Here is an 84,899-nt window from a genome sequence, read left to right as displayed (position 1 = left end):
ATTTATTCTTATTGAAATTTAAACAGCTTCTGCGACTTCAAAACTGAAAATTGGCAACTGCTAAAGCAACGGTTTTGCATTGCTGTTACGATAGTATTCTATCTTGTACATAAACATTTCGGCCATTTTGTAGCCTCGCCATTTGGCTTCACTGGCTCTTTCGCCTTCAAACAGCTCAGCTAAAGTGTTGTTCCAAATTTGTAGCCAAGTATCAAAATGTAGGGCTTCTACAGGGAGCTTGGCATGTGGCGGAAAAGGACTTCCGGTGTAGGTATGCTCTTCTAAGAGTACAGTTTGCCAAAAACGATACATCTTTTCTAAATGTTCTGGCCATCTGTCGCCAATTCTTTCGTCGAAAATTGGGCCCAATAATTCGTTCTCTCGTATTCGCGAATAGAAAGTGTTTACCAATAACTTGATGTCTTCTAAATTGCTAATATCTGCCAATGCCATTTGCTACTGTTTTAATGTACAAAGATACACCTAATTGCGCTTTTGTTTTTATGACTGCGGTCATGTAATTTATTACTGATGCTCATTTAATGTTGCCCAATTTTGGAGAATTAGCGTTATGCATTACATTTACTGTAGGCTAACTACTTTTTCATAAACTCCAAATTCCAAATTTTTTCGGCCTTGCGACCAATTAATACAAATGAGGCACCTAAAATGGCAAAGAAAACTGCTTTGTGCCAACTGTCCCAAAAATACTCGAAGTAACGCACATAAAGGTTAATGAAAAGGAATGCTATGCCAAACTCTCGGAGCATGGCATCATTTGTTTTTAAGCCAATAACAATGCTTAATACACAAGAGGTAACCGAAATAATTGCCCAATAAAATAAGGATAGCTGTTTTATGGCATACCAATCTTCTAAATTATCATAATTTCCAAAAATAGAGAGTAATAATAAAGAGGTGAACAGGTATAATAATCCGAAAAAGTAAGTAAGATCGAAGAAATAAGACAGTTGTTGGTGCTTTTTTAAAAGTAATGACGACACCGTAAGCAGCAGACCAAAAAAAACAAAGCGCAAAGGATAGTTTAATCCTAAAAATAACCAGTTCCAATTAGACAGATAACCTGTTTCGGTACCATACCAAGTGCCTAAAGCTAAAAGTGCAAATGCCCATATTAGCTTAGATTTAAAATGGTAGGCTAAAGCCAAATAAATCATCACCGAAAAAAGAATGAGTATTGAAAAGTGATTATTATCGCTTGCAAAGGCTTTTCCGAAGTATGCGATTGCATTTGCTGTTAGTATAACTCCCGAGAAAATAATGGCTTCGTTGCTAAATGTTTTGTGTGGGTAGCTTTTCTTTCTTTTAAAGCCAAAAATGTAGCATCCGCTGGCAAGCAAGGCCGATAAGATACTGATTACGATGTTTGGCGTGTTGTATAAATTTTTGAGGTAATTTAACAATGATTTGTCTGCCAATAATGAACTTAGTGCAATCACGCCACAAACCATAGCCGTCCAGAACGAGTATTGGGCCAAACGCCGCCAGTCGAAAGTTTTTGGCTCGTAGCTTTGTTTTAATTTTTGGCAATCGGTATCGCTTAATAAGCCTTCGGTTTGCCAATAATCTAGCATTTCGTCTAAAAAATTACCTTTGTCTTGTTCTATTTTTCTCATTACTTGCTTAAGGAGCTTTGCTTTATTTTAAAAGTGCCGGAATGCGCTTGTTATTACCCACAATCCAAACAATATCCTCATTTTCGAATACTAAATTAGAATCTGGATTAAGGATACGCTGCCCGTTTCTTTCGATACCAACCACCAAGCCTTGTGTTTTCTCTCTTATGCCACTTTCTCTAATGGTTTGTCCAAAAACAGGTGATTTACTGTTGATGACAATCTTTTGTAAGGACATATCTTGTTTAGGAAATGTTTGTTCTTCATTAATTTCTGCATTGTCGCCTTCAAATAAGTTTTTCACGCTAGCTAATTGATCGTCTGTTCCAATTACCAATACCTTATCATTAGGGTATAGCCTTTCGTCTCTTTTAGGTGTTGGGATCATGATTTTGCCCCGCTCAATCATGGCGATGTTAATGCCATATTTTTCCCGTACTGCTAAATCTACCAGTGTTTTACCTACCAGTTTCGATTCTGGAGCTACGGTTAATTCTAGTAGGTGCGTGTCCCAAGGTAAAATCTCGGGTTGTTTTTTAGCGGTTTCTCTAGCATTTAAGTTGTAGAAAAAACGGTTTTCCATTCGTTCGTAGAAAGCTTGTAGTTTGCGTGAAAAAATAATCATTACCAGTACAATTAAGGCCAGCGCAATACCGGCAGCTACCCAGGTGTCGAAAAATTTGTACATTAAGAAGCCTACAAAGAATATCCCAAGCGAAATTCTAAAAATTTCCATAGCTATTAATGGGCCACGGGTGTATTTCTTGTTTAGCCAAAGGTGCGAGTAGGCTACTTTTTGTAGCCTCTTGATGGATAGCGCCCACAAGAATGGCGACATAATTAAGAACGAAATAATAACACTGATAATAACGCCATCTTTATCATTGGTAATGTTTTTAACGATAAATGGGTGTAGCGAATTAGAGGCCAAAACAACAATGGCAATAATTATAACCGAGTGTGTGATGGTGTTGGTAATATAAGAACGTAATAATATTTTCCAATCGCTTAATGTGGTAATACCTTCGGTACTGCTACTGTATCTGTTAATGGCAGTTAGCCATTTTTTAGGGAGTATTTTTTCTAAAAAGTTGTAGAAATTTTCAGAGTACTTGATGAGGTAAGGAGTGGTAAACGTAGTAATTGCCGATACGGCTACCGTGATAGGGTAAAGGAACTCGCTGGTTACTTTTAAACTTAAACCTAAGGTGGCGATAATGAAAGAAAATTCTCCAATTTGAGTTAGGCTTAAACCTGTTTGTACCGAGGTTTTTAAGGGCTGACCAGATAATAGCGCCCCACCACCAGTAGTAATTAGTTTACCCACAATGGTTAAGCCCGTGATGATTAAAATGGGTTGCCAATAAGCAAGTAATACTTTTGGGTCTATTAACATACCCACAGAAACAAAAAAGATAGCACCAAAAAGGTCTTTAACCGATTTGGTAAGATGTTCTATTTTTTCGGCTTGGGTGGTTTCTGCCAGTATCGAGCCCATGATAAAAGCACCTAGCGCAGGTGAGAAACCTACCTTAACGGCCAATATTACCATTACTAAGCATAACGCTAAAGAAACCACCAAGAGGGTTTCATCGTTCATTAGCTTTTTGGTTAGCTTTAAGAAAGTAGGGATGATAAAAATACCGCCCAAAAACCACAGGATAAGAAAGAAGCTTAGTTTTAAGATGGAAATTAGCATGTCTGCTCCTGCAAATTGCTGACTAACGGCTAATGTAGTTAACAGTACCATAATTAAAATGGCGGCTAAGTCTTCTACAATTAGGGCTCCAAAAACGAGGTTGGCAAATTTCTTGTGTTTTACGCCGAGCTCGTCAAAGGCTCTGATGATAATGGTGGTAGAGGAAACGGAAAGTACAGCACCCAAGAAAATACTGTCCATAGTGCTCCAGCCCATTAATTTACCGGCAAAATAACCAATAATACTCATGCCAATAATTTCTACCAAGGCGGTAATGGATGAGGAGCCACCCACTTTAACCAGTTTTTTGAAACTAAACTCTAAGCCAAGGCTAAAAAGTAGAAAGATTACTCCAATTTCGGCCCAAATGGTAATGTTGGCATTGTCTGAAACGGTTGGGATAAAGCTGAAATGTGGACCAACTAAAAGTCCGGCAATGATGTAGCCTAAAACTAAAGGCTGTTTAATTTTTTTAAAAATAATAGTGGTTATGCCTCCTGCGGCAAGTATCAATCCTAAATCTGCAATAAGTACAGGTAAGTGTGTCATCTAGCTAAAAAATGTTAGTTGTTTTTGTTTAAACTTTGGTAATATTGGGCAGGAATGTTTTACCAAAAAACATGCTTAGGGTACAGATAACTAAAAATATATTGGTAACTAAAATTTTCGAGCGTTTTGCCGTAGGCTATTTTTTGCTTAACCAGCAAAGTAACTTTGTTTCTAGCTTTATAAAAGCTGTTAGGTGTTAGACTTTCTTGATTATGAAATCTAGCTTTTGTAGAAAGAAATATGATTTTTGTGTAAGAGAAGCACTTTTTTTCTTGCCCAATTCCAATACGGATAGTACTGTGTGTTTGTGATTGTTTTTGCGCAAGTGCTTTCGTTTCGTTGGCAGATAACGAACCATAAGAGAAGGCTAAGCAAACAAAAAACAACAATATATACTTCATTGCCCACAAATTACAAAAAAAAGTGGGCTTTTTGAAGTGATAATGTAAAGAGGGAGTACCTTGCCTTAAAAAAACGACAGTAAAATGTTAAAGCTGGCTAAAAAAAGCTAAGGTGTCTTCTTTGTCTTTTTGTAGTTGCAGTTTTAATGCTTCTAGGCCAGTAAATTTTACATCGTACCTTAAAAAAGCCAAGAAATTCATTTTAATGTGCTGTCCGTAAATTTCTCTATCGAAATCAAAAATGTTTACTTCTATGTTTCGGGTCATGCCGTTAATGGTGGGCCGCTGCCCAATGTAGGCCATGCCTTTGAAAGTTTGATGTCCGATGTCTGATGTCGGAAGTTTTATGTCCAAATCTTGTATTTGTGCACTATTATCTTCGGTCTTCGGTCTTGGGTCTTCTAACGCTAGCTCTACCGTCACTGCATAAATACCATCGCCAGGAATAAGTTTGTAGGTTTCGGCTATAAAAATATTAGCTGTAGGAAAACCAATGGTTCTACCAATTTTATCGCCTTTAATTACGGGGCCACAAATAGAAAAAGTATAGCCTAAATATTTATTGGCCAGGGCAACATCGCCTTCTAAAAGTGCTTTTCTAATTTTGGTAGAGCTTACAGAAACATCATTAATGTCTTGTTCGGGGATTTCTTCTACTTCGTAGCCAAATGTATTGGCGTTTGCTGTTAAAGTTTGGATATTGCCTAACCTGTCTTTCCCAAACCGGTGGTCGTAACCGATGATGATTTTTTTAGTGCCAATGGTATCTACTAGAATTTTTTTGATGTATTCTTCTGCGCTGAGGTTCGAAAAATCTCTCGTAAAAGGAGTGATGATTAAGTGGTCTATGCCTAAACTTGCCAAAATTTGAGCTTTCTCATCAATGGTGTTGATCATTTTCAGTTCCTGGTTTTCAGGATCTATTATCATTCTAGGGTGCGGAAAAAAGGTTAGCAAGACACTTTCGCCACCCGATGATTTTGCCAATTCGCACAGCCTTTTAACAATTTTTTGATGTCCGAAATGTACACCATCGAAAGTACCAATGGTAACTACGGCGTTAGCTAATTTTTTAAACTCAGAAAGTTGATGATATATTTTCAAAATGATAAAATCTTTAATGGAATGCCTGACGTTTAACTACGCCACCTTTCAAGTCGGCAATTTGTTGTTGTACTACAAAAGCGTTAGGGTCTATTTCGTTAATCTTATCTTGTAGCTTGCCCAGTTCGAGTTTGGTTACCACTGTATAAATAATGTCGATGTCCTTTTTCTGCAAATAGCCGCCTTCGCCTTTGTAAATGGTTACGCCACGCTTCATATCGTTAATAATAAAAGCTTTAATGGTTTCATTTTCTTCAGAAATGATGGTTACACCAGTATAGGCTTCTAATCGGTTTACGATAAAATCGATGGTGTTGGTGGCCGATAAATAAGTTAGGATGGCATACAGTGCGGTATCAATGTTAATGAAATAGGCAGCAAAAAGAAATATAATGATGTTAAGGATAAAAATGATATTCCCTACGGTTAATTGACTTTTTCTGCTAATGTAAAGCGCTAAGACTTCGGTGCCATCAATTACACAGCCGCCACGCATAGCAAGACCAATACCGCCGCCTAAAAAGAAACCGCCAAAAAAGGCAACCAGTACTTTTTCGTGTGTTATAGGTTGGAAAGGGATAAAAATTAACCCCAAAGAAAGCGCAGCAATAGCAATAGCTGTTTTAAAGGCAAAAACGCTACCGATTTGCTTATATCCTAAAATAATGAACGGAATATTAATGGCGATGATTAAGTACGATAGGTTCCAGCTGGTTAATGTGCTTAGCAATAGAGAGATACCTGTTACGCCGCCATCAATAAAATGTTCGGGCATTAAAAAGCTTTTTAAGCCAAAACAGGCCGAAATAACACCCAAACACATAAAAAGAACTTCTCTAACTTGTCGTACCTTGTCTGTCTTTTTTTTTGCTGTCATAACGATGAACTTTCGGTGTTCAATTTTGCTTTTTCTCTTCTATTGCGAAGATAAGCAATGAAATCTGGTAGCTCAAAAGCATTGCTTAATAAAAAGCTGCCGCTCCGGGTGCGGGTTAATTTAGAAAGATAAGCACCGTTGTTTAGGGCTTTTCCAAAATCGGAAACTAAGGAGCGAATGTAAGTGCCTTTGCTGCAAACTACACGGAAATCAACTTCTGGCAAAGCAATTCGAGTAATTTCGAACTCGTTAACGGTTACAAAGCGTTTCTTCAGTTCTACTTCTTCGCCCAATCTGGCTTTTACATATAAGCGTTCGCCATTTACTTTTACGGCAGAGTGTGCTGGCGGATATTGAGAAATGTCGCCTTTAAACTGTGTTGTTGCAGCATGGATTTGCTCTTCGGTAAGCTGCGAAATATCAAAAGTAGTATCTACCGCGGTCTCCATATCGTACGATGGGGTGGTTGCACCTAAGATAAGCGTGCCTGTATATTCCTTTTCTTCGGCCTGAAAAGTATCAATTTGCTTGGTTAGTTTGCCGGTACAAATAATTAATAGGCCTGTAGCTAAAGGGTCTAATGTGCCTGCATGGCCAACTTTTAATTTCTGCGGCTTTAACGAATTACGGATTTTTCCCACTACGTCAAACGATGTCCATTGGTAGGGTTTGTTAATGAGCAGCAGTTCGCCTTCTGCAAAATTGAATTCTGGAAATGTGGTGTTTTCTTGCAATGCAATAATTTTTTGCAAAGGTAATATTAAAATCCCGAAGGGATGATATGCTTAAACAATGGTTAGTTCTACTCCGGCAAAATAAAGCCCTAATATAAGTAGGCCTATGGCAATTCTGTACCAACCAAAAATACGAAAGCCGTGCTTGGTTAAAAAGCTAATGAACGATTTGATGGCGATAATAGCCACCACAAAAGCTATAACATTGCCAACAAGTAGGATTTTAATGTTTTCGGCATTTAACAGCTCGTAGCCTTTTAGTAATTTGTAGCCCGTTGCAGCCACCATGGTAGGTACCGCTAAAAAGAACGAGAATTCTGCTGCCGCACTTTTGGTTAATTTTTGTTGCATACCACCTATAATGGTAGCGGCGCTTCTGCTTAAACCTGGGAAACAAACTGCCAATACTTGGTACAAACCTATTTTAAAAGCTGTGCCGTTGGTAATTTCACTTTCGTTGGCCACGGTTGGGTTTTTAAATACCTTATCTATAAATAATAGTATGATGCCGCCAACTAATAAAATTACAGCTATAAATACGGGATTGCCCAGTTTACTGTCTATAAAATCGTTTAGTAGATAGCCAAAAAAAAGTGCTGGTATAACCGCAATGGCCAATTTTAGATAAAAGGCAAAGCTGTTAAGGTTGATGAATTTTTTCCAATAAACTACTACTACCGCTAAAATGGCACCTAATTGAATGGCAATGGTAAAAAGTTTCACAAAGTCGTCTTCGGCAATGCCCATTATAGAGCTGGCTATCACCATGTGGCCAGTAGAAGAAACGGGTAAAAACTCGGTTAATCCTTCAATAATTGCAAGGATAAGTGCTTGTAGGTAGTTCATGTTTAGTAAGTTGTTAATCCCACTCTAGGATTATTTTGTATTTATCCATATGATTATCTTTCGATAATAATGTTAGCTTTTCTGAAATGGTTTGTGATATGATTAGCCTATCAAAAGGGTCTTTGTGATACGGCTCTAAATTTAATAATCCTGTGAGGTGTAGCTCACTAATTTCAATTATTTCAATCTGATTTCTTTTAGCGAATTCGAATAATTCATTAAATGGAATGTCCAGCTCAAGTTTTCCTAGCTGTATTTTTATTGCAATTTCCCAAAAAGAAACAATGCTAATGTAGCAAGATTGGTTAATGTTGTTGATTTTAGAAATAATATTTTGCGGTAATTGCTTATTTCCCTCTACAAACCATAAAAAGGTATGAGTATCCAATAAGTATCTCATCTATTGATATTCCGAAAATACGTCTAAAGGTTCATCGAAATCATCTGAGAGCCTAATTTTTCCTTTGGCGTAACCAAACTCACGAGCTTTTAATTTGGTCTTTTTAGCTGTTTTTGTTTTTAAAAAAGCAACAAAATCAGCAACTTCCTGTCTCAAGTGGGCAGGTAAGGACTCTATTTCCATTTGTAATTTTGCGGCTGTCATACACAAATATAACGATTTCTATTTTTTCAGCACTGCGTAAACACCGAAAGCAAATCCAAAAAGCACTACCATTGGAGCAATTAGTGTTCTTCTAACATCGTAAATGTCACCATCAGCACCCATCATCAACAAAAAGCCCACTACCACAATTACCATGCTGATGATTAATAATTGATAGTTTTTTTTGGTGAACACCAATTCTTCTTTCTGCGTTGCAGAAGTTGTTTTTTTATCTGTCATTATCTGTACAGGTCGTAAATTTTTAAACGTAAATATTTGCTTACCGCAAACCAAGTGCTAATTGCTGTAATAAAAATGCCAATAGCTACCATGCTAATGAATACCAAGCCAAACTCTGTAAAGTTTCTCAAGATAATAATTTCTGGTAGTTCTTGTTGGGCGTAATATAATAAGCCTAAAAGGATAATTATTGCAATAAAAGAAGCTATGATGCCATGCAATGCGGCAACCAAAATAAAGGGTTGGCGAATGAAGTTCTTGGTAGCCCCCACTAACTGCATACTTTTTATTAAGAAACGTTGTGAGAAAATTGCTAAGCGAATAGTGTTGTTAATTAAAGCAATGGCAATAACCAACAAAATACCTGCAAACCCCAAAACAATTAAGCTAATGGTATTGATATTTTTGTTCACCATATCAATTAGCGAACTTTGGTAAACTACTTCTTTTACAATTGGATTTTTTTCGATGTTTCTCTTTAGCGCATCGATGTTTTGGTTGTTGGCATAATCTGCCTTCATGTAAACGTCAATGGTAGAAAGTAGCGGATTGTAGCCCAAAAAATTCACGAAATCTTCGCCTAAATCTTTGGTAAGGTTGTGTTGCGCAACTTCTTTATTTACGTATTGGGTCTGTTTAACTGCAACATTGTTGTCTAAACTCTTTTTAAACGCAAGTACTTCGGTTTCTTTGGCACCTTCATCAACAATAATGTTAAGCACAATGTTTTCTTTCACATAATTGGATAAGTTTTTGGCGTGTACCAAAATTAATCCCAACATACCCAACATTAACAATACCAATGCAATACTGAAAATAGTAGAAATATATACTGTTTTGGTTTTTTTTGCCGCCTGACTTACTTCAAATTCTTCCATACGTAATAATTGTTTCTGCGAAAATAAGTAAATGTAACCTAAAACTTAAATTAAATAACTCCTAAATTGCCCGATTGCTAGAATGTTTGAAAGTTGTAAAGTTGTAAAAATACTTTGCAAGGTAGATAGGCTTTAACATTCTTTAACTTGTTTTGCCGTCCGAAAGTTGATAGACCGCAAGTCCGAAAGATATGGATAGTGATAATATTTTGTGTTTGATAATTGGTGCTTGGATATTGGTCATTTCTCAGACCACTGATAGCCGACTACTGACCACTTTTGACCAATCGTAAATTTCCTTACCTTTGCACTCGATTTAGAAACAGCATATCAATGGATTATCAATTTGCAGCCATAGAACAAAAGTGGCAAAAATATTGGGCAGAAAATCAATCGTTTAAAGCCGAAGCCAATTCGAACAAGCCGAAATACTATGTTTTAGACATGTTTCCTTATCCTTCGGGAGCAGGTTTGCACGTTGGCCATCCGCTGGGTTATATCGCATCTGATATTTTTGCAAGATACAAACGTTTAAAAGGTTTCAACGTATTGCACCCAATGGGTTACGACTCGTTTGGTTTACCTGCCGAGCAATATGCCATCCAAACAGGGCAACATCCGGCAGTTACCACAGCAACCAATATCAATACCTACCGCAGGCAGTTAGATCAAATTGGTTTTTCTTTTGATTGGAGCCGAGAGGTGCGCACCAGCGACCCTTCTTATTACAAGTGGACACAGTGGATTTTTATGCAGCTGTTCAACTCTTGGTACAACTTAGAAACTGATAAAGCTGAGCCGATATCAGCCTTAATCCATAAATTTAATGAAGCTGGCAGTGCCGATGTAAAAGCGGCTTGCGATGAAGATGTTAGAACTTTTTTACCGACCGATTGGGCTACTTTTACGGAAGAGGAAAAACAAGTAGAGCTATTAAAATATCGTTTAACGTATTTAAAAGAAAGTACGGTAAACTGGTGCGCAGCCTTGGGTACGGTATTGGCTAATGATGAGGTAATTGGTGGTTTTTCTGAGCGTGGCGGGCATCCGGTAGAGCAAAAGAAAATGATGCAGTGGAGTATGAGAATTACTGCCTATGCCGACAGACTTTTGCAAGGATTAAATACGATTGATTGGCCAGAGCCAATTAAAGAAATGCAACGCAACTGGATTGGCAAGAGCGTTGGTGCGTCTGTAAAGTTTAAAGTAGAAAATAGCGATAAACAAATTGAAGTTTTCACCACACGTGTGGACACGATTTTTGGAGTTTCTTATTTGGTATTAGCACCAGAGCACGAATGGGTAGCAGAATTAACTACTCCTGAGCAAAAAGCTGATATCGAAAATTACATCTTACAAACCAAAAAGAAATCGGAATTAGACCGCATGGCGGACGCTAAAACTGTTTCTGGTGCTTTTACAGGTACTTATGTGATTAATCCGGTAAGTGGCGAGCGTGTACAGTTATGGATTGCAGATTATGTATTGGCTGGTTACGGTACTGGTGCGGTAATGGGCGTGCCAAGTGGCGACCAACGCGATTGGTTATTTGCAACACACTTTAATTTGCCAATTGTACAAATTTTAGATGCACAAAAAGACATTGACCAACAGGCAGATGCGACCAAAGAAGGCAAATATATCAATTCTGGTTTCATCAACGGCATGGAGTATAAAGAAGCAGTTGCTTTCTTAAATAATTGGTTAGAAGATCAAGGAGTTGGAAAAGCAAAAGTGAATTTCCGCCAACGTGATGCTATTTTTGGCCGTCAACGATATTGGGGCGAGCCAATTCCGGTGTATTTTAAAGATGGTTTGCCTTACTTGTTAAAAGAAGAAGAATTACCATTGGTATTGCCAGAAATTGATAAATATTTACCAACTGAAACAGGCGAACCACCACTAGGAAGGGCCGAAGGTTGGAAATACGAAGACCGTTATGAGTACGAACTTTCTACCATGCCAGGTTGGGCAGGCAGTAGCTGGTATTGGTACCGTTATATGGATGCGTTGAACAACAACGAATTTGCATCGAAAGAAGCAGTGAACTACTGGAAAGATGTGGATTTGTACATCGGTGGTTCTGAGCACGCCACTGGTCACTTGTTGTATAGCCGTTTTTGGAACAAATTTTTGAAGGATTTAGGATTTGTGCAAGAAGAAGAACCTTTCAAAAAGTTGATTAACCAAGGGATGATACAAGGTAGAAGTAACTTTGTTTATCGGATAGTTGACGAGGAAGGAAAAGGCACGAACAAATTGGTTTCTTACAATCTTAAAAAGGATTACAAAACCATTGCTTTACATGTTGATGTAAATATTGTAGAGAATGAAATTTTAGCCTTAGAGGCATTCAAGAAATTTAGACCCGAGTTTGCTGATGCTGAATTTATCTTAGAAAACGGCAAATACGTTTGCGGCGTAGAAGTGGAGAAGATGTCGAAATCTAAGTTCAACGTGGTAAATCCTGATGTGCTAATTGCACAATACGGCGCAGATACTTTACGTATGTACGAGATGTTTTTAGGGCCGTTAGAGCAAAGTAAACCTTGGAACACCAACGGAATTGAAGGTGTGTTTAAGTTCTTGCGTAAATTCTGGCGTTTATTCCATAACGAAGCTTGGGAATTTACCGTAAGCGATGCTGAGCCAACCAAAGCCGAGTTGAAAGCGTTGCATAAAATCATTAAGAAAGTACAGGATGACATCGAAAGATTTTCTTTCAATACATCAGTATCAAGCTTTATGATTGCCGTAAACGAACTGACCGATTTGAAATGCAACAAACGAGCAATTCTTCAAGATTTAGTAGTGGTTTTGGCTGCTTATGCACCGCACATTTGCGAAGAATTATGGTCGTTGTTAGGCCACAAAGATTTAACTACGGCTCAATTCCCAGTTTTCAACCCTAATTATTTAATAGAAGACGAATTTGCATATCCAATTTCTATCAACGGAAAAATGAAGATGAACTTGAATTTGAGTCTTGCCTTAGAAGCTAAAGAAGCAGAAGAAGCGGTTTTGGCCAATGAGCAGGTTCAAGGATTTTTAAATGGTGCTACACCTAAAAAAATCATCTTTGTTAAAGGAAAAATTGTAAATATTGTAGTTTAAGCGATACGTTATTTTGATCCCTGTTTTTTCGAGAGAGAAATCTAGCAGGTGTAAGACAGCATACTAGGCTTCTCCTCGTGCCTCGTCGAAATGGCGGAAATCATAATAGCCTAATCCCAGATGAGTTTTGTATTCATTTGGGATTTTTCTTTTTGCCCCAAACCATTCGCCGCTAAAAAAATGCAATTCACCGAGGGTTTACTGCAAATGATAAAAAAATGCTTCAATGCCCTTGTAACAAAATATACCTTTGAAAGACTAATACGTACAAACAACACAAAGAAATTATTAACTCTGATGAAAAAACTACTACTAATCTGTTTCACTCTACTAACGGTAATCACTGCAAAAGCACAATTCCCAATGATGGGCGGAGGCAATGCAGCTCCAAAAGTGACTGGGCGTATATCAGCAACAATTATCGATTCGTTAACTAAACAACCCGTAGAATATGCTACGGTTTCGGTTATCAATACAAAAACTAATAAAGCCGTAAATGGCGGTTTAACCGATGCAAAAGGTAAAGTAACCATAGCTAATATTGCACCTGGAACATATAAACTGGTAGTTGGTTTTATTGGCTACACTTCTAAAACTGTGTTAGCTACCACTACGCCAGAAAAGCCAGATAATAACTTAGGCGATGTGTATTTGGCAGGTAGTGCAAGTACTTTATCAGAAGTAACCATTGAAGGTAAAAAGAACGTAATAGAGAATAAGATTGACCGTATGGTTTACAACGCAGAGGCTGATGCAACCAATGCTGGTGGCGATGCTACTGACGTGATGCGTAAGGTGCCCATGCTTTCGGTAGATATTAACGGTAATGTACAGTTACGTGGTAGTGCCGTTAGGGTTTTAATTAACGGCAAACCATCGGGCACTATGGCCAACAGTGTGGGCGATGCTTTGAAAATGATTCCGGCCGATCAAATTAAAAATGTAGAGGTGATTACCAATCCGTCGGCAAAATACGAAGCTGAAGGTTCTGGAGGTATCATCAATATTATTACCAAGAAAAGTAATGCCGAAGGTGTAAGCGGTTCGGTAAATGCTGCTGCGGGCACTCGCTCTAATACTGGAGCATTTAATTTAACAGCAAAAACGGGTCGTTTTAGCGCCAATACTGCCTTTGGTGGTATGTATGCCTTTCCACAAGAATCGAAAGTGGTTTTCTATAATAAATTGCCAGGAAGCGAAGTTTTACAGGATGGAACGTCTGAATGGAGTAGAGAAATGTACAATGGTAGCCTAGGTTTAGATTACGATTTTAACGCCTACAACAATATCAGCACCAATGCAAAGTACAACAGGTTTTATAATGGCGGCCCGGGTACTTCTTTAATTACAACTACTGCAGGTGGTGCCACGGTTAATGGTACTAATATCAGCACTACTGATATGACCAATAACAACTTAGATTGGAACTTAGATTACAGACGTACCAGCAAAAAACAGGGCGAAGAATTTTCGGTATCGGGCCAGTTAACACAAGGTAGAAATGCCAATGATTTTACCAACGATTTTACTTCCAGTTTAATTGCCAATAACAAATACACGGCTAGTACCAATTTAGGAAAGAACAAAGAATATACCGTGCAAACAGATTATGTGTATCCGTTTTCTAAATCGGTAATTTTTGAAGTAGGAGGAAAAGGTATTTTTAGAAATATCGAAAGTGAATATGGTAAGGGGTCGGGTAAAATCTTTGATTACAATCAAAACGTGGCGGCAGCTTATTCTACTATAGCATTTGATTTGACAAAGAAAATTAAGTTTAAAGGAGGTTTACGTAGTGAATATACCGCTATAAAATATAACGATGCTTTGGGCAACCCTGTAGATAACGATTACCTTAACTTGTTTCCAAGTGCAGTTTTATCGCAAACCATTAACGGAAAAACTACCATTAAATTGGCTTACAATAAAAGAGTACAGCGTCCAAGTTTGGCTTACTTAAATCCATTTTACAACGAATCTAATCCGGTAAACTCTTTTCAAGGTAACCCACACTTAGATCCAGAGTTAAGTCACAATGTGGAGCTTGGTTATTCTACTTTTATTAAAGGTTCCATGATTAATGCGTCTTTATTCTACAGAAATACCAGAAATATTATTGAAAACATTATTAAGGAAGATGCGGCAAACGGAATTACTTTAACCACTTTTGACAACGTAGGTAATACCCAAAGTTTTGGTGCTAACTTTTTTGCATCGTATAATCCAACCCCAAAATGGACTTTAATGACTAATATTAGCGTAAATACTTACGATATTAGAAAAGCCGCTGGAGCAACCGAAGGTATGCACGAAGGTACTTACTTAAATTATAATTACTTCTTGCGCTCGGCAACTTCTTTTAAAGGTGGTTGGAATTTAGAGTTATTTGGCGTAGCTACTTCGCCGCGTTATACCTACCAAAGTAAAAGCGAACCCATGTATTTTTATGGTGGTGCTGTGAAAAAAGACATCATGAAAAAACAAGGTACTATTGGTATCAATGTTTTAAACCCAATAAGTAGAGATTTGCATATAGAAACGGTAAGTAAGGCAGGTGCTACTTATCAAACTCAAAATATTTACTATCCAATTCGTTCTATCGGTTTAAACTTTAGCTACAAATTTGGTAAGCTTAAATTTACCGAGAAAAAGAAAATCAAAAATGACGACATTAAGCAAGAGCAGCAACAAGGCGGCGGGCAAATGGGTGGCATTGGACAAGGGAAATAGGTAAAAAGTATAAAGTTTTAAATAAAAAAGGATCGATGCGTAAAGTATCGATCCTTTTTTGTTTCATTTCATTGCGAAGGAAATTTATCTCAAGGTCTGTTAGCTTACATTTAAACGCTAAAACTTACGTTAACTTTAACCAGCTTTTAACTTTCTTACTTTTAATTTTTGACTTTTTTTACGCTGATGGAAACGAAATCCCTTTAATTTTCCCGTAAAGTTCTACAGCATATAAATCTGTCATGCCCGATACAAAGTCTAACACACTTTGTACACGCGAATACAGATCTTCTTTTTCGGTATGAAACTGTTTTGGGATTAGCTTTACCAGCTTTTTATAATAATGACTATCGTTATTTACCAAAGCAGGTACAAATTCTTCTAACAAGCCTGCCATTACTTTATAGCCCGATACTTCCTTTTGTATTACCGATTGATAGTTGTAGATTTTCTCTACCGATATTTTTTCAATCTTCTTCCAAGCATTCAGTAAATCGGTAGGTAAGGTGTCTGTTAAACTCTGATTGAAGGTGCCACTTAAAATAGCGGTTTGCTCTTCGTAAAAGATGCGAGAGCATTGGTGTATTAAAGTGCTAATGGCTTTTGCTCTTAGTAAACTCACTTTTGCGTCATCATCTTCAAGGTCGTTTTGTAACCTTTCTTCCAAAGTTTCGCTATTGCAAAGTGGTAAAAGCAGATTTTTAACTTCGTCGAAACTTAAGATTTGCAAACGATGGGCGTCTTCCAAATCGATAATGCCATAGCAAATATCGTCGGCCGCTTCCACCAAATAGCTCAAGGGGTGGCGGAAATAACCCAATGGACTTTCGCTGTCTGAAATCATGCCAAGTTCGTTCGCAATTTTTCTAAAAATCTCCTTTTCTGATTGAAAAAAGCCATATTTTTTGCGGTGCAATTGTGATTTGTCTCCTCCAATAATCGATTCGCAAGGGTACTTGCCTATAGCCGCTAAAGTAGAGTAGGTGAGTGCATAAGCGCCATTTCCCTTGCCTTCAAACGGATAGGTAAGAATACGAATAGCATTGGCATTTCCCTCAAATTTGCTGAAGTCTTTTTTCTGTTCTTCGATGAGTTTATCCAAATATTCTTTTCCATCGCCATTGGTAAAATACCTAGAAATAGCTGCTTCGCCAGAGTGGCCAAAAGCCGGATTACCTAAGTCGTGCGCCAAAGCTGCTGCGGCTACAATATTGCCAACCTCGCTCATTAAAGGCACTTCGGTATCAATATTAGGATTGTCTTTTTTTATGCTGTTGTAAAAGATACGACCCAACGAACGGCCAACACTGGCTACTTCCAAGCTATGTGTTAAACGGTTGTGTACAAAAACACTACCTGGTAAAGGGAAAACTTGTGTTTTGTTCTGCAGCCTTCTAAAAGGCGAAGAAAAAATTAACCTGTCATAGTCTATTTGAAATTGCGATCTGGCTTCGTCGTTGTCTTTAGCTATTTTTTCTTCGTTTCCCCAACGCTTTGCCGAAAGCAATTTTTTCCATTCCATCATATAAAAAAGCGGTATTCTTAAGTTATGGGCAAATGTACGGTTTCATAGCTATTTATGCACTAGCTTTATTGCTTGCAGGTAGTTTGTTTTTCGTGTTTTCGTATGCCTTTTTGCCCATCGTAATTAAGTGTGCAGATTTATGGAAATCGAAAGTTCCACAAGCATTTCGAGGAATTTCTACTACCAAATCTGGTTGATAATGCGCTATGGTTAATTCTGTAAGTCTATCTTGGGTAAAATCGTAGGAAGTGTTCATCAAATCAAAAAAAGAAATTTTTGGCACATCGTTCTTGTTGCCATTGTTCCAGTATTTTTGAAGCCAGTTCTTACTTTTCTCCCTAGCTTCCTCTTTTGCGGCCAAGGGTTCGTTTTTTCCGTTTATATTAACCGCAACGGTAATGCAATCTTCCCGTTTTTTGATAAGTCCAATAGGTAGCGGGTTTAGCACACCGCCATCAACCAATACGGTATGGTTGTTTATGATGGGGGTAAATACTCCGGGGATAGAAATACTGGCTCGTAGGGCTGTAAACAAATCGCCAGATTGGTAGTGTACTTCTTCCATGTGTAGCATATCTGTAGCCACAGCGGTAAAAGGGATCTTCAAGTTTTCAATTTGCTGATCGCCAGTAATTTTCGCAATTATCGTCCATATTTTTTCGCCTTTTACAAATCCCCTGCTGTTAAAAGTAAAATCTACCAAACTAAAAACATTACTCCTAGTTAGCGTAGCTAGCCAATCTTTATACTCGCCCAAAAAACCTGCGCAGTATAAGCCACCAACAACAGCACCCATAGAACAGCCAACTACTTCGCAAATTTCATATCCATCTTTTTCTAAACTTTCAATTACACCAATGTGTGCAAGCCCTCTGGCACCGCCGCTACCTAAAACTAATTGTACTTTTTTCTTCATTTACTGAATATATGTTTTCTTGCAAATTCGTTCATTGTCTTTTCTACACTGGGTATATCTTTAGAGGTGATGTAAGAACCTATAACATGGTTGCCTGTATTTGGTAGGGCCAATTTCTCTTTCTTAGCGGCTGGTGTGCCCAGCTCATCAAACATTTTAAGCATAGCTGATACCTTTACCACTGGATCTTGTTCTTTTTCGTTTTTGTAGTAGTAAAGCAGCAAGGTAGGTTGTTTTACTTTTTTAAACAGCGATGGGGTCATGGTGCTTTCCAATAGCTCTTGTAATTGTACTACAGATTCTAAACGGTAATGGCTATACCAATATTTCTTGTAAATGGGTGTTTTGCCATCTAAAACACGTTCGTCGCCACCGCTAACCATACGTGCAATTTGCAAGCCCCAAGGATTATTTAGAAGCCATGCCTTATCATCATTAATGGCAATGTTAGGAGACAACAGTACCAAACTATGTATTTCGGGATAGGCAGCGGCGAGCTGTAAAGCCAAAGTTCCGCCAGTAGAAGTACCTACTAAAATCACTTTTTTGCCGATTTTTTTACCGATAACTAAAGCTTCTTTTGCGGTTTCCCAAAGTTTGTCGGCTGTAAAATATTGCATAGGTGCAATGGTGTCTATACCATGATCTGCCAACCGAGCTAAATAAAGATTGGCTTTTATAGATTTTGCAAAGTTTCGGTGTACTGGATTTCCTTCTTCTTTACTGGCAGAGAAACCGTGAAGATAGACTACGGCATACTCCGTTTGTTGGTGCAGGCTGTCAGCCCAAATAATCTCTGCTTCGTTCCCTGGTTTTAATTGATGCTGTTGCTCTTGCTTAATCACGTAATTTTCTAACGCTTCAATAGTAGGAATGCTAGGTAATTGAGTGCTGTAGGTGGGTTTTTTGGGGCTTGGCCCTAGTAAATAAATGATGATGAGCAGAACAAAAACAATACCTGCAATTTTGATAAAGGTCTTCATGCGAATAGTTTCATTAAAAATACGCTTTTAATAGAAATTCAACTAAGTTTGCAAACACATTTTTGCCAGATGCCCGGAATAGATCATATTAAGCAGCCTATTGCAGCAGAAATTGATGCCTTTGAAATAAAATTCAAAGAATCGATGCACAGCAGTGCACCCCTGCTCAATAGAATTACCCATTATATCGTAAAGCGAAAGGGGAAGCAGATGCGCCCAATGTTTGTGTTTTTTGCGGCCAAGCTTTGTGGTGGCATTGTAGAGTCTACGCATAGGGGGGCAGCTTTGGTAGAATTGTTGCATACGGCCACTTTAGTGCACGACGATGTGGTAGATAATGCCTACGAGCGTCGTGGCTTTTTTTCGATCAATGCACTTTGGAAAAATAAAATAGCCGTTTTGGTAGGCGATTATCTGCTCTCGAAAGGTTTGCTACTTTCTGTAAACAACAATGAATTTCAATTGTTGAAGATTGTATCTGAGGCGGTACAGCAAATGAGCGAGGGCGAGCTATTGCAGGTAGAAAAGGTACGCAGAATGGATATTAGTGAGGAGTTGTATTTTAACGTTATCCGCCAAAAAACGGCATCGTTAATTGCTTCTTGCTGTGCTTGTGGTGCAGCTTCTTCGGGAGCATCAGAAGAGGATATTGAGAAAATGCGCATGTTTGGAGAATTGGTAGGTATTGCCTTTCAAATTAAAGATGATACGTTTGATTTTGGAACTGATGATGTGGGTAAGCCGTTAGGTATTGATATTAAAGAAAAGAAAGTAACCTTGCCTTTAATATACGCACTAAATAAGGTTGATAAAAGGGAGCGTAAAAGCATCATTAATTTGGTGAAAAACCATAACGACGACCCTAAAAAGATACAACAGATCATCGATTTTGTAAATGCTAACGAAGGCGTACATTATGCCAATCAGAGAATGCTAGAATATCAAAATAAAGCCTTTGCTATTTTAGATACATTTCCAGATGGCGATGCGAAAACAGGCTTGCAACAATTGGTAAAATATACAACAGAACGTAAAAAATAATGTCGCACGAGTTATTATTCATTGGTGGATTTCTTCTATTCATCGTTTTTATTTTAGCACTTGATTTAGGGCTTTTTAGTAAAAGAGAACATGTGGTAAGCCTTAAACAGGCTGGTATCATGAGTTTTGTGATGGTGGTTTTGGCCCTGTCTTTCTATTTGTTATTAATAGTAAAAGGAGATTATTTGCATGGTATTGATAACATGGAGCGTCTTAAGGAAGTCATTAAGGCACATCAGCATCCTATTAGTATCATCCCTGATAATTTTGCAGCCAGTTTACAGTTGTACCGACAAAATCTAGGTATCGAGTTTTTAACAGGTTATGTCATAGAGTATGCGCTTTCGGTAGATAATATTTTTGTAATTGTATTGGTGTTTTCTGCCTTTGCAGTTCCAGAAAAATATTATCACCGCGTATTGTTTTGGGGTATATTGGGCGCAATTATTATGCGCTTTATCTTCATTTTTGCAGGGGCGGCACTTATTAGGGAGTTCGATTGGATTTTGTACGTTTTTGGGGCATTTTTGGTATTTACCGGTATCAAAATGTTTTTTTCTAAAGAGGAAGATGATAAAATAGATACAGAGAAACACCCGGTGGTTAGGTTTGCCAGTAGATTTTTTTCCATACATCCACGTTACGAAGGCAAAAAGTTCTTTCATAAGGTAAACGGAAAAAAACTGATTACTCCGTTGTTTTTGGTTTTATTAATAGTAGAATTTACCGACCTAATTTTTGCGGTAGATTCCATTCCAGCCATATTTGCGGTTACCAAAGATCCATATATTGTGTTCTTTTCTAATATATTCGCTATTATGGGCTTAAGATCGATGTTCTTTTTGTTGGTGAACATCATCCATAAATTCCATTATTTAAAAACTGGGTTGGCATTTTTATTAACCTTTATTGGTGTTAAAATGTTGGGTCATGGACATCTAAAAGCTTGGGGTTTCACTACGGAGCATTCGTTAATTATTATTGTAGGTATATTAGCACTAAGTATTATCGCCTCCTTGGCATTTCCGAAGAAGAAAAAGGTTTAGACTTTTGTCATATTTGTAGATGGAGACTTTGGCAATACAAACGGAAGATGAAGAGCAATCGAGAACAATAAAAGCTATTTTAAAAGCTAAAGCTGAATTGTTTTCTGAGACTTCCGTTGCGCATATCGTTCATTAGACAGGGGTTCCGTACGAGTTGTTTCTACTTCACCCGTTTCTTATTGTCACTTACAAAAGCTTCCCAACCTGTATAAGTTTTGCTTTTACCACCACTGGTAGAAATTTTTTGAAAAGAATGACATACCGCCACAGCTAAACCATCGGTAGCATCTAAAAACTCGGGAGTTTCTTTAAAGTTGAGCAAGCGTTGTAGCATGGCAGCCACCTGTTCTTTGCTTGCAGTTCCGTTGCCAGTAATAGATTGCTTAATTTTTCTAGGAGCATATTCGGTTACAGGGATGTTTTTAGAAAGCGCCGCCGCCATACAAACGCCTTGCGCCCTGCCTAGCTTTAATGTTACTTGAATGTTTTTGCCATAAAAAGGAGCTTCAATAGCTAAGGCATCGGGTTTGTAAGTTTCTATTAAGCCCATTGTCTTTTCAAAAATGCGCTGTAGTTTAATAAAGTGATCGTCTAAGTGATTGAGCTTTACAACGCCTAAGCTTAGTAATTCCATTTTATTTCCTTTTTCTAGAACTAAACCATAGCCCATAATTGCCGTGCCGGGATCAATTCCTAAAATAACACGTTCCTTTTTTTCAACCAACATAGCACAAAAATAGCACTTATTTGTTCAATCTTTTGTTAATCTAAAAATGCCCAATTATTAAGTGCAACTCAAGTTTATTAAGCATATTTGCATAAACAAAAGCAAAATTTTGACCTTCAGCTATAAAAAAATACTAGCCACCTTTATAAAAGTTGCCATTGTGGCTTTTGCTTTTTGGTTCATTTATAATAAGCTTACCAAGCATAACGATCTTAAAGAATTTATCAAACTGTTGGGGAACATTCCTAGTCAACAGATTTGGGCGGTGCTAGGCAGTATCTTTGTACTGATGCTGTGTAACTGGGGCCTAGAGGCCGCGAAATGGAAGCAACTCATTGCTAGGGTAGAGCAAATTAGTTTATGGCGAGCAATAGAATCTGTTTTTTGTGGTTTAACTTGGGCTGTTTTTACACCTAATAGATTGGGCGAATATGGCGGGAGAGTGTTCTTTTTATCGCCGAAAAGAAGAATTATTGGTGTAGTAGCCATGACCGTAGGAAACATTGGCCAATTAGTGCTTACCAATGTATTTGGCGCCATTGCGGTTTGCGTTTTTGTACATCGGTTTATTCCTATCGAACCTGTTTTTCAAGCCGCCATTTGTGGGGTGGCATTGGTGTTTGCTTTGTTTTTCATCATCTTTTATTTTAATATTAAATGGCTTAACAGCTTATTGCTGTCGATGAAATATACGCGTAAATACGAGAGGTTTTACGCTGTTTTAGCCCGCTACGAAAAGAAAGAACTCCTTAAAATTCTATTATTCTGTTTAGCCAGATATGCTGTTTTCACCACCCAATATATCATCGTGTTTTTATGGCTGATACCTGAATTGCATATGACAGATATTTTAATGTTGGTGCCAATTCTGTTTTTTGTACAATCTACATTGCCATCCTTAGATTTGTTAGATATTGGCATTCGGAGTGTTACAGCACTGTTTTTCTTTAAGTATGTAACCAATCAAAATACGGCAGTGGTAGCGTGTATTGCAAGCATTTGGCTCATTAATATTATAATTCCTGCTATCTTAGGTTCATATTTTGTATTTAAACTCAATTTCTTTGGAAATACTCAACGCAATTAATTACTTCTCGGCTTTTTTAACACTAATGTATGTGTTGGTAGTAATTACATTTATTGTAGGTTGGTTTAAAATTAAGACCTATAAAAAAAATGCTAAACAACCCGAAGTAGTTGTTTCTGTAATTATCGCAGCTCGCAACGAAGAAGATAAAATTGCAAAAACAATAGACGATATTTTAGCGCAAAGCTATCCCAAAACTCTATTTGAGCTTATTGTTATCGATGATCATTCTACAGATTGCACTGCAGAAATTGTAAAATCTTACGATGGGGTTAAGCTAATTCAGCTCAATGAAAACAAGGCCCTAAACTCCTACAAGAAAATGGCCATCCAAACAGCTATTGGGCAAGCCACAGGAGATTTAATTGTAGCTACCGATGCCGATTGCCGCATGGGCACAGAATGGTTAATTACTATTGTGAATTACTACGAAACTACGGGCTGTAAAATGATTTCATCGCCTGTGGCCTATTTTGAAGAAAAGAGTTTTTTTGAAAGTGCACAAACCTTAGAGTTTGCTTATCTAATTGGTTTGGGTGCATCTACCATTGGCAATAAAAACCCAAGTACCTGCAATGGTGCAAATTTGGCCTATGAGAAAAAAGCTTTTTTTGAGGTAGGTGGCTTTAAAGGAATTGATGATTTAGCTTCTGGAGACGATGAACTGCTGTTGCATAAAATGGCAGCCATTTATGGAGATAAAATAGGCTTCCTTAAAAATAGAGAAGCCGTGGTTTATACCCATGCTAAGGCAACCTTGGGCGAATTTATTCAACAACGCAAACGTTGGGCATCAAAAAGTACCCGTTACAAAGAAAAATCGGTAATTATTTTAGGTGTAAGCATTTGGTTGTTTAACCTTAGCATTATTGTAAATGCCCTGCTGTCTGTTTTCTTTCCAATAGCATTGCCTTTTTTAATTTTTCAATTGGTGGCCAAACTGTTGGTAGAATTTGTTTTCCTTAATAATGTGATGGCTTTTTTTAAAAGAAAAGCATTGTTGTTATGGCTGCCTATATTGAATGTGTTGCATGTCATCTACATTGTTTATATTGGCATTGCCGGAAATTCGGGTAAATACAATTGGAAAGGTAGAATGGTAAAATAAGATGGCAAAAACAACGCAATCTGCTAAAGTTTGGAAAAAGTTTAAACGCAATACGTTGGCATTAATTGGCCTTGTATTTATAGTTTTAATGGTAATGGTTGGGGTGCTGGGCTATTTAATTACACCAGATCAAACACCTTATGCCAATACCATGCACCTTCAACTAACCAATAAAAAGCCTGGCAGAACATTTCAGTTCCTGGTTATAAGTAGAACCAAAGGTGTTGAAAAAGTAGGTGTGTTAGAAAAAATGCGCTATGGCCAGGAGACCGATTTTAAAAGTATTCCCATTACCTCTTATCGTGTGCAAGGAAATAAGGTTTTTGCCAAAGAGTACATTGGCGACGACGAACAGGCCGAAGAAGAAGCTTATCCCTTGGTGTCTGGAAAAAATACTTACGAGCAAACCTTTTATCTTGGTACAGATATGTACGGCAGAGATTTGCTAAGCCGATTAATTCTTGGGGTACGGGTTTCGCTTTCGGTAGGTTTAATGGCCGTACTTATTTCCATGTTTATTGGAGTAGGCTTAGGAGCTATTGCAGGTTATTTTGGAGGGAAAATAGATGCTGCCATCAGTTGGTTTATGAATGTAATTTGGTCTTTGCCTTCGCTGCTTTTGGTTATTGCCATCTCATTTGCGTTGGGTAAAGGCTTTTGGCAAATTTTTATTGCCGTAGGTTTAAGTACATGGGTAGATGTTGCTCGCTTGGTGCGTGGACAGGTAATGGCCCTAAAACAAGTAGAATTTGTTGAAGCTGCTAAAGCACTAGGTTTTTCTAATGTAAGAATTATTGTGAAACATATTTTGCCAAACATTGCCGGTCCTATTTTGGTGGTGGCCTCGGCTAATTTTGCTTCGGCCATTTTATTAGAAACAGGTTTAAGTTTCTTGGGTTTTGGAGCACAGCCGCCTATGCCAAGTTGGGGCACCATGATAAAAGAACATTACGGGTACATTATTATGGATGCGGCTTATTTAGCGGTATTGCCTGGTTTGGCCATTATGCTTACCGTTTATGCTTTTAATTTAATTGCCATTGGCCTTCGCGATGCCTTTGATGTAAAAGGACAGAATACAAACGTGTAGCTTGCCGTTAAGTAATAAAATCGAGATAATTATCCTGGTCAATAACTTCGAAACTGGCATTAGGATAAGCTTTTGCAAACTCAGTAGGTATTTTGGTTTTTAAAGATTTCCACTTGTACTCAAAAGCCGATAAGTTTTCATTAATATCTTCTATGCGGTCAATCTCCTGTTTGTTGTGTGTTCTCCAAAAATAATCGAGTACATGCTTTTCTTTGTAATGTAATGCCTTTATGCGTTCGCTATTAAGATAATTTTCCCAAAGTTTGCCTATATCATCACGCATATTTATTGGGTTAAATGAATTGATTATCGCATTGCGAATGCCATTATCAACAAAAAACCACTTTTTCATTTTGGTAATTTCGTTATCTCTATTTCTGCTAAACCCACTAACGCTGTAAATAATAAATACTTTGCTAAATAAATCAAGGTATTTTTCTACCGTATTTTTACTGATTTGCAAATCTCTACCTAGGCCTTCTAATGATATTTCGCTACCCGTTCTAAAAGCAATCATTTGTAGCAAGGCCACAATCTTATCTCTTTTTTTTATGCCTTCAAACGCTAAAATATCTCTTAGTAGTTGGTTATGTGCTAGTTCTTTCAAGTAAGCTATTTTATCATCTTTGTTTGTAATGTTGCTTAGCTCGGGGTACGAGCCAAAAATCAATCTTTCTTCTAAATTACTTTTAGTAGCCAAATAGTTTTCTTGCTTTGAAAATTCCATTTGTGCAATAGGGTAAAGATGCAAGGTACTCATACGTCCTAATAAAGGTTCTCCAACTTGGTTGTTTATTTCAAAAGCCGAAGAACCTGTAATTAGTACTTTTATTTCTGGTATGGTATCCACCATCAGTTTTAGTTTTTTGCCAATATTGGGTATTTCTTGTGCTTCGTCAATAATAAGTACCTGGGTGTCGCCAAGCAGTCGTTTAAAATTGGCGGTACTTTGTATCGCTAAAAGATTGTGGGTTTCTATGTCATCGCCATTAAGCCACAGTTGTTTTTCGCTAATATTTTTAGAAATGGCGCTAATTAACTCTGTTTTGCCTACTCGCCTTGCCCCCAAAATAGCCACTACCTTATTGGGTTTTAGTTTTTTGAGGATTGTTTTTTCAAGTTCTCTAGGAATGTCCATAAAACAAATATAGGTTTATTTATTGTTTCCGTCAATTAGTTGACGCTATTTATATTGTTTCCGTCAATTAGTTGACGCTATTTGCATTATTTCCGTCAATAAAATTGAATAATTGTTGAGGCATTAAGGCTTTCAATAAAAACATCGGCTTGCCAATTTATTTTGAGGAGATGTAATAAGAAACAATTGTTATTTTTGTGTATGCTGTTAAATTGTTATCAAATAGAACTTGTAGAAGCAGGCTGCGATGAAGCGGGGCGTGGTTGTTTGGCCGGCCCTGTAGTGGCTGCTGCGGTAATTTTACCTAAAGATTTCTACTTGGAAGGTTTAAATGATTCTAAACAATTGTCTCATAAGCAACGCGATGAGCTTAGACCCATTATTGAAGAAAATGCACTAGCTTGGGCGGTGGCTATGGTAGATCACGAAGAAATTGATGAAATTAACATTCTCAATGCTTCTTTTTTGGCAATGCACAGAGCTTTAGATCAGTTAAAAATACGTCCTGAATATTTAGTGATTGATGGGAATAGGTTTAAAGCTTATCAAGATATCAAACATTCGTGCATTGTAAAGGGCGATGGAAAATATTTGAACATCGCGGCAGCTTCTATTTTAGCAAAAACACACAGAGACGAGTATATGGCAGCCCTAGATATAGATTTTCCGGCTTACGATTGGAAGAAAAATAAAGGGTATCCAACTATTGCGCACCGAAACGCTGTTATTAATATAGGTCCATCTCCCTATCACCGAAAAACGTTTAATGTAAGTAATCCGCAACTCACTATAGAATTTTAAGTTGAAAGTACTTTTGCTAAGCCATAGAGTTCCTTTTCCGCCAAATAGCGGCTACCCCATAGTAGTTTACAACACTATAAAGGGTTTACTGAGGCTTGGTGCAGAAATAACGCTGTTTTGTCTTAATAATTCTAAACAATATATTGATGTAGATGATATTTACGATCCTGTATTCGAAAAAATAAATTTTCACTCGTTTACAATAAATGTTGAAGTGAATGTTTGGGATGCCTTTACCAATATCTTTTCTAATCAATCTTATAATGTTTCGCGTTATTTTGACCACAATGCAGAAAAAGTACTTGAAGATTTGCTGAAAGAGCAAGAATTTGATGTTGTTCAGTTTGAGGGATTGTTTGTAATTCCTTATTTAGATGCCGTTAAAGCGCATAGTAAGGCAAAATTGGTATATAGGGTACACCAAATAGAGTACGATGTTTGGGAACGGTTGGCAATTAGAGAGCGTTTTACACCTCGCCGAACTTATTTAGAATTTCTTTCGCGAAGGCTTAAAGCTTACGAAATGGAGCAGATTAATCGTTTTCATCAGGTTTTTGCCATTAGTAATCCCGATAGACAAAAATTATTGTTAATGGGTTGCGAAACAAGGTTAGATGTTTTTCCTGTTGCCTTAGATCTTGAAAAATATAAGATAGATACTTCCAAAACCAGTTTCCCTACTTTGTTTCATTTAGGCGCAATGGACTGGCGGCCAAATAAGGAAGGTTTAGAGTGGTTTTTGGACGAGATTTGGCCAGATATTGAAGAACTAAGCGGCGAACTTCGCTTTTACATTGCGGGCAAGCATATGCAAAAGCAATTTTTTGATTATGATTCTGATAACCTTATTGTAGAAGGAGAGGTGTTTGATGCGGTAGAGTTTATCAATAGCAAGGCAATTATGATTGTGCCCTTGCTGTCGGGCAGTGGTATGCGGGTGAAAATTATTGAAGGCATGGCCATGCAGAAGTGTATTATAGCTACTACCATGGCAGCCGAAGGAATAAATTGTAAGCACGGCAGAGATATTCTGATTGCAGATACCCCAGATGAATTTTACCGTTACATTTTAAAATGTATAACGCAGCCTAAAAAATGGCAAGAAATAGGTGAGAATGCTCGTAAAACCGCAGAAAAACACCATGAAATTAATGCTAATGCAAAGCGGATGATGGACATTTATAGGGAGTTGGTGAGTGTTTAACAATTTTAAATTAGTGATTGGTTAGAATTAGCCAAGAACTAACAGTTTGTTGTTATTCCGAGGGGGGCATAGCAACGAGAACGCTATGTCGATAGTGCTTTATCAATTCCGAATTACTTCATGATTTCTGTATTTGTGCTAATGGCAATTCGGTTCCAGCCGTTAATAGCCACACAGGCCATAATAATTTGTGCAACATAGTTTTCGCCAAATGTTGCAATTGCTTTTAAGTACAAATCATCGCCAACGCCACCGTTACTAATCAATGTAATTTGTTCAGTTAATCCTAAAATAATTTTTTCCTCTTCTGTAAATAAATCGGTTTCACGCCAAGCATTTAATAAAAAAATACGTTGGGGTGTTTCGCCTAGTTTAATGGCGTCTTTAGTGTGCATATCTAAACAAAATGCACAGCCATTAATTTGCGAAGCCCTTATCTTGATTAACTCCTTGTGTAATTTATCTAATGCCGAAGTTTGTAAGTAGTTTTCTAATGCAAGCATGGCCTTGTAGGCATTTGGTTCTAGGCTAGGTATATTTATCCTTTTCATTTTTAATGTTTTGTTGATATAACAAATGTAATAAATGGTTTTGCCAATATTCTTGGTCTTTTGTAAAGTTTCGATGTGTTATAACTATGTAAAAATGAAAGTGCTGTTGGCACATTGGCCTAAATTTTTCGCAACTTGCAACTCTTAAGATAGAATGGCTACGGATATGGGCAAAAAAATTTTAGTTTGGTTTAGAAATGATCTTCGCTTGCATGATAATGAGATGTTGGTTGAAGCTGTTTCAAAGGCTGATGAAATTTTACCAGTTTATGTTTTCGATCCACGCCACTTCAAAAAAACCAATTACCACTCTTTTAAAACTGGCGTTACCAGAACAAAATTCTTAATTGAAAGTGTGATTTCTTTGCGGCAGTCGTTGCAAGAAATGGGAGGTGATTTGTTGTTGCTGCAAGGATATCCTGAAGAAATTTTGCCCGAATTGGTTGTTAAGCACGACATATCAGAAGTTTACCACCATAGAGAAGTGGCCAGCGAAGAAACGGCCGTAAGTATAAAGGTAGAAGATGCGCTTTGGAAGCAGAAAATAAATTTAAAACATTTTATTGGCCATACGCTATATAATAAGGAAGATTTACCTTTTCCAATTAAGGATATTCCCGATGTTTTTACGCAGTTTAAGAAAAAAACAGAACGCGATGCGCTGGTAAAACCTTGTTTTACGATGCCAGCAACCATTAGCTTTGCAAGTGTAGAAGATTGGGGTGCAGTGCCAGAAATAGGAACCTTATTGCAAGATGCAACTGCGGCAATGCTAAAGGTTAATACCGAATTTAGGGGTGGCGAAAAAGAAGCTTTGGCACATTTGCACGATTATTTACATGCGGGTGAAGACATGGCTTTAGAAAAAATATCCTTAAAAAAGCACGAAATTGTTTCTAAACTTTCTGCTTGGTTAGCATTGGGCTGCTTATCTCCCCGCGAAGTATATTGGAAGATGAAAGATGCTGAAGCTAGTTATGGCATTAGGCCTTATTTTCATCAAATTGTGTTGGGACTGCTCTGGAGAGATTATTATCGTTTTATGTTTAAAAAGTATGGCAATATTTTTTTTAAGCCCCAAGGCTTTAATAAAGTTGGTTTGCCTTTACGGTTAGAAAACACCTCTGCCCTGCAAAATTGGAAAGACGGGCAAACAGGACAGCCTTTGGTTGATGCGTGTATGCAAGAACTCAATACTACTGGTTATATAAGCCAAATAGCTAGGCAATTGGTTGCTACTTATTTGGTTAAGGAATTGTCTGTGAATTGGGTGCTTGGCGCAGCTTATTTTGAAGAGCAATTGTTAGATTATTGTCCGGCAAGTAACTGGGGCAATTGGGCAGCGGTTGCCGGTGTAGGTAACGATCAAAAGTTGTCGAATAGTTTTGATTTTGAGAAAATTTTGAAATTTATAGATCCAAAAGGGGTATTTGCACAGGTCGTTCGAGCCTAAAAAATAGTCTATATTCTAAGTGCATTTTTTTAATTTATTTTAATATGATTTTATTGCCTTTTCTAAAGGTAAAATCCTAATTTTGCAATACTTATCGTAATAGTTATATATACCAATGGATAACCTAACTTATCTTAACGGTCCCAACGCCGAATATGTTGAATCCCTGTACCAGAATTATAAAGAAGATCCTAATTCTGTAGAATTTGGATGGCAGAAGTTTTTTGAAGGTTTTGATTTCGGAAGAGGTGCAGATGCGCCTAATGTTAGCGGAGCAGAAGCTCCTGAGCATTTTTTGAAAGAAATCAATGTTTTAAATTTGATTAATGGTTACCGCCAGCGTGGCCACTTATTTACCAAAACAAACCCAGTTAGAGAAAGACGTAAGCATTTGCCTACTTTAAATATCGAAAACTTTGGGCTGTCAAGTGCTGATTTAGAAACGGTTTTTACATCAAGCGTTGAGCTAGGTATCGGTTCAGCAAAATTAAAAGATATCGTAGCATTTTTAGAGCAGACTTATTGTGGCTCAATTGGTGTAGAATACAAATATTTGCGTACGCCAGAAGTACTTTCGTGGTTAGAGAACAAGATGGAAGGCGAACGCAATACGCCAAAACTGTCTAACGAAGAGAAAATTAGGGTAGTTAAAAAGTTAAACGAAGCGGTTGTTTTCGAGAACTTTTTAGGTACTAAGTTTTTAGGTCAAAAGCGTTTCTCTCTAGAAGGTGCAGAGGCTTTAATTCCTGCATTAGACTCGGTTATTGAAAAAGGTGCCGATTTAGGTATTGAAGAATTTGTAGTTGGTATGGCGCACCGCGGTCGTTTGAACGTATTGGCCAATATCATGCAAAAAAGCTATAAAGATATTTTTGCAGAGTTCGAAGGAAGAAGCTACAATCCAGAAACGCCTTACGGTGGCGACGTAAAATATCACCTCGGCTACTCAACCGATGTAACTACCACTAAAGGTAAAAACGTACACTTGAGCTTGTGCCCAAATCCATCGCACTTAGAAACTGTTGATGGTATTGTGGAAGGTATGAGCCGTTCGAAAATCGATTTCAAATACGAAGGAGATAACGGTCGTTTAGCACCAATATTAATTCACGGTGATGCTTCTGTGGCTGGTCAAGGTATTGTTTATGAAGTTATCCAAATGGCTGGTTTAGATGGTTACAAAACAGGCGGAACTATCCACTTGGTCATCAACAATCAAATCGGTTTTACCACCAATTATAAGGATGCTCGTTCTAGTACTTATTGTACTGATATTGCTAAAGTAACTTTGTCGCCAGTTTTCCACGTAAATGGTGATGATGCAGAAGCTTTAGTTTATGCCATTAATTTAGCAATGGAATATCGTCAGAAATATAGAAACGACGTATTTATCGATATTTTGTGCTACCGCAGGTTTGGGCACAACGAATCTGATGAGCCAAAATTCACTCAACCTTTATTATACAAGGCGATTGAGAAACATTCAAACCCGTTAAAGATATATGTGGCTCAATTAATTAAAGAGGGTAAGCTTGATGAGGCTGGTGCTAAGGAAATGGAGAAAGAGTTCAAAGCTCATTTACAAACTTCATTAAACGAGGCTAAAGAATATAATGCAGCATTGGCTGATGTTAAATTTGGTGGTGCTTGGGCAGATTTGCGTTTGGCAACGGCAAAAGATTTCGAAACCTCGCCAGAAACAGGTGTTAAAAAAACTACTTTATTAGAAGTTGCGAAAAGAATTACCACTTTGCCAAAAGAGAAAAAGTTCTTCAAAAAAATTGAGAAATTATTTGATGAGCGTTTGAAAATGGCAACTGAAACTCATGTTTTCGATTGGGCTTTGGGCGAGCAATTGGCTTACGGTACTTTATTGGCCGAAGGTAAACGTGTTCGTTTAAGTGGCCAGGATGTGAAACGTGGTACTTTCTCTCACCGTCATGCGGTATTAACCTTAGAAGATTCGGAAGAAGAGTACACTCCATTATTAAATATTTCTGAGCAACAAGCACAGTTCGATATTTATAACTCGCACTTGTCTGAGTACGGTGTTTTAGGTTTCGAATACGGTTATGCCATGGCAAATCCTAATGCGTTAACCATTTGGGAAGCACAGTTTGGTGATTTTAACAACGGTGCTCAAATTGTAATTGACCAATACATTGCAAGTGCCGAAACTAAATGGCAAAGAGCTAACGGTTTGGTAATGTTATTGCCTCACGGTTACGAAGGTCAAGGTCCAGAGCACTCATCGGCACGTATAGAACGTTTTATGGAGCTTTGTGCAGAGTACAACATGCAGGTAACTAACTGTACTACTCCGGCCAACTTCTTCCATGCTTTACGGCGTCAGTTTAAACGCGATTTCCGTAAGCCTTTGGTAAACTTTAGCCCTAAGAGTTTGTTGCGCCATCCACTTTGTGTAAGCCCATTAGCAGATTTTACTGCCGGCGGTTTTAAAGAAGTAATTGATGATAGCAACGTAAAAGTGGCCGATGTAAAACGTGTAGCTTTCTGTTCTGGTAAAGTTTACTACGATTTATTAGAAGCACAAAAGAACAATAAGAACGTTGCTGTGGTGCGTGTAGAGCAATTATATCCAACGCCAGTAGATCAAATGGAAGCTATTGTAGCGAAATATAAAAATGCTGAAGATGTAGTTTGGGTACAAGAAGAACCAGAAAACCAAGGTGCTTGGCCTTACATGTTGCGCAGATTGCGAAAAACATCGCTAAATAACATCGATGTAATTTCGAGAAAAGAAAGCAGCAGCCCTGCAACTGGTTATATGAAACAGCATACCAACCAACAGGCTTACATTGTGGCTAAAACTTTCGAAACTTCGGTAGCAGAAATAGCAAAGAAACCGCTTAAAGAAACTGCAAAAAACGCAGTGAAAGATAAAGTAGATTAAATAGATTTGAGAACTGAGATGTGAGATTTGAGACTTTGTTCATCTACAATGTTTTAACTTTACAACATTTCAACTTTACAACATAAATAAGATATGAGTTTAGAAATCAAAGTTCCGCCAGTAGGCGAATCGATTACCGAGGTAGTGTTATCTCGTTGGGTAAAAAACGATGGTGATTTTGTAGAGATGGACGAAATTATTGCCGAGTTAGAATCAGATAAGGCAACTTTCGAACTAACTGCAGAAAAAGCGGGAACTTTAAAAATTATTGCTAGCGAAGGCGATACGCTAGAAATTGGTGCGGTTGTTTGTGCTATCGAAGAAGGTGGTGCTGCTCCTGCAAAAGAAGCTAAAGAAGAAGCTCCAAAAGCTGATGCTCCTGCGGCAGATAAAGCTGCGGCTCCAGTTGCAGAAAAAGAGTCGAAAGAGAGCTATGCTGCTGGCACTCCATCGCCAGCTGCTGGTAAAATTTTGGCAGAAAAAGGTATCGATGCGGCTAACGTAAAAGGTACTGGTGTTGATGGTAGAATTACCAAAGAAGATGCTCAAAAAGCAGAAAGCGGAAAGTCTAAAGCTGAAAGCCCGAAAGCTGCACCTGCTGTTGCTGCTGCGGTTGCTGGTTCAAGAAATGAGCGTGCCGAAAAAATGTCGCCATTGCGTAAAACTGTAGCTAAGCGTTTAGTTGCGGTTAAAAACGAAACCGCCATGTTAACTACTTTTAATGAGGTTAACATGAAGCCAATTATGGATTTACGTGCAAAATATAAAGACCAATTTAAAGAGAAACATGGTGTGGGCTTAGGCTTCATGAGTTTCTTTACTAAAGCGGTTTGCGAAGCTGCTAAAGATTTTCCGGCGGTAAATGCTCGTATCGAAGGCGATCATATTATCTATAACGATTTTGTTGATGTTTCTATCGCTGTATCTGCACCTAAAGGTTTGGTAGTGCCAATCATTAGAAATGCAGAAAGCATGAGCTTGGCACAAATCGAAAAATCGGTAATTGAATTGGCTACTAAAGCAAGAGATAGCAAATTAACGATTGAAGAAATGACCGGTGGAACTTTCACGATTACCAATGGTGGTGTATTTGGTTCAATGATGTCAACACCAATTATCAATGCGCCTCAATCTGCAATTTTAGGTATGCACAACATTATTGAGCGTCCAATTGCCGAAAATAAAGAAGTGGTAATTCGCCCAATGATGTACATTGCTTTGTCTTACGATCACAGAATTATCGACGGGCGTGAGTCTGTAGGTTTCTTGGTACGTGTGAAACAATTATTGGAAGATCCAGCTAGATTATTGTTAGGCGTATAATTTACGTTAAACTTTATACAGAAAGCCTTGTTCGTGAAAATGAACAAGGCTTTTTTAATATTTTTTTGGTGTAACACATTTTTAACCTTGCTTTTGTATTTTAGTAATAATGAGAAAGCTATTTTTCCTTACATCAGTTTTACTACTACTTGTGGCTTGTGTGCCGTTGCGATCTGTTAAATACCTAATTCCAGATTTGGGCGATAGCGCTAAGTTCGAGAATGTAGCTATTCAGAAAGCCAATGTGCCATTTTATTTTAAAAATGGTTTTCCGAATACTGTTTATAGCTCCTTAAAGATACATTTAGATACTTCATTAATTGGCACAAAAACTAATGTGTTTCTGGTGATTAAAAACGATAGTATCATTTATCAATATTTATCAGAAAAAACGTCACTAGCCACAAGGCAGCCTAGTTTTTCTATGGCAAAATCTTTTGTAGGAACTTTAGTTGGCATATCGGTAGATAGGGGAGAAATAAAATCTACGGGTGAGCTGGTAATTAAATACCTGCCAGAACTAGCTAAAAACGACGAACGTTTTAGCCGTTTAACTATACAACATGTATTGGATATGCGAAGTGGTTTCGACTTTAAAGAACGTTCTTTTAGTCCATTTTCGAAAATAACCCGTAGTTATTACGGTGCCGATTTGAAAAAGATAGTAGCTAAATTAAAGATGAAGAACGAGCCGGGAAAAGTTTTCGAATACCAGAGTATCAATACACAAGTGTTGGCTTTTATTGTAGAGAAAGCAACGGGTGAAAAAATACAACACTTAATGCAAGAACGCTTATGGAAGCCTTTGGGTGCCGAAAACGATGCGCTATGGAGCTTAGATGAAGAGGAAAATATCAAAGCTTTTTGCTGTATTAATGCCAGAGCTTTAGATTTTGCTAAAATTGGTAGGTTGTACTTAAATAATGGTAATTGGGAAGGGGTACAATTGATTTCTAAAAAATGGGTGGCTACTACTACTAATCCCGATACATTAACTAAAAGGAGATATAAGAATCAATTTTGGGCTACGAGAGATTTCAAGTTCTTTAAAGATTCTGTTAGTGCGGTTAAATCGTTGGTTAAAGAGAAGTTAAATTATGCTATAGAAAAAAATCCCGACGGTAGATTTTTTTATGCCAAGAAAGTTTACGATTATAAGGCACAAGGTATGTTTGGGCAATCGGTTTATGTAAACCCCCAAAATAAAGTGATTATTGTACGCTTGGGCGATAGGCAAAAGAAGTTAAATTTTCATCGCTTTGTACAGGAAGTGGGTAGGGGTGTGAAGTAATCATTTTACCTGTCGTCGCTTTTTTCTCATTGTTTAAAAAGTAATCTTTGTGTTAAAATGATGAACAGCGCCGTTAAAGAATGGTATTATATATAGGTTTTTGCAGACCTTTGCATAAATTATAATCCATTCGTTCTTTCATGTCAACAATTGCAGACAGTTCTGCTTTATCCGTTAGGGAAAGTAGTAAATACAGTAAGAAGACCATTCGTTTGGCGGTATCGCTTTTTTACTTTGGCCAAGGTTTGGTTTTTGCCAGTTGGGCAAGCCGTATTCCAGACTTAAAAGAAGCCTTAAATCTTTCTGATGCCGCTTTGGGAAGTATTTTATTGGCTTTGCCTATTGGCCAATTAATTACAATGCCACTTTCTGGACGGTTAGTAGCCATCTATGGGAGCAAGAAAATACTCACTTTAGCAACGCCACTTTATGCACTTTGTTTAACCAATTTGGCCTTGGCTAGTCATGGTTGGCATTTGGCACTCTTTTTACTGCTGTTTGGTATTTCAGGAAACTTGTGCAACATCGCTTTAAATACGCAGGCCGTTAGTGCCGAGAGCCATTATGGTAAGCCAATAATGTCCTCATTTCATGGCTCGTGGAGCTTGGGACTTTTTACAGGTGCTTTGTTAGGCTTGTTAATGATGAACTTGCATTTATCCACTACTGCACACTTTTGGATTATTGCTCCATTGGCGTGGGTGCATATTTTTATTAACCATCGATTTTTATTGATTGGCAAATCGGGCCAAAAAGAAAAACCAAAGTTTTTAATGAAACCCCAAGGCGTTTTAATACAGTTAGGAATTATTGCTTTTTGTAGTATGGCCGCCGAGGGGGCAATGATGGATTGGAGTGGCGTTTATTTCAAGGAAATTGTAAATGCGCCAGCTAAATGGGTAATCTTAGGCTACGCAACTTATTCGGCTATGATGACCATTGGCCGCTTTGTGGGCGATAAGTTTATAGCTGCCTATGGCAGAAAAACAATGTTACAATTTTGTGGGGCTTTAGTTTCGCTGGGGATGTTTTTGTCGGTAGTTTTTCCTAATTTGGTCATAGCCACTATTGGTTTTATGTTGGTTGGTATTGGCGTGTCTGTAATTATCCCGATGATTTATAGCATTGCCGGTAATAATGATAAAATGCCCGCCAGTTTAGCTATTGCAATGGTTTCTAGTATCGGTTATTTCGGGTTTTTAATGGGACCGCCATTAATAGGTTATATTTCCGAGTTGTTTAATCTACGTTATTCTTTTGCTGTGGTAGGTTGTTTTGGTGTGCTAATTAGCTTATTGGTACGCAAGATTAGCGCAATAAGATAGCTTTTTTAGAAAAACAATGTCAGTAATGCTTCGCTTTTTAAGTCCTGCTATCCGCCTTTACTCCCTCATTCGCTTAGGCTCTCTCGGGCGGTGTTGGCTGCTATCAGGTTTAATTAATTAAGGCAGCAGCTTTTGGTAACTGTTTGCGGACTGAAGTTGATTTTCTAATTTCTGTTTAAAGTTAAGTGATCTACTTTTAAGCCGTACTACTTTTAGAGAGCTTACAACAGATCTATGATCCGTTCTTTAAATTAATATTGGATTACAAATCCACCGATAAGAAGTTCGACATTACAAATGTCGAACAGCGTGGCCTTGTTTATAGGGGCTTAAAACAGGTCGTTTTCTTCTGTTATACGTAAAATTTGAAGTTGTGCAACAGTTACCCTTGTTGGTCGTAGTTTTTTCTTTTGTTAGTTTATCAAGTTGATGTAAAAAATCATTTATGAAAACCATTTTTTTAATTTCGAGAAAAAGCCATTACTTTCAATCTTATTGATTTTTTCAATATTTTCACTTGTTTCTTCAACTAATTTTTGGGTAGAAACGCTTTCGTTTGTGTGAAATCTCTTAGGTTCTTCAATTTTAGTATTGGTTATATTTTCAAGCAATTCTTTGGCTTTCTCATAAATTTTAATTTCATCCTCATTTCTGTCGTTAACTTGTGATATTTCTGAAAATAATCCGCTACTTAATTTAACAGATTCAGACTCAAAATCATTCATCACTCCTTCATAAATATTTTTTGACATTTGGGTTTCGCTAATCCGTTCATAGCTAATTCCCATTTGTAACATATCACTTCCAAATTCTGATTTTGAAATTTGATTAAAAATAGCTTGAGAAATTCTTGTTTTTGCGGCAGCAATGTTTGCTTTTGGAACCAAATAGTTGTCGTCCATATTATCATAAAACTGTTGCATTGAATTTCTAAGACGAGAATCAATTTTAACAGTTGATATTTCTGATAAATGTACACCTTTACTCATTGCAGTATTTGAAAGCAAATGGATAAACTCACCTGTTTTGAAACCTAAAAAGACTAAAACGGTTGAAAACATCATTGCTTCCATTTGTAAGTCAACTTTTACTAATGCTTTGAAAATTTCAACACCTTCAATAAATTCTTCTTGGTATTTATCGGCTTCAAATTCAATGTTTTCGTAGTCATCAGTTAGATTGTCTTTTAAAAGATCAACAAATAATTCGTGGATTTTAAATTCTGATTTAGAATAATTTTGAATTATTTCTTCAGTTTTGTTTTCTCGGATAAGTTCGATTATTTCAGTCATTTGGTGTAAAATTACGGCTAACGTCAGTTTGTCTAAAAACCTAAATTTAGCTACTGAGAATTGGATATTCAAGGATTTTGTACGATATGTATCCGAATATTAAATTTTAGCGATAGGATTTTTAGACAGTTTGACTTATTTATATATGTAATAAAACTACATAAAATAAGTTAAATTCTGCTGGCTGTATGTAGTTTTTACTATTATAAATCATCAAATGGGCTTTTAATATTTTTTAAACTTTTAGTGCTTACGTGGGTGTATATTTCAGTGGTTCTACTACTGTTGTGCCCCAACAGTTCCTGTATATACCGTAATTCGTTGCCATTTTCGAGTAAATGGGTGGCAAAACTAGGTTAAATCAACACAACGTAAATGCGAACAGGCACAAGTCACCCTCACGCAATCCTAACACACAAGACTTGCACCAAAATGGCCGAAATGGGGCCGTCTAACATAATTGTCGGTTTTGGCGTATTTGTCGTTTTGGGTATGCTGGTCCACCGTCGGTCTACCGTCGGTCCTCCGTCGCTGCTACGTCGCTGCCAAAGGGTTGAATTATACTTTTAACTGATCTGAATTTTGGGAACTGCACATTTCCTCGTATTTCTTTGTAAAGCAAAAAAGTCCCGATAACTTTCGCTATCGGGACTTGGTTTTATTGTGTGTTGGGAAAAATTCTTAGTGGTGTTGTTCCCACTCATTTACATCTTTATGCTCGTAAGGTTCTACCATTAGTTCTTCAATGGTTTTTCCTTTTTTGTTAAAGCCAAATCTCTCTAAAATGTTATCGAAAATTTGGTACATTACTGGTACTACAATTAAGGTTAAGAAGAGCGAACTTGTTAAGCCTCCAATAATTACCCATGCCAAACCATTTTTCCAGTCGGCACCGGCGCCACTTGCCAATGCAATAGGCAACATACCAATTACCATGGCAATGGTAGTCATTAAAATTGGACGTAAACGAGCGTGGTTAGCTAAAATTAAGGCTTCGTGCGTAGTTTTGCCATTTGCTTTCATCTGGTTGGTAAAGTCAACTAAGATAATGGCATTTTTTGCTACCAAACCCATTAGCATAATAAAGCCAAGAATGGTAAAGATACCCAGGGCATTATTGGTTAAGGCCAGCGCAAGCAAGGCACCAATTAAAGCCAACGGTAAAGAGAACATTACCACAAATGGGTAAACAAAACTATCGTAAAGCGCTACCATAATTAGGTAAACCAAAATAATAGCAGCTAGTAATGCAATACCTAAAGTACCAAAACCTTCGCTTTGGTTTTCTTGATCGCCAGCCCAGAAAAAGCTAATGCCAGCAGGCTTTTGCATTTTTTCTAGCTCGGCTTGGAAATCTGTAACCACCGAACCTGTTGGCCTGCCTATAGTTTGTGCTTGTACCGTAACCGAAGTAGATTTGTTTAAACGTTCTAATAAACTCGGTCCAGAACCTTCTTTAATTTCTGCAAATTGCGATAATTTAATTTGTTGGCCAGCTTGGTTCACGAAAATTAAATTACGCACGTCATCAATATCTTTACGATCGAAATCTTGATATTGGATATTGATATCGTACTCGTACTCGCCTTGGCGGAATTTGCTATCGGTATTGCCCGCAAAAGCAGTTTGCATGGTGGCGCCTACAGTAGCTAGGTTTAAGCCTAAAGCCGACATTTTATCACGCTCAACTTTTACGTTAATTTCTGGCGTACCTTTTTCTACCGAAAGCTTAGTTTGTGTAGCACCAGGAATTTTTGCCAAAACTTTTTCGGCTTTCTCGGCAAATGCTAAAACGGTATCCAGTTCTGAGCCAAGTACAACTAATTGGATAGGGGCATTGTCTGCCGTCCCTAGAATACCAATAGGAACTGTTTTAATTTTAGCGCCAACTAATATTTTCTCTAGCTCACGGGTGTAGGTGGTAGAGATAATATCAGACGATACATTGTTACGCTCTGGTTTATCTACCAACTTGATGTTGATTTCGGATTTATATGCCGTAGCAGTAGAACTCCCCATGTTCCCGCTTGACTGGCCCACGGTGGTAATCATTTGAACAATATCTTTTTTGTCGCTCAAATAGTTTTCGGCTTTTTGTGTATATAAGTTAGTTTGCTCTAACGAGGCATCCTTAGGCATTTCTATTTGTAATAAGAACTCGCCTTTGTCAGATTTAGGGAAGAACTCGAAGCCGATGTATCCGGCAGGCAACAAGCCACATGAAGCGATAAATAATATCACCATGGCAACCAATGTTTTGGCTTTGTTTTTAAGTGTCCATTCTAATAATCTGGTAATCCATAGGGTAAATTTATGTAGTTGTTTTTCGAACCAAAGAATAAATTTACCGAAGATGTTTTTGCCTTCGATACGCTCTAATTTACCGTAGCGAGAGAAGATTAAAGGTACAATGGTAAACGAGGCCACCAAAGAGAGTAGGGTAGAAATAATTACCACCACACAAAACTGGCGTAAAATGTTGGCCACCATACCGGTACTTACCGCAATAGGGAAAAACACTACCACAATTACAAAAGTGATGGATACTACGGTAAAGCCAATTTCGCGTGTACCATCAATAGCTGCACGTACTTTGTTCTTGCCCATCTCCATGTGGCGTTGTATATTCTCCAAAACTACAATTGCATCATCAACCAAAATACCTACTACTAATGATAAACCTAACAACGACATTAAGTTTAAGGTATAGCCAAATAGAGAAATACCAATAAATGTAGCTATTAACGATGCAGGTATAGAAACCATTACAATTACCGCGTTACGCAAGCTATGTAAAAAGAAAAGCATTACTACGGCCACTAAAATAACCGCCATCATTAAATCGTGTATTACGGCATCGGCAGATTGTAGGGTGTAAACCGAACTATCGTTTACAATTTTAATATCTAAACCGATGTTTTTGTAATCATTTTTTAGTGTTTCGATAATGGCTTTAGTGCCCTCGCTTACCGATACGGCATTGGCATCACTTTGTTTAATAATTTGCACCGCAATGGCATTTGCCCTATTGATACGTGCAATTTTATCAGTTTCTTTTTGTGTGTCTTGTACATCGGCAATATCTCCCAAGCGAATTTGCGCACCACTTCTACTGGTAGCAACCACCAAGTTGCGCATTTCTTCAACGCTGGCATATTTACCCGATAAACGTACTAAAATATCTTGTGCTTTGGTTTTAACACTACCTGTAGGGAAATCTAAATTGGATGCCAAAATAGCCTGTTGTACAGCAGGTACGCCTAAGCCGTATCCTTGCATTTTTTTAGCATCGAGGGCTACTTTAATTTCACGCTCGGCACCACCAATTAGGTTAACTTGGGCTACGCCCGATACACGAGAAATGATAGGTGCGATACGTTTGTCCATTAAATCGTAGAACGAAATATCGTCCATATTTGCCGATGCCGACATGGTAATTACCGGAAAGTCATCTAAGGAGAATTTACTCAACGAAGGTTGTTTTACATCGTCTGGCAAATCGGCCAAAATAGCGTTTACTTTTCTTTGGGCATCATTTAATGCTACATCTATTGTTGCTTTCTCGTTAAGGGTAATAATTACCACCGATAAACTTTCGTAAGAGTTGGCGTTAATTTTCTTGATGTTTTCCATCGAGGAAACGGCATCTTCAATTTTTTTGGTTACGGTACTTTCTACCTCGTTTGGCGAAGCGCCAGGGTAAATGGTAGAGATAGATACTACGTTTGGCGAGAACTTAGGTAAAAGCTCATATCCTAACGAGAAATAGCTCAGTAAGCCTAATAAGGTGAGTGCGGTAAAAACCACAATTACCAACGAAGGTCTTTTTATGGATATATCAGTAATTTTCATTTTTTTATATTGAGATATGAGAATTTAGATATGAGATATGAGAATAGGTCTCAAATCTCATATCTCAAATCTGTTTTTTACTTTATAATAGTAACCGGAGTGCCTTCTGTTAGGTTAATCTGTCCGCTAATAATTACGGTTTCGCCTTCTTTTAGACCTTCTAAAATTTCTACATTCTCGCCTAAAATACGGCCCGAAACTACTTTACGAGTTTCGGCTTTGTTGTCTTTGTTTAGCACATATACCTCGTTGCTGCTTACACTGCCTACAAAAGAAGTACGCGGAACCAAAATTGCTGGCGCTTGTTTAGGGAATTTGAACAATGCTGTACCATACATTCCTGCTCTTAAGCTGTTTTTAATGTTGTTAGCTACTTCAACTTCGATAGGGAAGTTTAGGTTTTCATCGGCTTTTGCAGCAATAAAAGTAACTTTTCCAGTAAATTTTTCATCAGGAAAAACCGAAGACTGGATTTGTACAGCATCGCCAATTTTTAAGTTGGCTACCTGGCCTTCGTTTACGTTTACTTTCAGTTTCAGTTTCGAAACGTCAACCAATTCGAACAGTTTTGTCCCCGGAGCTACTACAGCGCCCACTTCAACCATTTTCTTGTTAACTACACCGTTTATAGAAGAACGGATGTTGGCATCACTTAATCTACGTTGTAGTTGTTTTAAACGAAGTTTCGCATTTTCTGCGGCAAGTTTTGCCTGGTCTAACTGTTGTTGGGTTACGCCGCCTGTTTTAAAAGAGCTTTCGTAGCGGGTTAAATCTTTAACTGCATTTTGATAAGTAGCTTCAGCAGTTTCTCTGTCGGTACTTAAAATTTCAGCGTCAATACGTGCTAAAACAGTGCCTACACTCACTTTGCTTCCTTCCTGTACAAAAACCTTAGAAACACGGCCGCTGTTTTCTGCCGAAAATTCTAATTCTTTATTTGGTGCAAAAGTGCCATTTGCGGTAAAGTCGAGGTTAATTTCTTTACGTTCAACAAGCGCAATTTTTACAGCAACAGCACCACTGCCTTTAGCAATAAAATCTGTTTTTTCTTTTGTTTTCTTTTTGTTGTTGTTTAATACATATGCAATTGCGCCTAGTGCCGCAACTACTACAACTATGATGGTGATTACTCTTTTCATTATTTCTTAGTATTATTTCTTCTATATTTTAGTTTATTGGGCTAAGGTGCTAATTTCTCCTTTAGCTTTAATGAGTTGTATTTCGGCTATTTTATAATTTAATAAGGCTTGGGTATAGCTGTTTTGAGCTTGTGTAAGAGAGTTTTCGGTGTCTAACAAGTCTGTTAAAGAAGCTAGCCCATTATTATAGTTATTTTGTGTGCTTTTGTAAATTTCTTCAGCTAATGCAGCGTTTTTCTTTTGTGCATTAATTGTATTTAAGCTGTTTCTTAGTTGAATTTTTGCATTTTCGTAGGCAAAGTTTAATGAGTTTTTAGTGTTTAATCTATCCTCATCAGCCTGCTTAATTTCAATATCTGCTTGTCTAATTTTAGAGCGAGTTAAAAAACCGTTAAAAATAGGAATTCTTAAAGTGAGTCCAATTGCAGAGGCATCGTAAGCTAAGGCCGTTGTACTACTTTTTAAGTAATCAAACTTGCTTGCCTGGCTATTGTAAGAATAGTTGGCAGAGAGCGATAAGCTTGGGTAATATTCAGAAACATAGGCCTTTCGTTGTAAGTTTAATAGGTTTTTTTGTACATCTAATAGCTTTATTTCAGTTCTGTTTGCCAAGCCAATAGTATCTGCTAAGGTAGGTAATTCCAAAACATCAGTTAATTCTGAAGTAGGTAGCGTAATAGGCGTTGAAACCGGCATTCCCATTGATAGTTTCAATTGGTTTTCTAATTGGATAATGCCGTTTTCAATTTGATCTTTTTGTGTAATTAGGTTCGTCAAGTTAACGTCTATTCGGTCAACATCAATTTTTTTGGCCAATCCGTTCTGGTATTGATTTTTAATGATCTTTTCTACTACTTTAACGTTTTTAATATTAGTATTAACCACATTTAATTGTTGTCTGTTAACCAAAACCTGATAGTAATTGTTGGCCACTTGCTCAATTACTTGCTCTTGGGTAAGTTTTGCGTTTAGTCTGTAATATGCTTCACTTGCCTTTGCAGCTTGTAAACCGGTAAAAACGGTTTGGTTAAATAACTGTTGCGACAATTGTACTCCAGCATTTGAACTCCAGGTATTTCCAATTTTGAACGATCCTTGCGGGGTAATTAGTTGTGCAACAATAGGGTTGTAGTTTAAACCACTGGTTGCATTAACCTGCGGTAAAGCTTGCGCCCTTACTTCTTGTGTTTTGTATTTGCCCTTGTCAATTTCTAATACCGCTTTTTTAGCTGCACTATTATTTTCTAGCGCATATTTTAGCGCCTCTTTTAATGTTACGGGCTGTTGTGCGTAGGTTAACGTTGGCAAACCGATACTGGCTATGAGCAGTAATAGCAGCTTTGCCTTCTTTATTCTAAACATAGTTGATATAATTATTAATTTTTGGGTGAATGGTATTAATTAATTGTTTTTTATAAGCTCTTTCTTTTCTAATAGCTCTTGGTCGTATCTATGGATTAACTTAAGCCCTTCATTGTTACATATTCCGAACAAAAAGTGACGGGTTATTTCTACCATGATGTTTGATAAGCTATTTTTATTGGTATCGTAAAAGGCATTTTGGGTAAAAACCATATCTACTTGGCCTAGCCTCATCTTGGTAATAATTTCTACGTTGAGGTCTTCTCTGTAAAGGCCTTCTTTAATGCCTCTCTCCAAATTCTCCATTATTTTTTTGCCAATTTCCTTTTCTTTAAAGGCCATGAAATTTAGCCAAGCCTCTTGATGATACTTTTGTAAATCGTAAAAAAGCACTGGGTTCATGGTGTTTAAAAAGTAATCCATGTCTTGCATTGCAAAATAAAGTTCTTGTATAGCATTTTCAGAAGCTACAGTACATTTATTCATTTGCAAATCTTGATTTACAATCCTGTCTCTAATTAAAATGTTAATCAGTTCGTTCTTATCTTTGAAGTTTAGATAGATCGTTTTTTTTGATATGCCCAAATGCTTCGCAATATCATCCATCGTTACACTCTTAAAGCCGTACTGGCAAAAAAGTTTGTCGGCTTCGTTAATGATATAATCTTTTACTTCCAATTTAATTGTCCTTTCAAAATCTGGCGCAAAACTATGGAAACTTTTTTTAATTCTAAAGTTTCCATAGTTTTTTGTTTCTAAAAAAGAGCAGCTAATTTTAGTGGTAATTGCTATTTTTTTTTATATTACTTTTTTGTTTAAGTTACTGATAATCATTTTATTGTGAGGTTATTTTTCTGTGGCGGTGGTTAAAAGGTAAAATCTGCCAGTATTTTTGTGTTATATTCGAATATCAAAAATTGACACTTTATTAACAGTATTTTTTATGAATAAAGGAAGGTTAGAAGCTTTTAGTGATGGCGTTATTGCCATCATCATCACCATTATGGTGTTAGCACTTAAAGTGCCTTATGAACAAAGCAGCTTTAAAGATTTGTTGGATGTTCTTCCGGTATTTTTAAGTTATGTACTAAGTTTTATTTATGTGGGCATTTATTGGAATAATCATCACCACTTGTTTGCGGTGGTTAATAAAGTAAATGGCGCAGTGCTTTGGGCAAATTTACATTTACTGTTTTGGCTGTCTATGGTGCCGTTCGCTACCGCCTGGATGGGGGATAATCATTTTGCCCCTTCGCCAATGGCACTATATAGTTTTATACTTTTAATGTGTGCCTTGGCTTATAGTATTTTAGCCAATTTGCTGATAAAACATCATGGCAAAAATTCGCTAATTGCCAAAGCAACAGGTAGCGGTCTTAAAGGTAAACTGTCTGTGGTTTGTTATGTGCTTGCAATACCAAGCGCTTTTCTAAGTGTATGGATTTCGGGGACATTACTTGTTTTGGTTGCTATGGTATGGCTAATTCCCGATAAGAGAATTGAAAATGTGATTAAAGAAGAGGAAATGAGCTGATTTTTTAATGGCCGAATTAATACCTTTGCGTCATGTCAATTATCCAAACAAACATTTCATTAAAGCCATATAACACTTTTGCAATTGATTGTAACGCTAAATATTATGCTGAAATAAAAAGCGTAGCCCACTTAAAAGAAGTGTTCGCCAACGAAGTAGCTTTGCAGCGCAATTTATTGGTGCTAGGCGGTGGTAGCAATATGCTATTTACCAAAGATTACGATGGTTTGGTGCTAAAAATTAGTATCAAAGGCATAGAGGTTAAAGAAATAGGGGACGATGTTTTGGTAACCGCAGGAGCTGGCGAAGTTTGGGACAGTTTGGTGAAGTTTTGTGTTGCAAAAGACTATGCGGGTATAGAAAACCTAACGTTAATTCCGGGTACAGTTGGCGCTTCGCCCATACAAAATATTGGTGCCTATGGCGTAGAAGTTAAAGATGTATTTGAAAGTTGCACCGCATTTGAAATTGCCACGGGCAAATTAAAAACCTTTAACAAGGCCGAGTGTGAATTTGCCTATCGTGAAAGTATATTTAAAGGTAAGTTAAAGGGACAGTTTATCATTACTTCAGTAACCTATCGGTTATCAAGAATACCCCATATACAAACACATTATGGCGCTATCAATGCAGAATTAGAGCGAAGAGGAATTGCCAAACCGACTATTGCCGATGTTTCTGAGGTAGTTGCGGCCATTCGTGTAAGTAAATTGCCAGATCCCAGCACTATTGGTAACGCTGGCAGTTTTTTTAAAAATCCCATTATTGATCAAGCTGCGTTTGACATATTATTGCCTCAGTTCCCTGATGTTCCACACTATCCGGCGGCAAATGGCAGGATAAAACTTGCTGCAGGCTGGCTAATAGAAGCTTGCGGCTTTAAAGGAATGTTAGAAGGAAACACGGGCACATGGAAAAACCAAGCTTTGGTATTGGTTAATCATGGTGGCGCTACAGGACAAGAAGTGTATAGATTTTCAGAAAAAATAATCAATGCCGTGCAGCAAAAATTTGATGTGGTGTTAGAAAGAGAAGTTAATATTCTTTAGCATACTACTTTCTATAAAGGTTTTTAAGGTTTTTTAAATATTATTCTACGCCTTTCGTTGTTTTTGGTATCATAGTTGTAATCTCTTACATAACTATGACAGTTGCCCCATCTAGCATCTGTTCTTTTTTAATAACTAAAACTAAAGAATATGACACAGCTGCAATTTAATGAACAACTAAATGATTATTCTACCTCATTAAAATCATTTGCCCTAAATTTTACTAAAGACCTAGAAGACGCAAATGATTTGGTGCAAGACACCATGCTAAAGGCTGTAACCTATTACAGTAAATTTAAAGAAGGAACCAATTTAAAGGGCTGGCTTTTTACCATTATGCGTAATACCTTTATTAATAATTACAGACGTTTGGTAAAAACAAATACTTTAATTACGCAGAGCGATGATATTACCTATGCTAACTTACATTATAGTGCAACTAGCAACGGCGTAGAGAGTAAATTTGTATTAAAAGACATTAATAAGGCACTTGATTCGTTAGCGCCCGAGTACCATACACCATTTTTAATGTATTTTGAAGGGTACAAATATCACGAAATTGCAGAAGAATTAGCTATTCCAATTGGTACGGTGAAAACCAGAATTCACGTAGCGAGGGGGCAGCTAAAAAAATACCTTAAAAATTACGCTACCGATAGAGGATAGTAATAGAAATATAAAGACCCCGACTTGTTTGGGGTTTTTTTATGGGGTTTAATCTTGTTTTAAAATCATACTTTTGCGACATAACCCCACAACTATGAAGTTTGTATTTTTGGCTTTGGCCCTTGCTCCATTACTATTGCCGCTAATTTTTCAAGTTAATAAAAAAATATACAGTAACGGTAGTTTTAAGCCGGCAGTTGGGGCAGCTTTAATTTCGGCTATTATATTTTCGGTAATTGCGGTCTTGCAGCATTGGTTTCAGGTTACAAGTTATAAAACGGGCCTAAATCTTGATATATCAATAAAGGAGGTTCCGGTAGAGCTATCCATTTTAAATTTTTCTTTCGCCTTTGCCGCGTTGAGCATATATCAATACCTCAATGTAAAATTTCCCAACAATAATTTACAACGCTACAGCTTGGCGCTAAGTAATTTGTTGCTTGGCCTTTGTGTTGCCTTCTTGTTTTTTGCTTATACCAAATGGTACACTCTGTTTACTTTTGCCACACTTTTAGTAGTGTTGTTTTTAATTGAATATGTAGGCAAGCTGAGGTTTATGTACAAAGCATATCGGGCATTTTTAGTATCGCTTGTTCCTTTTTATGTGGTTTATGGCATTGTGTTCTGGAGTGAACTGTTTGTGGTTGCCCCAAGTCAATTATCGGGAATGCATATTGCTAAGATTCCGATAGAAACACATTTCGTTGTCTTGGCTATGTTGTTGTTGGCTATTTATATGTTCGAGTTTTTTAAGAGTAAAAAGGCGGTATAATGGAATTACAAACTTATACCAAGCAACAACTGGCCTTACGTAATGGCCAAGATAAACCGCAAGTTTGGATAGCCTTTAAAGGAATAATATACGATGTAAGTGAAAGCCGTTTGTGGAAGAATGGTAAGCATTACGAACATTGGGCCGGGCAAGACCTTACCGACGAATTGGCCGATGCGCCACATAACGAAATGGTTTTTGAGAAACTGCTAGTTGTGGGGGCTTTGCGGTAAGCTATTTAGGGGTAGGTAGCAGAGTGGTAGCTAAGAAACCACACAGGTTGGGATGTTGATTGTCATTGCACAGCCTTCGCCAAAAACAGAATTGAATTTTGCTTTGCCATTCATTTTATTAATCATTTGTTGGGTAAGGTAAAGCCCTATGCCGCTACCTTTGTTGTGGTGCGAAGTAACATAGAACATTTCAAATATTTTTTCTTGGTGGGTTTCTTCTACACCTATGCCATTGTCTTCTATTAAAATTTCTAACTCATTATCCTTAATATCTACAATAATGTTGATGTAATTTACGGCTTTGGAGGTATCCGAATATTTTATGGCATTTGATAGTACATTTCTACAAATAATGTCAAGCCTAAAAGCATCCGTAATGATGGTTTGTGGGGCAATTTTATAGGTAATGTCAATTGGTGTGTTTAAATCGCTGTATTTTAAATCCTCAACAATGTTTTCAAAAAAAGTGGGTAGGTGAATAGTGTCCTCATTCAAATCAATTCTTTTGTTTTTAGAGAATTGAATGATTTTTAAGATAAAACTGTCTTGTCGGGCTAATATTTGCTTCATTAGTGTAAAATATTCGGTTCTTTGAGCGTCAGATTGCTCTATTTCGGCCAATGAAATAATGCCCTGTAATGACGATATAGGTGCTCTTAAATCGTGCGATACACTATGCGTAAATAGGTCTAGTTCTGTATTGGTTTGCATCAATACTTCATTTTGTATTTGTGTATCTTTTTGTAGCGCAGTTAATCTATTGATATACTTTATGGATAGCACTAAGAGGCAAGCGCCAATAATTAAGGCATTTAGCATGATCATTAGTAGCACAGCTCGGTTAACAAAGGTTACCGTTGTAATTAAAGATCTGTCAAAATCATTCCCTTTAATGGTTATTAGACGCGAAAGATGGTCTATTTGCATAGCGTATTCTTTACGTTTTTGCATCTCCATTTCCGGATTTTGTGTAAGTGTGGCTTTTATTTCACGGCTTAATTTCTCTAACTCAATAATTAATAGATCTGCCTCTTTCCATATTTTTACAGCATTTTTAAAACGGTCAAAATTCTTGAAGTTGTTATAAACCCAAATAATGTTCTTGGCATCTTCTGGTAAGTTTTTCGCTTTCAATAATAACTGATAGGTAATCTGCTGGCTTTCTTTTTTATCCATAGATACTCTGGCAAGGCTGTCGCTAACAGGAACTTCAAGGTTTTCTATAAAAAGATCGTAATGCTTAGGGTTAGATGTAAAAATATAATTTGTTAAGTGTCTTGTGGCCTCGTGCTGCGCCTTCATATACAAAGACTCTCCAGATATAAAAGCCCTTAGTCCGTTAATTAATTTTAAGCCATAATGGTTTAGGCTAACAATGAGTATAATGGAAATAAAAATATAAACTGCATAATTATAAATGATGGTCTTTTTTCGATGTGTTAAAATTTTCTCCATATGTATAAAAATGCAAGAGCTAGGTTAATGTGATGTGGAGGTCAAATTACAAGTAATATAGATAAAAAACAAGATACTGGCACTCTTAATAGTTGTGATAGTGGTTTGATTCTTCCTGTAACAGAAACGAGTTGTTGGGAACGAGACGTTCGTGCAATTACTTTCCTCCAAAAAAAAACCTGCTTGTTTTAAGCTTAAGCTAATTTTTAAATTAATTGTGTTTAACTTAAAAAAATATATTGTAACCTCTTGATAGTTAAAAGAAATTGTTCTACTTTTGCAATCCCTTAATGTAGGCTAGTTGTAAACTGCTAACGGCAAGGAAATTAAATAAATAATAGAAACAAAAAGCAAGAAATGCCAACCATTCAACAATTAGTTAGAAAAGGTAGAGTAGCACTGGAGTTTAAGAGTAAATCTCCGGCGTTGGACAGCTGTCCACAGCGAAGAGGCGTATGTACACGTGTATATACTACTACCCCTAAGAAACCAAACTCTGCAATGCGTAAAGTTGCCCGTGTACGTTTAACCAATGGTAAAGAGGTGAATGCCTACATTCCAGGAGAAGGTCACAACTTACAAGAGCACTCAATCGTTTTGATCCGTGGTGGTCGTGTTAAAGATTTGCCAGGTGTGCGTTACCACATCATCCGTGGTGCATTAGATACATCAGGTGTAGCTGGTCGTAACCAACGTCGTAGTAAATATGGAACTAAGCGCCCTAAACCAGGACAAGCAGCTGCAGCTCCAGCAAAAGGTAAAAAGAAATAATTAGGAGGAAATAAGAAATGAGAAAGTCGAAACCAAAGAAAAGAATTATTCTTCCTGATCCTAAATTTAACGATGTTCAGGTTACAAGATTTGTAAACAACATGATGTTTGACGGTAAAAAATCTATCGCTTACGCCATTTTTTATGATGCTGTAGAATTAGCAGAGAAAAAAGCGGGTGAGAATGGGTTAGAAATCTTCAAACGTGCATTAGCAAATATCAGCCCTGCTGTAGAGGTTAAATCTCGCCGTGTGGGTGGTGCAAACTTCCAAGTGCCTACAGAGGTGCGTCCGGAGCGTAAAATTGCATTAGGTATGAAATGGTTAATTAACTACTCGCGTAAGCGTGGTGAAAAAACCATGAAAGAGAAATTAGCTGGCGAAATGGTAGCAGCAGCTAAAGGTGAAGGTGCAGCAGTTAAGAAAAAAGAAGATACGCATAAAATGGCCGAGGCTAACAAAGCGTTCTCACACTTCAGATTCTAAGAACAATATAACTAATTAGCTGATTTTCGGATTAGCTAATTAGCTAATCAAAACAAGATGTCAAGAGATTTAAAATTTACAAGAAATATTGGTATCGCTGCCCACATCGATGCTGGTAAAACAACTACTACCGAGCGTATCTTATTCTATTCTGGTGTAAACCACAAGTTAGGGGAAACGCACGAAGGTTCTGCAACTACTGACTGGATGGCGCAAGAGCAAGAGCGTGGTATCACCATTACTTCTGCAGCCGTTACTGTTTTCTGGAACTACCGCAATAATAAATACCAAGTAAACGTTATCGACACCCCTGGCCACGTGGATTTTACCGTAGAGGTAAACCGTTCTTTACGTGTATTAGACGGGTTGGTGTTCTTATTTTCAGCGGTTGATGGTGTGGAGCCTCAATCTGAAACTAACTGGCGTTTAGCTGATGGTTATAAAGTGCCTCGTATTGGTTTCGTTAACAAAATGGACCGTTCTGGTGCCGATTTCTTAAAAGTAGTTGGTCAGGTAAAATCTATGTTAGGTTCTAACGCAGTGGCTTTACAACTACCTATTGGTGCAGAAGATGGTTTCGAAGGTGTGGTTGACTTAATCAACAACCGTGGTATGGTTTGGAACGAAGCTGATAAAGGAATGACCTTTACTGAAGTGCCAATCCCAGCTGATATGTTAGACGAAGTTGCTGAATATCGTGAGAAATTATTGGAAGCTGTAGCTTCTTATGACGAGTCGTTAATGGAGAAATTCTTTGATGATCCAGATTCGTTAACTGAACGCGAAATTTTAGATGCTTTACGTGCGGCAGTATTAGATAATGCAATTGTTCCTATGGTTTGTGGTTCATCTTTCAAAAATAAAGGTGTACAAACCATGCTAGATTTAGTAATGGAATTATTGCCATCGCCATTAGATATTGAAGCAGTAAAAGGTACTAACCCTAATACTGGCGAAGAAATTTCTCGTAAACCAGATGTTAAGGAGCCATTTGCTGCATTAGGATTTAAAATTGCTACAGACCCATTTGTAGGCCGTTTATGCTTTATACGTGCTTACTCTGGTAAATTAGATGCAGGTTCTTATGTATTAAATACTCGTTCTGGTAACAAAGAGCGTATTTCTCGTATCTTCCAAATGCACGCCAATAAACAAAATCCAATTCCTTTTATCGAGGCTGGTGATATTGGTGCAGTAGTTGGTTTCAAAGACATCAAAACTGGTGATACACTTTGCGATGAGAAACACCCAATTGTGTTAGAATCTATGACTTTCCCTGAGCCAGTAATTGGTTTAGCTATTGAGCCTAAAACACAGGCAGACGTAGATAAATTAGGTATTGCTTTAGGTAAACTAGCAGAGGAAGATCCAACGTTTGTGGTAAAAACAGATCAAGAAACTGGTCAAACAGTAATTTCTGGTATGGGCGAGCTTCACTTAGATATTTTAATTGACCGTTTAAGACGTGAATTTAAAGTAGAAGTTAACCAAGGAGCACCACAAGTAGCTTACAAAGAGTCTATCAACGGATCTACCGAGCACCGTGAGGTTTACAAAAAACAATCAGGTGGTCGTGGTAAGTTTGCTGATATCAAAGTGGTAATTTCTCCAATTGATGAAGATTTTGATACTACTAAAACAGCGCTTCAGTTTGTTAACGAGATTGTTGGTGGTGCTATTCCAAAAGAATACATTCCTTCAGTTCAAAAAGGATTTGAAGTTTCATTGGCAAACGGTGTGTTAGCAGGTTATCCGCTATCAGGCATGAAAGTTCGCTTAATTGATGGTTCATTCCACGCGGTTGACTCTGATGCTTTGTCATTCGAGTTGGCAGCTAAAATGGCTTATCGCGAAGCGTTACCAAAATGTCGTCCAGTGTTAATGGAGCCAATCATGAAAATTGAAGTATTAACTCCAGAAGAAAACATGGGTGATGTAATGGGTGACTTGAACCGTCGTCGTGGTCAAATGCAAGGCTTAGATTCTCGTAACGGTGCACAGGTAATCAAAGCGTTGGTTCCACTTTCTGAGATGTTTGGTTATGTAACTCAATTACGTACCATTACTTCAGGCCGTGCAACTTCTACAATGGAGTTTGATCACTATGCTGAAGCTCCTCGTAACATCCAAGATGAGGTAGTAGCGAAGTCTAAAGGCAAGGTTAAAGGTATAGAAGACTAATTTAGATAAAGGAACAAAGAACAAAGAGCAAGGAAAAAAGACATGATGCCTGAGTGTAGTGGTCTTTAATCTTTGCTCCTTCGTCCTTACTCCAAAAGATAAACCGACCCCTTGTTATTAATAGCTCTAACAAGATGTCATAATTAAAAATAAAATGAGCCAAAGAATTAGAATTAAATTAAAATCTTACGATTACAACTTGGTAGATAAATCTGCAGAGAAAATCGTAAAAACTGTAAAGCCTACAGGCGCAGTAGTTAGCGGGCCAATTCCGTTGCCAACAGAGAAAAAAATCTTCACTGTATTGCGTTCACCACACGTTAACAAAAAAGCTCGTGAGCAATTTCAATTGTGTGCTTATAAACGTCTTTTAGATATTTATAGCTCAAACTCAAAAACAGTTGATGCTTTAATGAAACTTGAGTTACCTTCAGGTGTTGAAGTAGAAATCAAAGTTTAAAAGATTTATGAGTAAATTTAAAAACCTCTAAGATTAGTTTCTTAGAGGTTTTTTAGTAAAAGAGAAATTATTTTCTGCGAAAGATATCTGAAATGGAAGAATCTGGTGTAGTTGCTAGCTTGTTTAGCTATACATATAGTTAGCGGCTCTATTTTGGGGTTGTTTAGTTTTATTCGAGAAGGTCTAAACAGCAATAGCATCAGTTTTTTATGTGGCCAATCCGGCAAATGATTAACTTTTGGCTATTGCTTTGTCCATAAACTAGGAATGCCTTTTCTTAATTTCTAATTTTAAGACTTTGGTAATTTGAAAGAAAATAGTTGGCAATACGATGCCTTTGAGATTAAAAGTTCATAAAGATTTAGATTAAAAAGGTCCTCTTGGTTTTTATAACAGTCTATTATTTAGTTTTAAGGGCGAGATATGTTTTGACATGATGTATTTCGTGTAATCGAGAACTATTCTTTAAAACTACAACAACTAATAAACTAATAATTCATATGAAAAAACTTTACGTATTGCTTTTTTCCTTTTCTCTATTTATAGGGATGGATGCAGTAGCGCAACAAATTAGGTATGTAAAAGAAGGTGGGGTGGGCTCTGGAAATAGTTGGACAGATGCCTCTGGAGATTTACAAGCTATGATTAATAACTCTAATCCAGGAGACCAAGTATGGGTAGCAAAAGGTGTTTATAAACCTAATAGAAGACCTGATGATATAGAAGTAACAAATAATGCAAATGACAGATTTAATTCATTTTTGCTTAAAGCAGAAGTTTCTGTTTACGGAGGTTTTGCAGGTACTGAAGATGAAATTCTAGATAGGGATATTGCCGCAAATGAAACTATTCTGTCTGGAAATATTGGCGACGAAAATACAAATGAAGACAATACCTACCACGTAGTTACTATTGTAAATTACATGGGCCCTAAAACTGTTTTCGATGGTTTTATTGTTGAAGATGGTTATACGGAGGCTATTGCCGGTAGTGCCAATACAATTAGAGTAAACGACCAAGATGTGCCTAGTACACGCTCACCAGGTATAATTATGTACTTCGTAGATCACATGGAACTGAGAAATTTAATTGTTCGCAACAATACGAATGCAGCTTTAGATCAAAATGCTGGCGCTCTATATATGTTTAGTGGTGCTGGTGGTAATTTAAGGAATATTCAGTTTATCAATAATAAAGCAATGGGCGGGGCTGGCGGAGCCATGTACGTTTATGGGCTTTCTAATATTCCTGCCGTAGTTAATTTTTCTAACGTGTCATTTATAGGGAACTCATCCTCTGGTAGTGCAGGAGCTGTTTACATGGGGCAATATTCAGATTTAAAGTTTTACGATTGCCTTTTTGAAAACAATAAGTCTGGTAGTGAAGGAGGGACTTTTTATTTAGGTAGTAGTACTTCTACTGCCAATTTTTATAACACCAATTTTATAGGTAACCAGGCCGCACTTAGAGGTGGGGCCATACGTGCACCAAATAGTGGGAGATTAAATATTACTGGGGGTTTATTTGAAAATAATAAAGTTCTAGGTACTAATGCAGGGGGAGCTATTAGCGCTATTGCATCTGGTTTAGTTATGAATATAAAGGGGGCTACTTTTGATAGTAACAATACTCCTGGTAACGGAGGAGGTGCAGTTTATTTAGGTACGGGTACTTATACGTTGGAAGATTGTGTTTTTACTAAAAACACATGTTCTACTACAGGAGGAGCTATTTTTTTAGAGCCTAATACAGTAAGTCCAGTTAAGATACTCAACTGTACTTTTGAAAATAACGTTAGTAACACAACAGGAGGAGCTTTGTATGCGAGTGGAGTTACAGTAGAACTAACAAGTTCTAAATTCATCAGAAATAGGGCTGTTTTAAGTGGCGGTGCAATGGCTTTAATAGGAACGGGTTCAAAGACAATCGTACTAAATTCATTGTTTTTCGAAAATGAAGCCCAAACTACTGGCGGCGGTGGTGGTGCCATTTACCTATATAGTAATACAACAGTAGAGTTATATAATAGTTCTCTTATCTCAAATAAAAATCCAAATAGTACTTTAGGAGGAGCAATATATGCTGCTAATGCGGGTGCTGCTGTAAAAATGTACAATACGTTGCTCTATGGTAATAGAGCTTCTACAGCAACTACCACATTAACAAGACACGACATATATCTTAGTACATCAGCTTCTGTAGTATCTAAAAATACCATTACCGAGTATTATGGTACAGATGGTGTAGATGGAAATATTGTAGGACAAAACCCATTGTTCTTAAGTACTACATTAGGCGATACAAATTTTCTGGAAGTAGCTGCCGGTAGTCCAGCTATAGACAAGGCAGATATCAATGATGTGCCGGCGGGTATTACCGATATATTAAAAGGTTTGGATTTTGATGTGCTTGGTAAAAGTAGGGTGCAAAATGGTAGAATGGATATTGGAGCTGTAGAGCACTTGGGGGCAAAATCAGTCCCAACACACTATTTAATTCCAGAGTACACCATAGAAGGAACGGGAACTAAAACCAATGATGTGCTTGGAATACCTGCATACGCTTTAGCTGGCAATATTACAAAATGGGAAATTATTTCGGGTAATGAAAAGGGAGCTTTTGCCATTAATCCTTTAACTGGAGAGATTATTGTAGTCGACGCTAGACCATTAAACTACGAGTTAATAAGACAATTTGTGTTAACAATTCGTTTAGAAAACGATTTGCCGAATACGCAAGGAGGACCAGATCTTCAGAAATTGACAGTAACCATAGATTTAGAGAATATAGATGAAATTCCCGAAAAACCTATAGTAGAAAACGTAGTGTATGGGAATATTGTAACTACTTACAGACCAAAGCTACATGGGATAGCGGAGCCAAATAGCCTCATTACCATTTATGTTGACGGAAAAGCGTATCCTGATGCGACTAACCCATATATTGTTAATGCAGATGAAAATGGAGCTTGGAACTTTAGGTTTCCAGAAGAGTTAGCGCTTGGTTTCAGAGAGTTTTCTGTAACCTCAAAAGTTAGGAGAGATGCCCCAGAAACTGTTCAAAGCCCATCGGTTAAGGTAAACTTGAAATTATTTGGTGGTGGTACTGCTGGTTTAAAACCAACCAATGTGCTTACACCAAATGGCGATGGTAAAAATGACTTTTGGACAATAGAGAACCTAAATGAAATGTATCCAAATAATGAAGTAATGGTGTATGATAAGGTGGGTAAAATTGTATTTAGACAAAAGGGATATCAAGGAAATTGGGATGGTACTTCCAATGGCAACCCTTTGCCTGCCGGAACTTATTATTATCAAATTACTACAGGAACGGGGCTAGATAGAATTAAAGGTGCCATTACCATTATAAGAGGAAGATAGGATTAACAATTAAATAAATTAAGTAAGCATTCGATGAAACGTAATATAATTTTAAAATATAGTTTATTTACCTTTTTTGGATTGATCCTATCGGCATACACACATGCACAGGTTAGTCCGCCAATGTCTATGTATTTCTTAAACGAATACTTATACAATCCTGCGGCGGCTGGTAAAAATGCCGGATTTAATGTAGGAGCATCATATAAAAATAATTTAACCGGAGATAATGGAGAAACCCTTACAGGAACTTTAACCTTAGATTATGGTCGTGGCAACAGTGGTTTTGGTTTATATGCCACTATAGATAAAGATGGTGTGTTAGATGCCAGCCGTTACGCCGCTACTTATGCCTATAATGTTAAAACTTCAGCTAAAGGAAATTTGAGGTTTGGGGTGTCCTTGGGCGCTTCGACCATTAAAGTAGATATGAGTAGAGTTGTAGGAAATTTAGACGATCCAGATTTAATTAACTTTAATGATCAGGGCTATGTGGTTGATGGTGATTTTGGTATGAACTACAACCACGACAATAAATTGAACATTGCTGCAGTAATTCCTAACTTAAGAAGTGTTTTTTACTCACAAAATGTAAATGATGGTTATAATTATACCACCTATTTCTTTTCTGCTTCTTATAAGTTTAGTATAGACGATGCCATCAGTTTAAGCCCAATTGCAATGTGCCGCGGCCTAAAAGATTACGATGCTGTTGTAGATGCTGGTATAAATGTGCTGTTAGCAGAAGAGAAATTTAATTTCATGGCTTTATATCACACCAATAATAGCGCTTCATTTGGAATAGGGTACAGTGCCGATAAAAAATATAAATTTCAGGCTTCTTACGCTTTGCCAATAAATAGCAATTTGCAGAAATACACCTATGGAGGGGTAGAGTTAGGTTTGAAAGTAAACTTTGGGAAGTAAAATGAGTTTTTAATTCAATAATAATATAACCACAAAGCCCCGAATTTTTCGGGGCTTTGTGGTTATGGAGAAAATAGGTGTTGCATTTACAATTGCTGTCATGCGTAAAGCAATAGCTCCCATTTTCGCAGCCTGTTTAACATAGGTTTTTGTATTGCCGTCATCATAAACCTCAGTTCCAATATTATTTGAATGATTTATAGCTTTATATGAGGTATTTTGGTGTCGCTGATCCTGAAGTGATTTGCTTAGAAGCTATTGCATGGTCATAACGGCAAATTAATATTCCGTTGTTCCGAAATAAATTCGAGGCTAGCTTTTACGGCAATCTTTAGTACATTATTAACAGAATCCAAGGCTATCTCTTTAAAAATTCAATTGAATATTGTCATAAAAAAGACAAGAATTTATTTTTTTTGAGCATCTTTTTTATTCCAATCAAAATTGATACACTTTATTGGGTATTTATGAGATAATACATTTTTCGTTATTTTATTTTTTATTTATATGTGCCGTTAGAGTGTATGTGTGGTTTGTTGGTGTATGTGTAAAATTATATTTTACAACAGAAGGTTTGTTCTGTTAACAACTTTATAAGTTATGAGGTTTTTAGTGATGAAACCGTAAAATATATTTTGATTTATAAATAAGATTACTAATTTTATCAAACTAAACATACCTAACCAAACTTAAGCTGAACTTCGCAATTATTGCGTTTTTTGGCCACTATTTTATTCTGATGGCATTATACGATTTAACAATGGAAAAGTTATTGCTAAAAGAAATTTCGGATGGAAATTCTTTGGCATTTAATAAGATGTTCAGCCTATATAGAGGTAAGATACTCGCTTTTGTAGATTCGTTTATACATAGTAAGGCCGACGCTGAAGAAATTGTTCAGGAAACATTTCTAGTTATTTGGAAAAATAAAGATAAACTGCTGCAAATAGAGCACCCCCGCAACTATATTTATATGATTGCTCGAAATAAAACCTATGACTATTTAGCAAAAGTAAGTAGAAGTGAAAAATCTATAAAAGAAGCTTGGATCAACACTTCCATTTCATCAAATAATATAGAAGATCAAATTAGATTGAAAGAAAGCGCAATGTTAATAGACAAAGCTATTCGTAAGCTCTCTGTGCAGAAGCAAGAGATTTTTAACATGAGCCGTTCGTTACACATGAGTCACGAAGAGATTGCACAAGAAATTGGGCTTTCAAAAAGTAGAGTTAAAAATGTAATCGTAGAAGTGCTTAAGCATCTAAAATACCATATTGCTAAACATAACCTTATTATCTTTATGGTAGCTTTTTTTAAGCTTTATCATTAATCTTTTGTTTAAATTTTTTGATGGCACAATGGCAGTTTTTCCTTTGCGCATTTTTCATTGCCATCAATTGCTTTTTTTTTAAAAAAAAAGCGGTCCGTTAAGATAGCTATGCAGTCTATATAGCTAAACACACTAAGTGATATATTGCCAAAGTGCTAAATTTTTTGTAGTCTTATGATTGCTAAAAGTTTCGTTGCTGTTAAGATTTGTAAATCGATAAATAGAAGCAAGAAGTTATTGGCGATATTTTTTAAAACACCTAGTATGCTTTTGGTTTCTGCTTTGTAAAAGAAGATGAACACAGAGGTAAACAGCAAACAGTTAGCTAATGACGTTATCAACAGAAGATAGATTAAATGAGCTTTTTCGGAAGTATGTAGATGGAGAAATTACAGAGAAAGAGCACGCAGAACTGTTCTTTTACATTCGAAATCCTGAAACAAAAGAAAGAGTGTTGGCATTCATGGATGAACAAAATAAGAAAGTTCACTCAGATAAGCATGTTCACGAAATAGATTGGGACAGTATGTACGCAAGTATTACTGGAGAACATCATAAAAACGACAACAAAGGTTTTATGGGTTGGCGTTATATGGTTGCGGCAGTAATGTTTATGGTTGGTGGTTTTGCACTGTATTATCTTAGTTTAAAAGATGATAAAAGCACAGAACCTTTAGTTTATCACAACGATGTTTTGCCTGGTGGAAACAAAGCGGTACTAGTGCTTGCAGACGGTTCGAAAATAAACTTAGATAACCGTGTGAATGGAACAGTGGCAACTCAGGGAAATATTGCCATAGAAAGAGATGCACAAGGACAAATTGTTTATAAAGTTGGGACAAAAGGAGTAGAAGATAGCGAACAAATCAATACTTTATCTACACCTATTGGTGGCACTTTCTCGGTAGTGCTGTCTGATGGGAGTAAGGTTTGGCTTAACGCGGCTTCTTCCTTAAAGTTTCCAGCAAAATTTGCCGGTGCAGAGCGTAGGGTAGAGGTATTTGGAGAGGCTTATTTTGAAATTGCAAAAGATCGCAAACGACCTTTCTTGGTAAAGAATGGAAGTTCGGAGATAAAGGTTTTAGGTACTCATTTTAATGTAATGGCTTATCCAAATGAATATCAATCAATACTCACCTTATTAGAGGGCTCGGTTCAGTTTGCAAAAGGAAAACATACAGAATTACTATCGCCAGGCAAGCAGTTATTATATGAAGAATCTAGTACGGTAACTAAACAGGTTGATGCAAATATAGAAGAAGTAATGGCATGGCGTAATAACCTCTTTGTGTTTAATAATACCAGTTTAAATGAGATTATGAAAGACTTAGAGCGTTGGTATGATGTTAAAATTAAATATGAGGGCGAGAAACCCGACCTGTTTTTTACAGGTGTAATTCCGAGAACAGCCAATGTGTCTAAGGTGTTAAAAACACTTGAACTTACTGGCGACATAGTATTTGGTCTAAAAGATAATGTAATAACTTGTGAAAAGAAGAAAATGAAAAAATAAGAAAACTCAGGGCTAAAAAGCTTTTTCCGGCGGCAACCGGAAAAAGCAAAACGATAAGTTCAAATAAAAATTAAACGAAACACTATTTATTCAATAACCTTATCTATACAAATGTATGAAAGAAAAAATACATTGTAGATTATCGTCTTCTAATTTTAGAAGGGATTTTCCAACAAAATACAAACAAGCAATTCAAAAGACTTTATTGATTATGAAAATTGTCATCGTAATTGTATTTGTTTTTAGCTTACATGTAAGCGCCAACACCATGGGGCAAATAGTAAGTTTAAAAAAACAGGATATTACATTAAAGGAGGCTTTAAGAGAATTAAGACTGCAAACGGGCTATTACTTTATTTACAATAGTAAGGAAGTACCCGATAAGGAGCATATTTCAGTAAATTTTGTGAAAACTCCTTTAGAAGAAGCATTAGCTTCTATGTTGAAAAAATTCTCCTTAGAATATTCGATAGAAGATAAAGTTATTTCATTAAAACCAGCTGATATATCGTTAAATGTTGCTCCAAATCCAACAAACGCACAGCAACAACAAACTAGAGCCATTAGCGGTAAGGTAATAGATGTTGGCGATGCTGGTATATTGGTTGGAGTTTCTGTAAAGGTAAAGGGCACTACTAATGGAACAATTACCAATCAAGATGGTCTTTTTCAGTTAAATGTTAAATCAACAGATAAAACATTGGTGTTTAGTTTAATGGGCTATATTACCCAAGAAGTGCCTATTACAGCATTGATAAAATACGATGTTTCTTTGGCGCAAGATACCAAACAGTTAGAAACGGTAGTTATCGCATTTGGTACCTCAACAAAAGCAGAGTTAACAAACTCTGTAGCTACAGTTAGTGCAAAAGACATAGAACAACGTCCTATTTCAAATCTAACTTCGGCCATTGTGGGTGTTGCTCCAGGTGTACAAACTACGGCAGGTAGTGGTCAGCCAGGCGAAGGGCTAGATGTTAGGATACGTGGATTTACTTCAGTTACTAATGATAATAGCCCATTATATATTGTAGATGGAGCACCATTTGAAGGGGTATTGAGTAATATCAACCCTGATGACATCGAAAGTATTTCTATTTTAAAAGACGCTTCGGCTACCTCATTATACGGCGCTAGAGCTGCGAATGGCGTGGTGTTAATTACCACAAAAAGAGGGGGTAAAAACGATAAAACTCCTATCACCGCAAGAGTTTCAACCGCACTTTCTACCAGAGGTTTACCTCGTTACGAAGTATTAGATGCTTATCAATATTTTCCTGTAGCATGGGAAATCTTAAAAAACTCTAATGGAAATAGTACTACTTATGCCACACAAAACTTGGCAGATTTTATAGGCTGGAATCCTTTCAACGTTTCTAATGATGAGATTGTTTATCAAGATGGACGTTTAAACCCTAATGCTAAGTTGTTATATCCTGACGATACAGGCTTTGGTGATGATTTACATAGGCTTGGTATTCGTACAGATGCGGGTTTAACCACTAGTGGCGGTAATGCAAAATCCGATTATTATGTTTCTTTTAATTATCTTAATGATCAAGGTTACATATTAGGTTCTGATTTTCAGAGAGTAACTGGTAGGTTAAGGGTAAATGCTACTCCTTTGAGCTGGTTAAAGGTAGGTTTAAATATATCTGCAAACTTTACCAAGAGTGATAGAGCAAACCAAAGTAGTGGCTTGGGAGAAAACCCATTCTATATAGACTTAACCATGGCACCAATATATCCTGTGTACAAACACGATCCTGTTACGGGTGCTTATCTTTTAGATGCACAGGGTAACAAAATTTATGATCCGGGAGATTACAAGCCAGTATTTACAGGAAGAAATGTGATTTATGAAACACTAAATAACATTACCCAACAAAAAAGAAATTCTTTTACGGCAGTAAATACTATGGAAGCTAAGATTTCTAAAACATTAAAATTTGTAAGTAACTTTAGTATCTATGCCAATAACTATAGAGGCGAAGAGTATGACAATAGTGCCATGGGCGATGCTATGGGTACAGGTAGAAATTTTAGAACAAACTCTACACAATACTATTTAAACTGGAGTAAGATTTTAACCTGGACCAAAAGGTTTAATAAGCACCGTTTTAATGTGTTAGCCGGACATGAAAATTATTATAACTATTGGGATCAGCTATGGGGAAGAGGTTATGGTGAAACAATAGAAGGCGTAACTGCATTAGATAACTTTACTTCAACAAGAAGTGATGGTTACGATCGATTATACACCACCCAAGGTTTCTTAAGTAAATTTGATTATAGCTACAATAGTATTTATGTGTTTTCTGCTTCGGCCAGAAGAGATGGTAGTTCTAGGTTTAGTGGTAAAAACAAATGGGGTAACTTTTGGTCGGTAAGTGGTGCTTATAATATAGATAAAGAAGATTATTTTAAAGTAAAGTGGATAGACCAACTTAAAATAAGAGCTTCTCATGGTTTGGTAGGAAACGACAAAACAGGTAACTATTTTACCAGCAGAATGCTATACACCTTAGACTATGATAATGGTAACGAAGGTGGAGCATTTTTAACACAAACAGGTAACCCCGATTTGAAATGGGAAACCAATACCAACTCTGATATTGCAGTTGAAATAGCTACACTAAAAAATAGGTTAAGCGCTACTGTAGAGGTGTTCAGAAGACAATCAAACAATTTGTTATTTGATACAAGAATACCAGTAACCTCTGGTTTACTTACCATGGACGAAAACTTTGGAAGCATGCGTAACCAAGGTATAGAACTACAGATACAAGGAACACCAATAAAGACCAAAAACTTTAGTTGGTTAGCCGATTTTAATATTACAAAGTTTAAAAATGTTATTCTTTCATTACCACCTAGATATGAAGGGGTAGTAATTGGAACTAAAAAATATGAAGTAGGCCATTCTAGATACGAGTTTTGGTTGAGAGATCAGGCACCGGTTCTTACTCCTACAACAGGAGGGATCTTATATTATCCTAAAGAAGGTACAACCCCTAACTATACGGTTGATGGTGTAGATTATACCTCAAGTGCTGATGGTGCACTGAGGAGATATTTTGGTAGCTCTATTCCAGATTTCTATGGAAGTATAGGCAGTACGTTAAGCTATAAAAGTTGGTCTTTACGCTTAATGGGTGTTTATCAAATAGGCGGTTATACTTACGATAATGATTATCAGCGTTTAATGGTGCGTGGTACTGCTGGTAGGGCAATGCACATAGACCAATTGAAATCTTGGAAAAACCCAGGCGACATTACCAATGTACCTAGGCTAAGAACTGGTCAATCATCATATAACAGTAATTTTTATCTTACACCTGCAGATTATTTTAACTTCCGCATGGCATCGTTAACTTATAATTTACCAAAAAGATTCTTAAGTAGAATAAAAGTTACCTCTGCCAAAGCCTTTGTAAATGGCGAAAACTTGTTTATTACTTCGCAACGAAAAGGAATGGATCCAACGCAGAGTTATACTGGCGTAGCTAGCTACAGTTATGCACCTGCTCGCATTATTAGTATGGGCTTAAACTTAACATTATAATATTTATTAAGATGAAAAATAAGTTGTATAAAATATTTTTATTAGGCTTTGTCTTAACGTTTGCATCATGTAGTAAGGACTATTTGGAAACTAAACCAGTAGATCAGCTTACAGAAGAAGATATGTTTAAGAACATTGTAAATGCCAAAGCGGCACTAAATGGAACTTACAGGTTGTTGTATCAGCAACTTTCTGGCTCGGAAGAAGATGGGCACGCCGCTATGATGATTGCAATGGATTATTTAGGTGAAGATGTGGTGTTCTCTGCCAGAGGAACAGACCAATTCTATTACACCCATAGATGGCAAGACCATAGGCATCCTGAAAATTCTTTGCCTTTATTTGCGTACAGGCTATATTACCGTATCATTTCTAATGCCAATATTATCTTAGAAAGGATAGATGGCGTGCCAGATGCAACAGATAGAGAAAAAACAACCATCAAAGGCGAATGTTTATCGCTAAGAGCTTTTGGGCATTTTATGTTGGTACAGTTATATGCTAAAAGATATGTTGGCGGTGCTGTAAATGACCAACGTGGTGTTCAAATTATGACCAAGCATTCTTTAGAATCGTTTCCTATGTCAACCGTTGAAGAGGTTTACAAACAAATTAATGATGATTTAGATTTGTCGCTTACTTATTTAAACGGAGCACCAAAACGCCTCTATAAAACCCATATAGATAAAAGTGTAGCCTTAGGCTTAAAAGCCAGAGTTTGCTTAACTCAACAAAATTATGCTGACGCTGCAACTTTTGCTTTACAGGCGGTACAAAATTATTCGTTAATGAGCCGTATCGATTATTTGAGTGGCTTTAATAGCATCCAAAACGACGAGTGGATGTGGGGCATACAGCAAAAAGAAGAACAAGTGCCCACTTATGGGGCTTTTTATGCTTACATGTCTTCTAATTTTAACTCTACCCATACGCGTACCAATCCTAAAATGATTAATCTGCAACTGTACAATACCATATCGGCTACAGATGTGCGTAAGAAAATGTGGTGCGATGATGTAAATGATACAGAGAATTACCCAGGGGTAATTAACGGTATCAAATTAACACCTGTAGAGGGCCAAAAACGGGTAAGGTTAATGCATAACAAATTTAGGGTTCAAAATCCAGTTTCTAGAGCTGGTGATATCCCTTTAATGCGTGCTTCAGAAATGTATCTTATTGCAGCAGAAGCTTTAGTAGAAGGTGGAACTGCGAATGTTCCAGCTGCTCAAGATGTTTTATATACATTGGCTAAAAATAGAGATCCTCTTTATACAAAACCACAAGATCGTGATCCGGTAGAACCAATCCCATCACAGTCTAGCTTTAGAACCGAAATTTTAAATCAACGTAGAATAGAGCTTTGGGGAGAAGGATTTAGGTTTTTAGATTTAAAAAGACGTAATCAAGCTTTGGCACGTGGACTTAAAAATACTACAGGAGTTACCTCGGTTTGGGCAAATGTTACTTCAGTAGCTGTGGGGTCTAACGCATGGCAGTTTAAAATTCCTCAAAGAGAAATAGATGGTAATCCTTTTTTAACCGATGCAGATCAAAATCCATAAGTATATTAAATAATTAAAAGAAGGGCGTGTTAATGTCCTTCTTTTTTTATAGAAAAAATAATGGTAAAGCAAAAATACAAAACACCAAATATTAGCAAAGCAAATGTTTTTGCTTGTATTTTATTGGTTTTAGGCGTGTTATTTTCATCATTTAAGTATGCAAAAAATAACGATGATAAAATCAAAATAGCCAAAGAAGTAAAAATTACTTTTATGGTTAATGTTGCCGAGAATGTTGTTTTGCCCGAAGGATTTGCGGACACCTTAAAAAAAGCAGCGGATATTTTAACTAAGATTTTATCTTCAGAAGATTTTAAGGAGGCTTTAACAAAACGTTCTTTCGCCGATTCAGCATTTTCTAAAACCAAGAAAACTTGTTTTGAGCGTATTTATGATGAAAATGGGAGAGTTAGCGGTTTAGGTGTTTATGAAAACATTACCCGCAACCCAAATATCCAAATAGAATGGGTAATCAAGAAGTATAAAGATGGCGAGAAAACCAGTGTAATGGGCTTTGCTACATTTTGTGTAAATAAAATCACCAGCCACGATTACTGGATTAAAAATGGACAATACTTGTCATTACGCTTTGTAAGGCATTTAGCACATGAATATACCCATGTTTGTGGCTACAAGCACGACAAGCTATTGCCCAAAGAACATAAGTTTAAAAAAGGTGACGATCCTGCATCGGGTGTTGGCGGTATTGTAGGCGATATTATGCTCGATTGGACCAAACGCGGTTTAATTTAATAACAACAAAACCAACATATGGTAACGAAGAAAAATTACTGGATTTATTTAACGTTCATCTTGTTAATTATTGGTGCCTGTAAAAAAGGGGCATCCAATAAGGGCACAGGGAATAATGATCCAGGCATAGAAAAACCCGTTGAAGTTGCCTACTCGCCTAACACCACAGTTTACGGTAGCAACAAATATGTAACTTTCAAGGTTGGCGATGTCAATTCTCCAATTATACTAGCCTCGCCACACGATGGTACAATTACACCTTCTACCATGCCTTTAAGAGACCACAAAGATGCAGTAACCGTAAGAGATACCTATCTTACAGGTTTAACAGAAGAAATAGCTGATGCTTTGTACGCTAAAACAGGGCTTCGCCCTCATGTAATCATCAACGATGTAGCTCGTTCCAGAATGGAGCCTAATAGATCTTTAGCCGAAGCTTATCACAAAAGCGAGGCTGCCAATGCCTTGTGGAGAGAATATCATACCTTTCTAAAAGGAGCAAGGGATATGGTGCAAAAGAATGTAGGTAAAGGTTTGTTTTTAGATATGCACGGACATGGGCACACTAAAAAAAGAGTTGAGGTAGGCTATACGGTCTCTATTGCTAATTTAAATGCAACCGATGCCGTTTTAAATACCGTTCCAACTACTTCTAGCATTTATCATCTTGCCAAAACATCTTCATATACATTTTCACAATTAATAAGGGGAGATTTCGCTTTTGGTACCATGCTACAAGATGAAGGTGTAAATGCAGTGCCTAGTAAACAAGACCCTAGGCCAAACAACGATGATTATTTTAATGGCGGTTATTGTACTTCTACATATGGGTCTAGAAATGGAGGCGAAGTTTCGGCAATACAACTAGAAACTCCTAACGATGGTTTTAGGATGTCAGCGGCTGAGCGTAAAGTATCTGGAGGGAGAATGGCAGATGCGATTATCAAATACATGAAAAAGCACTACGGTTTATATTCAAATATTAAATAGATCAAATTGAAAACTAAATCACCTATTATTCTAGTTGCGGCACTAATACTCTTGCTACAAGCTTGTGCCGTTAAAAAGCCTACAGAAAACAAGCATAAAACTAATCTTGATTTAGCGGCTGTTAAGATTAAGCTGCAAAATAAAAACACTTATACCTTTGAAAAAGAACAAGTGTTTTTTAGCAACAATTTTCCTTCGGCAAGGCTCAATCAGTTGGTTAAAGTAAACGATAGTACATTTAATATCACCATCGAAGCTGAAAATAGACCGATTAATCCAAGTGCTTGGTTTGCCTTTAAAGTTTGGGGAAAGCCACAAAAAAACGTGTATATCAATTTAAGCTATCCGAGCGACAGGCATCGTTATCAACCAAAAATAAGTACAAATGGGCAGCAGTGGCAAACGCTTGCAGAAGTAAAGGTAAACAAAGAAAAAAATGAGGCCTCCTTTAAATTGCAGCTTCAAAAAGACACCCTTACAGTTGCGGCACAAGAAATCATTTCTTCGGGCCAATCTTATCAATGGATGAATCAACTGGCAAAAAACTATTCCCTAAATAAAACAACCATAGGTTATAGTATAGGTGGAAAGCCTATAATTGCGTTAAATTCCACTAAAAGCGATGGCAAAAAAATCGTAGTAGTGTTAAGTCGCCAACACCCACCAGAAATATCGGGTTATATGGCAATGGAACGATTTGTAGAAACGCTGTTGGGGAATAGTAAGCTTGCCAAAAACTTCATCAAAAATTATGAATTGGTTATTGTGCCAATGGTAAATCCAGACGGTGTTGATGAAGGGAACTGGCGTCATAGTTTTGGCGGGGTAGATTTAAACCGCGATTGGGAGTTCTTTAAACAGCCCGAAACTCGAGCAGTTAGAGATTATCTGCTAAATAAAATAAGTAAGCAAAACGCGAAAGTAGAATTTGCCTTAGATTTTCATTCTACCTACAATGACGTAATGTATGTTAATGACGATAGATCGGATACAAACAGGCCAGGTTTAATGAATGTTTGGATAGCCAGCTTGCACCAATTTGAGGGAGCTGTTAAAACACCAGTTAAACCCTCGGGCAACGGAGGTAACACTTCTAAAGCTTGGTTTGGTAGAGTGCTAAATGCCGAAGCTGTTACCTATGAAGTTGGAGATAACACCCCTAGAGACTTTTTAAATGAAAAGGCAGTGCGCTGCGCCGACATACTTATGGCCGAGCTGTTAAAGTAAAGAAATTTATTAACCTCTCTTATTCATTAAATCGTCCAGCTTATTTCTTTCATCTTGTAGTTCTCTAGCCATCTTGCGTTCCTTTTCTACTGCTTTAGATTTATAGGCTTGGTATTCCTCCGAAATCTCATTGTAAAGCTGGCTACGGTGCTTAGCTTCGCTAATATTTTTTCCAGAACTTGCAATCACAATAATCAACGCAATGGTTAAAATGCCAATTACACTCCAAACAATAAGGTGGTAAGTGCTTTTCTCAAACGGAATGCCTAGGAAGCGAATTTCGTTAACTTTATTGCTGTTTTCAGTTAATGAAGCCTCTTTGCCCGAAATCTCAGCCTTTAAATAACTAATGGTTTTTTCTTGCTCCGTAAGTTTTTGGTTTAAACCTTTGCGTTCCGCCCTTTCTTTTCGCAAAGTGTCGTTTACACTTTTCCAAAGTTGGTCTAAGCGGTATCTGGCAATCATTTTATAGCCATCGGCAGAAGTTTTGGTACGAGACAACATAAACTGGTATTGCCCATTTAAACTAGGGTCGGTGTTTTTTACCGTATCACGATAGTAAGAGGATTTTGTAACTGCTGTAGTAGCGGGGCTATGCGTAGTTGTGCTTGGTGTTGTTTGGGCAAAAATATTGCCGCAAAGAAAAGTAACTAATAAAATGTAGGAAATAGAGAGTAAGGTTTGTCTCATAATGATCATCATTAATACTAAAACAGTATTAGTAAAAAAATATTGTGGTTATGTCAATTGTGTTTTATCCCGGTAACTTTGCTCAAGTTAGGGTGTTTAATCAACAATTCAATTGATTGGGGTCATTTTTTTATCGCTTTGTAACAATAAATTTGTAAAATGTGTATTGGTATTATAGGATTGGGCGACATGGGGAAACTTTATGCCTTGGCATTTAAGGAGGCTGGCTATGAAGTTTGTGGTACCGACGTTCCCAGTCGTTTATTGGAATTGCAAGAAGAGCTTTCGTCGCAAAAAATAGAAGTACTGCCCGATGGGCATGAAGTTTCCCGAAAATCGGATTTTATTATTTATGCCGTAGAGGCCGAGAAAATAGAAGAAGTAGTTTTGCAGTTTGCAAAATCAACCAAGTACGGAGCAATAGTAGGTGGGCAAACTTCGGTGAAGCATCCAGAAATTGCTGCTTTCGAAAAATACTTGCCAAAAGATACGCATATTATTACCAGCCATTCGCTACATGGCCCTGGTTTTAGTGCCAAGGGACAAACATTAGTGGTAATTCGCCATCGAGCTACCCACCAAGCCTATCAAAAAGCATTAAAAATTTACGAGGCACTACAATCAAACATCATCGAGATGGACGATTATAAACACCACGATAAAATTGTGGCCGATACCCAAGCGGTAACGCACATGGGTTTCGAAAGCATGGGCTCAGCCTGGAAAAACGCTGGCTTTTATCCTTGGGATAACCCTGTTTACGCTGGCGGAATTGACAACGTGAAGGTGCTAACGACCTTGCGCATTTTTAGCTATAAATCGCACATTTATGCTGGTTTGGCAATTCTAAACCCATATGCACAAAAACAGGTGCGAGAATATGCGAAAACAGAAAGCGAGCTCTTTGCGCTTATGATAGCCGAAAATGAAACGCTTTTTAGAGATAAGATTTATAAAGCCAAGAACTTCGTATTTAAAAACGACGACCAATCGCTGTTGTTAAATAATGAGGTAATGGATGCTTTTAGCATGGCCGATAAATCGCATACCCGCAAACCTAATTCGCATTTAAGTATTTTAAGCATGGTTTGCGCTTGGCATGCCATGAACGTAAACCCATACGATAACTTAATTTGTCAAACACCGCCCTTCCGTTTGCGCTTAGGCATAGCCGAATATCTTTTTAAAGACACAGAATTGTTAGAAGAAACCATTCAGGCAGCACTTTACGATAAGAGCATTAGAAAAGATGATTTGGAGTTTCATACCGCTGTTCATGAGTGGGCGGCTATTATTGGCTACGGAGACATGAAAGGTTACAAAGCCCATTTCGAAGCGGCTAAATCTTTTTTCGAGGGGCGCTTAGAGAAAGCTAGAGCACTAAGCGCCGAAATGATTTCTAAACTGATGGACTGAAAAAATAGTTCATCACTAGAGGCTAAACTTAGAAGCTGTTTAAAGCTGGATAAATATTTTACATTGCGTTTGGCGAAGACACCAAGCGTTGCCCCAGCTGCAGAGGACGACGTCCCCGCCATCTAGGTGTTTTATTCGAATTAAAGTTAAATGGTTTTATCTGTTGTGCAAACAATAAAAGCCTAGGTGTTCCGTAATCCGTGCAAGTGTTGTGGATAAATGTACAGCAGATGGTTTCTTTATCATACAGAAATAATTTTTTGTAAACTTTTTAAGTTTTGTAAATAGTTAATTTATTGATAATTAAATTTTTATTGAATAAACTTTGTAAACATTTTTGATAAATTATTTTTATTGACTGTAATTTTTGGTAAGTTTGGATGAACGTTAAAATCAAGAATATGGAACAAATTACTGCTCAGCAAGCTGTTGCTTACAGCCAAGACGAGGCTTATGCCGCTGCACTTCAATATTTTAATGGAGATGATTTAGCTGCTAGAGTTTGGGTAAACAAGTATGCGCTAAAAGACTCTTCGGGAGTTTTGTACGAACTTGATCCAAATGATATGCACAAGCGTATATCGTCCGAAATTGCAAGGGTTGAGCAGAAATACCCCAATCCGTTAACTGAAGCAGAAATATTCGAACTTATTAAAGATTTTAAATATATCATTCCACAGGGAAGCCCCATGACCGGAATAGGAAATCCATTCCAAATTGCCTCACTCTCCAATTGTTTTGTCATTGGCAATAATGGTGATTCTGATTCCTATGGTGGTATCATGAAAATAGACCAAGAACAGGTGCAGCTAATGAAACGTAGGGGAGGTGTTGGGCACGATTTGTCGCATATTCGCCCTAAAGGCTCGGCAGTAAAAAACTCTGCCCTTACCTCAACAGGTATTGTGCCCTTTATGGAACGGTTCTCTAATTCCACTCGCGAAGTAGCGCAAGATGGCCGTAGAGGGGCCTTAATGCTATCGGTTTCTATCAAACATCCAGATGCCGAAGATTTTATTGATGCAAAATTAGAACAAGGTAAAGTAACCGGAGCAAATGTTTCTGTTCGTATTAACGACGAGTTCATGAAAGCAGTTGAACAAGGTATTTCCTATACACAGCAATATCCGGTAAAAGGAAATCACCCAAAATTTTCAAAAGAAATTGATGCCAATTCGCTTTGGAAAAAAATAGTGCACAATGCTTGGCGTTCTGCCGAACCGGGCATTTTATTTTGGGATACCATTATTAAGGAATCGTTGCCAGATTGCTATGCCGACTTGGGTTACGAAACCGTATCTACCAATCCTTGTGGCGAAATTCCATTGTGTCCTTATGATTCTTGCCGCCTTTTGGCCATCAATTTATATTCTTATGTAGAAAATCCGTTTACAGCTAAAGCCGTATTTAATTGGGAGCTCTTTAAAAAGCATGTAGGTTTGGCACAACGCATGATGGATGATATTATTGACCTAGAACTAGAGAAGATAGATGTCATTATAGAAAAGATCGATGAAGATCCAGAAGATGCAGAAATTAAAAGAACCGAGAAAAATCTTTGGTTAAACATCCGTAAAAAAGCAGAAGAAGGAAGGCGTACAGGAGTGGGCATTACCGCCGAAGGCGATATGTTGGCGGCTTTAGGCTTGCGCTACGGAAGCAAAGAAGGCTCGGCGTTTTCTATCGAAGTGCATAAAAACTTGGCACTGGCAGCTTACAGGTCGTCGGTTGATATGGCAAAAGAAAGAGGGGCGTTTGCCGTTTACGATGCCGCTAGGGAGAAATCAAACCCTTTCATGTTAAGGCTAAAAGAAGCCGATGCGCAACTGTATTATGACATGACAGAGTTTGGGCGTAGAAATATTGCCCTGTTAACTATTGCGCCAACAGGAACCACGAGCTTAATGTCGCAAACTACATCTGGTGTAGAGCCCGTATTTATGCCAGTTTACAAGCGCCGTAGAAAAGTTAATCCAAACGATAAGGCCGTAAAGGTTGATTTTGTAGATGAAGTAGGCGATTCGTGGGAAGAATACATTGTATTCCATCATAAGTTTAAAGATTGGATGGAAATTAATGGACATGATACAACTCGCCATTATAAGCAGGAAGAATTAGACGAGCTGATAAAAAAATCACCTTATTATAAGGCCACTTCAAATGATGTTGATTATATGGAGAAGGTGAGGATGCAGGGCGCTATACAGCAATGGGTTGACCACTCCATCAGTGTAACCATTAATATGCCTAACGATGTTTCGGAAGAATTGGTGGGCAACTTGTATATGCAAGCTTGGAAAGCAGGATGTAAAGGGGTAACGGTGTATCGTGATGGTTCTCGTTCGGGCGTATTAATTGCTGTGGATGATAAAAAGAAAGAAGAAAAAGAGACGGAGCAAACGCAAGCTTTCCCCACTATTCGCCCACAGGTATTAGAAGCAGATATAGTGCGTTTCCAAAACAACAAAGATAAATGGATAGCCTTTATCGGTTTGGTAGATGAAAAGCCATACGAAATATTTACCGGGCTTGCCGACGATGAAGATGGTATTTCTATTCCGCGTTGGCTTAATAGGGGTTCAATCATTAAAAACAAAGAAGCCGACGGTACTTCGAGGTACGATTTCCAATTTAAAAACCAAAGAGGTTATAAAACTACCATCGAGGGCTTGTCGCATAAGTTTAATCCCGAATACTGGAACTATGCCAAATTAATCTCAAGCACCTTGCGCCACGGTATGCCCATAGAAAAAGTAGTGGAACTCATTGGTAGCTTACAGCTCGATGAGGCCATAAATACTTGGAAAAACGGCGTAGCTAGAGCGTTGAAAAGGTACATTCCAGACGGCACAGAAGTAGGAAAGCAAAAATGTAGCAACTGCAATTCCACTAATCTTCATTACCAGGAAGGTTGTTTAACCTGTAGCGACTGCGGCTCGTCTAAGTGCGGGTAACACGTTTATAGTGATAAATCATCATTTCACCGAAGGGAGAAATCTAGCTTAAAGCAGGTTTCTCCTTTTTAGTTGTAGGCCAATATGAAAAGCAACCAACAAGCCGTCTAAACCGCCAATCAGCCAGCAATAATCCATTAAATCTAAGTATCCGATAGACATTCTTTTATTGCTGTTTTATAGTGTAAAGCCAATTTAAGTGATTTATATTTGCCGTCATGTCGGTATTGCTATTTACCTTAATTGTGCTTATTGGCGCTTTTTTAGCGGGTTTTTTAGGCTCGTTAACAGGCTTGGGCGGTGGTGTAATTATCATCCCTTTGCTTACATTAGGTTTAGGGGTCGATATTCATTATGCTATTGGTGCATCTATTATCTCGGTAATCGCAACTTCTACGGGCTCTGCTGCGGCTTACGTTAAAGAGGGCTTAACCAATATGCGCATTGGCATGTTCTTGGAAATAGCCACTACGGTAGGCGCAATTTTGGGCGCAATTATAGCCGTGTATCTTAATGCGGCCTATGTAGCGGTAATATTCGGTTGCATACTTATCTTTTCGTCAATAATGACATTGAAGAAAAAAGTAGATCATACTACTTTAGACTATACAAGTAAAGGTGCGAAATTTTTTAAACTCAACGGCTCGTACCCTTTAAATGGGATGGTTAAGCCTTATGCGGTTAAAAATGTAGCTGGCGGGTTTTTTATGATGTTGTTTGCCGGTACATTGTCGGGTCTTTTGGGCATTGGAAGTGGGGCGCTAAAGGTAATTGCAATGGATAACATTATGCGTTTGCCGTTTAAAGTATCTACCACTACCAGTAATTTTATGATGGGCGTTACTGCAGCCGCTAGTGCAGTGGTTTACCTGCACCGCGGTCAAATTGATCCCGGAATTGCCATGCCGGTTTGTATAGGGGTGCTGATAGGTGCCAGTGTTGGCGCAAAAGTTTTGGTGAACGCTAAAACAGATAAGTTAAAAATGATATTTGCAGTGGTGGTGAGTATTTTGGCCATACAAATGATTTATAAAGGATTATCGGGAGGTTTTTAATGGCTGAAACTAAAAATATAACCGATAAAGATATTCAGTCGCTAGTGGGCAACTTGTTGCGTACAGGTGTTTATATTTCTATGGGTATTGTTGTGTTTGGCGGAATGATCTATTTGTACGAACATGGTACGGAGAAAATAGATTATGCCGAATTTAGTTTCAATAAAGTCTCCTTAAAAACCGTTGAAGCGATCTTCGCAAATGTATTAACCTTTAAAGGGGCAGCGGTAGTGCAATTTGGGCTGTTGATGCTCATCTTTACGCCAATTGCCAGAGTGCTGATGGCTATAGTTAGCTTCTTTCTCGAAAAAGATTACTTATATGTAGTTATTGGCCTAATAGTGCTGGCAATTATTATGGCTAGCCTGAGCGGTGGGTTTGCACATTAAGCAAACCTAAACTCTCCAAGAGGGGATATGCAAATCGCATCATTAGGCGCTCGGCAATGGATAACTAAATTAATAATGCAAACGGGTGTTTATATTTAATTGAAGGTGAGTTTTGGGTATCTTGAATTGTAAATCAAATACTTAAAGTTCTGTTGATTGAAAAAATGATTTTTTAGATACTTAAAAGCTAGTCCCGAATTAATTTCGTAGGGACAAAACGCCAATTTACCGTCACCTCCGATACTCGAAGCAGGCTCTAAATTTATTTTGCTTCGCAGCTACTTCGTGGTCAGGGTCTGTTTTACTAAATTAAGACCCAAATTCACATTAATTAAACGAGTTAATAACCACAACTCTTCTTCTTCTCAAAGCCGAATACGCAAGGCCTGTGCTAAAGTGGATAAAATTTGGTGTAAAAAAATGGGTTTTGTCGATTTTGTACATGTTTGGCCTTATCTGTCGGTTTTGTCGCATTTGACGTTTTGGGGGTGCTGGTTTACCGTCGGTCTATCGTCGGTCTACCGTCGGTGCTACGTCGCTGGACAAGGATGCGAGGTGTTAGCTTATCCTATTGGGTTTAAAGAGGCGTTGATGAAGGAGTTATTTTACTATCTGTTAGCTAAGAGGGATTATATGGCTTAACCCGAGCTTAAGTTGTTTGCCAAATTCTACTGTTTTTACAAATGATTAAAAACCAGATTTTTAGTGATAATTCGTCAGTTTGTAATAGGCTAACACTCTTTTGTTTTATTGCCTTAGAGCAGATGTATGTAAATAGCTAAAAATTTTTTAGCTAACTATTTGAAAATTAATAATTCTTGTCTATCTTTGCCGTCCCTTAACGGGAATTGTATATCCACCTTGAACGAAGCCCTACTGCTTCGATGGGTGTTAACTTAATTAAAGAAATGTCAGGAATTATTGGAAAAAAAGTAGGAATGACCAGTATTTTCGATGCGGAAGGAAGAAATATTCCTTGTACTGTAATCGAAGCTGGGCCTTGTGTAGTTACACAAGTTAAAACCGAAGAAAAAGACGGTTATTCATCAATTCAGCTAGGATTTGATGAGGCAAAAGAAAAAAACGTAACGCAACCTTTAAAAGGTCATTACGCTAAAGCAAACACTACCCCAAAACGCAAATTGGTTGAGTTTTCTGAGTTTGAAAATGAATTGAACTTAGGCGACACTGTTACTGTAGATATCTTCGCAGAAGGTGACTATGTTGATGTTGTTGGTACCTCAAAAGGTAAAGGTTTTCAAGGTGTGGTAAAGCGTCACGGTTTTGGTGGTGTGGGTGGTCAAACTCACGGTCAGCATAACAGAATGCGTGCGCCTGGTTCAATTGGAGCTGCTTCGTGGCCTTCGCGTGTATTCAAAGGAATGCGTATGGCTGGAAGAATGGGTGGTGATAGAGTGAAAATTCAAAACTTACAAGTGTTGAAAGTTTACGCTGAGCAAAACCTAGTAGTAGTTAGTGGTTCTATACCAGGAGCCAAAGGTTCTTACGTAATCTTAGATAAGTAAGCAGATGGAAGTTAAAGTAGTAAACATTTCAGGAAAAGAGACAGGTGCCAAGGTGCAACTTCCTGAGTCGGTATTTGGTGTAACACCAAACGATCACGCGATTTATTTAGATGTAAAGCAGTATTTGGCTAACCAACGTCAGGGTACGCACAAATCTAAACAACGTAACGAAATTGCTGGTTCTACCCGTAAATTATACAAACAAAAAGGTACTGGTGGTGCACGTGCCGGAAGCATTAAATCTCCATTGTTCAATGGTGGTGGTCGTGTTTTTGGTCCGCAACCTCGTGACTATAGTTTTAAATTGAACAAAAAATTAAAATCATTAGCTCGTAAATCAGCTTTAGCTTATAAAGCACAAGATAACAGCATCGTGGTTTTAGAAGATTTCAATTTTGATAGCATCAAAACTAAAAACTATTTGAACTTGGTTAACGCGTTAAACTTAACTAACGAGAAAACTTTGTTAGTGTTACCAGAGCAAAACAACAATATTTATTTATCAAGCAGAAATATCCAGAAAGCTAAAGTAATTACCGCAAGCGACTTAAATACTTACGATGTATTAAACGCAGGTAAACTTTTGTTAACTGCTAATTCGCTTAAAACATTGGAGGAGGCATTTGCCAAGTAATATGGAAATCTTACAAAAACCAATTTTAACCGAAAAAGCATCTGCATTAACCGAAAAAGCTAACCGTTTTACTTTCAGAGTAGATCATAGAGCAAATAAGTTGCAGATTAAGCAAGCTATTGAGCAAATGTACGGTGTATCTATCGTGGCATTAAATACAATGGTAGTGCTAGGTAAGGCAAAGTCTAGAAATACTAAAGCAGGTTTAGTAACTGGCCGTAGCCCTAAATACAAAAAAGCTATTGTTACCTTAAAAGATGGCGAAACAATAGATTATTACGCGAATATTTAATATCAAAATTGAATAATTTATAACTATGGGCTTAAGAAAATTTAAACCAGTTACTCCGGGTACCCGCTTTAGAGTTGGTGCTAGTTTTACGGAGATTACAGCAACCAAGCCCGAAAAATCATTGGTTGTATCTTCTAAGAAATCGGGAGGTCGTAACAATACAGGAAAGATGACGATGCGCTATTTAGGCGGTGGTCACAAAAAATCTTACCGTTTAATCGATTTTAAACGTGATAAGTTTGATATTCCTGCAACAGTAGCTACTGTTGAGTACGATCCAAACCGTACCGCTCGTATTGCATTATTGCATTACGCAGATGGCGAGAAGCGTTACATTATTGCTCCAGAAGGATTGCAAGTAGGACAAACAGTGCTTTCGGGCGATAAAGCTACTCCAGAAGTAGGTAATACTTTAAAGTTAGCTAACATCCCTCTAGGTTCTATCATCCACAATTTAGAGATTCACCCAGGTAAAGGTGCGCAATTGGCACGTAGCGCTGGTGCTTATGCACAATTGGCTGCTAGAGATGGTAAATACGCAACAATCAAAATGCCTTCAGGTGAGGTAAGATCTATATTAGTTACTTGCTTGGCCACTATTGGCTCAGTTTCTAACTCTGATCATGCAAACGAAGTATTGGGTAAAGCAGGTCGTGCTCGTTGGATTGGTCGTCGTCCTCGTACGCGTCCGGTAGCAATGAACCCGGTAGATCACCCAATGGGTGGTGGTGAAGGTAGATCGTCAGGTGGTCACCCTCGTTCAAGAAACGGCGTTTTAGCTAAAGGCTACAAAACTCGTTCACTTAAAAAATACTCAAATCGTTTCATCATAGAGAAAAGGAAGAAATAATGGCTCGTTCAATTAAAAAAGGACCTTATATTGACCATAACGTAGAGAAAAAGGTAAACTCTATGAATGATTCAGGCAAAAGGACTGTAATCAAAACTTGGTCTCGTAGATCAATGATCTCACCAGATTTCGTTGGTCACACATTTGCGGTGCACAACGGCAATAAATTTATACCAGTATACGTAACAGAAAACATGGTTGGCCACAAACTAGGGGAGTTCGCTCCAACTAGAACCTTTAGAGGCCACTCTGAAAAGAAAAAATAATTAAAAGATGGAAGCAGTAGCGAAATTAAACAATTGCCCAACCTCACCGCGTAAGATGCGTTTGGTTGTGGATCTTATCAGAGGTGAGCGTGTGGAGAAAGCATTACACATTTTGAAGTTCACTAATAAAGATGCCGCTGAAAGAGTTGAAAAACTTTTATTGTCAGCCATCAATAACTGGGAGCAAAAAAACAGTGGTTCTCGCCCTGAAGAAAGCCAATTAGTCGTTAAGTCGATTATGGTTGGCGGTGGTCGTCAGTTAAAAAGATTAAGACCAGCACCTCAAGGTCGTGGTTACAGAATTCGTAAACGTTCGAATCACGTAACTATAGTAGTAGATAGTATAAACGTTGAATCTAAAACTAATTAACAGAAATGGGACAAAAAGCAAATCCAATAGGCGCCAGATTAGGGATCATCAGAGGATGGGATTCTAATTGGTTCGGAGGCAACAACTATGCTGATAAATTAGTTGAAGACGAAAAAATCAGAAAATACCTTTCAGTTCGTATTGCAAAAGGCGGTGTGTCTAAAGTAGTAATCGAGCGTACATTGAAACGTATTACTGTTACTATCCACACGGCACGTCCAGGTATTGTAATCGGTAAAGCCGGACAAGAGGTTGATAAAATCAAAGAAGAGTTAAAGAAATTAACTAAAAAGGAAATTCAAATTAACATCTTTGAAATTAAACGCCCTGAGCTTGATGCTCAACTGGTAGCAGAAGGTGTTGCAAAACAATTAGAAGCTAGGATCTCGTTCCGTAGAGCAATGAAATCATCTATCGCATCAACCATGCGTATGGGTGCAGAAGGTATCAAAATCATGACTTCTGGCCGTTTAGGTGGTGCTGAGATGGCTCGTAGCGAACAGTACAAAGAAGGAAGAATTCCTTTGCATACTTTCCGTGCCGATATTGACTACGCTTTAGCAGAAGCATTAACTACTTATGGTAAAATAGGTATCAAAGTATGGATCTGTAAAGGTGAAGTTTACGGCAAACGCGATCTTTCTCCAAACATTGGCGCAACTAACAATGCTCCAGGTAAAGGTGGCAGACCAGAAGGCAACTTCGGCGGCCGCGATGGTGGAAGAGATAACAGAGGCGGTGGCGACAGAAGAAACGATAAACGCGGTGGCGGAAATCGTCCGGGTGGCCAAGGCGGAAGAGATAACAGAGGTGGTGGTGCTAACAGAGGCCCACGCAAATAGTCAACAGATCGTTTAACGATAATATTAAAATAAAATGTTACAGCCAAAAAGAACGAAGTTCAGAAAGATGCAAAAAGGCAGAATGAAAGGTTTAGCAACTCGTGGTGCTGAATTATCATTCGGATCTTTCGGGATTAAATCTTTAGAGGCCACTTGGATCACAAGTCGCCAAATAGAAGCAGCCCGTATCGCAGTAACTCGTTACATGAAACGTGAAGGTCAGGTTTGGATCAGAATTTTCCCGGATAAACCGGTAACTAAGAAACCAGCCGAGGTACGTATGGGTAAAGGTAAAGGTGCACCTGAGTATTGGGTGGCAGTAGTAAGACCAGGACGTATCCTTTTCGAAGCAGAAGGTGTACCAATGGCAATTGCTAAAGAAGCATTAAGACTTGCAGCACAGAAATTACCTGTTCAAACAAAATTTGTAGTACGTAGAGATTACGTAGAAGCATAAAAAGCCAAGTGGGATCAATGTTGTAAGTAACTTGTTATTATAACCGCTAGACCCACTGCATAAAAATAAGTAAAATGAAAAACTCAGAAATCAAAGGGCTTTCTCAAGAAGAATTAGTAGCTAAGATTGCGGAAGAAAAACAAAACTTAGTAAAGTTAAAGTTTGCGCATACAATTTCGGCTATCGAAAACCCTAACCGCATTACTGCGGCTAGAAAAACTATAGCCCGTTTAAACACTGAATTGTCTGCTGTTAAGAAAGCGGCAGTAGCTACAGAAACTAAATAATTTTAGAGCCCAATGGAAAGAAATTTAAGAAAAACAAGAATCGGGTTGGTAGTGAGCAACAAAATGGATAAATCTGTGGTAGTTGCAGTAGAGCGTAAAGTGAAGCACCCAATCTATGGTAAGTTCGTTAAAACAACTACCAAATTTATGGCTCATGACGAGAAAAACGAATGCGGTATCGGCGATACTGTAGAAATCATGGAAACTCGTCCGTTGAGTAAAAACAAGAACTGGAGATTGGTACAAATTTTAGAAAAAGCTAAATAAGATGGTACAACAGGAATCAAGATTAAACGTAGCCGATAATAGCGGCGCAAAACAAGTATTGGTTATCCGTGTACTTGGTGGTACTGGTAAACGTTATGCATCAATTGGCGATAAAGTTGTGGTAACAGTTAAAAGTGCTTTGCCTTCAGGCAATATTAAAAAAGGTACTGTTTCTAAAGCAGTAGTAGTTAGAACTAAAAAAGAAATCCGTCGTAAAGATGGTTCTTATATCCGTTTTGACGACAATGCAGCAGTATTATTAAATGCTCAAGACGAGCCACGCGGTACACGTATCTTTGGCCCGGTAGCGAGAGAACTGCGTGAAAAACAATTCATGAAGATTGTATCATTAGCACCGGAGGTATTATAAAATGGGAAACAAAGTTAACAAACCAGCCAAATTAAAAATCCGTAAAGGAGATTTAGTAAAGGTGATCGCTGGCGACTCAAAAGGTCAACAAGGTAAAGTACAAGAAGTACTTGTGGCTAAAAATAGAGTGGTAGTAGAAGGTGTAAACCTTATCTCTAAACACACTAAACCAAGTGCTGCTACACCAAACGGTGGTATAATTAAAAAAGAGGCTGCTCTTCATATTTCAAACGTTCAGTTGGTTGATCCAAAATCTGGTAAAACTACTCGTGTTGGCCGTAAATTAAACGCCGACGGAAAATTAGTTAGAGTTGCTAAAATTTCAGGGGAGGAAATCAAATAATGGCATACGTACCAAGATTAAAAAGCAAATATAAAGAGGAAATTGTTGGTGCTTTAAAGGACAAGTTCCAATACAGCAGCGTAATGCAAGTTCCAAAGTTGTTGAAAATTTCAATTAACCAAGGTGTTGGCCGTTACTCGGTAGCTGATAAAAAAGTTATCGATAGTTCAATCGTAGAATTATCTACCATTACTGGTCAGCAAGCAGTAGCAGCTAAATCTAAAAAAGATATCTCTAACTTTAAATTACGTAAAGGTATGCCAATTGGTGTGCGTGTAACATTACGTGATAACAACATGTACGAGTTCTTAGATAGATTAATTTCAGTTGCTTTGCCTCGTATCCGCGATTTCAAAGGTATCAATGACAAAGGATTTGATGGAAAAGGTAACTACACTTTAGGTGTTACTGAACAAATCATTTTCCCAGAGATCAACATCGACAAAATCAGCAAGATTTTAGGTATGGACATTACTTTTGTAACTACAGCCGCTACTGATGTTGAAGCATTGGAACTTTTAAAACAATTTGGATTACCATTTAAAAATCAAAAAACTGCAGAATAATGGCAAGAGAAGGTGTAAAAGCTCGCGAAATTAAACGCCAAAAATTAGTAGCTAAATATGCTGAGAAACGTGCAGCATTGAAAGCAGCTGGCGATTACGAAGCATTAGACAAATTACCTAAAAACTCTTCGGCAGTGCGTTTGCACAACCGTTGTAAGTTAACTGGTCGTCCTCGTGGTTACATGCGTACCTTTGGTATCTCAAGGGTAACATTCCGCGAAATGGCTTTAGATGGTAAGATACCAGGAGTTAGAAAAGCTAGCTGGTAACTATAAAAGTTATATAAGTTTTTGAGTTATAAGTTGTAAGTTGTATTTTTGCAGCCCTTACAGCTTATGGCTCATTAGCGTATAAGCTATTTAAACAGAATATTAACCGATAATAGGTCCAGAAGTCGGGTGACGCGTACGGAAACCATTATCACAATTTCATAATAATGAATACAGATCCAATAGCGGATTATCTTACAAGATTAAGAAATGCTATTAAAGCAAATCACAGAATTGTAGAAATTCCCGCTTCTAACCTTAAAAAAGAAATTACTAAAGTTCTTTTCGACAAAGGTTACATTGCAAACTACAAGTTTGAAGACACTACTGCTCAAGGAGTGATCAAAATTGCATTGAAATATAATGCAATCACTAAAATTCCTGCAATCCGTACGTTAACCCGTATCAGCAAGCCAGGTTTGAGACAGTATGCAGGCGTAGAAAATATGCCAAGAGTATTAAATGGTTTAGGTATCGCAATCTTATCTACTTCTAAAGGTGTAATGACCGATAAAGAAGCAGCCAAATTGAATATTGGTGGTGAGGTATTGTGTCACGTTTATTAATTAAAGGAGATCAGTACAATGTCAAGAATAGGAAAAGCCCCAATTAACGTGCCAGCAGGAGTAACCGTTACCGTAGGTAAGGATAACTTAGTAACTGTAAAAGGACCTAAAGGCGAATTAGCTCAAGCGGTAGATGCAGACATCACTATTTCTCAAGAAGATGGTGTATTAACTGTACAACGCCCAACAGATCAAAAAAGACACAGAGCTTTACACGGTCTGTACCGTTCGTTAATCTATAACATGGTTGTAGGTGTAACAGAAGGCTATAAATTAGAGCAAGAATTAGTAGGTGTTGGTTACCGTGCTAGCAACCAAGGTCAAACTTTGGATTTAGTATTAGGTTATTCTCACCACTATGTGTTCCAATTACCTCAAGAAATTAAGGTAACTACCGTATCAGAAAAAGGTCAAACTCCTAAAATTATTTTAGAGAGTATCGACAAACAATTAATTGGTCAAGTAGCTGCGAAAATCCGTTCGTTACGTGCTCCAGAACCTTACAAAGGTAAAGGTATCAAGTTTGTTGGTGAAGTGTTAAGAAGAAAAGCAGGTAAATCAGCTTCTAAAAAATAATTAAAATGGCAGGAAAAAAATTATCACGCAGAGAGCGTATTAAAAAAGGTATCAGAAAAAGACTTACTGGATCTGAGAGCCGTCCACGTTTATCAGTTTATAGAAGCAATAAAGGTATTTATGCTCAGATTATTAACGATGAAACTGGTAGAACTTTAGTTGCAGCATCATCTTTATCTAAAGATTTCAATGCTTCTGGAAACAAATCTGAACAATCTGCAGCAGTAGGTAAATTAGTTGCCGAAAAAGCAATTGCAGCAGGTCTTAAAGAAGTTGTTTTCGACAGAAATGGTTACTTATACCATGGACGTGTAAAATCGTTGGCAGATGGTGCCCGCGAAGGTGGTCTAGTATTTTAATCATTAAATAAGAGATAATGTCAACTATCAATATAAAAAGAGTAAAAACTAGCGAGATTGAATTAAAAGATCGTTTAGTGAGCATCCAACGTGTTGCTAAAGTAACCAAAGG

The 84,899-nt window shown here is 37.5% G+C and carries 77 protein-coding genes and 2 pseudogenes; 54 read left to right on the top strand and 25 right to left on the bottom strand.

Going from position 1 to position 84,899, the window contains the following annotated elements; translation table 11 throughout:
* Positions 1 to 60 precede the first annotated feature (60 nt).
* The 11 genes from B3I52_RS05415 to B3I52_RS05365 all read right to left on the bottom strand — a co-directional run bounded on the left by B3I52_RS05415 (position 61) and on the right by B3I52_RS05365 (position 9,569).
* Positions 61 to 453 carry a group III truncated hemoglobin gene (locus tag B3I52_RS05415; RefSeq protein ID WP_293299419.1) on the bottom strand — a complete coding sequence of 131 codons (393 nt, stop codon included), beginning with the start codon at positions 451 to 453 and terminating at the stop codon, positions 61 to 63.
* 143 nt (positions 454 to 596) lie between these two features.
* On the bottom strand, positions 597 to 1,637 hold the full coding sequence (locus B3I52_RS05410; RefSeq protein WP_293299418.1) for a DUF2157 domain-containing protein: 1,041 nt from the start codon (positions 1,635 to 1,637) through the stop codon (positions 597 to 599).
* A gap of 22 nt (positions 1,638 to 1,659) precedes the next feature.
* Positions 1,660 to 3,885, bottom strand: a complete 2,226-nt coding sequence (locus tag B3I52_RS05405; protein ID WP_293299417.1) for a cation:proton antiporter — start codon at positions 3,883 to 3,885, stop codon at positions 1,660 to 1,662.
* Positions 3,886 to 4,373: 488 nt separating this feature from the next.
* A complete protein-coding gene (locus B3I52_RS05400; protein ID WP_293299416.1) occupies positions 4,374 to 5,390 on the bottom strand; it encodes a bifunctional riboflavin kinase/FAD synthetase in 1,017 nt (338 codons plus the stop codon).
* Between the two features lie 13 nt (positions 5,391 to 5,403).
* Positions 5,404 to 6,267: a YitT family protein gene (locus tag B3I52_RS05395; protein ID WP_293299415.1), complete on the bottom strand. Its 864-nt coding sequence runs from the start codon at positions 6,265 to 6,267 to the stop codon at positions 5,404 to 5,406.
* Positions 6,264 to 7,019 (bottom strand): tRNA pseudouridine(55) synthase TruB, encoded by a 756-nt coding sequence (gene truB, locus B3I52_RS05390; protein WP_293299414.1) that lies wholly within the window; start codon positions 7,017 to 7,019, stop codon positions 6,264 to 6,266. The genes B3I52_RS05395 and truB overlap by 4 nt, the downstream gene beginning before the upstream one ends.
* Positions 7,020 to 7,052: 33 nt before the next feature.
* Entirely contained in the window at positions 7,053 to 7,847 is a 795-nt protein-coding gene (locus tag B3I52_RS05385; RefSeq protein ID WP_293299413.1) for an undecaprenyl-diphosphate phosphatase, read from the bottom strand.
* A gap of 13 nt (positions 7,848 to 7,860) precedes the next feature.
* Entirely contained in the window at positions 7,861 to 8,247 is a 387-nt protein-coding gene (locus B3I52_RS05380; RefSeq protein ID WP_293299412.1) for a type II toxin-antitoxin system VapC family toxin, read from the bottom strand.
* Positions 8,248 to 8,451 (bottom strand): type II toxin-antitoxin system VapB family antitoxin, encoded by a 204-nt coding sequence (locus B3I52_RS05375; protein ID WP_293299411.1) that lies wholly within the window; start codon positions 8,449 to 8,451, stop codon positions 8,248 to 8,250.
* 18 nt (positions 8,452 to 8,469) lie between these two features.
* The gene (locus B3I52_RS05370) at positions 8,470 to 8,691 is read right to left on the bottom strand and encodes a DUF3098 domain-containing protein (RefSeq protein WP_293299410.1); all 222 of its coding nucleotides are present in this window, start codon (positions 8,689 to 8,691) and stop codon (positions 8,470 to 8,472) included.
* Positions 8,691 to 9,569: a cell division protein FtsX gene (locus B3I52_RS05365; RefSeq protein WP_293299409.1), complete on the bottom strand. Its 879-nt coding sequence runs from the start codon at positions 9,567 to 9,569 to the stop codon at positions 8,691 to 8,693. The genes B3I52_RS05370 and B3I52_RS05365 overlap by 1 nt, the downstream gene beginning before the upstream one ends.
* Before the next feature lie 333 nt (positions 9,570 to 9,902).
* Between B3I52_RS05365 and leuS the strand changes: the two genes are divergently transcribed.
* Entirely contained in the window at positions 9,903 to 12,683 is a 2,781-nt protein-coding gene (leuS, locus tag B3I52_RS05360; protein WP_293299408.1) for a leucine--tRNA ligase, read from the top strand.
* A 297-nt stretch (positions 12,684 to 12,980) separates the two neighbouring features.
* On the top strand, positions 12,981 to 15,413 hold the full coding sequence (locus B3I52_RS05355; protein WP_293299407.1) for a TonB-dependent receptor domain-containing protein: 2,433 nt from the start codon (positions 12,981 to 12,983) through the stop codon (positions 15,411 to 15,413).
* A 178-nt stretch (positions 15,414 to 15,591) separates the two neighbouring features.
* Here B3I52_RS05355 and B3I52_RS05350 read toward each other — a convergent pair whose 3' ends face one another.
* Genes B3I52_RS05350 through B3I52_RS05340 form a run of 3 tightly spaced genes read right to left on the bottom strand, consistent with a single transcriptional unit; the run spans position 15,592 to position 18,837 of the window.
* Positions 15,592 to 16,935, bottom strand: coding sequence for a deoxyguanosinetriphosphate triphosphohydrolase (locus tag B3I52_RS05350; RefSeq protein WP_293299406.1), 1,344 nt, complete (start codon positions 16,933 to 16,935; stop codon positions 15,592 to 15,594).
* Between the two features lie 55 nt (positions 16,936 to 16,990).
* Positions 16,991 to 17,854, bottom strand: coding sequence for a patatin-like phospholipase family protein (locus tag B3I52_RS05345; protein ID WP_293299405.1), 864 nt, complete (start codon positions 17,852 to 17,854; stop codon positions 16,991 to 16,993).
* The gene (locus B3I52_RS05340) at positions 17,851 to 18,837 is read right to left on the bottom strand and encodes an alpha/beta hydrolase (RefSeq protein WP_293299404.1); all 987 of its coding nucleotides are present in this window, start codon (positions 18,835 to 18,837) and stop codon (positions 17,851 to 17,853) included. The genes B3I52_RS05345 and B3I52_RS05340 overlap by 4 nt, the downstream gene beginning before the upstream one ends.
* A gap of 69 nt (positions 18,838 to 18,906) precedes the next feature.
* Here B3I52_RS05340 and B3I52_RS05335 point away from each other — a divergent pair, with 69 nt between their 5' ends.
* Both B3I52_RS05335 and B3I52_RS05330 read left to right on the top strand, forming a co-directional pair.
* On the top strand, positions 18,907 to 19,878 hold the full coding sequence (locus tag B3I52_RS05335; protein WP_293299403.1) for a polyprenyl synthetase family protein: 972 nt from the start codon (positions 18,907 to 18,909) through the stop codon (positions 19,876 to 19,878).
* Positions 19,878 to 20,924 carry a TerC family protein gene (locus B3I52_RS05330; RefSeq protein ID WP_293299402.1) on the top strand — a complete coding sequence of 349 codons (1,047 nt, stop codon included), beginning with the start codon at positions 19,878 to 19,880 and terminating at the stop codon, positions 20,922 to 20,924. The genes B3I52_RS05335 and B3I52_RS05330 overlap by 1 nt, the downstream gene beginning before the upstream one ends.
* A gap of 160 nt (positions 20,925 to 21,084) precedes the next feature.
* On the opposite strand, the gene ruvC is transcribed toward B3I52_RS05330, so the two are convergent.
* Complete coding sequence (gene ruvC / locus B3I52_RS05325) at positions 21,085 to 21,651, bottom strand: crossover junction endodeoxyribonuclease RuvC (protein WP_293299401.1); 567 nt, start codon at positions 21,649 to 21,651, stop codon at positions 21,085 to 21,087.
* Positions 21,652 to 21,760: 109 nt separating this feature from the next.
* Here ruvC and B3I52_RS05320 point away from each other — a divergent pair, with 109 nt between their 5' ends.
* The 3 genes from B3I52_RS05320 to B3I52_RS05310 are packed head-to-tail and all read left to right on the top strand — an operon-like array spanning position 21,761 to position 24,936.
* Positions 21,761 to 22,738 carry a hypothetical protein gene (locus tag B3I52_RS05320; RefSeq protein WP_293299400.1) on the top strand — a complete coding sequence of 326 codons (978 nt, stop codon included), beginning with the start codon at positions 21,761 to 21,763 and terminating at the stop codon, positions 22,736 to 22,738.
* Positions 22,716 to 23,846, top strand: coding sequence for a glycosyltransferase family 2 protein (locus tag B3I52_RS05315; RefSeq protein ID WP_293299399.1), 1,131 nt, complete (start codon positions 22,716 to 22,718; stop codon positions 23,844 to 23,846). The genes B3I52_RS05320 and B3I52_RS05315 overlap by 23 nt, the downstream gene beginning before the upstream one ends.
* Position 23,847: 1 nt before the next feature.
* Positions 23,848 to 24,936, top strand: a complete 1,089-nt coding sequence (locus B3I52_RS05310) for an ABC transporter permease (RefSeq protein ID WP_293299398.1) — start codon at positions 23,848 to 23,850, stop codon at positions 24,934 to 24,936.
* A 7-nt stretch (positions 24,937 to 24,943) separates the two neighbouring features.
* On the opposite strand, the gene B3I52_RS05305 is transcribed toward B3I52_RS05310, so the two are convergent.
* A complete protein-coding gene (locus tag B3I52_RS05305; protein ID WP_293299397.1) occupies positions 24,944 to 26,074 on the bottom strand; it encodes an ATP-binding protein in 1,131 nt (376 codons plus the stop codon).
* A 201-nt stretch (positions 26,075 to 26,275) separates the two neighbouring features.
* On the opposite strand from B3I52_RS05305, the gene B3I52_RS05300 reads away from it, so the two are divergent.
* Positions 26,276 to 26,875: a ribonuclease HII gene (locus B3I52_RS05300; protein ID WP_293299396.1), complete on the top strand. Its 600-nt coding sequence runs from the start codon at positions 26,276 to 26,278 to the stop codon at positions 26,873 to 26,875.
* A 1-nt stretch (position 26,876) separates the two neighbouring features.
* On the top strand, positions 26,877 to 28,079 hold the full coding sequence (locus B3I52_RS05295; RefSeq protein ID WP_293299395.1) for a glycosyltransferase family 4 protein: 1,203 nt from the start codon (positions 26,877 to 26,879) through the stop codon (positions 28,077 to 28,079).
* Positions 28,080 to 28,192: 113 nt separating this feature from the next.
* On the opposite strand, the gene B3I52_RS05290 is transcribed toward B3I52_RS05295, so the two are convergent.
* The gene (locus B3I52_RS05290; protein WP_293299394.1) at positions 28,193 to 28,630 is read right to left on the bottom strand and encodes a carboxymuconolactone decarboxylase family protein; all 438 of its coding nucleotides are present in this window, start codon (positions 28,628 to 28,630) and stop codon (positions 28,193 to 28,195) included.
* Positions 28,631 to 28,796: 166 nt separating this feature from the next.
* On the opposite strand from B3I52_RS05290, the gene B3I52_RS05285 reads away from it, so the two are divergent.
* The 5 genes from B3I52_RS05285 to B3I52_RS05265 all read left to right on the top strand — a co-directional run bounded on the left by B3I52_RS05285 (position 28,797) and on the right by B3I52_RS05265 (position 36,936).
* Positions 28,797 to 30,083 carry a DASH family cryptochrome gene (locus B3I52_RS05285; protein ID WP_293299393.1) on the top strand — a complete coding sequence of 429 codons (1,287 nt, stop codon included), beginning with the start codon at positions 28,797 to 28,799 and terminating at the stop codon, positions 30,081 to 30,083.
* A gap of 115 nt (positions 30,084 to 30,198) precedes the next feature.
* Positions 30,199 to 32,997, top strand: coding sequence for a 2-oxoglutarate dehydrogenase E1 component (locus tag B3I52_RS05280; RefSeq protein WP_293299392.1), 2,799 nt, complete (start codon positions 30,199 to 30,201; stop codon positions 32,995 to 32,997).
* Positions 32,998 to 33,090: 93 nt separating this feature from the next.
* Positions 33,091 to 34,320, top strand: a complete 1,230-nt coding sequence (gene odhB, locus B3I52_RS05275; RefSeq protein WP_293299391.1) for a 2-oxoglutarate dehydrogenase complex dihydrolipoyllysine-residue succinyltransferase — start codon at positions 33,091 to 33,093, stop codon at positions 34,318 to 34,320.
* A gap of 109 nt (positions 34,321 to 34,429) precedes the next feature.
* Positions 34,430 to 35,611 carry a serine hydrolase domain-containing protein gene (locus B3I52_RS05270; protein WP_293299390.1) on the top strand — a complete coding sequence of 394 codons (1,182 nt, stop codon included), beginning with the start codon at positions 34,430 to 34,432 and terminating at the stop codon, positions 35,609 to 35,611.
* Positions 35,612 to 35,751: 140 nt separating this feature from the next.
* On the top strand, positions 35,752 to 36,936 hold the full coding sequence (locus B3I52_RS05265) for an MFS transporter (RefSeq protein ID WP_293299389.1): 1,185 nt from the start codon (positions 35,752 to 35,754) through the stop codon (positions 36,934 to 36,936).
* Positions 36,937 to 37,379: 443 nt separating this feature from the next.
* Here B3I52_RS05265 and B3I52_RS05260 read toward each other — a convergent pair whose 3' ends face one another.
* From B3I52_RS05260 to B3I52_RS05235, 6 genes and pseudogenes are all read right to left on the bottom strand, one after another.
* The gene (locus tag B3I52_RS05260; protein ID WP_293299388.1) at positions 37,380 to 38,228 is read right to left on the bottom strand and encodes a hypothetical protein; all 849 of its coding nucleotides are present in this window, start codon (positions 38,226 to 38,228) and stop codon (positions 37,380 to 37,382) included.
* Positions 38,229 to 38,431: 203 nt separating this feature from the next.
* A pseudogene (locus tag B3I52_RS05255) lies at positions 38,432 to 38,569 on the bottom strand (tyrosine-type recombinase/integrase); the annotation flags it as partial.
* A 340-nt stretch (positions 38,570 to 38,909) separates the two neighbouring features.
* A complete protein-coding gene (locus tag B3I52_RS05250) occupies positions 38,910 to 42,080 on the bottom strand; it encodes an efflux RND transporter permease subunit (RefSeq protein WP_293299387.1) in 3,171 nt (1,056 codons plus the stop codon).
* A 77-nt stretch (positions 42,081 to 42,157) separates the two neighbouring features.
* Positions 42,158 to 43,219, bottom strand: coding sequence for an efflux RND transporter periplasmic adaptor subunit (locus B3I52_RS05245; protein WP_293299386.1), 1,062 nt, complete (start codon positions 43,217 to 43,219; stop codon positions 42,158 to 42,160).
* Between the two features lie 33 nt (positions 43,220 to 43,252).
* Positions 43,253 to 44,581: a TolC family protein gene (locus B3I52_RS05240; protein WP_293299385.1), complete on the bottom strand. Its 1,329-nt coding sequence runs from the start codon at positions 44,579 to 44,581 to the stop codon at positions 43,253 to 43,255.
* A 39-nt stretch (positions 44,582 to 44,620) separates the two neighbouring features.
* A complete protein-coding gene (locus B3I52_RS05235) occupies positions 44,621 to 45,259 on the bottom strand; it encodes a TetR/AcrR family transcriptional regulator (RefSeq protein WP_293299384.1) in 639 nt (212 codons plus the stop codon).
* Positions 45,260 to 45,524: 265 nt separating this feature from the next.
* On the opposite strand from B3I52_RS05235, the gene B3I52_RS05230 reads away from it, so the two are divergent.
* From B3I52_RS05230 to B3I52_RS05210, 5 genes are all read left to right on the top strand, one after another.
* Complete coding sequence (locus tag B3I52_RS05230) at positions 45,525 to 46,115, top strand: TMEM175 family protein (protein WP_293299383.1); 591 nt, start codon at positions 45,525 to 45,527, stop codon at positions 46,113 to 46,115.
* Between the two features lie 32 nt (positions 46,116 to 46,147).
* Positions 46,148 to 47,164 carry a UDP-N-acetylmuramate dehydrogenase gene (murB, locus tag B3I52_RS05225; protein ID WP_293299382.1) on the top strand — a complete coding sequence of 339 codons (1,017 nt, stop codon included), beginning with the start codon at positions 46,148 to 46,150 and terminating at the stop codon, positions 47,162 to 47,164.
* A 150-nt stretch (positions 47,165 to 47,314) separates the two neighbouring features.
* On the top strand, positions 47,315 to 47,830 hold the full coding sequence (locus tag B3I52_RS05220) for an RNA polymerase sigma factor (protein ID WP_293299381.1): 516 nt from the start codon (positions 47,315 to 47,317) through the stop codon (positions 47,828 to 47,830).
* Positions 47,831 to 47,924: 94 nt separating this feature from the next.
* Positions 47,925 to 48,602, top strand: coding sequence for a lycopene cyclase domain-containing protein (locus tag B3I52_RS05215; RefSeq protein ID WP_293299380.1), 678 nt, complete (start codon positions 47,925 to 47,927; stop codon positions 48,600 to 48,602).
* Positions 48,602 to 48,835, top strand: a complete 234-nt coding sequence (locus tag B3I52_RS05210; protein WP_293299379.1) for a cytochrome b5 domain-containing protein — start codon at positions 48,602 to 48,604, stop codon at positions 48,833 to 48,835. The genes B3I52_RS05215 and B3I52_RS05210 overlap by 1 nt, the downstream gene beginning before the upstream one ends.
* A 30-nt stretch (positions 48,836 to 48,865) precedes the next feature.
* Here the strand turns inward: B3I52_RS05210 and B3I52_RS05205 are convergent, their stop codons facing one another.
* Positions 48,866 to 50,290: a sensor histidine kinase gene (locus tag B3I52_RS05205; protein ID WP_293299378.1), complete on the bottom strand. Its 1,425-nt coding sequence runs from the start codon at positions 50,288 to 50,290 to the stop codon at positions 48,866 to 48,868.
* A 357-nt stretch (positions 50,291 to 50,647) separates the two neighbouring features.
* On the opposite strand from B3I52_RS05205, the gene rpsL reads away from it, so the two are divergent.
* The 13 genes from rpsL to B3I52_RS05140 all read left to right on the top strand — a co-directional run bounded on the left by rpsL (position 50,648) and on the right by B3I52_RS05140 (position 69,443).
* Positions 50,648 to 51,061 (top strand): 30S ribosomal protein S12, encoded by a 414-nt coding sequence (gene rpsL, locus B3I52_RS05200; protein ID WP_010599925.1) that lies wholly within the window; start codon positions 50,648 to 50,650, stop codon positions 51,059 to 51,061.
* Positions 51,062 to 51,078: 17 nt separating this feature from the next.
* Positions 51,079 to 51,546, top strand: a complete 468-nt coding sequence (gene rpsG / locus B3I52_RS05195; RefSeq protein ID WP_293299377.1) for a 30S ribosomal protein S7 — start codon at positions 51,079 to 51,081, stop codon at positions 51,544 to 51,546.
* A 57-nt stretch (positions 51,547 to 51,603) separates the two neighbouring features.
* The gene (gene fusA, locus B3I52_RS05190) at positions 51,604 to 53,727 is read left to right on the top strand and encodes an elongation factor G (protein ID WP_293299376.1); all 2,124 of its coding nucleotides are present in this window, start codon (positions 51,604 to 51,606) and stop codon (positions 53,725 to 53,727) included.
* 154 nt (positions 53,728 to 53,881) lie between these two features.
* On the top strand, positions 53,882 to 54,187 hold the full coding sequence (gene rpsJ / locus B3I52_RS05185) for a 30S ribosomal protein S10 (RefSeq protein ID WP_008244591.1): 306 nt from the start codon (positions 53,882 to 53,884) through the stop codon (positions 54,185 to 54,187).
* A 500-nt stretch (positions 54,188 to 54,687) separates the two neighbouring features.
* The gene (locus tag B3I52_RS05180) at positions 54,688 to 57,570 is read left to right on the top strand and encodes a gliding motility-associated C-terminal domain-containing protein (RefSeq protein WP_293299375.1); all 2,883 of its coding nucleotides are present in this window, start codon (positions 54,688 to 54,690) and stop codon (positions 57,568 to 57,570) included.
* Positions 57,571 to 57,603: 33 nt separating this feature from the next.
* Positions 57,604 to 58,497: a PorP/SprF family type IX secretion system membrane protein gene (locus tag B3I52_RS05175; RefSeq protein ID WP_293299374.1), complete on the top strand. Its 894-nt coding sequence runs from the start codon at positions 57,604 to 57,606 to the stop codon at positions 58,495 to 58,497.
* Positions 58,498 to 59,257: 760 nt separating this feature from the next.
* A complete protein-coding gene (locus tag B3I52_RS05170; protein ID WP_293299373.1) occupies positions 59,258 to 59,830 on the top strand; it encodes an RNA polymerase sigma factor in 573 nt (190 codons plus the stop codon).
* Between the two features lie 328 nt (positions 59,831 to 60,158).
* Positions 60,159 to 61,343, top strand: a complete 1,185-nt coding sequence (locus B3I52_RS05165) for a FecR family protein (protein WP_293299372.1) — start codon at positions 60,159 to 60,161, stop codon at positions 61,341 to 61,343.
* Between the two features lie 115 nt (positions 61,344 to 61,458).
* Entirely contained in the window at positions 61,459 to 64,908 is a 3,450-nt protein-coding gene (locus B3I52_RS05160) for a SusC/RagA family TonB-linked outer membrane protein (RefSeq protein WP_293299371.1), read from the top strand.
* A gap of 11 nt (positions 64,909 to 64,919) precedes the next feature.
* Positions 64,920 to 66,473, top strand: a complete 1,554-nt coding sequence (locus tag B3I52_RS05155) for a RagB/SusD family nutrient uptake outer membrane protein (RefSeq protein ID WP_293299370.1) — start codon at positions 64,920 to 64,922, stop codon at positions 66,471 to 66,473.
* A gap of 60 nt (positions 66,474 to 66,533) precedes the next feature.
* A complete protein-coding gene (locus B3I52_RS05150) occupies positions 66,534 to 67,226 on the top strand; it encodes a hypothetical protein (protein WP_293299369.1) in 693 nt (230 codons plus the stop codon).
* 18 nt (positions 67,227 to 67,244) lie between these two features.
* The gene (locus B3I52_RS05145) at positions 67,245 to 68,216 is read left to right on the top strand and encodes a hypothetical protein (protein WP_293299368.1); all 972 of its coding nucleotides are present in this window, start codon (positions 67,245 to 67,247) and stop codon (positions 68,214 to 68,216) included.
* 6 nt (positions 68,217 to 68,222) lie between these two features.
* Positions 68,223 to 69,443, top strand: a complete 1,221-nt coding sequence (locus B3I52_RS05140; RefSeq protein WP_293299367.1) for a M14 family metallopeptidase — start codon at positions 68,223 to 68,225, stop codon at positions 69,441 to 69,443.
* A gap of 9 nt (positions 69,444 to 69,452) precedes the next feature.
* Here B3I52_RS05140 and B3I52_RS05135 read toward each other — a convergent pair whose 3' ends face one another.
* Positions 69,453 to 70,133: a hypothetical protein gene (locus tag B3I52_RS05135; RefSeq protein WP_293299366.1), complete on the bottom strand. Its 681-nt coding sequence runs from the start codon at positions 70,131 to 70,133 to the stop codon at positions 69,453 to 69,455.
* A 159-nt stretch (positions 70,134 to 70,292) separates the two neighbouring features.
* Here B3I52_RS05135 and B3I52_RS05130 point away from each other — a divergent pair, with 159 nt between their 5' ends.
* From B3I52_RS05130 to B3I52_RS15885, 22 genes and pseudogenes are all read left to right on the top strand, one after another.
* On the top strand, positions 70,293 to 71,549 hold the full coding sequence (locus tag B3I52_RS05130) for a prephenate dehydrogenase (protein ID WP_293299365.1): 1,257 nt from the start codon (positions 70,293 to 70,295) through the stop codon (positions 71,547 to 71,549).
* Positions 71,550 to 71,950: 401 nt separating this feature from the next.
* The gene (locus tag B3I52_RS05125; protein ID WP_293299364.1) at positions 71,951 to 74,503 is read left to right on the top strand and encodes an adenosylcobalamin-dependent ribonucleoside-diphosphate reductase; all 2,553 of its coding nucleotides are present in this window, start codon (positions 71,951 to 71,953) and stop codon (positions 74,501 to 74,503) included.
* Between the two features lie 218 nt (positions 74,504 to 74,721).
* Entirely contained in the window at positions 74,722 to 75,558 is an 837-nt protein-coding gene (locus tag B3I52_RS05120; RefSeq protein ID WP_293299363.1) for a sulfite exporter TauE/SafE family protein, read from the top strand.
* Entirely contained in the window at positions 75,558 to 75,947 is a 390-nt protein-coding gene (locus B3I52_RS05115; protein ID WP_293299362.1) for a DUF1634 domain-containing protein, read from the top strand. Before B3I52_RS05120 ends, B3I52_RS05115 begins: the two co-directional genes overlap by 1 nt.
* 908 nt (positions 75,948 to 76,855) lie before the next feature.
* Positions 76,856 to 77,473: a 50S ribosomal protein L3 gene (gene rplC / locus B3I52_RS05110; RefSeq protein WP_293299361.1), complete on the top strand. Its 618-nt coding sequence runs from the start codon at positions 76,856 to 76,858 to the stop codon at positions 77,471 to 77,473.
* Positions 77,474 to 77,477: 4 nt separating this feature from the next.
* Positions 77,478 to 78,107, top strand: a complete 630-nt coding sequence (gene rplD / locus B3I52_RS05105; RefSeq protein WP_293299360.1) for a 50S ribosomal protein L4 — start codon at positions 77,478 to 77,480, stop codon at positions 78,105 to 78,107.
* A gap of 1 nt (position 78,108) precedes the next feature.
* Positions 78,109 to 78,399: a 50S ribosomal protein L23 gene (gene rplW / locus B3I52_RS05100; RefSeq protein WP_293299359.1), complete on the top strand. Its 291-nt coding sequence runs from the start codon at positions 78,109 to 78,111 to the stop codon at positions 78,397 to 78,399.
* Between the two features lie 25 nt (positions 78,400 to 78,424).
* Positions 78,425 to 79,249, top strand: a complete 825-nt coding sequence (gene rplB, locus B3I52_RS05095) for a 50S ribosomal protein L2 (protein WP_293299358.1) — start codon at positions 78,425 to 78,427, stop codon at positions 79,247 to 79,249.
* Positions 79,249 to 79,515 carry a 30S ribosomal protein S19 gene (rpsS, locus tag B3I52_RS05090; RefSeq protein ID WP_097132819.1) on the top strand — a complete coding sequence of 89 codons (267 nt, stop codon included), beginning with the start codon at positions 79,249 to 79,251 and terminating at the stop codon, positions 79,513 to 79,515. The genes rplB and rpsS overlap by 1 nt, the downstream gene beginning before the upstream one ends.
* A 7-nt stretch (positions 79,516 to 79,522) precedes the next feature.
* A complete protein-coding gene (gene rplV / locus B3I52_RS05085) occupies positions 79,523 to 79,885 on the top strand; it encodes a 50S ribosomal protein L22 (RefSeq protein ID WP_097132820.1) in 363 nt (120 codons plus the stop codon).
* Positions 79,886 to 79,890: 5 nt separating this feature from the next.
* Positions 79,891 to 80,727, top strand: coding sequence for a 30S ribosomal protein S3 (rpsC, locus tag B3I52_RS05080; protein ID WP_293299357.1), 837 nt, complete (start codon positions 79,891 to 79,893; stop codon positions 80,725 to 80,727).
* A gap of 34 nt (positions 80,728 to 80,761) precedes the next feature.
* Positions 80,762 to 81,184, top strand: coding sequence for a 50S ribosomal protein L16 (gene rplP, locus B3I52_RS05075; RefSeq protein ID WP_113661958.1), 423 nt, complete (start codon positions 80,762 to 80,764; stop codon positions 81,182 to 81,184).
* A 74-nt stretch (positions 81,185 to 81,258) separates the two neighbouring features.
* Entirely contained in the window at positions 81,259 to 81,471 is a 213-nt protein-coding gene (rpmC, locus tag B3I52_RS05070) for a 50S ribosomal protein L29 (protein ID WP_293299356.1), read from the top strand.
* A 12-nt stretch (positions 81,472 to 81,483) separates the two neighbouring features.
* A complete protein-coding gene (rpsQ, locus tag B3I52_RS05065) occupies positions 81,484 to 81,738 on the top strand; it encodes a 30S ribosomal protein S17 (protein WP_097132824.1) in 255 nt (84 codons plus the stop codon).
* A gap of 1 nt (position 81,739) precedes the next feature.
* Positions 81,740 to 82,108 carry a 50S ribosomal protein L14 gene (gene rplN / locus B3I52_RS05060; RefSeq protein WP_199120978.1) on the top strand — a complete coding sequence of 123 codons (369 nt, stop codon included), beginning with the start codon at positions 81,740 to 81,742 and terminating at the stop codon, positions 82,106 to 82,108.
* A 1-nt stretch (position 82,109) separates the two neighbouring features.
* Complete coding sequence (gene rplX, locus B3I52_RS05055) at positions 82,110 to 82,451, top strand: 50S ribosomal protein L24 (protein WP_138722002.1); 342 nt, start codon at positions 82,110 to 82,112, stop codon at positions 82,449 to 82,451.
* On the top strand, positions 82,451 to 83,017 hold the full coding sequence (gene rplE, locus B3I52_RS05050; RefSeq protein ID WP_293299355.1) for a 50S ribosomal protein L5: 567 nt from the start codon (positions 82,451 to 82,453) through the stop codon (positions 83,015 to 83,017). Before rplX ends, rplE begins: the two co-directional genes overlap by 1 nt.
* Positions 83,017 to 83,286 (top strand): 30S ribosomal protein S14, encoded by a 270-nt coding sequence (gene rpsN / locus B3I52_RS05045; RefSeq protein ID WP_138722001.1) that lies wholly within the window; start codon positions 83,017 to 83,019, stop codon positions 83,284 to 83,286. Before rplE ends, rpsN begins: the two co-directional genes overlap by 1 nt.
* A 164-nt stretch (positions 83,287 to 83,450) precedes the next feature.
* Complete coding sequence (rpsH, locus tag B3I52_RS05040) at positions 83,451 to 83,852, top strand: 30S ribosomal protein S8 (protein ID WP_349678672.1); 402 nt, start codon at positions 83,451 to 83,453, stop codon at positions 83,850 to 83,852.
* Between the two features lie 18 nt (positions 83,853 to 83,870).
* On the top strand, positions 83,871 to 84,428 hold the full coding sequence (gene rplF / locus B3I52_RS05035; RefSeq protein ID WP_293299354.1) for a 50S ribosomal protein L6: 558 nt from the start codon (positions 83,871 to 83,873) through the stop codon (positions 84,426 to 84,428).
* Positions 84,425 to 84,787: a 50S ribosomal protein L18 gene (rplR, locus tag B3I52_RS05030; protein ID WP_422662125.1), complete on the top strand. Its 363-nt coding sequence runs from the start codon at positions 84,425 to 84,427 to the stop codon at positions 84,785 to 84,787. The genes rplF and rplR overlap by 4 nt, the downstream gene beginning before the upstream one ends.
* 32 nt (positions 84,788 to 84,819) lie before the next feature.
* Positions 84,820 to 84,899, top strand: a pseudogene (locus B3I52_RS15885) (30S ribosomal protein S5); the annotation flags it as partial.

Source organism: Pedobacter sp. UBA4863 (genome assembly GCF_002399615.1).
GTDB lineage: Bacteria > Bacteroidota > Bacteroidia > Sphingobacteriales > Sphingobacteriaceae > Pedobacter.
The sequence above is the reverse complement of the archived record's forward strand: the minus strand, read 5'-3'. Positions and strand labels throughout refer to the sequence as shown.

Bases quoted from the DNA above. Each gene is read 5' to 3' on its own strand.
- B3I52_RS05415 (WP_293299419.1), bottom strand. From the start codon at position 453: ATGGCATTGGCAGATATTAGCAATTTAGAAGACATCAAGTTATTGGTA.
- B3I52_RS05410 (WP_293299418.1), bottom strand. From the start codon at position 1,637: ATGAGAAAAATAGAACAAGACAAAGGTAATTTTTTAGACGAAATGCTA.
- B3I52_RS05405 (WP_293299417.1), bottom strand. From the start codon at position 3,885: ATGACACACTTACCTGTACTTATTGCAGATTTAGGATTGATACTTGCC.
- B3I52_RS05395 (WP_293299415.1), bottom strand. From the start codon at position 6,267: ATGACAGCAAAAAAAAAGACAGACAAGGTACGACAAGTTAGAGAAGTT.
- B3I52_RS05385 (WP_293299413.1), bottom strand. From the start codon at position 7,847: ATGAACTACCTACAAGCACTTATCCTTGCAATTATTGAAGGATTAACC.
- B3I52_RS05380 (WP_293299412.1), bottom strand. From the start codon at position 8,247: ATGAGATACTTATTGGATACTCATACCTTTTTATGGTTTGTAGAGGGA.
- B3I52_RS05375 (WP_293299411.1), bottom strand. From the start codon at position 8,451: ATGACAGCCGCAAAATTACAAATGGAAATAGAGTCCTTACCTGCCCAC.
- B3I52_RS05370 (WP_293299410.1), bottom strand. From the start codon at position 8,691: ATGACAGATAAAAAAACAACTTCTGCAACGCAGAAAGAAGAATTGGTG.
- B3I52_RS05365 (WP_293299409.1), bottom strand. From the start codon at position 9,569: ATGGAAGAATTTGAAGTAAGTCAGGCGGCAAAAAAAACCAAAACAGTA.
- leuS (WP_293299408.1), top strand. From the start codon at position 9,903: ATGGATTATCAATTTGCAGCCATAGAACAAAAGTGGCAAAAATATTGG.
- B3I52_RS05355 (WP_293299407.1), top strand. From the start codon at position 12,981: ATGAAAAAACTACTACTAATCTGTTTCACTCTACTAACGGTAATCACT.
- B3I52_RS05350 (WP_293299406.1), bottom strand. From the start codon at position 16,935: ATGGAATGGAAAAAATTGCTTTCGGCAAAGCGTTGGGGAAACGAAGAA.
- B3I52_RS05345 (WP_293299405.1), bottom strand. From the start codon at position 17,854: ATGAAGAAAAAAGTACAATTAGTTTTAGGTAGCGGCGGTGCCAGAGGG.
- B3I52_RS05340 (WP_293299404.1), bottom strand. From the start codon at position 18,837: ATGAAGACCTTTATCAAAATTGCAGGTATTGTTTTTGTTCTGCTCATC.
- B3I52_RS05335 (WP_293299403.1), top strand. From the start codon at position 18,907: ATGCCCGGAATAGATCATATTAAGCAGCCTATTGCAGCAGAAATTGAT.
- B3I52_RS05330 (WP_293299402.1), top strand. From the start codon at position 19,878: ATGTCGCACGAGTTATTATTCATTGGTGGATTTCTTCTATTCATCGTT.
- ruvC (WP_293299401.1), bottom strand. From the start codon at position 21,651: ATGTTGGTTGAAAAAAAGGAACGTGTTATTTTAGGAATTGATCCCGGC.
- B3I52_RS05310 (WP_293299398.1), top strand. From the start codon at position 23,848: ATGGCAAAAACAACGCAATCTGCTAAAGTTTGGAAAAAGTTTAAACGC.
- B3I52_RS05305 (WP_293299397.1), bottom strand. From the start codon at position 26,074: ATGGACATTCCTAGAGAACTTGAAAAAACAATCCTCAAAAAACTAAAA.
- B3I52_RS05300 (WP_293299396.1), top strand. From the start codon at position 26,276: ATGCTGTTAAATTGTTATCAAATAGAACTTGTAGAAGCAGGCTGCGAT.
- B3I52_RS05290 (WP_293299394.1), bottom strand. From the start codon at position 28,630: ATGAAAAGGATAAATATACCTAGCCTAGAACCAAATGCCTACAAGGCC.
- B3I52_RS05285 (WP_293299393.1), top strand. From the start codon at position 28,797: ATGGGCAAAAAAATTTTAGTTTGGTTTAGAAATGATCTTCGCTTGCAT.
- B3I52_RS05280 (WP_293299392.1), top strand. From the start codon at position 30,199: ATGGATAACCTAACTTATCTTAACGGTCCCAACGCCGAATATGTTGAA.
- odhB (WP_293299391.1), top strand. From the start codon at position 33,091: ATGAGTTTAGAAATCAAAGTTCCGCCAGTAGGCGAATCGATTACCGAG.
- B3I52_RS05270 (WP_293299390.1), top strand. From the start codon at position 34,430: ATGAGAAAGCTATTTTTCCTTACATCAGTTTTACTACTACTTGTGGCT.
- B3I52_RS05265 (WP_293299389.1), top strand. From the start codon at position 35,752: ATGTCAACAATTGCAGACAGTTCTGCTTTATCCGTTAGGGAAAGTAGT.
- B3I52_RS05260 (WP_293299388.1), bottom strand. From the start codon at position 38,228: ATGACTGAAATAATCGAACTTATCCGAGAAAACAAAACTGAAGAAATA.
- B3I52_RS05250 (WP_293299387.1), bottom strand. From the start codon at position 42,080: ATGAAAATTACTGATATATCCATAAAAAGACCTTCGTTGGTAATTGTG.
- B3I52_RS05245 (WP_293299386.1), bottom strand. From the start codon at position 43,219: ATGAAAAGAGTAATCACCATCATAGTTGTAGTAGTTGCGGCACTAGGC.
- B3I52_RS05240 (WP_293299385.1), bottom strand. From the start codon at position 44,581: ATGTTTAGAATAAAGAAGGCAAAGCTGCTATTACTGCTCATAGCCAGT.
- B3I52_RS05230 (WP_293299383.1), top strand. From the start codon at position 45,525: ATGAATAAAGGAAGGTTAGAAGCTTTTAGTGATGGCGTTATTGCCATC.
- murB (WP_293299382.1), top strand. From the start codon at position 46,148: ATGTCAATTATCCAAACAAACATTTCATTAAAGCCATATAACACTTTT.
- B3I52_RS05220 (WP_293299381.1), top strand. From the start codon at position 47,315: ATGACACAGCTGCAATTTAATGAACAACTAAATGATTATTCTACCTCA.
- B3I52_RS05215 (WP_293299380.1), top strand. From the start codon at position 47,925: ATGAAGTTTGTATTTTTGGCTTTGGCCCTTGCTCCATTACTATTGCCG.
- B3I52_RS05210 (WP_293299379.1), top strand. From the start codon at position 48,602: ATGGAATTACAAACTTATACCAAGCAACAACTGGCCTTACGTAATGGC.
- B3I52_RS05205 (WP_293299378.1), bottom strand. From the start codon at position 50,290: ATGGAGAAAATTTTAACACATCGAAAAAAGACCATCATTTATAATTAT.
- rpsL (WP_010599925.1), top strand. From the start codon at position 50,648: ATGCCAACCATTCAACAATTAGTTAGAAAAGGTAGAGTAGCACTGGAG.
- rpsG (WP_293299377.1), top strand. From the start codon at position 51,079: ATGAGAAAGTCGAAACCAAAGAAAAGAATTATTCTTCCTGATCCTAAA.
- fusA (WP_293299376.1), top strand. From the start codon at position 51,604: ATGTCAAGAGATTTAAAATTTACAAGAAATATTGGTATCGCTGCCCAC.
- rpsJ (WP_008244591.1), top strand. From the start codon at position 53,882: ATGAGCCAAAGAATTAGAATTAAATTAAAATCTTACGATTACAACTTG.
- B3I52_RS05180 (WP_293299375.1), top strand. From the start codon at position 54,688: ATGAAAAAACTTTACGTATTGCTTTTTTCCTTTTCTCTATTTATAGGG.
- B3I52_RS05175 (WP_293299374.1), top strand. From the start codon at position 57,604: ATGAAACGTAATATAATTTTAAAATATAGTTTATTTACCTTTTTTGGA.
- B3I52_RS05170 (WP_293299373.1), top strand. From the start codon at position 59,258: ATGGAAAAGTTATTGCTAAAAGAAATTTCGGATGGAAATTCTTTGGCA.
- B3I52_RS05165 (WP_293299372.1), top strand. From the start codon at position 60,159: ATGACGTTATCAACAGAAGATAGATTAAATGAGCTTTTTCGGAAGTAT.
- B3I52_RS05160 (WP_293299371.1), top strand. From the start codon at position 61,459: ATGAAAGAAAAAATACATTGTAGATTATCGTCTTCTAATTTTAGAAGG.
- B3I52_RS05155 (WP_293299370.1), top strand. From the start codon at position 64,920: ATGAAAAATAAGTTGTATAAAATATTTTTATTAGGCTTTGTCTTAACG.
- B3I52_RS05150 (WP_293299369.1), top strand. From the start codon at position 66,534: ATGGTAAAGCAAAAATACAAAACACCAAATATTAGCAAAGCAAATGTT.
- B3I52_RS05145 (WP_293299368.1), top strand. From the start codon at position 67,245: ATGGTAACGAAGAAAAATTACTGGATTTATTTAACGTTCATCTTGTTA.
- B3I52_RS05135 (WP_293299366.1), bottom strand. From the start codon at position 70,133: ATGAGACAAACCTTACTCTCTATTTCCTACATTTTATTAGTTACTTTT.
- B3I52_RS05130 (WP_293299365.1), top strand. From the start codon at position 70,293: ATGTGTATTGGTATTATAGGATTGGGCGACATGGGGAAACTTTATGCC.
- B3I52_RS05125 (WP_293299364.1), top strand. From the start codon at position 71,951: ATGGAACAAATTACTGCTCAGCAAGCTGTTGCTTACAGCCAAGACGAG.
- B3I52_RS05120 (WP_293299363.1), top strand. From the start codon at position 74,722: ATGTCGGTATTGCTATTTACCTTAATTGTGCTTATTGGCGCTTTTTTA.
- B3I52_RS05115 (WP_293299362.1), top strand. From the start codon at position 75,558: ATGGCTGAAACTAAAAATATAACCGATAAAGATATTCAGTCGCTAGTG.
- rplC (WP_293299361.1), top strand. From the start codon at position 76,856: ATGTCAGGAATTATTGGAAAAAAAGTAGGAATGACCAGTATTTTCGAT.
- rplD (WP_293299360.1), top strand. From the start codon at position 77,478: ATGGAAGTTAAAGTAGTAAACATTTCAGGAAAAGAGACAGGTGCCAAG.
- rplW (WP_293299359.1), top strand. From the start codon at position 78,109: ATGGAAATCTTACAAAAACCAATTTTAACCGAAAAAGCATCTGCATTA.
- rplB (WP_293299358.1), top strand. From the start codon at position 78,425: ATGGGCTTAAGAAAATTTAAACCAGTTACTCCGGGTACCCGCTTTAGA.
- rpsS (WP_097132819.1), top strand. From the start codon at position 79,249: ATGGCTCGTTCAATTAAAAAAGGACCTTATATTGACCATAACGTAGAG.
- rplV (WP_097132820.1), top strand. From the start codon at position 79,523: ATGGAAGCAGTAGCGAAATTAAACAATTGCCCAACCTCACCGCGTAAG.
- rpsC (WP_293299357.1), top strand. From the start codon at position 79,891: ATGGGACAAAAAGCAAATCCAATAGGCGCCAGATTAGGGATCATCAGA.
- rplP (WP_113661958.1), top strand. From the start codon at position 80,762: ATGTTACAGCCAAAAAGAACGAAGTTCAGAAAGATGCAAAAAGGCAGA.
- rpmC (WP_293299356.1), top strand. From the start codon at position 81,259: ATGAAAAACTCAGAAATCAAAGGGCTTTCTCAAGAAGAATTAGTAGCT.
- rpsQ (WP_097132824.1), top strand. From the start codon at position 81,484: ATGGAAAGAAATTTAAGAAAAACAAGAATCGGGTTGGTAGTGAGCAAC.
- rplN (WP_199120978.1), top strand. From the start codon at position 81,740: ATGGTACAACAGGAATCAAGATTAAACGTAGCCGATAATAGCGGCGCA.
- rplX (WP_138722002.1), top strand. From the start codon at position 82,110: ATGGGAAACAAAGTTAACAAACCAGCCAAATTAAAAATCCGTAAAGGA.
- rplE (WP_293299355.1), top strand. From the start codon at position 82,451: ATGGCATACGTACCAAGATTAAAAAGCAAATATAAAGAGGAAATTGTT.
- rpsN (WP_138722001.1), top strand. From the start codon at position 83,017: ATGGCAAGAGAAGGTGTAAAAGCTCGCGAAATTAAACGCCAAAAATTA.
- rplF (WP_293299354.1), top strand. From the start codon at position 83,871: ATGTCAAGAATAGGAAAAGCCCCAATTAACGTGCCAGCAGGAGTAACC.